Source organism: Youhaiella tibetensis, from assembly GCF_008000755.1.
Classification (GTDB): Bacteria; Pseudomonadota; Alphaproteobacteria; order Rhizobiales; family Devosiaceae; genus Paradevosia; species Paradevosia tibetensis.
On the sequence record NZ_CP041690.1, the window covers coordinates 3,870,001 to 3,980,871 of the forward strand.

The 110,871-nt window shown below is 66.6% G+C and carries 114 protein-coding genes and 2 tRNA genes (2 of these 116 cut by a window edge); 61 read left to right on the forward strand and 55 right to left on the reverse strand.

Going from position 1 to position 110,871, the window contains the following annotated elements:
• Window positions 1-1,850, forward strand: partial view of a M23 family metallopeptidase gene (locus FNA67_RS18920; RefSeq protein WP_170267367.1) — the 3' portion only. Its footprint begins 31 nt before the window's first position; the window shows 1,850 of its 1,881 coding nt (coding positions 32-1,881); its start codon lies off the left edge, out of view; its stop codon occupies window positions 1,848-1,850.
• Window positions 1,851-1,880: 30 nt separating this feature from the next.
• On the opposite strand, the gene FNA67_RS18925 is transcribed toward FNA67_RS18920, so the two are convergent.
• The 8 genes from FNA67_RS18925 to FNA67_RS18960 all read right to left on the reverse strand — a co-directional run bounded on the left by FNA67_RS18925 (window position 1,881) and on the right by FNA67_RS18960 (window position 13,351).
• On the reverse strand, window positions 1,881-3,386 hold the full coding sequence (locus FNA67_RS18925) for an MFS transporter (RefSeq protein WP_147657598.1): 1,506 nt from the start codon (window positions 3,384-3,386) through the stop codon (window positions 1,881-1,883).
• Window positions 3,387-3,417: 31 nt separating this feature from the next.
• Window positions 3,418-3,765, reverse strand: coding sequence for a VOC family protein (locus tag FNA67_RS18930; protein ID WP_147657600.1), 348 nt, complete (start codon window positions 3,763-3,765; stop codon window positions 3,418-3,420).
• 129 nt (window positions 3,766-3,894) lie between these two features.
• Window positions 3,895-6,504, reverse strand: a complete 2,610-nt coding sequence (gene clpB / locus FNA67_RS18935; RefSeq protein WP_147657602.1) for an ATP-dependent chaperone ClpB — start codon at window positions 6,502-6,504, stop codon at window positions 3,895-3,897.
• A gap of 316 nt (window positions 6,505-6,820) precedes the next feature.
• On the reverse strand, window positions 6,821-7,453 hold the full coding sequence (locus FNA67_RS18940; RefSeq protein ID WP_082202262.1) for a DUF4167 domain-containing protein: 633 nt from the start codon (window positions 7,451-7,453) through the stop codon (window positions 6,821-6,823).
• Window positions 7,454-7,791: 338 nt separating this feature from the next.
• Window positions 7,792-8,649 (reverse strand): peptide chain release factor N(5)-glutamine methyltransferase, encoded by an 858-nt coding sequence (gene prmC, locus FNA67_RS18945; RefSeq protein ID WP_147657604.1) that lies wholly within the window; start codon window positions 8,647-8,649, stop codon window positions 7,792-7,794.
• Window positions 8,646-9,722 (reverse strand): peptide chain release factor 1, encoded by a 1,077-nt coding sequence (gene prfA / locus FNA67_RS18950; protein WP_049706655.1) that lies wholly within the window; start codon window positions 9,720-9,722, stop codon window positions 8,646-8,648. The genes prmC and prfA overlap by 4 nt, the downstream gene beginning before the upstream one ends.
• 34 nt (window positions 9,723-9,756) lie before the next feature.
• Entirely contained in the window at window positions 9,757-12,021 is a 2,265-nt protein-coding gene (gene ptsP / locus FNA67_RS18955) for a phosphoenolpyruvate--protein phosphotransferase (RefSeq protein WP_049706656.1), read from the reverse strand.
• A 64-nt stretch (window positions 12,022-12,085) separates the two neighbouring features.
• Window positions 12,086-13,351, reverse strand: a complete 1,266-nt coding sequence (locus FNA67_RS18960; RefSeq protein WP_049706657.1) for an aspartate kinase — start codon at window positions 13,349-13,351, stop codon at window positions 12,086-12,088.
• 199 nt (window positions 13,352-13,550) lie between these two features.
• Here FNA67_RS18960 and ubiG point away from each other — a divergent pair, with 199 nt between their 5' ends.
• A complete protein-coding gene (ubiG, locus tag FNA67_RS18965; protein WP_280176971.1) occupies window positions 13,551-14,294 on the forward strand; it encodes a bifunctional 2-polyprenyl-6-hydroxyphenol methylase/3-demethylubiquinol 3-O-methyltransferase UbiG in 744 nt (247 codons plus the stop codon).
• Between the two features lie 29 nt (window positions 14,295-14,323).
• Window positions 14,324-14,611 (forward strand): hypothetical protein, encoded by a 288-nt coding sequence (locus FNA67_RS18970; protein WP_049706658.1) that lies wholly within the window; start codon window positions 14,324-14,326, stop codon window positions 14,609-14,611.
• Between the two features lie 45 nt (window positions 14,612-14,656).
• On the opposite strand, the gene FNA67_RS18975 is transcribed toward FNA67_RS18970, so the two are convergent.
• Window positions 14,657-15,019 (reverse strand): nuclear transport factor 2 family protein, encoded by a 363-nt coding sequence (locus FNA67_RS18975; protein ID WP_147657606.1) that lies wholly within the window; start codon window positions 15,017-15,019, stop codon window positions 14,657-14,659.
• 110 nt (window positions 15,020-15,129) lie between these two features.
• Between FNA67_RS18975 and FNA67_RS18980 the strand changes: the two genes are divergently transcribed.
• Entirely contained in the window at window positions 15,130-15,918 is a 789-nt protein-coding gene (locus tag FNA67_RS18980; RefSeq protein ID WP_147657608.1) for a helix-turn-helix domain-containing protein, read from the forward strand.
• Here the strand turns inward: FNA67_RS18980 and FNA67_RS18985 are convergent.
• From FNA67_RS18985 to FNA67_RS19000, 4 genes are read right to left on the reverse strand one after another with little or no spacing between them, the layout of a single operon-like run.
• Window positions 15,915-16,340, reverse strand: a complete 426-nt coding sequence (locus tag FNA67_RS18985) for a DUF1178 family protein (protein ID WP_147657610.1) — start codon at window positions 16,338-16,340, stop codon at window positions 15,915-15,917. The genes FNA67_RS18980 and FNA67_RS18985 overlap by 4 nt on opposite strands.
• Window positions 16,341-16,354: 14 nt before the next feature.
• The gene (locus tag FNA67_RS18990) at window positions 16,355-17,212 is read right to left on the reverse strand and encodes a carbon-nitrogen hydrolase family protein (RefSeq protein ID WP_244616394.1); all 858 of its coding nucleotides are present in this window, start codon (window positions 17,210-17,212) and stop codon (window positions 16,355-16,357) included.
• Window positions 17,213-17,467, reverse strand: coding sequence for a glutaredoxin 3 (gene grxC / locus FNA67_RS18995; RefSeq protein WP_049706663.1), 255 nt, complete (start codon window positions 17,465-17,467; stop codon window positions 17,213-17,215).
• A 25-nt stretch (window positions 17,468-17,492) separates the two neighbouring features.
• Entirely contained in the window at window positions 17,493-18,260 is a 768-nt protein-coding gene (locus tag FNA67_RS19000; protein ID WP_244616395.1) for a ComF family protein, read from the reverse strand.
• Window positions 18,261-18,360: 100 nt separating this feature from the next.
• On the opposite strand from FNA67_RS19000, the gene FNA67_RS19005 reads away from it, so the two are divergent.
• Window positions 18,361-19,221 carry a class I SAM-dependent methyltransferase gene (locus tag FNA67_RS19005; protein WP_147657614.1) on the forward strand — a complete coding sequence of 287 codons (861 nt, stop codon included), beginning with the start codon at window positions 18,361-18,363 and terminating at the stop codon, window positions 19,219-19,221.
• On the opposite strand, the gene FNA67_RS19010 is transcribed toward FNA67_RS19005, so the two are convergent.
• The 4 genes from FNA67_RS19010 to FNA67_RS19025 all read right to left on the reverse strand — a co-directional run bounded on the left by FNA67_RS19010 (window position 19,218) and on the right by FNA67_RS19025 (window position 21,464).
• Window positions 19,218-19,403, reverse strand: a complete 186-nt coding sequence (locus FNA67_RS19010) for a Flp family type IVb pilin (protein ID WP_049706665.1) — start codon at window positions 19,401-19,403, stop codon at window positions 19,218-19,220. The two genes, FNA67_RS19005 and FNA67_RS19010, sit on opposite strands and share 4 nt — an antisense overlap.
• A 68-nt stretch (window positions 19,404-19,471) precedes the next feature.
• A complete protein-coding gene (locus FNA67_RS19015; protein ID WP_147657616.1) occupies window positions 19,472-19,879 on the reverse strand; it encodes a (deoxy)nucleoside triphosphate pyrophosphohydrolase in 408 nt (135 codons plus the stop codon).
• Window positions 19,876-21,117 (reverse strand): bifunctional glutamate N-acetyltransferase/amino-acid acetyltransferase ArgJ, encoded by a 1,242-nt coding sequence (argJ, locus tag FNA67_RS19020; protein ID WP_049706667.1) that lies wholly within the window; start codon window positions 21,115-21,117, stop codon window positions 19,876-19,878. Before argJ ends, FNA67_RS19015 begins: the two co-directional genes overlap by 4 nt.
• Before the next feature lie 68 nt (window positions 21,118-21,185).
• Window positions 21,186-21,464: a hypothetical protein gene (locus tag FNA67_RS19025; RefSeq protein WP_244616396.1), complete on the reverse strand. Its 279-nt coding sequence runs from the start codon at window positions 21,462-21,464 to the stop codon at window positions 21,186-21,188.
• A 103-nt stretch (window positions 21,465-21,567) separates the two neighbouring features.
• Here FNA67_RS19025 and FNA67_RS19030 point away from each other — a divergent pair, with 103 nt between their 5' ends.
• The gene (locus FNA67_RS19030; RefSeq protein WP_147657618.1) at window positions 21,568-22,167 is read left to right on the forward strand and encodes a TetR/AcrR family transcriptional regulator; all 600 of its coding nucleotides are present in this window, start codon (window positions 21,568-21,570) and stop codon (window positions 22,165-22,167) included.
• Here FNA67_RS19030 and FNA67_RS19035 read toward each other — a convergent pair.
• Window positions 22,164-23,108, reverse strand: a complete 945-nt coding sequence (locus FNA67_RS19035) for a peptidylprolyl isomerase (RefSeq protein WP_210246402.1) — start codon at window positions 23,106-23,108, stop codon at window positions 22,164-22,166. The genes FNA67_RS19030 and FNA67_RS19035 overlap by 4 nt on opposite strands.
• Window positions 23,109-23,320: 212 nt before the next feature.
• On the opposite strand from FNA67_RS19035, the gene secA reads away from it, so the two are divergent.
• The gene (gene secA / locus FNA67_RS19040) at window positions 23,321-26,068 is read left to right on the forward strand and encodes a preprotein translocase subunit SecA (protein WP_147657620.1); all 2,748 of its coding nucleotides are present in this window, start codon (window positions 23,321-23,323) and stop codon (window positions 26,066-26,068) included.
• An 888-nt stretch (window positions 26,069-26,956) separates the two neighbouring features.
• Here the strand turns inward: secA and FNA67_RS19045 are convergent.
• The 4 genes from FNA67_RS19045 to FNA67_RS22045 all read right to left on the reverse strand — a co-directional run bounded on the left by FNA67_RS19045 (window position 26,957) and on the right by FNA67_RS22045 (window position 30,376).
• A complete protein-coding gene (locus tag FNA67_RS19045) occupies window positions 26,957-28,006 on the reverse strand; it encodes a L,D-transpeptidase family protein (protein ID WP_147657622.1) in 1,050 nt (349 codons plus the stop codon).
• 126 nt (window positions 28,007-28,132) lie between these two features.
• A complete protein-coding gene (locus FNA67_RS19050; RefSeq protein WP_147657624.1) occupies window positions 28,133-29,089 on the reverse strand; it encodes an acetyl-CoA carboxylase carboxyltransferase subunit alpha in 957 nt (318 codons plus the stop codon).
• A 118-nt stretch (window positions 29,090-29,207) separates the two neighbouring features.
• Complete coding sequence (locus FNA67_RS19055; protein ID WP_147657626.1) at window positions 29,208-30,110, reverse strand: site-specific tyrosine recombinase XerD; 903 nt, start codon at window positions 30,108-30,110, stop codon at window positions 29,208-29,210.
• Window positions 30,107-30,376 carry a hypothetical protein gene (locus FNA67_RS22045; protein ID WP_174851689.1) on the reverse strand — a complete coding sequence of 90 codons (270 nt, stop codon included), beginning with the start codon at window positions 30,374-30,376 and terminating at the stop codon, window positions 30,107-30,109. Before FNA67_RS22045 ends, FNA67_RS19055 begins: the two co-directional genes overlap by 4 nt.
• A 138-nt stretch (window positions 30,377-30,514) precedes the next feature.
• On the opposite strand from FNA67_RS22045, the gene FNA67_RS19065 reads away from it, so the two are divergent.
• Window positions 30,515-31,093, forward strand: a complete 579-nt coding sequence (locus FNA67_RS19065) for a shikimate kinase (protein WP_049706673.1) — start codon at window positions 30,515-30,517, stop codon at window positions 31,091-31,093.
• Between the two features lies 1 nt (window position 31,094).
• A complete protein-coding gene (gene aroB / locus FNA67_RS19070; RefSeq protein WP_049706674.1) occupies window positions 31,095-32,213 on the forward strand; it encodes a 3-dehydroquinate synthase in 1,119 nt (372 codons plus the stop codon).
• Between the two features lie 3 nt (window positions 32,214-32,216).
• Here the strand turns inward: aroB and FNA67_RS19075 are convergent, their stop codons facing one another.
• Both FNA67_RS19075 and FNA67_RS19080 read right to left on the reverse strand, forming a co-directional pair.
• The gene (locus FNA67_RS19075; protein ID WP_147657628.1) at window positions 32,217-33,341 is read right to left on the reverse strand and encodes an OmpA family protein; all 1,125 of its coding nucleotides are present in this window, start codon (window positions 33,339-33,341) and stop codon (window positions 32,217-32,219) included.
• Between the two features lie 216 nt (window positions 33,342-33,557).
• The gene (locus FNA67_RS19080; protein WP_049706677.1) at window positions 33,558-33,851 is read right to left on the reverse strand and encodes a BolA family protein; all 294 of its coding nucleotides are present in this window, start codon (window positions 33,849-33,851) and stop codon (window positions 33,558-33,560) included.
• Window positions 33,852-33,898: 47 nt separating this feature from the next.
• On the opposite strand from FNA67_RS19080, the gene FNA67_RS19085 reads away from it, so the two are divergent.
• The 5 genes from FNA67_RS19085 (at window position 33,899) to FNA67_RS19105 (ending at window position 39,469) form a co-directional block, all read left to right on the forward strand.
• Complete coding sequence (locus tag FNA67_RS19085) at window positions 33,899-34,546, forward strand: J domain-containing protein (RefSeq protein ID WP_049706678.1); 648 nt, start codon at window positions 33,899-33,901, stop codon at window positions 34,544-34,546.
• Between the two features lie 259 nt (window positions 34,547-34,805).
• Window positions 34,806-35,786: a cobaltochelatase subunit CobS gene (gene cobS, locus FNA67_RS19090; RefSeq protein WP_049706679.1), complete on the forward strand. Its 981-nt coding sequence runs from the start codon at window positions 34,806-34,808 to the stop codon at window positions 35,784-35,786.
• Between the two features lie 18 nt (window positions 35,787-35,804).
• Window positions 35,805-36,545 (forward strand): class I SAM-dependent methyltransferase, encoded by a 741-nt coding sequence (locus tag FNA67_RS19095; RefSeq protein ID WP_147657630.1) that lies wholly within the window; start codon window positions 35,805-35,807, stop codon window positions 36,543-36,545.
• An 18-nt stretch (window positions 36,546-36,563) separates the two neighbouring features.
• Window positions 36,564-38,453, forward strand: a complete 1,890-nt coding sequence (gene cobT, locus FNA67_RS19100; protein ID WP_049706681.1) for a cobaltochelatase subunit CobT — start codon at window positions 36,564-36,566, stop codon at window positions 38,451-38,453.
• Window positions 38,450-39,469 carry an esterase-like activity of phytase family protein gene (locus FNA67_RS19105; protein ID WP_147657633.1) on the forward strand — a complete coding sequence of 340 codons (1,020 nt, stop codon included), beginning with the start codon at window positions 38,450-38,452 and terminating at the stop codon, window positions 39,467-39,469. Before cobT ends, FNA67_RS19105 begins: the two co-directional genes overlap by 4 nt.
• A gap of 89 nt (window positions 39,470-39,558) precedes the next feature.
• Here the strand turns inward: FNA67_RS19105 and FNA67_RS19110 are convergent, their stop codons facing one another.
• Window positions 39,559-40,209 carry a VUT family protein gene (locus FNA67_RS19110; RefSeq protein ID WP_049706683.1) on the reverse strand — a complete coding sequence of 217 codons (651 nt, stop codon included), beginning with the start codon at window positions 40,207-40,209 and terminating at the stop codon, window positions 39,559-39,561.
• 139 nt (window positions 40,210-40,348) lie between these two features.
• Complete coding sequence (gene rpmB, locus FNA67_RS19115; RefSeq protein ID WP_035033267.1) at window positions 40,349-40,633, reverse strand: 50S ribosomal protein L28; 285 nt, start codon at window positions 40,631-40,633, stop codon at window positions 40,349-40,351.
• A gap of 212 nt (window positions 40,634-40,845) precedes the next feature.
• Between rpmB and FNA67_RS19120 the strand changes: the two genes are divergently transcribed.
• The 3 genes from FNA67_RS19120 to FNA67_RS19130 all read left to right on the forward strand — a co-directional run bounded on the left by FNA67_RS19120 (window position 40,846) and on the right by FNA67_RS19130 (window position 45,887).
• Entirely contained in the window at window positions 40,846-41,634 is a 789-nt protein-coding gene (locus FNA67_RS19120) for a DUF3108 domain-containing protein (RefSeq protein WP_147657635.1), read from the forward strand.
• 852 nt (window positions 41,635-42,486) lie between these two features.
• A complete protein-coding gene (locus FNA67_RS19125) occupies window positions 42,487-45,510 on the forward strand; it encodes a helicase-related protein (protein ID WP_147657637.1) in 3,024 nt (1,007 codons plus the stop codon).
• Between the two features lie 2 nt (window positions 45,511-45,512).
• Window positions 45,513-45,887 carry an RNA-binding S4 domain-containing protein gene (locus FNA67_RS19130; protein WP_147657639.1) on the forward strand — a complete coding sequence of 125 codons (375 nt, stop codon included), beginning with the start codon at window positions 45,513-45,515 and terminating at the stop codon, window positions 45,885-45,887.
• An 819-nt stretch (window positions 45,888-46,706) separates the two neighbouring features.
• Here FNA67_RS19130 and FNA67_RS19135 read toward each other — a convergent pair.
• Window positions 46,707-47,447 (reverse strand): DNA alkylation repair protein, encoded by a 741-nt coding sequence (locus tag FNA67_RS19135; RefSeq protein WP_147657641.1) that lies wholly within the window; start codon window positions 47,445-47,447, stop codon window positions 46,707-46,709.
• Window positions 47,448-47,647: 200 nt separating this feature from the next.
• Between FNA67_RS19135 and fdxA the strand changes: the two genes are divergently transcribed.
• On the forward strand, window positions 47,648-47,986 hold the full coding sequence (fdxA, locus tag FNA67_RS19140) for a ferredoxin FdxA (RefSeq protein WP_147657643.1): 339 nt from the start codon (window positions 47,648-47,650) through the stop codon (window positions 47,984-47,986).
• 336 nt (window positions 47,987-48,322) lie between these two features.
• Window positions 48,323-48,877, forward strand: a complete 555-nt coding sequence (locus tag FNA67_RS19145; RefSeq protein ID WP_049706689.1) for a CarD family transcriptional regulator — start codon at window positions 48,323-48,325, stop codon at window positions 48,875-48,877.
• Window positions 48,878-49,016: 139 nt separating this feature from the next.
• On the opposite strand, the gene FNA67_RS19150 is transcribed toward FNA67_RS19145, so the two are convergent.
• Together FNA67_RS19150 and FNA67_RS19155 are read right to left on the reverse strand one after the other, a co-directional pair.
• Window positions 49,017-50,504: a M48 family metalloprotease gene (locus FNA67_RS19150; protein WP_049706690.1), complete on the reverse strand. Its 1,488-nt coding sequence runs from the start codon at window positions 50,502-50,504 to the stop codon at window positions 49,017-49,019.
• Window positions 50,501-51,307, reverse strand: coding sequence for a thermonuclease family protein (locus FNA67_RS19155; RefSeq protein WP_244616398.1), 807 nt, complete (start codon window positions 51,305-51,307; stop codon window positions 50,501-50,503). The genes FNA67_RS19150 and FNA67_RS19155 overlap by 4 nt, the downstream gene beginning before the upstream one ends.
• Window positions 51,308-51,476: 169 nt before the next feature.
• On the opposite strand from FNA67_RS19155, the gene FNA67_RS19160 reads away from it, so the two are divergent.
• Window positions 51,477-52,205, forward strand: coding sequence for a hypothetical protein (locus FNA67_RS19160; protein WP_147657645.1), 729 nt, complete (start codon window positions 51,477-51,479; stop codon window positions 52,203-52,205).
• 62 nt (window positions 52,206-52,267) lie between these two features.
• Complete coding sequence (locus FNA67_RS19165; protein ID WP_147657647.1) at window positions 52,268-53,053, forward strand: CPBP family intramembrane glutamic endopeptidase; 786 nt, start codon at window positions 52,268-52,270, stop codon at window positions 53,051-53,053.
• Between the two features lie 58 nt (window positions 53,054-53,111).
• Here FNA67_RS19165 and FNA67_RS19170 read toward each other — a convergent pair whose 3' ends face one another.
• Both FNA67_RS19170 and FNA67_RS19175 read right to left on the reverse strand, forming a co-directional pair.
• Window positions 53,112-54,032 carry an ABC transporter substrate-binding protein gene (locus tag FNA67_RS19170; protein WP_049706693.1) on the reverse strand — a complete coding sequence of 307 codons (921 nt, stop codon included), beginning with the start codon at window positions 54,030-54,032 and terminating at the stop codon, window positions 53,112-53,114.
• A 36-nt stretch (window positions 54,033-54,068) separates the two neighbouring features.
• Window positions 54,069-54,983 (reverse strand): ABC transporter substrate-binding protein, encoded by a 915-nt coding sequence (locus FNA67_RS19175; protein ID WP_244616399.1) that lies wholly within the window; start codon window positions 54,981-54,983, stop codon window positions 54,069-54,071.
• Window positions 54,984-55,151: 168 nt separating this feature from the next.
• On the opposite strand from FNA67_RS19175, the gene FNA67_RS19180 reads away from it, so the two are divergent.
• Genes FNA67_RS19180 through FNA67_RS19195 form a run of 4 tightly spaced genes read left to right on the forward strand, consistent with a single transcriptional unit; the run spans window position 55,152 to window position 58,823 of the window.
• Window positions 55,152-56,093 carry a FecCD family ABC transporter permease gene (locus FNA67_RS19180; protein WP_049708164.1) on the forward strand — a complete coding sequence of 314 codons (942 nt, stop codon included), beginning with the start codon at window positions 55,152-55,154 and terminating at the stop codon, window positions 56,091-56,093.
• Complete coding sequence (locus FNA67_RS19185) at window positions 56,090-57,121, forward strand: FecCD family ABC transporter permease (protein WP_049706694.1); 1,032 nt, start codon at window positions 56,090-56,092, stop codon at window positions 57,119-57,121. Before FNA67_RS19180 ends, FNA67_RS19185 begins: the two co-directional genes overlap by 4 nt.
• Window positions 57,114-57,923: an ABC transporter ATP-binding protein gene (locus FNA67_RS19190; RefSeq protein WP_147657649.1), complete on the forward strand. Its 810-nt coding sequence runs from the start codon at window positions 57,114-57,116 to the stop codon at window positions 57,921-57,923. Before FNA67_RS19185 ends, FNA67_RS19190 begins: the two co-directional genes overlap by 8 nt.
• A gap of 12 nt (window positions 57,924-57,935) precedes the next feature.
• Complete coding sequence (locus tag FNA67_RS19195) at window positions 57,936-58,823, forward strand: sucrase ferredoxin (RefSeq protein ID WP_147657651.1); 888 nt, start codon at window positions 57,936-57,938, stop codon at window positions 58,821-58,823.
• A 20-nt stretch (window positions 58,824-58,843) separates the two neighbouring features.
• Here FNA67_RS19195 and FNA67_RS19200 read toward each other — a convergent pair whose 3' ends face one another.
• The 4 genes from FNA67_RS19200 to FNA67_RS19215 all read right to left on the reverse strand — a co-directional run bounded on the left by FNA67_RS19200 (window position 58,844) and on the right by FNA67_RS19215 (window position 62,333).
• Window positions 58,844-59,386, reverse strand: a complete 543-nt coding sequence (locus tag FNA67_RS19200) for a DUF3617 domain-containing protein (protein WP_147657653.1) — start codon at window positions 59,384-59,386, stop codon at window positions 58,844-58,846.
• Window positions 59,383-60,660: an OmpA family protein gene (locus FNA67_RS19205; RefSeq protein WP_170267368.1), complete on the reverse strand. Its 1,278-nt coding sequence runs from the start codon at window positions 60,658-60,660 to the stop codon at window positions 59,383-59,385. Before FNA67_RS19205 ends, FNA67_RS19200 begins: the two co-directional genes overlap by 4 nt.
• 53 nt (window positions 60,661-60,713) lie before the next feature.
• Window positions 60,714-61,157, reverse strand: coding sequence for a hypothetical protein (locus FNA67_RS19210; protein WP_049706698.1), 444 nt, complete (start codon window positions 61,155-61,157; stop codon window positions 60,714-60,716).
• An 87-nt stretch (window positions 61,158-61,244) separates the two neighbouring features.
• Window positions 61,245-62,333, reverse strand: a complete 1,089-nt coding sequence (locus FNA67_RS19215; RefSeq protein WP_147657656.1) for a helix-turn-helix transcriptional regulator — start codon at window positions 62,331-62,333, stop codon at window positions 61,245-61,247.
• Between the two features lie 177 nt (window positions 62,334-62,510).
• On the opposite strand from FNA67_RS19215, the gene FNA67_RS19220 reads away from it, so the two are divergent.
• The 3 genes from FNA67_RS19220 (at window position 62,511) to FNA67_RS19230 (ending at window position 64,653) form a co-directional block, all read left to right on the forward strand.
• Window positions 62,511-62,587 (forward strand) — tRNA-Arg (locus FNA67_RS19220).
• A 181-nt stretch (window positions 62,588-62,768) separates the two neighbouring features.
• Window positions 62,769-63,422 carry a glutathione S-transferase family protein gene (locus tag FNA67_RS19225; protein ID WP_049706700.1) on the forward strand — a complete coding sequence of 218 codons (654 nt, stop codon included), beginning with the start codon at window positions 62,769-62,771 and terminating at the stop codon, window positions 63,420-63,422.
• 64 nt (window positions 63,423-63,486) lie between these two features.
• The gene (locus tag FNA67_RS19230; RefSeq protein ID WP_147657658.1) at window positions 63,487-64,653 is read left to right on the forward strand and encodes an alpha/beta hydrolase; all 1,167 of its coding nucleotides are present in this window, start codon (window positions 63,487-63,489) and stop codon (window positions 64,651-64,653) included.
• On the opposite strand, the gene FNA67_RS19235 is transcribed toward FNA67_RS19230, so the two are convergent.
• Window positions 64,650-65,552, reverse strand: a complete 903-nt coding sequence (locus FNA67_RS19235) for a dihydrodipicolinate synthase family protein (RefSeq protein WP_147657660.1) — start codon at window positions 65,550-65,552, stop codon at window positions 64,650-64,652. The two genes, FNA67_RS19230 and FNA67_RS19235, sit on opposite strands and share 4 nt — an antisense overlap.
• A gap of 26 nt (window positions 65,553-65,578) precedes the next feature.
• Window positions 65,579-66,568, reverse strand: a complete 990-nt coding sequence (gene pdxA / locus FNA67_RS19240) for a 4-hydroxythreonine-4-phosphate dehydrogenase PdxA (RefSeq protein ID WP_147657662.1) — start codon at window positions 66,566-66,568, stop codon at window positions 65,579-65,581.
• A 269-nt stretch (window positions 66,569-66,837) separates the two neighbouring features.
• Between pdxA and FNA67_RS19245 the strand changes: the two genes are divergently transcribed.
• From FNA67_RS19245 to FNA67_RS19260, 4 genes are read left to right on the forward strand one after another with little or no spacing between them, the layout of a single operon-like run.
• A complete protein-coding gene (locus FNA67_RS19245; protein ID WP_049706704.1) occupies window positions 66,838-67,866 on the forward strand; it encodes an ABC transporter ATP-binding protein in 1,029 nt (342 codons plus the stop codon).
• Window positions 67,863-68,918, forward strand: a complete 1,056-nt coding sequence (locus FNA67_RS19250) for an ABC transporter ATP-binding protein (RefSeq protein ID WP_147657664.1) — start codon at window positions 67,863-67,865, stop codon at window positions 68,916-68,918. The genes FNA67_RS19245 and FNA67_RS19250 overlap by 4 nt, the downstream gene beginning before the upstream one ends.
• Window positions 68,915-70,003, forward strand: coding sequence for a four-carbon acid sugar kinase family protein (locus tag FNA67_RS19255; RefSeq protein ID WP_147657666.1), 1,089 nt, complete (start codon window positions 68,915-68,917; stop codon window positions 70,001-70,003). The genes FNA67_RS19250 and FNA67_RS19255 overlap by 4 nt, the downstream gene beginning before the upstream one ends.
• Before the next feature lie 8 nt (window positions 70,004-70,011).
• Window positions 70,012-70,746: a FadR/GntR family transcriptional regulator gene (locus FNA67_RS19260; RefSeq protein ID WP_049706706.1), complete on the forward strand. Its 735-nt coding sequence runs from the start codon at window positions 70,012-70,014 to the stop codon at window positions 70,744-70,746.
• Here the strand turns inward: FNA67_RS19260 and FNA67_RS19265 are convergent.
• Together FNA67_RS19265 and FNA67_RS19270 are read right to left on the reverse strand one after the other, a co-directional pair.
• Window positions 70,738-71,916, reverse strand: coding sequence for an MFS transporter (locus FNA67_RS19265; protein WP_147657668.1), 1,179 nt, complete (start codon window positions 71,914-71,916; stop codon window positions 70,738-70,740). The two genes, FNA67_RS19260 and FNA67_RS19265, sit on opposite strands and share 9 nt — an antisense overlap.
• A gap of 60 nt (window positions 71,917-71,976) precedes the next feature.
• Window positions 71,977-73,161 carry a sialidase family protein gene (locus tag FNA67_RS19270; protein WP_147657670.1) on the reverse strand — a complete coding sequence of 395 codons (1,185 nt, stop codon included), beginning with the start codon at window positions 73,159-73,161 and terminating at the stop codon, window positions 71,977-71,979.
• A 250-nt stretch (window positions 73,162-73,411) separates the two neighbouring features.
• Here FNA67_RS19270 and FNA67_RS19275 point away from each other — a divergent pair, with 250 nt between their 5' ends.
• From FNA67_RS19275 to FNA67_RS19290, 4 genes are all read left to right on the forward strand, one after another.
• Window positions 73,412-75,034, forward strand: coding sequence for an ABC transporter substrate-binding protein (locus FNA67_RS19275; protein WP_147657672.1), 1,623 nt, complete (start codon window positions 73,412-73,414; stop codon window positions 75,032-75,034).
• 70 nt (window positions 75,035-75,104) lie between these two features.
• Complete coding sequence (locus FNA67_RS19280) at window positions 75,105-76,055, forward strand: ABC transporter permease (RefSeq protein ID WP_049706710.1); 951 nt, start codon at window positions 75,105-75,107, stop codon at window positions 76,053-76,055.
• Window positions 76,055-77,017 carry an ABC transporter permease gene (locus FNA67_RS19285; RefSeq protein WP_049706711.1) on the forward strand — a complete coding sequence of 321 codons (963 nt, stop codon included), beginning with the start codon at window positions 76,055-76,057 and terminating at the stop codon, window positions 77,015-77,017. The genes FNA67_RS19280 and FNA67_RS19285 overlap by 1 nt, the downstream gene beginning before the upstream one ends.
• Window positions 77,017-78,189, forward strand: a complete 1,173-nt coding sequence (locus FNA67_RS19290; protein WP_147657675.1) for an iron-containing alcohol dehydrogenase — start codon at window positions 77,017-77,019, stop codon at window positions 78,187-78,189. The genes FNA67_RS19285 and FNA67_RS19290 overlap by 1 nt, the downstream gene beginning before the upstream one ends.
• Here the strand turns inward: FNA67_RS19290 and FNA67_RS19295 are convergent.
• On the reverse strand, window positions 78,183-78,755 hold the full coding sequence (locus tag FNA67_RS19295; RefSeq protein WP_147657677.1) for a dihydrofolate reductase family protein: 573 nt from the start codon (window positions 78,753-78,755) through the stop codon (window positions 78,183-78,185). The genes FNA67_RS19290 and FNA67_RS19295 overlap by 7 nt on opposite strands.
• A 173-nt stretch (window positions 78,756-78,928) precedes the next feature.
• On the opposite strand from FNA67_RS19295, the gene FNA67_RS19300 reads away from it, so the two are divergent.
• From FNA67_RS19300 to FNA67_RS19310, 3 genes are all read left to right on the forward strand, one after another.
• Window positions 78,929-79,417: a CAP domain-containing protein gene (locus FNA67_RS19300; RefSeq protein WP_049706713.1), complete on the forward strand. Its 489-nt coding sequence runs from the start codon at window positions 78,929-78,931 to the stop codon at window positions 79,415-79,417.
• A complete protein-coding gene (locus FNA67_RS19305; RefSeq protein ID WP_049706714.1) occupies window positions 79,407-79,640 on the forward strand; it encodes a sulfurtransferase TusA family protein in 234 nt (77 codons plus the stop codon). Before FNA67_RS19300 ends, FNA67_RS19305 begins: the two co-directional genes overlap by 11 nt.
• Before the next feature lie 121 nt (window positions 79,641-79,761).
• Complete coding sequence (locus FNA67_RS19310) at window positions 79,762-80,199, forward strand: Hsp20/alpha crystallin family protein (protein WP_147657679.1); 438 nt, start codon at window positions 79,762-79,764, stop codon at window positions 80,197-80,199.
• 4 nt (window positions 80,200-80,203) lie between these two features.
• On the opposite strand, the gene FNA67_RS19315 is transcribed toward FNA67_RS19310, so the two are convergent.
• Window positions 80,204-81,331 carry a D-alanyl-D-alanine carboxypeptidase family protein gene (locus FNA67_RS19315; RefSeq protein ID WP_147657681.1) on the reverse strand — a complete coding sequence of 376 codons (1,128 nt, stop codon included), beginning with the start codon at window positions 81,329-81,331 and terminating at the stop codon, window positions 80,204-80,206.
• A gap of 102 nt (window positions 81,332-81,433) precedes the next feature.
• Complete coding sequence (locus tag FNA67_RS19320; protein ID WP_147657684.1) at window positions 81,434-82,126, reverse strand: helix-turn-helix transcriptional regulator; 693 nt, start codon at window positions 82,124-82,126, stop codon at window positions 81,434-81,436.
• Window positions 82,127-82,200: 74 nt separating this feature from the next.
• Between FNA67_RS19320 and FNA67_RS19325 the strand changes: the two genes are divergently transcribed.
• Window positions 82,201-82,785, forward strand: a complete 585-nt coding sequence (locus tag FNA67_RS19325; RefSeq protein ID WP_049706718.1) for a DJ-1/PfpI family protein — start codon at window positions 82,201-82,203, stop codon at window positions 82,783-82,785.
• Here FNA67_RS19325 and FNA67_RS19330 read toward each other — a convergent pair.
• The gene (locus FNA67_RS19330) at window positions 82,769-85,228 is read right to left on the reverse strand and encodes a beta-glucosidase H (protein WP_147657686.1); all 2,460 of its coding nucleotides are present in this window, start codon (window positions 85,226-85,228) and stop codon (window positions 82,769-82,771) included. The two genes, FNA67_RS19325 and FNA67_RS19330, sit on opposite strands and share 17 nt — an antisense overlap.
• A gap of 167 nt (window positions 85,229-85,395) precedes the next feature.
• Here FNA67_RS19330 and FNA67_RS19335 point away from each other — a divergent pair, with 167 nt between their 5' ends.
• Both FNA67_RS19335 and aac(3) read left to right on the forward strand, forming a co-directional pair.
• Window positions 85,396-85,821 carry a winged helix-turn-helix transcriptional regulator gene (locus FNA67_RS19335; RefSeq protein WP_049706720.1) on the forward strand — a complete coding sequence of 142 codons (426 nt, stop codon included), beginning with the start codon at window positions 85,396-85,398 and terminating at the stop codon, window positions 85,819-85,821.
• A 2-nt stretch (window positions 85,822-85,823) separates the two neighbouring features.
• Window positions 85,824-86,618, forward strand: coding sequence for an aminoglycoside 3-N-acetyltransferase (gene aac(3), locus FNA67_RS19340; RefSeq protein WP_147657688.1), 795 nt, complete (start codon window positions 85,824-85,826; stop codon window positions 86,616-86,618).
• Here aac(3) and FNA67_RS19345 read toward each other — a convergent pair.
• Window positions 86,615-87,967 (reverse strand): MATE family efflux transporter, encoded by a 1,353-nt coding sequence (locus tag FNA67_RS19345; protein WP_049708168.1) that lies wholly within the window; start codon window positions 87,965-87,967, stop codon window positions 86,615-86,617. The two genes, aac(3) and FNA67_RS19345, sit on opposite strands and share 4 nt — an antisense overlap.
• 298 nt (window positions 87,968-88,265) lie before the next feature.
• Here FNA67_RS19345 and FNA67_RS19350 point away from each other — a divergent pair, with 298 nt between their 5' ends.
• The 9 genes from FNA67_RS19350 (at window position 88,266) to FNA67_RS19390 (ending at window position 94,896) form a co-directional block, all read left to right on the forward strand.
• Window positions 88,266-88,868 carry a general stress protein gene (locus FNA67_RS19350; protein ID WP_147657690.1) on the forward strand — a complete coding sequence of 201 codons (603 nt, stop codon included), beginning with the start codon at window positions 88,266-88,268 and terminating at the stop codon, window positions 88,866-88,868.
• A 68-nt stretch (window positions 88,869-88,936) separates the two neighbouring features.
• Complete coding sequence (locus FNA67_RS19355; RefSeq protein ID WP_147657692.1) at window positions 88,937-89,437, forward strand: hypothetical protein; 501 nt, start codon at window positions 88,937-88,939, stop codon at window positions 89,435-89,437.
• A 93-nt stretch (window positions 89,438-89,530) separates the two neighbouring features.
• Window positions 89,531-89,614 (forward strand) — tRNA-Leu (locus tag FNA67_RS19360).
• Window positions 89,615-89,830: 216 nt separating this feature from the next.
• A complete protein-coding gene (gene flgE / locus FNA67_RS19365) occupies window positions 89,831-91,087 on the forward strand; it encodes a flagellar hook protein FlgE (protein ID WP_147657694.1) in 1,257 nt (418 codons plus the stop codon).
• Window positions 91,087-91,377, forward strand: a complete 291-nt coding sequence (locus FNA67_RS19370) for a hypothetical protein (protein ID WP_147657697.1) — start codon at window positions 91,087-91,089, stop codon at window positions 91,375-91,377. The genes flgE and FNA67_RS19370 overlap by 1 nt, the downstream gene beginning before the upstream one ends.
• 5 nt (window positions 91,378-91,382) lie before the next feature.
• Window positions 91,383-91,841, forward strand: coding sequence for a flagellar protein FlgN (locus FNA67_RS19375; protein WP_147657699.1), 459 nt, complete (start codon window positions 91,383-91,385; stop codon window positions 91,839-91,841).
• Window positions 91,842-91,849: 8 nt separating this feature from the next.
• Entirely contained in the window at window positions 91,850-93,586 is a 1,737-nt protein-coding gene (gene flgK / locus FNA67_RS19380; protein WP_147657701.1) for a flagellar hook-associated protein FlgK, read from the forward strand.
• 18 nt (window positions 93,587-93,604) lie between these two features.
• Window positions 93,605-94,513, forward strand: a complete 909-nt coding sequence (locus tag FNA67_RS19385; RefSeq protein WP_147657703.1) for a flagellin — start codon at window positions 93,605-93,607, stop codon at window positions 94,511-94,513.
• A gap of 20 nt (window positions 94,514-94,533) precedes the next feature.
• Window positions 94,534-94,896, forward strand: coding sequence for a flagellar biosynthesis repressor FlbT (locus FNA67_RS19390; RefSeq protein WP_147657705.1), 363 nt, complete (start codon window positions 94,534-94,536; stop codon window positions 94,894-94,896).
• A 9-nt stretch (window positions 94,897-94,905) separates the two neighbouring features.
• On the opposite strand, the gene FNA67_RS19395 is transcribed toward FNA67_RS19390, so the two are convergent.
• Window positions 94,906-96,090, reverse strand: coding sequence for a THUMP domain-containing class I SAM-dependent RNA methyltransferase (locus FNA67_RS19395; RefSeq protein WP_244616400.1), 1,185 nt, complete (start codon window positions 96,088-96,090; stop codon window positions 94,906-94,908).
• Between the two features lie 80 nt (window positions 96,091-96,170).
• Here FNA67_RS19395 and FNA67_RS19400 point away from each other — a divergent pair, with 80 nt between their 5' ends.
• Window positions 96,171-96,683, forward strand: a complete 513-nt coding sequence (locus FNA67_RS19400) for a disulfide bond formation protein B (protein ID WP_147657707.1) — start codon at window positions 96,171-96,173, stop codon at window positions 96,681-96,683.
• Here FNA67_RS19400 and FNA67_RS19405 read toward each other — a convergent pair.
• From FNA67_RS19405 to FNA67_RS19415, 3 genes are all read right to left on the reverse strand, one after another.
• A complete protein-coding gene (locus tag FNA67_RS19405) occupies window positions 96,680-97,237 on the reverse strand; it encodes an HNH endonuclease (protein WP_049706737.1) in 558 nt (185 codons plus the stop codon). The two genes, FNA67_RS19400 and FNA67_RS19405, sit on opposite strands and share 4 nt — an antisense overlap.
• A 99-nt stretch (window positions 97,238-97,336) precedes the next feature.
• Complete coding sequence (locus FNA67_RS19410) at window positions 97,337-97,993, reverse strand: alpha/beta hydrolase (protein ID WP_147657710.1); 657 nt, start codon at window positions 97,991-97,993, stop codon at window positions 97,337-97,339.
• Entirely contained in the window at window positions 97,990-98,652 is a 663-nt protein-coding gene (locus FNA67_RS19415; RefSeq protein WP_147657712.1) for a DNA-3-methyladenine glycosylase family protein, read from the reverse strand. Before FNA67_RS19415 ends, FNA67_RS19410 begins: the two co-directional genes overlap by 4 nt.
• A gap of 77 nt (window positions 98,653-98,729) precedes the next feature.
• On the opposite strand from FNA67_RS19415, the gene gluQRS reads away from it, so the two are divergent.
• On the forward strand, window positions 98,730-99,533 hold the full coding sequence (gene gluQRS, locus FNA67_RS19420) for a tRNA glutamyl-Q(34) synthetase GluQRS (protein WP_244616401.1): 804 nt from the start codon (window positions 98,730-98,732) through the stop codon (window positions 99,531-99,533).
• Window positions 99,534-99,572: 39 nt separating this feature from the next.
• On the opposite strand, the gene FNA67_RS19425 is transcribed toward gluQRS, so the two are convergent.
• Complete coding sequence (locus tag FNA67_RS19425) at window positions 99,573-100,526, reverse strand: NAD-dependent epimerase/dehydratase family protein (RefSeq protein ID WP_170267369.1); 954 nt, start codon at window positions 100,524-100,526, stop codon at window positions 99,573-99,575.
• 87 nt (window positions 100,527-100,613) lie between these two features.
• Between FNA67_RS19425 and FNA67_RS19430 the strand changes: the two genes are divergently transcribed.
• Genes FNA67_RS19430 through FNA67_RS19455 form a run of 6 tightly spaced genes read left to right on the forward strand, consistent with a single transcriptional unit; the run spans window position 100,614 to window position 104,036 of the window.
• The gene (locus FNA67_RS19430) at window positions 100,614-101,510 is read left to right on the forward strand and encodes a LysR family transcriptional regulator (RefSeq protein ID WP_147657720.1); all 897 of its coding nucleotides are present in this window, start codon (window positions 100,614-100,616) and stop codon (window positions 101,508-101,510) included.
• Between the two features lies 1 nt (window position 101,511).
• Window positions 101,512-101,709, forward strand: a complete 198-nt coding sequence (locus tag FNA67_RS19435) for a twin transmembrane helix small protein (protein WP_082202276.1) — start codon at window positions 101,512-101,514, stop codon at window positions 101,707-101,709.
• Between the two features lie 22 nt (window positions 101,710-101,731).
• The gene (locus tag FNA67_RS19440) at window positions 101,732-102,325 is read left to right on the forward strand and encodes a cob(I)yrinic acid a,c-diamide adenosyltransferase (RefSeq protein WP_147657722.1); all 594 of its coding nucleotides are present in this window, start codon (window positions 101,732-101,734) and stop codon (window positions 102,323-102,325) included.
• 58 nt (window positions 102,326-102,383) lie between these two features.
• Complete coding sequence (locus FNA67_RS19445) at window positions 102,384-103,076, forward strand: rhomboid family intramembrane serine protease (protein ID WP_049706745.1); 693 nt, start codon at window positions 102,384-102,386, stop codon at window positions 103,074-103,076.
• A complete protein-coding gene (locus FNA67_RS19450; protein WP_147657726.1) occupies window positions 103,073-103,816 on the forward strand; it encodes a GNAT family N-acetyltransferase in 744 nt (247 codons plus the stop codon). The genes FNA67_RS19445 and FNA67_RS19450 overlap by 4 nt, the downstream gene beginning before the upstream one ends.
• 34 nt (window positions 103,817-103,850) lie before the next feature.
• Entirely contained in the window at window positions 103,851-104,036 is a 186-nt protein-coding gene (locus FNA67_RS19455; RefSeq protein WP_147657728.1) for a hypothetical protein, read from the forward strand.
• Between the two features lie 21 nt (window positions 104,037-104,057).
• Here the strand turns inward: FNA67_RS19455 and FNA67_RS19460 are convergent, their stop codons facing one another.
• Window positions 104,058-104,627 (reverse strand): TlpA family protein disulfide reductase, encoded by a 570-nt coding sequence (locus FNA67_RS19460; protein WP_244616402.1) that lies wholly within the window; start codon window positions 104,625-104,627, stop codon window positions 104,058-104,060.
• 118 nt (window positions 104,628-104,745) lie between these two features.
• Here FNA67_RS19460 and argH point away from each other — a divergent pair, with 118 nt between their 5' ends.
• Complete coding sequence (gene argH, locus FNA67_RS19465) at window positions 104,746-106,188, forward strand: argininosuccinate lyase (RefSeq protein ID WP_174851690.1); 1,443 nt, start codon at window positions 104,746-104,748, stop codon at window positions 106,186-106,188.
• Window positions 106,189-106,203: 15 nt separating this feature from the next.
• Window positions 106,204-107,460, forward strand: a complete 1,257-nt coding sequence (lysA, locus tag FNA67_RS19470; protein ID WP_147657732.1) for a diaminopimelate decarboxylase — start codon at window positions 106,204-106,206, stop codon at window positions 107,458-107,460.
• A gap of 16 nt (window positions 107,461-107,476) precedes the next feature.
• Here lysA and FNA67_RS19475 read toward each other — a convergent pair whose 3' ends face one another.
• From FNA67_RS19475 to FNA67_RS19495, 5 genes are all read right to left on the reverse strand, one after another.
• Entirely contained in the window at window positions 107,477-108,196 is a 720-nt protein-coding gene (locus FNA67_RS19475; RefSeq protein ID WP_147657734.1) for an LrgB family protein, read from the reverse strand.
• Window positions 108,193-108,549, reverse strand: a complete 357-nt coding sequence (locus FNA67_RS19480; protein ID WP_049706750.1) for a CidA/LrgA family protein — start codon at window positions 108,547-108,549, stop codon at window positions 108,193-108,195. The genes FNA67_RS19475 and FNA67_RS19480 overlap by 4 nt, the downstream gene beginning before the upstream one ends.
• 102 nt (window positions 108,550-108,651) lie before the next feature.
• The gene (locus tag FNA67_RS19485; RefSeq protein ID WP_147657736.1) at window positions 108,652-109,065 is read right to left on the reverse strand and encodes a response regulator; all 414 of its coding nucleotides are present in this window, start codon (window positions 109,063-109,065) and stop codon (window positions 108,652-108,654) included.
• The gene (locus FNA67_RS19490; RefSeq protein WP_147657738.1) at window positions 109,065-109,979 is read right to left on the reverse strand and encodes an MJ0042-type zinc finger domain-containing protein; all 915 of its coding nucleotides are present in this window, start codon (window positions 109,977-109,979) and stop codon (window positions 109,065-109,067) included. The genes FNA67_RS19485 and FNA67_RS19490 overlap by 1 nt, the downstream gene beginning before the upstream one ends.
• Window positions 109,980-110,087: 108 nt before the next feature.
• A protein-coding gene (locus tag FNA67_RS19495; RefSeq protein ID WP_147657741.1) for a sulfate/molybdate ABC transporter ATP-binding protein crosses the window boundary here: on the reverse strand, window positions 110,088-110,871 show its 3' portion. 269 nt of this gene lie beyond the right edge of the window; the window shows 784 of its 1,053 coding nt (coding positions 270-1,053); its start codon lies off the right edge, out of view; the stop codon is at window positions 110,088-110,090.

Consider the following 110,871-nt stretch of genomic DNA (forward strand, 5'->3'; position numbering starts at 1 on the left):
CGCACGGGCGCGAGCTCTCCATCTCCTGGCTGACCGGCACCGTGATGACCGGGCTGACCAGCGTGCTGCTGATGGGCGCGGCGCTCTTTGTCTCCTTCCAGGGGCAGGACACGTTCTCGACCGCCTATGAAGCGCTCCAGATCGCAAACCCGCCCAAGCCGCTCAGCCCCACGAACCTGCTGATCAAGACCAACCGCGTCCGCCCGGTCGCCAAGCCCAAATCCGAGCTCGAGACCATCGAGGCCACGATCAAGGAAACGGTCGACGGGCGCGACATCATCAAGAAGCAGCCCTTCAGCCGCCTGCGCGCCACCCTGGCGACGGCGGCGACTTCGCTCTCGGACGACGTGCCGGCCTATGATCCGGTATCCCTGATCGCCTCGACCCAGCCGCTCGACGCCGACAGCAACGTCTCAACCGACATCTATGGTGCCGAGGTCGAGGGCGAGGTCTCGATCAAGCTCGCCTCGCTGCCGCTGACCCAGGTGCCCCCGCGCGCCATTTCCGACCAGGTCGCGGCCGACTTCGTGCGCACCACGGTCGAAGGCGCTTATGTGGAAGCCGACAGCACCGCGCTGGCCTATGCCCCCACCGACGCCACCATCCATGAGCTTTCGGCCACCCCGACCGACGCCATGATCACGGGCGTCGCCGAGAACGTCACGGCCGTACCCAAGACCACGCTGCCCGGACAGGGACTGGGTCGCACCGAGCGCCTGCTGACGCTGCGCGAACCGTCTTCGCTCGAGGAGACGCTCAAGAAGAACGGCTTTACGCCCGATATGATCGCAATGATCAACGGGACGCTGCGCAACGTCTATCCCTCGACCAACCTTCCCGCCGGCGCGCGCCTGCGCATTCTCTTCGGCCCCTCGCGCAGTTCGGAAAGCCTCATCCCCTACCGGATGAGCATCTATATCCACGACAACGCCACCAACAAGGACCGGCATGCCGCCACCGTGGCGCTGACCGATCGCGGCCAGTACGTGCTGGCCACCGAGCCGCCCCAGATCACCTTCCCGGACGAAGACACCGAAGAGATCAACGTCGCCAACCTGCCCTCGATCTACCGCTCGATCTGGGAAACCGGCCGCAAGCACGACCTGGACGACGACACCATCAAGCGCATCGTGGCGATGTATGCTTATGACCTGGATCTGAACAAGAAGATCTCGGCCGGCGATTCCATCGAGATCCTGCAGACGCCTCCGGACGCCAATGGCCACCAGGACCTGCTCTATGTCGGCCTGCGCCTGGGCACCACGCTCAAGGAACTGTTCCGCTTCCGGACGGATGACGGCAAGGTCGATTTCTTCGATCCTTCCGGCGAGAGCGGCAAGCGCTTCCTCAACCGTCGGCCGCTCCAGGGCGGCGGCGTGGTGCGCTCGAGCTTCGGCTGGCGCGTGCACCCCATCTTCCACAAGCGCATCCTGCACACGGGCGTCGACCTCGCCTCCAAGACGGGAACCCCCATCTACGCGGCCGGCGACGGCGTGGTGGAGAAGGCCGGCTGGACCAACGGCTATGGCCGTTACGTCATGATCAAGCACGTCAATGGCTTCGAGACGGGCTATGGCCACATGAGCCGCATTGCCGACACCACGACCCCGGGCTCCTATGTGCGCCAGGGCCAGATCATCGGCTATGTGGGCTCGACCGGTAACTCGACCGGCCCGCACCTCCACTTCGAGATCCTGATCAACGGCAACTTCGTCGATCCGCTGAGCGTAAAGCTGCCGCGCGACAAGTCCCTGCCGGCCCAGTACCAGCAGCAGTTCGCCCAGACCGTGGCCCAGATCCGCGACCTGATGACCCGCGACGCCGCGCCGATCACGGTGGCCTCCAACTAGGCCGTCGGCGGGCGCCTGGAGACTCCGGCGCTAGCGCCGCCGCTCCAGCGTCACCCAGGCGATGGCAGCCGACACCAGCGACAACCCTGCAGTCGTCCAGGCGACGGCGGCGAAGGCGCCATTCGTGGCCGCTATGCGCGCCGCCTCGGTTTCAGGCGGCAGGGCCTGGCTGGTGGGCAGGCCGAAGGACAGCCCGTCGACCGCCCCGCCCATCATGGCGTTGAAGACCAGCGCCGCCACGCTCCCCATCAGGGCGACCGCGAGGAGCCCGGCAACGCGCGCCACGGCATTGTTGACGCCCGAGGCGATGCCGCTATCGGCATCGGGCAGCGAAGTCATGACCGCGGTCGAGAGCGGGGAGACGACAAAGCCCATGCCGACGCCCATCACGACATTGAGCGGAATGACCGCGAACCAGACATTGTGGAGCGGCGCGGTGAGCGCCAGGCCGGCAAAGGCCAGGGCGACGAGCGTGGCGCCGCCGGCGATGAGCGGGCCGGGGCCATAGACATCGGCCAGCTTGCCGGTGAACGAGGACAGGAGGGTCAGCGCAATGCCGAGCGGCAGCGACGCAAGCGCCGCGACCGCCGGGGAGACCCCCCAGCCCGCGATCATGGTCATCGGCAGGTAGAAACCGATGGCGGCGAGCGAGAAGTAGAGCGCGAAAGTCAGCGCATTGGCGCCCGAGAAGCTCCGATTGCGGAAGAGGCCGAGCGGCAGCATCGGCTGGCGCGCCCGCGTCTCCCAGAAGAGGAAGGCGACAAACAGCGCCACGCCGACGCCGCAGAAACCGAGAACGTGCGCAAGCGGCGGCACGCTCTGGCTGCCATCGCCGGTCAGCCCGAGCGCGAAAAGGCCCAGGGCAAAGGTGATGAGCACCCCGCCCAGCACGTCGAGCCTGCGATCGCCCGTAGGCCGATCGTCCGGCACGCGCCAGAAGAGAAGCGCCAGCGCCGCAAGGCCAAGCGGCAGGTTGATGGCAAAGACCAGCCGCCAGCTCCACTCGCCGAAAATGGTGAGCACGAACCCGCCGATGACCGGCCCGAGAATGGTGGTGAGCGAGGACGCCGACGCCCAGATGCCGATGGCCCAGCCGCGCTGGTCGCGCGGGTAGGCCTTGGCGATGATGGCAAGGCTGGAGGGCACCATGAATGCCGCCCCCATGCCCTGGACGGCCCGAGCCGCGATCAGCAGTTGTGGAGTTGGCGCCAGGGCGCTGGCGACCGACGCGATGACGAAAACGCCGATCCCCGCCGAGAAGACACGCTTGAGCCCGAACCGATCCCCCGCGGCCCCGCCGATGAGCAGCAGCGAGGCGAGGAAGAGCATGTAGCCGTTCGATATCCACTGCGCGTCCGACAGGGTCGCCCCGAGATTGGCGCGGATGGCGGGCGTCGCGATGGAGAGGACCGAACCGTCGATGAAGGCCATCGACGAGGCCAGAATCGCGGCCGCCAGCACGAAGATGCGCGCCGGGGCCGGACAAAAGGTTGCGGGTGCTTCGCTCTGGAGAGTGGTTGGCGCACTATCTGTCATCGGAACACCCGCCGGCTGTTTGGAGGTCAGCCTATTCTGTCGCGATCCAGACCGCCAGTTCGTTGCCGCCCGGTTCGCGGAAATGGAAACGTCGCCCGCCGGGGAAATCGAACGGCTCGCGCGTGATGACCCCGCCGGCGGCCGTGACCTCCCCATAGGCGGCCTCCAGATCCTGCGTGCGCACTACCGCCAGCAGCGGCGCCGCCGCCTGATTCTCCGCCTCGGCTACGCCCACGTCGATCCCCGCATCGGCCGCCCCGGAATAGCCTGGGCCATAGTCGATCCGGGACCACCCAAACGCCTCGGCGAAGAAGCGGCTGGACGCCTCGAGGTTGGCGCTGGTGAATTCGAGATAATCGATCTGAAAGCTGTTGCCCATGTGACGCGACTCCATTGTTCTCTTTTTGTTCTAATCTGGAATCGGCGTGAGACGCAAGCGGGCCACGGCCGCAAAAGCAAAAAGGCCGGCCCTTTCGGGTCGGCCTTTGCCAACGGGCGGGAAAGGAGACTAAGCCGCCGCGCCGGTAACTTCGGAGCCTTTTTCAGGAACGAGGACCAGATGCTCCCCGTCCGCCTCGACCACCACATTGGTGCCGTCCGCGACCTTGCCGGCCAGGATTTCCTCGGCCAGCTGGTCCTGGATCTCGCGCTGGATCACGCGCTTGAGCGGCCGCGCGCCATAGGCGGGGTCGTACCCTTCGAGCGCCAGCCAGTCGCGGGCTGCGGGCGTGAGCGTTAGGGTCACGTCGCGTTCCTTGAGCAGTTCCTGGAGCCGCTTCATCTGGATGTCGACAATGGCGCCCATATGCTTGCGCTCGAGCCGGTGGAACAGCAGGATTTCGTCGATCCGGTTGAGGAATTCCGGCCGGAACGCCGCCTTGACCGCATCGAGCACCTTGCCGCGCACCGCCTCGACCGTCTCGCCGTCGGCGAGCTGGGCCAGGTATTCGGCGCCCAGGTTCGACGTCATGATGATGAGCGTGTTGCGGAAGTCGACCGTGCGGCCCTGCCCGTCCGTCAGGCGCCCGTCATCGAGCACCTGGAGGAGGACGTTGAACACGTCCGGATGCGCCTTCTCGATCTCGTCGAACAGCACGACCTGATAAGGCCGGCGCCGCACCGCTTCGGTCAGCACGCCACCTTCCTCATAGCCCACATAGCCCGGAGGGGCACCGATGAGCCGGGCCACGGAGTGCTTCTCCATGAACTCGCTCATGTCGATGCGGACCATGGCGGTCTCATCGTCGAACAGGAACTGCGCCAGGGCCTTGGTGAGCTCGGTCTTGCCGACGCCCGTGGGGCCAAGGAACATGAACGAGCCGATCGGCCGGTTGGGATCCTGCAGGCCCGCGCGAGCACGCCGCACTGCCTTGGAGACCGCGACCACGGCTTCCTCCTGGCCGATGACGCGGGCGCCGAGCGACTGCTCCATATGCATGAGCTTCTCGCGTTCGCCCTCGAGCATCTTGTCGACCGGAATACCCGTCCAGCGCGAAACCACCTGCGCGATCTCGGAAGGCGTGACGACTTCCTCGACCATGGTCGGTTCGGCGCTCTTGTTCTCTTCGGCCGCCTTGAGGCGCTTTTCGAGATCGGGGATCACGCCATAGGCAAGCTCGCCCGCACGGGCCAGATCGCCGGTGCGCTGGGCACTTTCGAGCTGGCTGCGCGCCGCGTCGAGCTCTTCCTTGAGCTTCTGGCTACCGGCGAGGCGTTCCTTCTCGGCTAGCCATCTGGACGACAGCGCCTGCGCCTCTTCCTCGTGTTCGGCCAGCTCTGCCTCGAGCTTGACGAGCCGCGACTTGGAGGCGTCGTCGGTTTCCTTCTTCAAGGCCTCGCGCTCGATCTTGAGCTGCATGATGCGCCGGTCGAGCTCGTCGAGGGCCTCGGGCTTGGAATCGACGGCCATGCGCAGGCGCGCCGCCGCCTCGTCCATGAGGTCGATGGCCTTGTCGGGCAGGAACCGGTCGGTGATGTAGCGGTTCGACAGGGTCGCCGCGCTCACCAGGGCCGAGTCCGAAATCCGCACGCCATGGTGCAGCTCGTACTTTTCCTTGAGCCCGCGCAGGATCGAGATGGTGTCTTCCACCGTCGGCTCGTTGACGAAGACCGGCTGGAAGCGACGGGCCAGGGCCGCGTCCTTTTCCACGTACTTGCGGTATTCATCGAGCGTGGTGGCGCCCACGCAGTGGAGCTCACCACGCGCCAGGGCGGGCTTGAGAAGGTTCGACGCATCCATGGCGCCATCGGACTTGCCGGCGCCGACCAGGGTATGCATCTCGTCGATGAAGAGGATCACCTGCCCGTCCGAGGACGACACCTCGTTGAGCACGGCCTTGAGCCGCTCCTCGAACTCGCCACGATACTTGGCGCCCGCGATGAGTGCGCCCATGTCGAGCGCCAGCAGCGACTTGTTCTTGAGGCTTTCGGGCACGTCGCCGTTGACGATGCGGATGGCAAGGCCCTCCGCGATCGCCGTCTTGCCGACGCCGGGTTCGCCGATCAGCACCGGGTTGTTCTTGGTGCGCCGCGACAGCACCTGAATGGTGCGGCGGATTTCCTCGTCACGCCCGATGACGGGATCGAGCTTGCCGTCGCGCACGTCCTGCGTCAGGTCGCGCGCATATTTTTTCAGGGCATCGTACTGGCTCTCGGCCGAAGCCGAGTCGGCAGTGCGCCCCTTGCGGATCTCGTTGATGGCTTCGTTGAGCGCCTGCGGCGTCACCCCGGCGGAGGCCAGGATCTTGCCGGCATCGGTGTCCTTCTCGACGGTCATGGCCAGAAGCAGCCGCTCGACCGTGACATAGGAATCGCCGGCCTTCTGGGCGGCGCTTTCGGCAGTCTCGAAGACGCGGGCAAGCTCGCGCGTCAGGTAAAGCTGGGAGGCATCCCCCGAGACGCTGGGAATCTTGTTGAGCGCAGCATCCACCGCTGCGCGGGCGGCCTTGGAATTGCCGCCAGCCCGATCGATGAGACCGGACGCCATGCCCTGATCGTCATCAAGCAGGACCTTGAGCATGTGGAGGGGCGAGAACTGCTGGTGGCCCTTGCCCAGGGCCATGGTCTGCGCCGCCTGAACGAAGCCTCGGGCCCGTTCGGTGTACTTTTCAATATTCATGCAACTCTCCTTTGGAGGCACGCCGGAAACGCCCGAAAACTCGGCACGGCCCGGTCGCCGGAAGTGTTGTGGCCGTCGCACCCGCTTGGCGGCGTACTCAGGCAACACCCAAGATATAGGAGAGGTTGCGCCAAACAAAAGGGCGTGAAGCGGAAATGGGTGGCAGAACTCACCTCCCGCTCCAACCTGCCCTCCCCGGCCTTCGCCGGCGCGGAGAGATGCAGGGTGAACGGCCCGCGGGACCAGGCGCAGTGCCCCAAAACGAAAAGGCCGAACCCACAGGTCCGGCCCTCTCCAAATCTCAAGCCTTGCAGGCTTATTCGGCTGCGGTCGGTGCGCCGCCAGCGGTGATGAAGGCGGGCAGTTCGCCGATCTCGGGCTGCTCGGCTTCGGCCGGATCGGCGCCGTTGCCTTCGGCACCGGCAGCGCGACGACGGCGCGGACGGCGCTCGCGGCGACGCGGGGCCTCGGCTTCGCCCTCGCCTTCGGCAGCGGCGGCCGGAGCGGCAGCGGCTTCCTCGGTATTGGCTTCGGCCGGCGCTTCGGCGGTTTCGCCTTCGCTGCCCTCGGCATCGTTCTGGGCCGGCTGCGCGATGCGCTCGGGCACCGAGAAGCGGCTGTTTTCCTGCGGCTCGAACTCGTCGTCCTCGCCGTCATTGTCGTTGAACTGGTCGGAGCGCTGCACGCCCTGGGGCTGGGCGGCCGACACGATGCGGAAATAATGCTCGGCGTGCTGGAGGTAGTTCTCGGCCATCACCGAGTCCCCGGAAGCCTGGGCATCGCGGGCGAGCTGGACATATTTCTCGGCGATATGGGCAGCGTTGCCGCGCACCTTCACGTCCGGTCCGTTGCTCTCATAGTTGCGCGACAGCGGATTGACGTGCTTGCGCCCGCCATTGTTGTTGCGTCCGCGCGAACGGTTCTTGTTGTTCTGTTGGTTCGGTCTCATCGTATCGCTTCGATCATCAGTAAGCGTCTAGCACCGGGGGATTGGCTCATCTGCCAACTCAACCCGCAACCCGGGCGGCCCTAGCGTGCCGTGCCGGTTAAAGTTCGTTGTTTGTGAGTCCCCAAAACACTGTCGCGATTTGATCACTTAGTCCGCATCATCCGGGCGTCCGGGATCCTTGCCCGGGTCCGCGCTGGAAAAACTTCAGCTTCGCCGATGAGCGGGTGACCATCACCTAGACGCCAAAGCGTCATTGACAGCATTGGGAAACTAGCCTGTTCGCCTGAGCTTTCCAAGCGAAATGTTCGGTCTCACGCATGCGTGTGCTGTCTATGCACCTATAGTTGGTGCGCAATAACCACACGATCAAGACCGGCCAGATCCTTTTCGATCCTCACTTTGGAAAAGCCCTTGGCCTCGAACAGCTCGACCACGGCCTGCCCCTGGCCCGACCCGATTTCAACCATCAGGGCGCCCGGGGCGCGCAGGTGCCGGCCCGCGCTTTCGGCAATCACCCGATAGGGCCCGAGCCCGTCCGGACCGCCGTCGAGGGCCAGCAGGGGATCGAAATCGCGCACGTCCGGAGCCAGCCCCGCGATGGTTGCGGATTCGATATAGGGGGGATTGGAGACGATGAGATCGAAGCGCTCGTCCGGCCCGATCGGATCGAACCAGGACCCCTGGCGCAATTCGAGCCGGCCCGAGACACTATTGTCCCGGGCATTGGCGGCCGCCGCCTCGAGGGCCAGCGGCGCGAGATCGGTCGCCACCGCCAGCACGGTCGGATTGTTGGCGAGGATGGCGACGGGGATGGCGCCGCTGCCGGTGCCGAGATCGAGCAGGCGCGCAGAAGGATGGCCGGCCAGCCATTGCAGGGCCAGATCGACGAGGAGTTCGGTATCGGGGCGCGGCACGAGCGTGGCCGCATTGAGCCGGAACGGCAGCCCGTAAAATTCCTTCTCCCCCAGTATGCGCGCCACCGGCTCACCCGTGAGCCGGCGCAGCGCCAGGCTTTCGAGCCGTTCGAGCGCTGCAGGCGGAGCCGGCTGCTGCTCGGCGCCGAGCAGCGCCAGGCTATCGAGGCCGAAAGCCTCCAGCGCCAGAAGGCGGGCGTCGAGTTCAGGGGTATCCAGGTTCGCCGCGCGGAAGCGGTCGCGGACCGCGCGCCAGGCGGCGCCGATGGCCGGCCCGCTCAGGAAACGCCTTCCATGGCGGCAAGCTGGGCCGCCTGGTTCTCGGTGATGAGGGCCGAAACCAGCTCGTCGAGCGCTTCGCCCTCGATGACCTTGTCGAGCTTATAGAGCGTCAGGTTGATGCGGTGATCGGTGACCCGGCCCTGCGGGAAATTATAGGTGCGGATGCGCTCGGAACGATCGCCCGATCCGACCTGCTCGCGCCGCGCTTCGGACCGCGCGCTGTCGCGGGCGTCCCGCTGGGCTTCGAACAGGCGCGCGCGCAGCACCTTCATGGCATTGGCGCGGTTCTGGTGCTGGCTCTTTTCGGAGGAGGTCACGACGATACCGGTGGGGAGGTGCGTGATGCGCACCGCGCTATCGGTGGTGTTGACGTGCTGGCCGCCCGCGCCCGAGGAGCGCATCGTGTCGATGCGGATATCTTCGGCCTTGATGTCGATATCGATGTCTTCCACTTCCGGCAGCACCGCCACGGTCGCCGCCGAGGTGTGGATGCGGCCAGACGCTTCGGTCGCCGGCACGCGCTGCACGCGATGGACGCCGCTCTCGAACTTGAGGCGGGCATAGACGCCCTTGCCCGAGATATTGGCCACCGCTTCCTTGTAGCCGCCCGCTTCGCCCGGGCTCTCCTCCATGACGGTGAACTTCCAGCCCTGCAGGTCCGCATAGCGCTGATACATGCGGAAAAGGTCGCCCGCGAACAGCGCCGCCTCGTCCCCGCCGGTGCCGGCGCGCACTTCGAGGATGACGCTCTTCTCGTCGGCGGCATCCTTGGGCAACAGCAGGATGCGGATTTCCTGGGTCATCGTCTCGAGGCGTTCCTCGAGCTCGGCCACCTCCGCCTCGGCCATCTCGGCCAGCTCCGGATCGCCCGACGCCGCCATCTCGCGCGCGTCCTCGAGTTCGCGCTGCAGCTTGCGATAGGCGATGATGGGCCGCACCACCGGCTCCATCTCGGCATATTCCTTGGAGAGCTTGACGAACTGATCGGCTGCTGGCCCGGAGGCCAGCTCCGCCTCGATGCTGAGGAAGCGCTTTTCGAGAACGTCGAGCTTATCGGCGGGAAGTGTTGCCATGATCTCTTGGATGCAAGTCGGGAAGGCCCGCGTCTTAGACCGGAAGGTTCTGCCGGTCTACCCATTCCTGCAAGAGTTCGCGCATGCTCACGCCATCGGCGCCATCGGCAAGCGCCGCGGCGACCGACTTGCGGATCGGATCGAGCTCGAGCGCCATGATCATCTCCTTGACCGGGCCGATCGAGGACGGCCCCATCGAAAGCCGGTTCATGCCGATGGCCATGAGCGCCAGCGCCTCGAGCGGCTTGCCCGCCAGCTCCCCGCACATGGTGAGCGGCACGTTGTAGCGCCGCGCCGCGTCCACGATATGGCGCAGTGCCCGCAGGCGCGGCAGGCCGATGGGATCGTAGTTCTTGGAGACGCGCGGATTGGCGCGGTCGGCCGCAGTCAGGAACTGGATGAGGTCGTTCGACCCGATCGAGACGAAATCGGCCTCGGGCAGCAACTGGTCGAGCTCGAAGAGCAGCGAGGGCACTTCGATCATGGCGCCCAATTCGACCCTCGAGGGCACCGTCTCCCCGGCGCGCTTGAGCCGCTCGATCTCCTTCTGGACCACGAGCCGCGCCTGGCGGAACTCGAAGGCCTCGGTGACCATGGGCACGAGGATCTTCATCGGCTTGCCCTCGGCCGCCATCAAGAGCGCGCGCACCTGGGTGCGCAGCAGGCCCGGACGATCGAGCGCCAGACGCAGGGAACGCCAGCCCATGGCCGGGTTCTCCTCCGCGGCCGAGCGCATATAGGGCACGACCTTGTCCCCGCCGATATCGAGCAGGCGGAAGACGACCGGCCGCTCCCCGGCGATGCGCAGCGCGTCGCGGTAGAGGTCCACCTGCTCGTTGAGCCGGGGGAGCTTGGAGGCGATCATGAACTGCAGCTCGGTCCGGAAGAGGCCGACCCCTTCGGCGCCGGTCTCGTTGAGCATGGGCAGGTCGGCCACGAGCCCGGAATTGTGGAGCAGGGTGATCTTGTGCCCGTCCCGCGTGACCGAGGGCAGGTCGCGCAGCGCCAGGTAGTGCGCCCGGCGCTTGGCCGAGAGCCGCACCTTTTCGACATAGGTCTGCTCGACATCGGGCGTGGGCCGCAGGTGCACGGCACCAGCCCCGCCATCCACGATGATGTCGTCGCCCTCTTCGGACATCGAGACGATGCTCTCGGCCTGCCCGACCGCCACGATACCGAGCGAGCGGGCGACGATGGCCACATGCGAGGTGGACCCGCCCTCCTCGAGCACCACGCCGCGCAGCTTGCTGCGGTCGTATTCGAGCAGTTCGGCCGGCCCCATGTTGCGGGCGACCAGCACCGCGTTGTCCGGCAGCTCCTTGCCCAGGCCGTCATTGTTGTCGGTAAGCACGCGCAACAGCCGGTTGGCCAGATCGTCCAGGTCGTGCAGGCGATCGCGGATATAGGGATCGGTCTGGCGCAGCATGCGGGCGCGAGTGTCGTTCTGCACCCGCTCCACCGCCGCCTCGGCCGAAAGGCCGTTGTCGATGGCTTCCATCAGCCGCCCGACCCAGCCGCGGTCATTGGCGAACATGCGGTAGGTTTCGAGAATCTCGCGGTGGTCGGAAGACGGCTGCATGTCGCCGTGATCGAGCATCACGTCGATCGAGACGCGCATCTTTTCGAGCGCCACGTCGAGCCGCTGCTTCTCGGCATCGATGTCATCGGCAATGAAATTGGTGACGACCACGCGCGGGTCGTGCAGCACCACCTGGCCCAGGGCGATGCCCTCGGCCAAGGCCAGCCCGTCGAAGGTGCGGGGACGCCGCAGATCGATATCGGAGCCGGGCTTGATCAGGCTGTCGAACTCGGACGTGGCGATCATCTCGGCAAGGATGGTGGCGGTGGTCAGCATCGCCTCGACTTCATCCTCGCCGAAAACGCGCCGGTCCTTGTTTTGGACCACAAGTACGCCCAGAGTTTGTCCGGCGCGCAATACCGGCACGCCCATGAACGCGTAGAACGGATCTTCCCCGGTCTCGGGACGGTAGGCGAAGGCGGGATGGGCGGGAGCGTTTTCGAGGCTGAGCGGCTCGGCTTCGGCCGCGATGAGACCGACCAGGCCCTCCCCCAGCCGCAGTGTCGTCATATGGACGGCCTCGGGCTTGAGGCCATGGGTCGCAAACAGTTCGAGCGCGCCGTCGTCGCGCAGGACGTAGAACGAGCACACGTCGGCCCGCATGTTGTCCGCGATCAGATCGACGATCTTGTTGAGCCGGTCCTGCGAGCCCAGGGGCTCCGCCATGGTTTCGCGCAACTGCCGCAACAGCACGCGCGGACCGCCGGTCAATGTGGCCATATCACCCTGGCGGCTTGCGCCGCTCCCTTGCCTGGGCGCGGCGGCGACCCCTCGTCGCTGGCCGTCAGGCGTCCTGCTTGTCCAGACCGTAATACGTATGGAGCGCGCGTACCGCAAGCTCGGCGTACTGGTCATCGATCAGCACCGAGGTCTTGATCTCGGAAGTCGTGATCAACTGGATGTTGATGCCCTTTTCCGCCAGGGCCTTGAACATGGAAGACGCGACACCCGCATGACTACGCATGCCCACGCCCACCACCGAAATCTTGGCGCCGCCCTTCGAGCCCGAGATTCGGGAATACTCGATCGAGTCGCCGGCATCCTGGAGCGCGCGCACGGCCTTGTCGTAGTCGCTGTCGGGAACCGTGAAGGTGATGTCGGTCGTGGCGCCGTCGTCCGAAATGTTCTGGACGATCATGTCGACCACGATCGACTGGTCGGCGAGCGCGCCGAAGATGGCGGCGGCCACGCCCGGGCGGTCCTTGACGTCGCGCAGCGTGATCTTGGCCTCGGCCTTGGCGAGCGTCACGCCCGAAACGATCTGCTTTTCCATGATCTCATCCTCATCGCATACAAGGGTTCCGGGCACGCCGGGCGTTCCATCTGGGGCAATCTGGGGGGCATCCGGATCGTCGAACGAGGAGCGGACGACCAGGCGCACCTTCTGGGCCATGGCCAGCTCGACCGAGCGGATCATGAGCACCTTGGCGCCGAGCGAAGCCATCTCGAGCATTTCCTCGAAGGCGATCTTGTTGAGGCGCTGCGCCTTGGGCACGATACGCGGATCGGTGGTGTAGACGCCATCTACATCCGTATAGATGTCGCAGCGGTCCGCCTTGACCGCCGCCGCCACGGCCACCGCCGACGTATCCGAGCCACCACGGCCCAGCGTCGTCACGCGGCCCGAAGGCGCCACGCCCTGGAAGCCCGTGATCACCGGCACCCAGCCGGCATTCATCAACTCGTCGAGCGTGGTCGGATCGATATCGGTGATGCGCGCGGCGCCATGGGCGTCGTCAGTACGGATCGGCACCTGCCAGCCCGAGAACGAGCGCGACGGGATGCCCATCTCCGAGAGCACGATGGCCATCAGGCCGGCCGTGACCTGCTCGCCCGAGGCGACGACGGCGTCGTATTCGCGCGCATCGTGGATCGGGGCGGCTTCCCTGGTCCAGCCCACCAGTTCGTTGGTCTTGCCCGACATGGCCGAGACCACCACGGTCACCTGGTGACCGGCGTCGATCTCGCGTTTGACATGGCGCGCCGACTGGCGAATGCGCTCCACGTTGGCGACGGACGTGCCACCAAACTTAACAACGATGCGGGCCATGGATTTTTCCCGGATAACCGCCGGTTGGAGACCGGTCGGCAAGACACTGAAATTTGCGCGCGTCTCCTGCCACAAAGGCGGGCCGGTTTCAACAAGCAAAGGGCCGCGCCCGCCCGGGCCCGGACCGTACCGTGCCGGACCTTGACATGGTCCGGCCAATCCCGCACGTCAGGATGGTTCCCTCAAGGAGGACCGGGCAGTGACCACCACCACGATCGACAACGAGGAAGTCGCCAAGTTCGGCGCCATGGCCGAGGAATGGTGGAACCCCAACGGCAAGTTCAAGCCGATCCACAAGTTCAATCCGGTGCGGCTGACCTATATCCGGGACAATGCCGTACTGCATTTCGCCAAGGATCCCGGCGCGCGTCGCCCGCTCGAAGGGCTGCGCGTGCTCGATATCGGCTGCGGCGGGGGCCTGTTGAGCGAACCCATGGCACGGCTGGGCGCCGATGTGGTGGGCGCTGACGCCGCCGAGCGCAACATCAAGATCGCCCAGGTCCACGCCGCCCAGTCCGATCTCGAGATCGACTATCGCGCCACCACCGCCGAGGCCCTGGCAGAAGCGGGCGAGCAGTTCGACATCGTGCTCAACATGGAAGTGGTCGAGCACGTCTCGGACGTGCCGCTCTACATGAAGAGCTGCGCCCAGCTCGTGCGACCGGGCGGCCTGATGGTGGTCGCCACGATCAACCGCACGGCCCGCGCCTTCGCGCTGGCCATCGTCGGGGCCGAGCACATCCTGCGCTGGCTGCCGGTCGGCACCCATTCCTACGACAAGTTCCTCACGCCCGAGGAAGTCACCGCGCTCATCGAGCGCAACGGCATGAAGGTCACCGACCGGACGGGAGTTGTGTACAACCCGCTTCGCGATGCCTGGCGTCAATCGCCCGACATGGCGGTCAACTATATGTTGCTTGCCGAAAAGCCCAAGACGGCCTGATTGTCCACCGCGACTGAGGGGGAGCCACGGTGATCGAAATCGAAGTCCACATGCCTGACGGCATCGAGCCGAAGGCGGTGCCGGTAAGCGTCGAACAGGCGGCCGCGCGCGAAGAGCTGATCGTCGCCATGCGCGGCACGCTCGGAACCTATCCGGGCTGCATCCACTGGCATTTCAAGCGTGCCGGCGAGAAGGGCACGCTCGAGGTCACCTGGTGGCCCAAGATGACCCGGCTCTGGTTCAAGGTCGCCGACGGCCGCGAAGGCCCCTGGATCAGGGGCGCCATGGAGCGGCTGCGGGCCCAGCTCGAAGGCTGACGGGCCCGCAGGCGAAGGCGCGCTCCTTGGCAGGGTTCGCTCCGATCAGGCGGCCGGCACCTTGTCGAGGAAGCCGGTGACGCGCCGCAGCTTGCCATCGGCGAGCTCGACGAAATCGGTGCCTTCCACCACCGGCTCGGCCCCATCCGGCCCCAGCCCCCAGGAGAAGCGGCCATGGACGCCATGCGCCTGCGGCTGCCCCAGGAGCGTGAAGCGGAAGCCGGGGAACTGCCCAAGGACGCCGGCGACGAGCGCCGAAATCTCGGCATGGCCCTGGGCGGCCATGAGCGGATCGACGTATCGGGCGTCACCCGCCCAGCCCCGCTCGAGCAGCGCGGCGCGCCCCGCTGCGTCCTGGGTGTTCCAAAGCGCGATATAGTCGTTGGCGATGCTGGTGATATCGGTCATTTGCGGTCTCCGCGGTTGCTGACGACAGCAAGCAAACCGCAACTGCCGCGCCGGATCGATTACCCGCCAGGTAATGGAAGCCGAACCGGCGGGCGTCTAGGAATGGGACCATGAGCACAACCGCGACCCAACCGATCGGCGAAAAACTGCGCGACTGGCGACAGAGGCGGCGCCTGAGCCAGCTCGATCTGGCGCTGCAGGCCGAGATTTCGACCCGCCACCTCAGCTTCCTCGAAACCGGGCGCTCGCGCCCCAGCCGCGACATGGTCCTGCGCCTGGCCGACGAACTGGACGTGCCGCTGCGCGAACGCAACGCGATGCTGCTGGCCGCCGGCTTCGCGCCGGCCTTTGCCGAACGGGGGCTGGATGACGGCGCACTGACGCCTGCCCTCTCGGCCATCAAGACGCTGCTCGCCGCCCACGAACCGTTCCCGGCCCTGGCCATCGATCGCCACTGGACGCTTGTCGCTGCCAATCGCGCCGTCGACGCACTCCTGGCCCTGGCCGCGCCCGGATTGCGCGAGCCGCCCGTCAACGTGCTGCGGCTGAGCCTCCATCCGGAGGGACTGGCAGGTCATATCGAGAACATGGCCGAATGGAAGGCACACCTGCTCCACCGCCTGCGCCGGCAGTTCGCCGAAACCGCCGACCCTGCCCTGCCCGAGCTCATCGCCGAACTCAACGCCTATCCGGCGGGACCGCGGCGCGCCATCGAGGCAGGCGCCATCGCCGTGCCATTGCGGCTGCGCTTGCCCGGGGCGACGCTATCGTTCCTGAGCACGACAATGGTCTTCGGCACGCCGCTCGACGTCACCGTCTCCGAACTCGCCATCGAGACATTCCTGCCCGCCGACGAGGCGACGGCGGCAGCGCTGCGCCTCATGCAGGCGACAGGCTAGTTGTGGTCTTCCGGGATATTGGGCAGCGGCATGAAATCGACGCCATCCTCGATGAGCGCGGCCACTTCGTCCTGGGTGGCCTCGCCATAGATGCCGCGCGCTTCCACATCCTTGAAATGGATCTTGCGGGCCTCTTCGGCGAACTTGTCGCCAACATAGTCGGCCTCGTTCACCACCTTGTCGCGCATGGCGCGGAGGGCAGCGCGGATCTGGTCATGCTGGGGATGGCCGATCGAGAGCGAAACCTTCTCGGAATTGGCACGGGACACGGCGGGAGCCATCAGCCCCTTGTGCACCTGCTTTGAATCGCAGACCGGGCAGGTGACGATGCCACGCTTGCTCTGGGCATCGAAGGCGGCGGCGCTGGCGAACCAGGCATCGAACTTGTGATCGTTTTGGCAAACGAGGGAATAGTGGATCACGTAACCGGGACCTTTCAGATCGGCATTTTGCGCGCCGATTGGTTAACGCTTAGCGAAAAGGGCCGCGCATTGGCAAGCGCAGGCACCCTGCCCCGGGCGTCGGCAACGCGCCCGAGATCGATATCGGCGACGATGATTCCGGGCTCGTCGCCCTCTATCCGGGCCACGACTGTGCCCCAGGGATCGATGATCATCGAGTGCCCGTAGGTGGCCCGGCCATTCTCATGATGGCCGCCCTGGGCCGCGGCGATGACATAGGATCCCGTCTCGATGGCGCGGGCCCGCAGCAGCACTTCCCAATGCGCCTGCCCCGTCGGCACCGTGAAGGCGGCCGGAACCGAGATCACCTCGGCGCCGGCACCGGCCAGCGCGTTGAAGAGGGCGGGAAACCGCACGTCGTAGCAGATGGCCATACCCAGGTTGAACCCGGCGGCCGGCGTCACCACCGCCACGTCGCCGCCCTTGTAGGTGGCGCTTTCGCGGTATTCGCGCAGGCCCGGCAGGGTGGCATCGAAGAGGTGGATCTTGTCGTAGCTTGCGATGATCGCGCCATCGGGCCCGAAAAGGATCGAGCGATTGGCGAACCGCCCGTCGGGCAGCGCGACGGCAAGCGACCCCAGATGCAGGTAGACCCCGTGGGCGTCGGCGATCTCGGCGGCGCGGGCGATATCGCCATTGTCCTCGGCGGGCCCGGCAACCCGGGCCAGCCCCTCCCGGTTCTCGGCGAAGGCCACGGTCACTTCCGGGCTGAGCACATATTGCGCCCCGCCCGCCACGGCCGAAGCCACCAGCGCATCGAGCGCGTCCAGATTGGCCGCCGGCTCGAGGCCCGAGCGCATCTGCGCTGCGGCGATACGGATGGGAGTGTTCACTTAAGCCTGCAAAAGCGGATCGAGATTGCCCTGGCGATCGAGCGCGGCCATGTCGTCATAGCCGCCCACATGGGTATCGCCGACAAATATCTGCGGCACGGTGCGGCGGCCATGGGCGCGCTCGGTCATCTTCGCCCGCAGGTCGGGGTCGAGGACGGTGATTTCTTCGTATTGCACGCCCTTGTCATCCAGCAGCGCCTTGGCCGCGTAGCAATAGGGGCAGGTGGGCGTGGTGTAGATTTCGACCTTTGCCATAAAAGTCTCCGCTCGTTCGTCCCTTCTATATGGGCAAGTCGAGCCCGATGACAACGCGGGCGAAAGTCATGACATCGATTTGATGCACGCCGCCCCGCCGCAACTGATGGGTGAGGGCCCGCAAGGTCGAGCCGGTGGTGTAGACGTCATCGATGAGAACCACCGGCCGCCCGGCCAGGCGCCCGAGCAGATCCGGATGGGTCGCGAAGGCCCCCGCAACGTTGCGGCGGCGCTGGTCTCCGCTCAGCCCGACCTGCTGGCGCGTGCGCCGGACGCGCCGGGCGAGGGCAGCATCGACCCGCAGCCCCAGCGCCTTTCCAAGCGCCTGCGCCAGCTCCGCCGACTGGTTGTAGCGCCGCTCGATGCGGCGGCCGAAATGGAGCGGCACCGGCACCAGCACCGGATCGCCGCCCCAGAGGTCGCGCCCGGCCGGCGCCATCAGCCGCGCGCAGAACCGCGCCAGTTCGGGCTGGTCGCCATATTTGAGCCGGGAGACGATGCGGCGGGCAGCTTCGTTATAGACCAGCGCCGCCCGCGCTCTGCCGAAGGGCGGCGGATCGGCGATCGCTTCGGCCGAAAGCACACCCGGCCCGAGGGCCGCTCCCAAGGGAATGCCGAGCACGGGGCAAAAGGGCGCCGAGATCGGCCGCAACTGGGCAAAGCACCGGGCGCACAGGGTGTGGGCCTCGACCACCGGCTGGTGGCAGGCAAGGCAGGTCGGCGGATAGAGCTGGTCGAGCAACAGCGCGCCGCCGCGCGACAACGCCGTGCCCACGGGGCCGAGCGCAAACACTTTGACAAGGTCTCCCCTGCTGTCCATAACGCCAGTGTGCGGCATCCAAGACCATTTGGCGCTTGGCATTTATCCCGATAGCCGCCCCGAAACTGCAGCCATGACCGCGCCCATCGTTTTCGACCACGAGCTGATCGCCCGCCACCTGCGCCGCCGCAAGGCCGGAGCCGAGGACTTCGTGACCTCGCTGGCACTCTACGACCTCCAGGACCGGTTGCTCGCCATTACCCGCAAGTTCGAACAGGCCCTGATCATGGGACCGGACGGCGCCGCCCTGCCGGCGCGCGGGGAGAGTCACGACGGGGTCTTCGCGTTCGAGCGCGTCAGCACCGCCCTGCCCGCCCCCGGCATGCCGCTGGTCGACCCCGAGGACCTGGCGCTGCCGCGCACCGACTACGATCTCATCGTCTCGATCTTCGACCTGCAGGTGATCAACGACGTGCCGGGCTTTCTCGCCCGCATTCGCAGGCACCTGCGGCCGGACGGCCTGCTGCTCGCCGCCGCTGTCGGCGGCAATTCGCTGACCGAGTTGCGCCAGGCGTTCCTCGCGGCCGACGCGGCGCTTTCGGGCGGTGCCTTCGCCCGCGTCGCTCCTTTCATCGAGGTCAAGGATGCCGGAGCCCTCCTGCAGCGCGCCGGCTTCGCCCTGCCGGTAGCGGATGTGGAGAGCCACGTGGTGCGCTACGCCCACCCGATGGCGCTGATGGCCGAGCTCAAGGCGCTGGGCGCCTCCAATCCGCTGGCGGACCGCCCCGAGCGCATGGCCACCGCCAGCCTCGTCACCACGGCGGCACACGCCTACCAGGAAATGGCGGCTGATGCCGACGGGCGCGTCCGCGCCACGCTCGAAATCATCTGGATGAGCGGCTGGGCGCCCCACGAAAGCCAGCAGAAGCCCCTCGCCCCCGGCAGCGCCAAGGTGAGCATGGCCTCGATGCTGGGGAACGACCCGAAGGCCTAGGGCATCGTCAGCGCGGCACTGGTCTTTTCGGTGACGTAATTGAACAGGCCGCTCGTACCCCCGCCAAGCGCGATCATGGCGGTGATGGCGATCATCGCGATCAAAGCCGCAATGAGGCTGTATTCAATGGCGGTCGCGCCGGCCTCATCGGCGGCAAAGCGTTTCAGCGTACGTTCCAGCATGGGCCGTTCCGAACCTTCTGTTCCAGACAAGTCCCGGGATGCGTAAGTCGCGGCGTCCCTCGTCGCACCTAAAGCAGATCGCAAAGTGGCGCGATCAGCGGCTCGTCGGCCGGAGGCATGGGGTAGTCGCGAAGGGCCTGCGGGCGAACCCACTTGAGGGCCGAATGCTCCTTAGCCTGCGGAAATCCCTGCCATTTCCGGCACACGTAAAGTGGCATCAAGAGGTGAAAATTCTCATAAGAGTGACTAGCGAATGTTAACGGAGCCAGGCACGCGCTCTTGGTCTCGATGCCCAGTTCCTCGCGCAACTCGCGAATGAGCGCCTCCTCGGGCCCCTCCCCGGGCTCGAGCTTGCCGCCGGGAAATTCCCACAGGCCCGCCAGGTTCTTGCCCTGCGGACGCTGCGCGATGAGCACGCGCCGGTCGGCGTCGACCAGCGCGCAGGCGACCACCAGCAGGATGGATTTCTCACTCAACTGCGGTAATCGCCGTTAATGGCGATGTAGCCATGGGTGAGATCGCAGGTGTAGACCGTGGCGCGCCCTTCCCCGAGCCCGAGCGCCACCCCGATTTCGAGGTCTTCCTGGCGCATATAGGCCGAGGTCGCCGCCTCGTCATAGCCGGGCGAGCGCTCGCCCTGCTCGGCCACCACCAGATCGCCGAAGCGGATGGAGAGCCGGTCGCGATCGGCCGGCTCGCCGGCCTTGCCGACAGCCATCACCACGCGCCCCCAATTGGCGTCCCCGCCGGCAATGGCGGTCTTGACCAGCGGCGAGTCGGCGATCGACTTGGCGATACGGAAGGCACTCTCGTCGCTGGTGGCGCCCTCGACATTGACCGTCACGAACTTTGTGGCGCCTTCCCCGTCGCGCACCACCAGCATGGCCAGTTCATAAAGCACGTCGCCCAGCGCCTCGCCGAACACCGCCGCGCGCGGATCCTCGACACTCTCGATCGGGGCCACGCCGCGCTCGGCCGCCTTGCCGGTGGCAAAGGCCATGAGCGTGTCCGAGGTCGAGGTATCGCTGTCCACGGTGATGGAATTGAAGCTCGGACGCACCTGCTCGGCGAGCAGGGACTGGAGCACCGGCGCAGCGATCGCGGCATCGGTGAAGACGAAGGAGAGCATGGTCGCCATGTCGGGGGCGATCATGCCCGAACCCTTGGCAATGCCGGAGATCACCACCTCGACGCCGTCGATCTCGACGGTGGCGGTGGCCACCTTGGGGAAGGTGTCGGTCGTCATGATGGCCTTTGCCGGATCCATCCACGGGGAGGAGACCAGCCGCCCGGCCAGATTATCGAGCACGCCCTCGAACTTGGAGGCGTCGAGCGGCTCGCCGATGACCCCGGTCGAGGCGAGGAAGATCTCGCCGGTCCCGCACCCGAGCGCCCTGGCGGCGATCTCGGCGGTCTTCTGGACGCTCTCGCGCCCCTTGCTGCCAGTGAAGGCATTGGCATTGCCTGAATTGACCACCAGGCCCCGCGCGGCGCCGCCGCCCAGGTTCTGCCGGCACCAGTCGACGGCCGCCGACGGGCACTTGGAGCGCGTGAAGACCCCGGCCACGCTGGTGCCCGGGTCGAGCGCGACCAGCAGCACGTCGGTGCGGTTCTTGTACTTGATCCCGGCCTCGGCCGTCGCAAAGCGCGCGCCCGGCACTTCCGGCAATTCGGGGTAGGTCTTGGGCGCGAGAGGCGAAACGGGATGGGCCATGGCAAAGTCCTGGAGTGGCGCGTCGTTGCGATCCCGTTTGCCCCAAGCCGGGCCCGAGCGCAAGCGGGTTAGCGCGCCGGTCGCGGCAGGCGGGCGACGAACCAGCCCAGATGCTTCTGGATGGCCGGCGCCACCACGAACACGATCGAGGACACCATGATCGGGGCGATGACGAGAGTGCGCTGCCAGGTGGTCCAGTTCTCGGTGAGCGGCATCACCACATAGAGGAGGGCGGTGATGAGCGGATAGACCGCCAGGACCATGACGAGCGCCAGGCGCAGCTTGGACGGATTTGGACGGACGGCGGCAGGCGCAGCGGCGCCGGCATTGAGGGAGACAGTGGTCATTGCGACCTCCATTGAAACGGTACGTTTCGTTATATATCGAAACGGGCCGTATCGTTCAAGTAGGGTTCATGCTAGAAGTGCGCGAAAAGGAAAGGACGCAGGCATGGCCAGCAACAAGGCACCCGAGCGCCGCGCCTCGATCGGCGCCCAGCGCAACCCGGCGAGCGAAGAAGCCATCCTCACCGCCGCCGCCGAAATCCTCGCCGAAGGCGGGTTCGGCGCCTTCTCGATCGAAGCGGTGGCGCGGCGCGCCAAGGCCGGCAAACCCACCATCTACCGCTGGTGGCCCTCCAAGGCCGCCCTGCTGCTCGACGTCTACCAGCGCCAGAAGACTTTTGACGCCCAGCCCGACACCGGCGATGTCGAACGCGATCTGGCGATCTTCCTCAAGAGCCTCCTCTCCTTTTGGGCCGAAGGCCCGCAGGGCAACATCTTCCGCTCCATCATCGCCGAGGCGCAATCGGACCCGGCCGCCGAAAAGGCGCTGTCCGACTACGCCGCCGACCGGCGCATCCACACCGGAGAGATTATCCGGCGCGCCCAGGAGCGTGGACAAGTTCCCGCCGAAACCGACGCATCCCTGCTTGCCGAGACCATCGCCGGCTTCGCCTGGGGCCGTTTGCTCACCGGAAATGCAAACAGCCCGCCCGAGGAACTCGAGCGGGCCGTCCATCAGATGGTGGCGGGAATTATCCGGCCTTAGTTGGGCGCGGCTTCTTCGGCCTGCTGGGACTGCTGCTTGACGGCATCGGCCAGAGCAGCGTCGGGGATATCGATCTTGACGCCCTGCTTGAGCGCGGCGATGGCGTCATCGAAGCTCTTGAACATGAGCTGCTGCTGGAGCTGCGGCCCGATCTGCTCGATGGTCGGGGGCGCCGACTTGCGCTTCTCCTCGACCTTGATGATGTGCCAACCGAACTGGCTCTGCACCGGATCGGAAATCTGGCCGGGCTCGAGCTTGAAGGCGGCGTCTTCGAACGGCTTGACCATCTGGCCGGCCGAGAAAAAGCCGAGGTCGCCCCCGTTCTGCTTGGCGGACGGGTCGATCGACTTGGACTTGGCCAGTTCCTCGAACGAGGCGCCGCCATCGAGTTCCTTCTTGATCGCCTTGGCGTCTTCTTCCGAGCTCACCAGGATATGGCGGGCATGCACCTGATCCTGCGGCTTGAAGTCGGCGACGTATTTGTCATAGGCGGTCTTGACCGCTTCCGGGGTGACGGCGGTCGTCACCTTCTCGGCGAAATAGGCGCGGCGCAGCGCGCGCTCCTCGAGATAGGCCAGGCGACGCTTGAAAATGTCGGTCTGGTCCATGCCCGCGTCCTTGGCGGCCTTGGCCATCACTTTCATGTCAATCAGCACGGTCAGCAGGAAAGCCTTGCGCTGATCGGGCGGAACATTGGCCAATTCCTGGGCGAGATCTTCGCTCGCAAAGGAAATATCGGCCTCGGTAATGGTGTCGTCACCCACCTTGGCAACCACCGTGTCGGGGGTCGGCGCTGCAGGCTGGGCGGTGGCCGCGGCATTGGCGGCGGCGTCCTGCGCCATCGCGCTCATGGGCGCGAAAATCAAGGCAGTTCCGAGCATCAGCACCCCGCCCAGTCGGGCGATCGGCGAGACGGCACGGGAAGGGGTGCGGTCGGTCATAATCAATACAGTCTCCTTGAGCCGCGCGCGGCCCTCGACGGCGCGAAGGCGCTTGGTTTGGCCCATTTTGGCCAAGTTGACAAGACAAAGCCCCGCTCTTACATGTCTCGACGCTTCTATGGAGCCTGGACGGGGCGGAAACCTGGGGCCTTAATGGCCCGCAACGAACACTGCGACGCAACCGCCGCACATCAGTTAAAGGATCAAGAGCAATGGTGATTGCTGCGCTCAAGCGGATCTTCGGCTCCGCAAATGATCGGCACGTCAAGCGCTTTCAGGGCCGCGTCGATGCGATCAATGCGCTCGAGCCTGAACTTTCCAAGCTCACCGACGAGCAGCTGCGCGCCCGCACCGCCGAGTTCCGCCAGCAACTGGCCAACGGCACCAAGCTCGACGACCTGCTGGTTCCCGCCTTCGCCACCGTCCGCGAAGCCTCCAAGCGCGCGCTTGGCATGCGCCACTTCGACGTACAGCTCATCGGCGGCATGGTTCTCAACGAACGCTCGATCGCCGAAATGCGTACCGGTGAAGGCAAGACGCTGGTGGCCACGCTTCCCGTCTACCTCAATGCGCTCACCGGCAACGGCGTGCACGTGGTGACGGTCAACGACTACCTCGCCAAGCGCGACGCCGAGTGGATGGGCCAGGTCTACAAGTTCCTCGGCCTCACCTTCGGCATCATCATCCACGACCTCTCCGACGAGCAGCGCAAGGCCGCCTACGCCGCCGACGTCACCTACGGCACCAACAACGAATTCGGCTTCGACTACCTTCGCGACAACATGAAGTATTCGCGCGCCCAGATGGTGCAGCGCGGCCATGCCTTCGCGATCGTGGACGAAGTGGACTCGATCCTGATCGACGAGGCGCGCACCCCGCTCATCATTTCGGGCCCCTCCGAAGATCGCTCCGACCTCTACACCAAGGTCGACGCCATCATCCCGATCATCGGGGAAGGCGATTTCGATCTCGACGAGAAGCAGCGCGCCGTCACCTTCACGGACCAGGGCATCGAAAAGCTCGAGGAGCGCCTGGCCGCCGAAGGCCTGCTCAAGAGCGAGTCGCTCTATGACCTGGAAAACGTGGCGCTGGTCCATCACCTCAATTCGGCCCTGCGCGCCCACAAGATGTTCCAGCGCGACAAAGACTACATCGTCCGCAACGACGAAGTGGTGATCATCGACGAGTTCACCGGCCGCATGATGCCGGGCCGCCGCTATTCGGAAGGCCTGCACCAGGCCCTGGAAGCCAAGGAACACGTCAAGATCCAGCCGGAAAACCAGACGCTGGCCTCGATCACCTTCCAGAACTATTTCCGCCTCTACAAGAAGCTGGCCGGCATGACCGGTACGGCAGCGACCGAGGCGGCCGAATTCGCCGACATCTATGGTCTGGACGTGGTCACGATTCCGACCAACGTGCCGGTGCAACGCAAGGATGACGACGACGCCATCTATCGCACGGCGGCCGAGAAGTTCGACGCCATCGCCGACATCATCATCGACTGCCAGAAGCGCGGCCAGCCCGTGCTGGTGGGCACCACCTCGATCGAGAAGTCCGAAATGCTGGCCGAACTGCTGCGCCAGAAGAAGGTCGGCGAGATGAAGGTGCTCAACGCCCGCTACCACGAGCAGGAGGCCCACATCGTGGCCGATGCCGGTGTGCCGGGCGCCATCACCATCGCCACCAACATGGCCGGCCGCGGCACCGACATCAAGCTGGGCGGGAACCTGGAAATGCGCGTGGCCGAGCAGGCCGCGGGCCTGGAAGGTGCCGAACGCGACGCCAAGATCGCCGAAATCTCGGCCAAGATCGAAGCCGACAAGCAGAAGGCCCTGGCCGCGGGCGGCCTGATGGTGATCGGCACCGAGCGCCACGAAAGCCGCCGCATCGACAACCAGCTACGTGGCCGCTCCGGCCGCCAGGGCGACCCGGGCCATTCCAAGTTCTTCCTCTCGCTTCAGGACGACCTGATGCGCATCTTCCCGGTCGAGAGCATGGATTCGATGCTCTCCAAGCTCGGTCTCGAGCAGGGCGAAGCCATCACCCACCCCTGGGTTACCAAGGCCATCGAGCGGGCGCAGGGGCGCGTGGAAGCGCGCAACTTCGACATCCGCAAGAACATCCTCAAGTACGACGACGTGATGAACGATCAGCGCAAGGTGATCTTCGAGCAGCGTCTGGACCTGATGGACAGCGAGGACGTCTCGGACACCATCACCGAGATGCGCCACGACGTGGTCGACGACATCATCGCCAAGGCCATCCCCGAGCGCTCCTATCCCGAGCAGTGGAACACCGAGCAGCTCGAGGCGGCCGTCAAGACCTACCTCAACATCGAAGTGCCGGTTAAGGCCTGGGCCGAGGAAGACGACATCGACGTCGAGATGGTGCGCGAGCGCATCACCAAGGCCGCTGACGACGCCTTCGCCGCCAAGGAAGAGCGCACCCTCAAGTCGCTCGCCGATTCGGGCATGGCCAACCCCACCGTCATGCGCCAGGTCGAAAAGTCGATCCTGCTGCAGTCGATCGACGGCCTGTGGCGCGAGCACCTGGTGACGCTCGACCACCTTTCCAAGGTCGTCGGCTGGCGTGGCCTCGCCCAGCGCGACCCGCTCAACGAATACAAGCAGGAAGCCTTCGAGCTCTTCCAGGCCATGCTCGCCAACCTGCGCGAACTGGTCACCACCCAGCTCAGCCATGTCGAGATCCAGACCCGCGCTCCCGAGCCGGCTCCGGCGCCCGACCTGTCGCAGCTCGAGGAAACCCATATCGATCCCTTCACCGGCGAGAACGACGCCGAAGGCGAACTGCTGACGCGCCCGCGCACCGCCGCTGCGGCGGCCGGCGCGGCGGGCCTCGCCCCGATCGATCCCAAGCTGCTGGTCGGCGTTTCGCGCAACGCCCCCTGCCCCTGCGGATCGGGCAAGAAATTCAAGCACTGCCACGGTGCCTACTAGGATCAGGGGCCGCCTTCGGGCGGCCCTTTTCGTTTAGGCGCGCCGAAACGCCGGCTCGGATCGCTCCGGTCGGTTTCGGGGTGGTTCATTGGCGGCTCGGGGCGAGGTTTGCCTCAAGTCTATGGGTGCTAGCGGTAATGCGAGGCATCGCCTCGCCCCTTGAGCGTTTGGGGTTTCTACAAGCCCGTCCACGCAAGTTGCCCGCGAGCGCACTCCGGGCCGGTCACGTCACACTTAGGCCGTAAGCCCAGGCGCCCCCAGGCTTCCCCCAACTCCCAGATCCTGGCGGCAGGGCAAGGGACGCGTGAGCTCCTCACGTCCCCAGTCCTGACGCCAGCCGCCGCAGCACCGCGTACCGTGCCTCGCCGTTGGCGGAGGGATCGGGAAAGTATGCGGGAGGGGTGGTGCGCGGGGATAAGTGTTTTGAGCTTTGTCGAGATTGGGGTGGTTTCCTGATCTCGCCGCCCACCTTCCTTGTCTTCCCCGGCGCAGGCCGGGGTCCAGTTTCACTGCCTCGGGGTGGGGATAGATTTCCTGGACCCCGACCTCTGCCAGGGAAGATGGATTGGGGTGGCCGGGAGATCTCGGGGATACGTGAGCGCGCGTGGGGGGACGTATTAGCCGGCAGCTCTCCCTCCCCCTTGTGAGGGTGAAGAGCGGTTTGCGTCAGCAAACGCCAAACTCCGGTGGAGCTTGGCGAGCGATGAACGCGCTGAGCCATGCGAAGCGCCGGTAGGAACAAGGGTGGGGGTAACCCAACCTCGGTGTCTCTGGCCCACCCCCACCCTCGATCCCTCCCCACAAGGGGGAGGGAGGCGATGGGGTTGGGGCGGCACTGGCACGCGGGGGCTGGGGTGGCGCGCAGGCGCCGGGCAGCGCCCCCACCCCTCAGCTCTTGGCGGCGGGGATGGGGGCAGTGGCGTCGAGGCTGGCCTGGGCGGGTTGCTGGCCGAAGAGGTTGCCGATGTTGGAGCCGATGCCGTTGAAGAAGCCACCGATGGCTTCGCCGCGAGCCTTGGCGGCGGCCTGGGAGGCGGCGTCGCGTTCGGCGGCAGCGGCGGCGGCGCTTTCCTTCTTGTCGACATAGGCGACTTCGGTCTGGAACACCGCCTCGTCGGCCGCCTGCTTGGCCTTGATGGCGGCGAGCATGGTGGCGTCCTGGTTGAGCGGCGGGCAGGCCGCGACCGGATCGAGCGGCACTCCGCCGGGGCCGGTGGCGTTAAAGACGTAGCGGCGCCCGCACACGTCCCACTTGGGCGGCACCTTGGCGATCTCGAACTGGTCGTACCCTTCCTTAATGTTCTTCCAGAAATCGAGGTTGGGGCTCTTGCTCTGCTTGGCCAGGTTCTGCGGCGTCATGTGGAACGGGAAGATCTGGAGCTGGAAGCTCGGATTGCCGCCCTTGAAGGTCTCGCGCGCCAGGGCATAGATCTCGGCGATACCCTCGTCGGTCATGGCGTAGCACCCGCGCGAGGAGCAATCGCCATGCACCATCAGGTCCGAGCCGGTGCGCCCGTAGGCGCGGTCGAACTTGTTGGGAAAGCCGGTGTTGAAGGCCAGGTAGTAGTTGGAATTCGGGTTCATCAGGCCCGGCGTGATCGTATAGAAGCCTTCCGGGCTCTGCCGGTCGCCTTCCTTGATCTTGGGACCGAGATCGCCCGAATAGGCGCAGATCTCATAGGACTTGAAGAGACGGAAATCGCCCGCCGAGGTCTGCTTCCAGACTTCGAGCTCGGAAGTGTCCTTAAAGATTCGCACCATCATGGGCGCCCCCGGGGAGGAGCCCATCGAGGCCAGCTTGGCGACCGCCGCGCTGGTGAGCGGACGGTTGGCCTTGGCATTGCCCTTGCCGATGAATCCACCGCAGCCGGAAAGGGTTACGGCAACCCCAACCAGTACGATCGCGGCGGCGAGCTTACGGAAAAGACCAGTCGACAATTTCTAGAACTACCCGAGTAGAATTTGGTTTTTCTAAACTAAACGGGCTTGGTTACGCCCCCGTAACCCCGCACGGTAAACAGACACTTACCAAAGAAATCGGGGCCCCTAAAGGCCCCGTTTCGATCAACTCAGATGCGTGCCGATGGCGAGGAATTTCTCGCGCCGCTGCTCACGCAACTCGAGCCGCCCCTTGCCCTCGAAATCCTTGAGGAACTTGGCGATGGCATCGCGCGTGGAGCCCATCACTTCCTCGGCGTGACGGTGGGCGCCGCCCGCCGGCTCGGGGATGATCGCATCGATCACGCCGAACCCGAGCAGGTCCTGGGCGGTGATGCGCATGTTGTTGGCCGCGTCCTGCGCCTTGGCGGCATCGCGCCACAGGATCGAGGCGCCGCCCTCCGGCGAGATCACGGTATAGACGGCATTCTCGAGCATGAGCACGCGATTGGCCGTCGCCAGCGCGATGGCGCCGCCCGAGCCGCCTTCCCCGATGATGATCGAAAGATTGGGCACGCCCAGCTCGAGGCTCTTTTCGGTCGAACGCGCGATGGCCTCGGCCTGGCCGCGCTCCTCGGCTCCGATGCCCGGATAGGCGCCGGCCGTATCCACGAACGAGATCACCGGCAGGTTGAACCGGTCGGCCATGTCCATGATGCGCACGGCCTTGCGATAGCCTTCCGGACGCGCCATGCCGAAATTGTGCTTGAGGCGGGTCTCGGTGGTCGAACCCTTCTCGTTGCCCATCACAGCCACCGGCACGCCGTTGATGCGCCCGACCCCGGCAATGATGGCGGCGTCCTCGGCGAACTTGCGGTCACCCGCCAGCGGCTGCCACTCGGTGACCAGGCGCTTGATATAATCGGAGAAATGCGGGCGCTGCGGATGGCGCGCCACCTGCGTGCGCTGCCAGGGGGTCAGCTTCTTGTAGATATCGACCAGCGCCTCGTCGGCACGGGCGGAAAGCCGATTGACCTCTTCGTCGATGGAGACCGCCTGGTCGGTCTGCGCCAGCGATTTCAGTTCGGCGATCTTGCCTTCGAGATCGGCGACCGGCTTTTCAAAGTCGAGATAGGATTGCATCCACCAGCCCGGTTGGGTTGTCGTATCGTTGGGCGGAGCCTGTCGCGCCCTAAAGTGGCCGCAAAGTGGCGATGCGACCCTCCCGAGTCAAGTCGCTCACCAGAAATGCCTGCCATGCTTAATCGTCGGCGAGCGGATGTTGGGTCTCAACCAGGCTCCGCAGCTTGTCGTCGAGCACATGCGTATAGATCTGGGTGGTCGAGATATCGGCATGTCCGAGCAGCGTCTGCACCACCCGCAGGTCGGCGCCTCCTGCGAGCAGGTGGCTGGCAAAGGCGTGCCGCAGCACGTGCGGGGTGACGCGCGCCGCCCCCACGCCCGCCCTGCCCGCCAGCCCCTTCAGGTCGCGCGCGAACACCTGCCGGCTCAGATGCCCTTCCTCGCCATTGGCGGGAAACAGGAAGAGGCCGGGCTCGAGCGTGGCGAGATAGGACTTGATGGCGTCGCGCGCCCGGTCGTTGACCGGCACGATGCGCTCCTTGCCGCCCTTGCCGCGGATGGTGAGGTAGGTGGCGTCGCGCATGACGGCGGCGCGCCTGAGGCCGACCAGTTCGGAAACGCGCATGCCGGTGGCATAGAGCAGCTCGAGCAACACATAGAGCCGCAGCGCCGCGGGCGTCCCCTCCCGGTTCGCCTCCGCCTCGGCCAGCGAGAGCAGCCGGTCGATCTCGGCGACCGAGAGCACCTTTGGCAGGCCGCGACGCGCCTTGGGGCTCGAAACGATGCGGGTCGGATCGTCCGGGCGGATGGCGTCGGCGGTCAGGAACTTGTGGAACTGGCGAATGGCGCTCAGTTTTCGCGCGCTCGATGACGCCGAAAGGCCGGCGGCCTCCAGGCTTGCCACGAAGCCGACTACGTCCTCGCGCGAGGCGTTCGAGAGGCTGACTCCCTTGCTGGCAAGCGCGGCCGCATAATCGGTGAGATCGCGCCGATAGGCGGCGATGGTGTTGGCCGCCGCCCCGCGCTCGGCACTCATCATTTCGAGAAAGGCATCGATCAGATGCCCTTCGATCCGGCTCATTCGGGGGCGCCCGGCTCGACCAGCGGCGCCTCCTCAGCGCTCGGCGCGCTGGTGGTGACCGGCACGGGCGCGGCGGCCGGCAGGGACGAGGTCACCTGCGCATCGGGTAGGCGCACCGGCTGTTGCGCCATCAGGTCGCGCGCCGGGATGCGCACGGTGATATCCTTTTCGCCCGGATCGACCATGACGGTGAGCGCGAACATCGCCGCATAACCGAGGCCGACGAGGAACAGGAGGGCGATGACGAGGCGGATCAGTGAGGGCATGGATGCACTATGCAGACCAAGTTCTAATGAATCTTCCTCTTTTTGGAGGGGTGGATCAAGGGCCGACCCCGCCTCGCGCCTTGACAAGTGATCCGCGCAAGGCTTGAACCGCCAGGCGTTTTTCTCCACCGGAGCGGTATGGTGCCCGACCCCCAGACCACCAAGGCCGAAAGGCATGAACTGGCGGCCCTTCTGGGCACCACGCCGATCGTGCTCGTGGGCATGATGGGTGCCGGCAAGACCACCGTCGGCCGCCGCATCGCCGCCAAGCTCGGGCGCAGGTTCCTGGACAGCGACGATGAGATCGAGGCGGCCGCCGGCATGAGCATCGAGGAATTCTTCGCCGCCCATGGCGAACCCGAATTCCGCGCCGGGGAGGCCCGCGTCATCGCCCGGCTGCTCAAGGAAGACAACATCGTCCTCGCCACCGGCGGCGGCGCCTTCGTCAATCCCGAGACGCGCACCCTCATCAACACCAATGCGGTTTCGGTGTGGATCAAGGCCGAGTTCGAGCTCCTGTTCGCCCGCGTCTCGCGGCGTTCGAACCGCCCCCTGCTCAAGACCGCCAATCCGCGCGATACGCTCAAGAAGCTGATCGAGACGCGCTACCCGATCTATGCGGAAGCCCACGTGACGGTGGTTTCCACCGACGTGCCCCAGGATACGGTCGCCAACGAAGTGATCGAAGCGGTCCACGCCCATCTCAAGGACAAATGACATGCCCAGCGCCGCCCTGCACACGGTCCACGTTCCGCTCGAGGGGCGCGCCTATGACATCCTGATCGGACCCGGCCTGCTCGAGGGCGCCGGCGAACGGCTCAAGGCGCAGTTTCCCGGCCGCCGCTTCGGCATCGTCACCGACACCGAAGTCGCCCGCGCGCAATTGCCCCGCCTAACCGCCAGCCTCGATGCGGCAGGGCTGAACCACGCCACCGTCACCGTGCCCAACGGGGAGGCCAGCAAGTCGTTTTCGCGCCTCAACGAGGTGGTCGAGGCCATTCTCGCCGCCCGGCTGGAGCGCGGCGACATCATCATCGCCCTGGGTGGCGGCGTGGTGGGCGACCTCGCCGGCTTTGCCGCCGCCGTGGCGCGGCGCGGCATGGATTTCGTCCAGGTGCCGACCTCGCTCCTGGCCCAGGTCGACAGCTCCGTGGGCGGCAAGACCGGCATCAACTCCCCGCACGGCAAGAACCTCATCGGCGCCTTCCACCAGCCCCGGCTGGTGCTGGCGGACCTGGATGCCCTCGCCACCCTCCCCCCGCGCGAATTCGCCGCCGGCTATGCGGAAGTGGCCAAATACGGCCTCATCGATGACGAGGCCTATTTCTTCTGGCTCGAGGAAAACCAGCGCGAAATCTTCGAAGGGGGCCCGGCACGGGCGGAAGCCATCGCGCGCGCCTGCGCCGCCAAGACGCGCTTCGTGCTGGCCGACGAAAAGGAAACCGGCGTGCGCGCGCTTCTCAACCTGGGGCACACGTTCGGCCACGCGCTCGAAACCGCCACCGGCTATTCGAGCCGCCTGCTGCATGGGGAAGGCGTGGCCATCGGCATGGTCCTGGCCCACCAGTTCTCGGCGAGCAAGGGCCTGGCCCCGTCCCAGGACACCGGCCGGGTGATCCAGCACCTCAAGGCCGCCGGGCTGCCCACTCGGATCGCCGACATTGCGGGCGACAAGCTCGACGCCGACGAATTGCTGCGCAATATCGCCCAGGACAAGAAGGTCGTGCGCGGCGCCCTCACCTTCATCCTCACCCGCGGCATCGGCAAGGCCTTCATCGAAAAGAACGTCGCCCCCGATGAGGTGCGCGCCTTCCTCGGCGAGGCGCTGAAGGCCTGACGCCTAGGGCGTGACGGCGATGACGACGCGCCGGTTGGCGCGGGCGCTCGGCCCGAACTTGGTGGTCTCGCCCACGCCCGTTGCCTCGGCCTTTTCGAACTTGATGCCCTTGTCGCGCAGATACTTGAGCGCGTTCTGCGCCCGCTCGACCGAGAACAGGGCATTGGTGGCGTAAGAGCCATAGGTATCCGAATAGCCCGTCAGCGTGATCGAGCAGGTCTGCGCGCCGATCTCCTCGGCAATGGCATCGAGCTGCTTGTTGGTAGCGGGGGTAAGATCGTTCGAGTTCTGGCCGAAGCCGGTGACGTCGAAGGATTTTTCGAGGGTGCAGGTGGCGGTCTGTGCGGCTGCCGCCTTGGCCGGCGCCGCCTCGGCTGCGGCGACCTTGTCCTCTGGGGCGGCGGCTTCGGCCGGCTCGGGCGCGCCAGCAGGTTCCGGCTTGGCTTCGGGCTCAGGCTGCGGGGCAGGCTTGGCTTCTTCCGCCTTGGGTTCGGCTGGCGCAGCTGGTTTGGCCGCTGGAGCCGGCGCCTCGGGCTCGGCGGGCGTCTCGGCAGCCGGGGTGGCCGGTTCGGCGGGCTTGGCGGCCGGAGGCGCCGACTCGTCCGCAGCGGCCTCGGGCCAGCCGCCCTCGGGCGCCAGCGACACCGCCTGGGTGGTGTTGTCGTTGATGGCCAGGTAATCCCCGACCATCTGGTTGGGCTCAAGCCCGGCCTTGGTCACCGTCGCCAGGTTCGCCGCCTTGATCTCGACCCCGTTGAGGGTGACCGAGGAGACGAAGAGGTTGCGGTCGCGGTTGGAGCCATCCCCGCCATAGGCCTCGTTGGTGAGGCTGATGCGGATCTCCCCGGTGGGGCGGAAATCGGCCTCGGGAATATCGAAGCTGAAGCTTTCGACATATTGGGACTTGTCCACAGCATCGGCGAAACGCTGGTCGGTTCCGGTGTCGATGGCCTTGTCCACAGCCCCTTCCCCGACCGGCTTGCCATCGAAAGTCACGACGAATTTGGGCGGGCCGTCATAGGCCTCCCCGCCGATGACAAGGACCAGCCTGGCCGGCGCCGCCATCGCGATACCGGGGATGAAGGCCAGCGCAAAAGCGGTGGCCAGCATTGTATTTTTTCCGTTCATGGTCGCCCTCCTGCTCAATGTCGCAGAAGTGGCTAGAGGCCAAGAAGGGCGATTCTTCGCCGCGTTGATGGCAGCGCAGCACCGCTTCGCCACACAATCGCCGGCTTGATGAACGGCAAATGCCAATATGTGAACGGCCACAAGGGGCTGGATCGCGGTAAATTGTGGCGCATGCGGCTTGCACTGCGCCGATCGATACCCGATCTAGGCGTGACGTCAGGCGATATCCCTGGGCAATTGCGTGGGGGCGCCGGGCGGCAGCACCTCGATCGCCAGGGCATGCACACCCCCCTTGATTTCGGCGTCGAGCGCCTCCATCACGGCGCGGTGTTGCGCCAGGCGGGTCATCCCGGCAAAATGCCGGGTCGCGATTCTGACGCGGAAATGCGTTTCTCCGCCCTCGCGCCAGCCGGCATGGCCACGATGTTTGTGGCTGTCGTCGATCACCTCGAGGTGCTCGGGCTCAAATTTGACGGAAAGTTTCTCGATCATGGTGTCGCGGACGGACATCGGAAGTCGCAATCTTTAGTTATCGGTTCGGGTTGTAGTTAGGCGCAATGAAACTGGATTCCAAGCTGTTCGATGCCATCCGCATCCGGCCCCGGCACCAGGAAGAGCCCAAGGTGGAAGCCCCGCCTTGTGCCTGGGAGGGCTGTGACCAAGCGGGCCTCTATCGCGCCCCCAAAGGCCATCGCGCCGAGGGGGAGTACCACCATTTCTGCCTGGAGCACGTCCGGCACTACAACATCGCCTTCAATTTCTTCTCGGGCATGAGCCAGGACGACGTGGAGGCCTATGTCTCCCGCACCACCCAGACCGACGGACGGCCGACCTGGGGCATGGGCGCCAAGCCCGGCCCGGGCGCGCAGCCCAACCGGCCCGGCAAGGGCTCGAAAACCTACGCGCGCGGCGAGCGCTTCCACGATCCCTTCCACGTCTTCGCACGCTACCAGCGCTACCAGAACAAGTCGGCCGGGCCCAAGACCGAGCGCAAGCGCCCGCTGGGCGAACTCGACCGGCGCGCCTTCGAGGCGCTGGGCCTGGAAGGCGTGGCCAAGTCCGACGAGATCAAGAAGGCCTACAAGGCCCTGGTCAAGATCCACCACCCCGACGCCAATGGCGGCGACCGCTCCTCCGAAGACCGGCTGCGCGCCATCATCGTGGCCTATACGCATCTGAAGAATACCGGGTACGTGACGCGCTAGGCCGAGACGGGCCCCGGCACTGAGGCCTCTCAGGGATTGCTGCCCCCACCCTCAGTCCCTCCCCTCGAGGGGGAGGGATGCATTGGGGCACGGTCGAGCCGGAAGGTCTCACTCCTCCTCGTGGGGGGAGAACAAGGGTGGGGGCGCGCCAACCGCGATGCCCATCATCAACGCTAGGCCCTAGCCGCCAATACTGCTATAGAGCCCGCTGTCCGATTTGTGACGGCCCACCTAACACCCTGCTCGAGGGACTTCGATTATGACTGACTTCACCAATTTGCCGGACACCGAATACAAGGTCCGTGACCTTTTCGGTATCGACAGCGACATGGTGGTCAAGGGCTATGCCGAACCGACCGCGCACGTGCCGCCGGCCGATCCGGATTACCTGTTCGACCGCAATACCACGCTCGCCATTCTCGCCGGTTTCGCCTTCAACCGCCGCGTCATGGTGCAGGGTTACCACGGTACCGGCAAATCGACCCATATCGAGCAGGTCGCATCGCGCCTCAACTGGCCGCTGGTGCGCGTGAACCTGGACAGCCACGTCTCGCGTATCGACCTGGTCGGCAAGGACGCCATCGTCCTCAAGGACGGCAAGCAGGTCACCGAATTCCGCGACGGCATTCTCCCCTGGGCGGTGCAGAACAACATCGCGCTGGTCTTTGACGAATACGACGCCGGCCGCCCGGACGTGATGTTCGTGATCCAGCGCGTGCTCGAAGTCGCCGGCCGCCTGACGCTGCTCGACCAGAACCGCGTGATCACGCCCCACCCGGCCTTCCGCCTCTTCGCCACCACCAACACCATCGGTCTGGGCGATACCTCCGGCCTCTATCACGGCACCCAGCAGATCAACCAGGGCCAGATGGACCGCTGGAGCCTGGTGGTGACGCTCAACTACCTGCCCCACGACAAGGAAGTCGGCATCGTTCTGGCCAAGAACAAAAGCTATGCCGCCACCGAGAAGGGCAAGAAGACCGTCTCCAACATGGTGCGCCTGGCCGATCTCACCCGCTCGGCCTTCATGAACGGGGACCTTTCCACCGTCATGAGCCCGCGTACCGTGATCACCTGGGCCGAGAACGCCCAGATCTTCGGCGATATCGGCTTTGCCTTCCGGCTGACCTTCCTCAACAAGTGCGACGAACTCGAACGCCCCGTGGTGGCCGAGTTCTACCAGCGCGTGTTCGGCGAAGACCTGCCCGAATCCTCGGCCAACCTGGCGGTGACCGCCTGATCTCCCTGGAGATGCCCGTTGGCCCAGAACATCTACGACGACACGGCCTTCTTTGAGGGTTACAGCCAGATTCCGCGCTCCCGCCTCGGCTTGGCGGGCGCACCGGAATGGCCTGCCCTCAAGGCCATGTTGCCCGATGTGAGGGGCAAGCGGGTTCTCGACCTGGGCTGCGGGTTCGGCGCCTTCGGACGCTGGGCCATCGAGAACGGCGCCGAGAGCGTTCTGGGTGTCGATCTTTCCGAAAACATGCTCAGGACGGCGCGCGAGCGGACCGGCGACATGCCGATCACCTACGTGCAGGCCAACCTGGAAGATTATGTGCCGGCGGCCGATGCCTACGACCTCGTCTATTCGACGCTGGCGGTGCACTACCTCGAGGATTTCGACGCGTTCTGCCGCAAGGTGCGCGCCGCGCTCGGCGAGGCCGGGGCGTTCGTCTTTACGACCGAGCACCCGATCTTCGCCGCCCGGGCCAATCCAGACTGGATCACGGATGGCGCGGGCAAGCGCGCCTACGCGATCAGCGACTACAATGTGGAAGGCCCCCGGCTCACCAACTGGATTGCCGAGGGCGTCGTCAAATACCACCGCACCATCGCAACGATGGTGAACACTCTCCGGCGCCATGGCCTCCTCATCGAGGCCCTGGACGAATGGGGGCCGACCGCCGAGGAACTGGCTGCCAAGCCGGGCCTTGCCGAGGAGGTCGTGCGCCCGCAACTCCTGCTCGTTTCGACCCGCGTCGAAATGGGACGCTAACCGACCACCGGACCGAAGATGGCACAAGCTCCGCGCAACAAAGGCAACAGACCCGACCAGACGGCGACCTTCAAGTCGGCCGTGGGAGCGACGGTGCGCGCCATCGGCGGCAAGCCCGAGCTCGAGGTGAGCTTCACCGCCGACCGCCCGATCCTGACTTCGGACAAGGCCCGGCTCGCCAACCTGCCCCGCCTGCCGACCCGGCGCGATATCGCCATTGCCCGCGGCCAGGGCGACGCCATGGCGATGCGCCTGGCCAGCCACGACCCCGAAAAGCACCGCAAGCGCGCGCCCTCCGACCCGATCGCGCGTGCCGCGTTCGACGCACTCGAGCAGGCCCGCTGCGAGTCGCTTGGCGTCGTGCGCATGCCCGGCATGGGCCAGAACATTTCCGAGATGCTCGAGGACCGGCTGTTCCGGGCCAATTTCGCCGAGGTCTCCGACAAGAACGACGCCCCGCTCGCCGAGGTGCTTGGCCTGATGCTGCGCGAAAAGATCGCCGGCGTCGCCATCCCGCCCTCCGGCCACGCCATCGTCGACCTGTGGCGTGACGAGATCGAGAACAAGGCCGGCGGCTCGCTCGACGACCTGCTGAGCCGGTTCGAGGACCAGGACGATTTCGCCAAGGTCGCCAAGGCGCTGCTGCGCGACCTCAACCTCGTGCCCGACAGCGAGCTGGACGACTACGACGGCGAGGACGGGGAAGAGGACGCCGACCAGAACCCCGACCAGGGCCAGTCCGACGAGGACAACCAGGAACAGGGCGAAGGCGAGAACCAGGACGCCCAGTCCGACCAGGACGAAAAGCCCGGTTCTTCCGAAGAGGAAGGCGAGGTCGAGGGCTCGGAAACCGACATGGCCGAGACCGACGAGGAGGCGACCACCGAAGCCGGCGAGGAATCGCCGAACCCGCCGCCGCCCGGCAAGGTCGAGGAGCGCCTCACCAACCAGTTCAACTACAAGATCTTCACCCAGAAGTTCGACGAGATCGTCAAGGCGAGCGAATTGTGCCCGCCCGAGGAACTCGACCAGTTGCGCGCCCTGCTCGACAAGCAGCTCGAAAACCTGGCCGGCGCCGTGGCGCGACTGGCCAACAAGCTCCAGCGGCGCCTCATGGCGCAGCAGAACCGCTCCTGGACGTTCGACCTGGAGGAAGGCCTGCTCGATTCGGCCCGCCTCACCCGCGTCGTCATCGACCCCATGGCCCCCCTCTCGTTCAAGGTCGAGAACGACACCGATTTCCGCGACACCGTGGTGACGTTGCTGATCGACAATTCCGGCTCGATGCGCGGGCGCCCGATCACCATCGCGGCGATCTGCGGGGACATTCTCGCCCGCACGCTCGAGCGCTGCGGCGTCAAGGTCGAGATCCTGGGCTTCACCACCCGCGCCTGGAAGGGCGGCAAGAGCCGCGAGGCGTGGCTGGAAGCCGGGCGCCCGGCCAATCCGGGCCGCGTCAACGACATCCGCCACATCATCTACAAGGCCGCCGACGAGCCCTGGCGCCATGCGCGCCGCAACCTCGGGCTGATGATGCGCGAAGGCCTGCTCAAGGAAAACATCGACGGGGAGGCCCTGCAATGGGCCGAGAAGCGCCTCCTGGCGCGCCCGGAGAACCGCCGCATCCTGATGGTGATCTCGGACGGCGCCCCGGTCGACGATTCGACCCAGTCGGTCAATGCCGGCAACTACCTCGAGGCGCACCTGCGCCAGGTGATCGAGGACATCGAGACGCGTTCGCCCATCCAGCTGGTGGCGGTGGGCATCGGCCATGACGTGACGCGCTATTACCGGCGCGCGGTGACGTTGCTCGACGCCGAGGAACTGGCGGGCGCTCTTACCGACGAGCTGGCCTCGCTCTTTGACGAGGAGCCCCCGGCGGCGGCCGGGCGGCGCGGTCGGCGATGACCGGGCGGGCCGCGCTAGCGTTCGGCCTGCTGCTCGGTCTCGCCTCCCTTCCCGTTCTGGCCCAGAGCCCCGGCGAGCCCGGCGCCGAGGGCGTGGCGGCGACCGCCACCCCGATCGAGCATTTCCGCGGTGCGGCCGTGGGCGAACGCGTCGATGGCCTCATCTGGCGCGGCGGGCTCAACCTCGTCAGTTCCACGGACGGCTTCGGCGGCCTCTCCTCGCTCGGCTTCATCGGCGATGACGGCCGGCTGGCCATGGTTTCGGACCGGGGCAATTTCGTCACCGGCCAATTGCTCTACGACGACATGGTGCGCCCGCTCAGCCTCGTCGGCGTCCGCATCGACCCGATCCAGAACACCAAGGGTGCCGACCTGCCGCGGGCCTTCGCCCGCGACGCCGAGGCGCTCGATGTCGTGCAGCGCAACGGCGTGCCGGTGGCGGTGCGCGTGGGTTTTGAGAACCTGACCCGCGTGGCCGACTTCGCGCTCACCGACGCCATACCCGGCGGTCCGGCGAAAAATGTCGAGATCCCGGTGTGGATGGGCGAGATCCGCTCCAACAAGTCGATCGAATCGCTGTGCATCGCCCCGCCGGCCTCCCCGGTCGCCGGCTCGACCCTGGTCATCATCGAGGGCATCGAGCGCTATGGGCGCAACCACGCCGCCACGCTCCTCGGCCGCGCCGACCGCGGGGACCTCGAACTGACCGCCGCCCCCGCCGTCAACCCGACCGATTGCGCCTTCCTCCCCAACGGCGACCTGCTGGTGCTCGAGCGCGGCACGGCCCTGCTCTCCTTCGTCATGCAGCTGCGCCTGATCCCGGCCGCCGAGGTCAAACCGGGCGCGCTCATGGAGGGGCGCATCCTGCTGCGCGCCTCGGGAGGGGATATCGACAACATGGAAGGGGTGGCCGTGCACAAGGCCCCGGACGGGGAAGTGCGCATTACCCTGCTCTCGGACAACAATTTCAACGACTGGGAGCGCAACCTGCTCCTGGAGTTCGCGCTGCCCGAGTGAGGGGCATCACCCCCGCCTTCTTGCAAGTTCATGCCCATGGCTTCCCTCCCCTTGTGGGGAGGGATCGAGGGTAGGGTGGAAGCGCCGGATTAGGCCGCAACCGCCCGCTGGGGCATGATGGGGCCCATGAGCAGCCGGTAGGGCGCCAGCAGCAGCGCCGCCGCCAGGAACTTGACCGAGAAATCGCCGGCCGCCAGCGCGATCCAGAGCGGCACCTCCGGCCCCACGCCCAGCAGCGCCGCCGGGAAGGGCAGCGAGCCATCGGCCATGCCGAAGGCGAGATCGATGCCGGCGAAGAGCGGCGCGAAGGCCAGCGAGAAGAAGATCACCGTATCGATCAGCGAGCCGAAGAACGAGGCGATGAAGGGCGGCAGGAACCAGGCCAGGCGCCGCAGGCGCGAAAACACCGAAATGTCGAGGAACTGGCCGACGAGGAACGCCGTACCCGAGGCGATGGCGATGCGCGGGGTGGCCAGGCGCACCGAGATGGCGACCGCCACCGCGAAGCCGATCACCACCACCAGCCGCGCCACGTTGGGGCCGAAATGCCGGTTGGTAAGGTCCGAGACCAGGAAGGCGAAGGGATAGGTGAAGGCGCCCCAGGTGAGGATATCCCCGACATGGACGGAGCCGAGGTCGAAATTGACCGGATACTGGACCAGGATATTGGAGGCCGTGACCACCACGACCATGGCCAGAACCGCCCAGTAGAACCGGGGTGTATTCAGGTGAGCGAGCATCTTGATGCACCTCTATGTCAGCCGCGCTTCCGGCATCAGACCGGCGCAGGCGGAAGGGGACGATTCCCTTCCCTCATAAAAGCAAACCGCGCGGCTCCTGGGGAGCCGCGCGGCGAATTCTAGCGCGTTTGCGTTTCGCTTACGAGGCGAGAGCGGCGCGCACTTCCTTCTTGAGGGCCTGGGCGTTGTCCGAGAGCTCGGCGTCGTTGGCCTTGAGGAGGAAAGCATCCAGACCGCCGCGGTGCTCGACCGAGCGCAGGGCCGCCGCGGAAATGCGCAGCTTGACGGTGCGGTCGAGAGCTTCGGAGATCAGCGAGACGTTGACGAGGTTCGGCAGGAACCGGCGACGCGAATGGTTCATCGCGTGGCTCACAGTGTTACCCGTCATAACGCCCTTGCCGGTGAGTTCGCAGCGACGTGCCATTTGGTCTTATCCTGTTGTCAAAACGGCGCTCGGCGGGGTAGAGCCCCGCAACGGGCCATCGTGTGTTCTGAAAAGCTGGCGTCTCCATAAAGAAACACCGGCTGCCCGTCAAGACATCGGCGCTTGCAAGGGCACGAATCCGGGGGCACCGTGAGCGGGATGCTGATTCGGCCCCGGTCCAGGGGGCAAATGCAAAGAACCTAGAGGTTCCCTTGGCCAGCCTGCGCCTTCTCCGTCCCGTCGCCGCCTTCGCCTTCGCCGCCTTCTCGATGCCCGCGTTCGCCGCGCCCGTGGCAGCGACCGCCAACTACATCGTCTCGCTGGGCGGCATCAACATCGCCGAGATGGAGGTCAACCTCAAGGACGACGGCAAACGCTATTCCATCGACGCCTCCGCCAAGGTGGCGGGCCTGGGCTCGATCGTCGCCAGCGGCACGGCCAGCGTGCAGTCGGCAGGCTCCTCGAGCGGCGCCAACCTTATCTCCCAGAAGTTCGACATCCTGACCCGCGCCAATGGCGAGGATTTTTCGGTCAAGGTCGCCTATGCCGGCAAGAACGTCGAAAGTTTCGTCGTCACCCCGCCGATCCTGGACAATGTCGACCGCGTGCCGATCGAGCGCTCCCAGCTCTCGGGGGTCAACGACTTCCTGGCCGCCTTCGTCTTCAAGGGCGGCGCGCTCGACAAGTCGCTGTGCTCCAAGAAGTCGCGCGTCTTCACCGGCGTCGAACGATTCGACATCGCCCTGAGCTACGCGCGCGACGACGTCGCCACGTCCCAGCGCACCGGCTACCAGGGCCCGGTCGTGCTGTGCAACGTGCACTACACCCCGGTCTCGGGCCATTTCACCACCAGCGAAGTGACCAAGTACCTGGCCAATTCCGACCGCATCCTGGTCTGGTATGCCCCGGTGTTCCAGACCGGCTATTTCGTCCCCTACCGCGTGCTGCTGACCACTACGATGGGCGATTTGTCCATGGTGCTGACCGGCATGAAGGGCTGAGCGGGGTAGCTTCGCTTCCCTGGAATCGCTGACGGTTGGTGTTAAGCCAGTGGGCCCGGTGCTTTGCGCCGGGGACGTGGCTGTTGCTGCGCGCGCCCAGTCGGGTCAGCGGCCGCATGTTTTTACTGGGAAGGTGCAGCACCGCCTCCCTCCCCCTTGTGGGGAGGGATTGAGGGGGGTCAGCCCTAGGCTCCAAGCGCGCTTCTCCCCCACCCTTGTTCCCTCTCTACAAGGGGGAGGGAGACCTGCTGGCGAGATCGTGGCTCACCTGCTTGAGCTCGCCGCCCTGGCCAGGCGGTTCCTTCTCACCCTCAACGTCATGAACGCCGCAGGCCATCCGCGGCGAGAATTTCCCTGCGCCGAAACGGGATTGGCGATGCCGCGCGCTGAGGGTCGCGGCGAGGCGCCTCTGTTTCATTCCGGAACGTCAAAAACTATTTTGACAATTTTGGCGTTCCGCCGCCCCGGAAACCGGGCGCAGATGGGTGAAGCCCTTAAAATAGTTCGAGAATTTCGTGGTAACGTTCCGTTAAGGAAGGTAACCAATCGATAAAATTTGACGCAAATTTAAGGATTCTGAACGGGTTTCGGGGCCCTCGCGGCGCCAATGGGTCAGCAAGACTCGCCTTAGCGCCTTGTCACACGGACGACCCCCTAGATGCAGTAGTGAACAAAATCGGATTCAGTGATTCTCATCGATTCGGGCTGTGTTTGTTCTCTCTTTGTGCTAAGCGTTAACGCGACGCTGCTTTTCGGCCACAATCGTGCCAGTTGAGGACAGTCACAAACAGCTAAGGAAAGGCCGAAGCCCGGTCTGGCTTTTGCCGCTATCGCAGACCATATTCCCCACCAATGGACGCCTCCTCCCCCTCCCAGTCGCTCAAGGCCGTGCTGGGTCCGACCAACACCGGCAAGACCTACTTTGCCATAGAGCGCATGCTGGCCCATTCCTCCGGAATGATCGGCCTGCCGCTGCGCCTTCTGGCGCGCGAGGTCTATAACCGCGTGGTGGAACGCGTCGGCCAGCAGGCCGTGGCGCTGGTGACCGGGGAAGAGCGCATCGTGCCGCCGCGCGCCCGCTACTGGGTGTGCACGGTTGAAGCCATGCCCACCGACATGCCGGTGGAATGCGTGGCCATCGACGAGGTGCAGACCGCCATCGATTTCGACCGCGGGCACGTCTTCACCAACCGCATCCTCAATGCACGCGGGATCTCCGAAACCCTCTTGATGGGCTCGGCCACCATGGCTCCGGTGATCCGGCAATTGCTGCCGCATGCCGAGATCATCCACCGCCCCCGGCTCTCGACGCTGACCTATGCCGGCTCCAAGAAGATTTCGCGCCAGCCCGACCGTTCGGCCATCGTCGCCTTCTCGGCGGCCCAGGTCTACGCCATCGCCGAACTCATCCGCCGCGAGCGCGGCGGGGCGGCCGTCGTCATGGGCGCGCTCTCCCCGCGCACGCGAAATGCCCAGGTCGAGCTCTACCAGAACGGGGACGTCGATTTCCTCGTGGCGACCGACGCCATCGGCATGGGGCTCAACCTGGACGTGCACCACGTCGCCTTTGCCGACGACACCAAGTTCGACGGCCGCCAGACCCGTCCGCTCACCGCCGCCGAATTCGGCCAGATCGCTGGGCGTGCCGGACGCCACGTTCGCAACGGCACGTTCGGGGTGACCGGCGGCACCGATTCGTTCGACGAGGAACTGGTGGCCCAGCTCGAGAGCCACGACTTCGAGCCGGTGAAGATCCTGCAGTGGCGCAATACCGAGCTGGACTTCGCCTCGATCGATTCGCTGCGCCGCTCGCTCGACGCCACGCCCCGTCACAAGGCGCTCACGCGCGTGCCCACCGCGACCGACCAGATCGCGCTCGAATTCATTTCCCGCAACGAAGCGGGAGCCCTCGCCACGGACCTCAAGGCCGTGCATCTGCTCTGGGAAGTGTGCCAGACGCCCGACTACCGGGACATCTCCCCCGCCCATCATGGCGAAATTGTCACACGTCTCTATTCCGATCTCAGAAAGCGCGGGTTTGTCGACCCCGATTGGATTGCCGAGCAGGTACGGTTCTGCGACAATATCAGCGGCGACATTGACACCCTGTCGAACAGGATCAGGCAGATACGAACCTGGACCTTCGTCGCCAACCGCAAAAATTGGCTTGAAGATCCAACGCATTGGCGCGAAACAACCCGTGACATAGAGGACAGACTTTCCGACGCGCTTCACGAAAAGCTGATCCAGCGCTTCGTGGACCGCAGAACGAGCGTTCTCATCCGTCACTTGAAAGACAGACGCATGGCATCTCCGCAGATCAACGACCGGGGTGAAGTATCCCTGGAAGGTCACCTCATCGGCACGATCGAAGGCTTCCGCTTTACGCTCGCCCGGTCGGACGGCGACGGAGACGCCAAAGGTCTTCGCGCTGCCGCCGATAGCGCGGTCGCGCCCGAAATCCGCAATCGTGCCGAGCGCCTGTCGGGCGCTCCCAACGAAGAAATCGTATTGGCCACCGACGGGCGCCTGCGCTGGCGCGGCGAGATCGTGGGCGAACTGGTCGAGGGCGATCACCTGCTGCGTCCGCGCGTGCTGGTGCTGGCCGACGAATCGCTGACCGGGCCCGAGCTGGAGCGCGTGCAGGACCGGCTCAGCCTGTGGCTGCGCCACCACGTCAACACCCAGCTCGAATCGGTAGCCGCGCTCGCCGAGCCTTCGGACCTCGATGGCGCCGCCCGCGGCATCGCCTTCCAGCTTTCCGAGCACCTGGGCATCCTGCCGCGCCAGGCCGTGGCCGATGAGGTCAAGGGCCTGGACCAGGACGTGCGCGCCAAGATGCGCAAGCACGGCATCAAGTTCGGCGCCTACCACATCTACCTGCCCTTGAGCCTCAAGCCCGCCCCGCGCGAGCTGGCGCTCATCCTCTATGCGCTCAAGAACGGCGGCATCCGCCAGCCGGGCGTGACCGACCTGCCCCATATCGTGCTCTCGGGCCGCACGTCCTTCGAGATCGACCCCGAGGTGAACCCGCATCTCTATGAGATCGCCGGCTTCAAGGTGGCGGGCAAGCGCGCCGTGCGCGTGGACATTCTCGAGCGCCTGGCCGACATCATCCGCCCGCTGATCGCGCTCGACGCCCGCACCCATTCGGGCGAGTTGCCCGCAGGCGCCGCCGAAGCCAACGGCTTCCGCGTTACCGTAGAAATGACCTCGCTGCTCGGCTGCGCCGGGGAAGAGTTCGCCTCCATCCTCTCCGCGCTCGGCTATCGCGTGCGCCGCACTCCCAAGGTGGCGGCCCCTGTCGAGGCGCCGGTTGCAGCGGAAGGCACCGTCGAGGGCGTTGCCGAGGGCGGCGCCGAGACGCCGCTGCTCGAAACCGCCGAGACGCCCGAAGAGATCGAATCCGACCTGGTCAAGATCGACGAGGTAGCCGAGGCCGAAGCACCGGTCGAGGAGACCACGCTCGGTGTCGACCAGCCGGCCGCCGAGGCCGCGCCAGCCGAACCGGCTGAACCCGAGTTCGATGAAGTCTGGTTCCCTGCCGGTCGCCGGCCCGATAACCGCCGCCACCAGAACCACCGCCACGCCAATGGCGCCGGCGAGGGTGAAGGGGAGGCCCGCGGCCGCCGCGACAATGGCGGCGGGCGCAAGCCGCGCTTCGAAAAGGGCCAGCGCTTCGACGCTCCGCGCGGCGAAGGCCGCGGCAACGGTCCGCGCGAAGAGCGCCGGTTCGACAAGCCGCGCAAGTTCGACAATGCCGGAAAGGGCGGCAAGAACTTCGACCGTCCCCAGCGCGAGAAGCGCGAGCCGGCTTTCGATCCGGATTCGCCCTTCGCGGCCCTGCTGGCGCTCAAGAACCCCAAGTCCGAGTAGCGATGCCGGAGAGCCGCCAGCGCCTGGACAAGTGGCTCTTCTTCTCGCGCGCGGTCAAATCGCGCACGCTGGCCCAAAAGCTCATTGAAAGCGGCGCCGTTCGGGTCAATTCCGAACGGACGCTGGCCAGCGACCATCGCGTGGGCGCCGGCGACGTGCTGACCATGACGGTGCATACGCGCCTGCTGGTCTGGAAGATCCTCGACGCCGGGGAACGACGCGGCCCCGCGACCGAAGCAGCCCTGCTCTACGAAGACCTTTCACCTCCGCCCCTGCCCAGGGCGGACCGCGTGGCTCCCGTCGCCGAACGCGATGCCGGGGCGGGACGTCCAACCAAGAAGGAACGGCGGGAAACCGATCGGCTCAAGGGCGAGTAACGCGTCGGCTCCGAGGCACGCTGAACGATCGAAAGCCCCCTCATCCGGCGCTTGCGCGCCACCTTCTCCCCAACGGGGCGAAGGAAGGGGCGGCGCGTGCGGTGAACTCTTGGCCCTGGCGTGATGTGGGTGGCAAGATGCGGCTTCTCGCCAAGGCCAGAGTGTGTCCTCGCCCCCAGACCGTGCCCCATCGAAAACCCTCGCCCCGTCGGGGAGAGGGTGCCCGAAAGGGCGGTGAGGGGGGCGGGCGTGCAACGCGCGCGGAGCGTTCGGAAGACCCCTCATCCGGCGCTGCGCGCCACCTTCTCCCCGACGGGGCGAAGGAAGGGGTGGCGCGTGCGGTGATCTCTTGGCCCTGGCGTGATGTGGGTGGCAAGATGCGGCCTCCCGACGAGGAAGGAGTGTGTCCTCGCCCACAGACCGTGCCCCATCGAAAACCCTCGCCCCGTCGGGGAGAGGGTGCCCGGCAGGGCGGTGAGGGGGGCGCACGGGCGACGCGCGCGGAGCGTTCGGAAGACCCCTCATCCGGCGCTGCGCGCCACCTTCTCCCCGACGGGGCGAAGGAAGGGCCGGCGCGTGCGGTGATTTTTGGTGCTGGCGTGATGTGGGTGGCAAGATGCGCTTCCCGAACGAGTCCGGAGTGTGTCCTCGCCCACAGACCGGGCCCCATCGAAAACCCTCGCCCCGTCGGGGAGAGGGTGCCCGGCAGGGCGGTGAGGGGGGGCGGGCGTGCAACGCGCGCGGAGCGTTCGGAAGACCCCTCATCCGGCGCTGCGCGCCGCCTTCTCCCCGAGGGGGCGAAGGAAGGGGTGGAGCCGCTTATTTTCCCAGCTTGAGATAATGCGCCCGCACGGGCTTTTCCAAATGTTCCATGGCGTAGCGCAGGGCGGTGCGGGGCATGGTGGGGGCGTGGGTGTCGAGGAAGGCGAGGAGGCGGGGGCGGTCCCGGTCGCCGGCGACGCGCAGGATCCAGCCGGTGGCCTTGTGGATGAGGTCCTCCCGGTCGCCCAGCAGCAGGCCCACGATCTCGTAGACTTCGTCCAGACGCTCGCCGCGCCGGGCGCAGGTCATGGTACCCATGATGGCCGAGCGCCGCTCCCAGAGGTTGTCCGATTGCGCCAGCCGGCGCAGCAGGTCGAAGGAGCGCCCGGCCATGTGCGGGGCGACCAGCCAGACCGTGCCCTTGTCCACCAGGTCCCAGTTGTTGATGCGGTCGTGGCGGCGGAAATAGAGGTCGAACAGCGCCTGCCGCTCGGCATCGCTCGCCTTCCGGCGCCCGTATTGCTCGGTCATGATCGAGACCGCCCCGGCCCGCGCCTCGTGGAAGGGGCTCTCGAGCAGCGTCTCGATTTCGGAAAGCGGCATTTCGAGCGATTGCCTGGCGAGGCGGAAGACATCGCCCATGCGCACGCCCATGAAGACGTCGCCCTCCCCGTATTCGCCCTTGCCGGTCTTGAAATAGCGCTGCATGGCCGCCGCGTCCGCCTCGGACCGGCAGGCCTCGAGTTCTTCAAGATATTGTGCGGCTGTCCGGATGCGCGCGCGATCGAGCCTGGCCATGCTTCCCTCCCCGGGCAGGAGAGAGGACAGGCTTGCCCGGGCGCTGTCAAACCCTCCATTGGCAGGGCTTTGCGCGCGAGGCCCCCTGCGCGGCAAAATGATGCCCGTTCATGGCCTTGCAGTCGCTTTCGAAAAGGTCTAGCAGGATCGGGTACTCCCAACGCCAAGCCTGAGCGCCCGCCGCGCTCGCCAGGACTTAAATGACCTACGTCGTCACGGATAACTGCATTCGCTGCAAGTACATGGATTGTGTCGAGGTTTGCCCTGTCGACTGTTTCTATGAAGGCGAGAACATGCTGGTGATCCACCCGGACGAATGCATCGACTGCGGTGTGTGCGAACCGGAATGCCCGGCCGAGGCCATCAAGCCCGACACCGAGAGCGGCCTGGACAAATGGCTTGAAATCAATACCAAGTACGCCAATGTATGGCCCAACATCACCGAGAAGCGTGACGCCCCGGCGGACGCCAAGGAGATGGACGGGGTGGCGGACAAGTTTGAGAAATATTTCTCAGAGGCACCCGGCGAAGGCGACTGAGTCGCCAAGACGCAAAGGAACGAAAAGGCTTTGAATCCGGGCTTTAGCGCCTGGGTTGAGGCTTTGATTCGTCACTTTTGATTCTGCTGAAAATTTGTGCTATGGTGTTCCCATATGCAGTCAAGCCCGTCACATGACCCGGTGCCGCCAGGCACTGTTTTTTTGCAAGGATCATAGAAGCGTCGCATATCCGGCCGGTCTCGCGGACCCGGAGGGATGTGCTTTCAGACTGCACTGCTCCCGTAACAACGGGAGTTCGGTTGGTTCATAAGTAGGGAACGGACGACCCTGATCGCGCAGGGATTGTCCGTCGCGGCGTCAACTAGGAGTACACCCATGGTTGCCAAGAAGCCCGTCCAGCGGCTCGGTTTCAAGACGGGCGAGTATATCGTCTACCCGGCCCACGGCGTCGGCCTGATCACCTCGATCGATGAGCAGGAGGTTGCGGGGCTGACCCTTGAACTCTTCGTCATTTCGTTCGAGCAGGACAAGCTTACGCTGCGCGTCCCCACCGCCAAGATCAAATCAGTCGGCATGCGCAAGCTCGCCGAAGAAGATGTCGTGAAAAAGGCACTCGACACCGTCACCGGCCGTGCCCGCGTCAAGCGCACCATGTGGTCGCGCCGCGCCCAGGAATACGAGGCCAAGATCAATTCGGGCGACCTGATCGCCATCTCCGAAGTCGTGCGCGACCTCTACCGGTCCGACGACCAGCCGGAACAGTCCTACTCGGAGCGTCAGCTCTTCGAGCAGGCCATGGACCGCATGAGCCGCGAGATCGCCGCCGTCAACAAGCTCACCCTCACCGAGGCCGTGCAGCTGATCGAAAAGAACCTCGCCAAGAGCCCGCGCCGCTCCAAGGCCGACCCGGCCGAGGAAGAGGCCGCATAAGCGGTTCTGGCAGAAACGGATTGAAGGGGCCGGCAGCAATGCCGGCCTCTTTTTTTTGCGCGGGTGGTGAGTTGCCGCGCCGGTTTGGGCGGAACTTCGGGGGTTGGGGGACGGGGGCCTGGCGCCGGACCTGGCCGGGCTACTGCAGCGTGACGATCTTGTACTTCTGGCCGGCCACCAGCGGGTCGCCGGGGAGGAGGTTGTTGAGGACGTAGAAGAGGTCGGAGCCGCGGGTGAGGCCGCTCATCTGCTGGGCGAGGCTGGCGGCGGTGTCGCCCGGCCGCGCCGTTACCGCCTTGAGGGCGACGCGGCGGATCCCCGACAGGTCGTTGCCGGCGGCGCGGCGGAAGCTCTTGAGGGTTTCCTCGGCGCCCTGGGCGAAGCGCTGGCTGTCCGACTTGGCCGCGAAGATGAAGCGGTAGACCATGCCGTCGAACCGCATCACCGAAACACGGAAACTCCACTGATCGGTGCGGGCCACGCCCGAGGCCATCTCAATGCCGTTGTAGCTCTCGGCCTTGACGCTGGCGGCGTCGAGACCCGCGATCCAGCCGGACTTGAGGTAGTCGACCAGCGAGACGCTGGGGGAGACCTCGGCGCTGTCGAAGCGCACGGCCTCCCCGTCCCCGGCCACCCCGACCACGGCATTCTGCGAATTCTGCAGCGTGTAGCCGGCCGGAACGGTGAAGGTGAACTTGTTGCCCGGGTGCACGAACTTGCGCCCCACGATCGAGCCCTGGGTGGGGCTCGGCCCGAAGGTCAGCCCGTCGATGCCGGCCATATAGGCGTCCCGGTCCGTCTCGCCCGCCCCCGGCGCGCCGAAGGAACCGCGCGCCGTATCGATCGCCTTCTGGATGCGGTCGGGCGTGGAGGGGTGGGAGGAGAGAAAATCGTCGCCCTGGCTGGTATTGCCCGCCGAGAACTTGGCGAAGCGGCTCATCACGCCCAGGAACCGGGACGCCGCATAGGGATCGTAGCCCGCCTTGCCGGCGATCATGATGCCCTCGCGGTCGGCCTCGAGCTCCTGCTGCTGGCTGAACGCGGCCATCGACACCTTGGCGCGCTGCACGGCCTGGTCGGTCTGGGCATTGCCGCCGAAGACCCCGGTGATGACCTTGTCGACGACCTCGGTGGTGCGGGCGCGATTGGTGCGGGCGCGGGCATGGCGCAGGATGACGTGGGCCATCTCGTGGGCGAGCACAGCCGCCAGCTCGCTCGAGTCGCTGGCCAGCGCCAGGATGCCGCGCGTGACGTAGACATAGCCGCCCGGCAGCGCGAAGGCGTTGACCTCCGAGGAATCGAGGATGGTGATGGTGAACTTGGAATTGGGCTGGTTGGCCGCCGTCATCAGCCGCCCGACGATGCGCGCCAGCATGATCTCGGCCGGACGATCCGAATAGATGCCGCCATAAGAGGCGATGATGCGCGGATGCTCGCGCAGCCCGATGACCGCGTCGGACGGGTCGGTGCCGGCGGGAACGGCCACGGCGGGCGCGTTGTTCTTGCCCGTCTCGGTGACGCTGATGCGCGATTCAGGGAAGATGGAGGAACAGGCCGCCAGAACCGCGACCGCCGGTAGCAGGACGCCGCCCCGCAGACCAAACAGAACTCGCCGCAAACCAGTCATTGTGTGGCCAAAACCTCAATCTGCTCGGGATGCGTCACGTCGATCCGCGGCCCGTCCCTGTCGTCGATCCATCCCCTGACCCGGATCAGTGCGCCCCCCAGCGCCAGGGGGTCAGGACCGCTTTCGGCGAAAAGCGGCAAAGCCCGCTCGCCGATAACGGCAGTGAAATCCTCTGTCCAGTTGCGGCCGAAGTTGAGATAGACCCGCCCCCGCGCCTTGTCGGCCAAGAGGACACGGCCCTCAACGAGCGCATATTGGCCCTGACGCCGGACCAGTGCGTCAGGCCGCGCCGCCTCAAGCACGCTGTAATAGGGATCGCGCCAGATGCCAAGCCTTCCGGCGCGGGCGCGCCCCTCGGCGGCCAGCAGTGATGCAAGGCAGGCACGATTGTCGGCATAGGAATAGACGCGGGCAAAGCCGGAGGCCACCATCGCCTCCTGCACCCAGAGTTCGCGCGCGCCATCGAGGACGAACATCTGCGCCAGGATGCGCCCGTACCGGTCGGTCTGCGCCCCGCCATAGCGCAGCAGCACCGGCTTATCGAGCGCCATGTCGATGAGCCTGCCGCGCGCCTCCTCGCCCATGGGCCAATCTTCAAAGCCCGGCCGGCCCAGGGCCAGCTTGGGGGCCTGCGTGCCCACCAGGCGCACGATCAGGCCATTATCGAGGTGTACGGTATCGCCATCGGTGACTTCGGTGACGCGGCCGCGCGGCCCGTCGCGCAAGCCCGGACAGCCTTCGGCAGTCGCAGGCAGCGTCATGGCTGCCAGCGCGGCGATGCTGAGAAGACTGGCTTTGAGCAAATCGGGCCCCAATCGAGAGAAGGGCAGGACTTTGCACGCAATTAAGGCAAAAATCATCCGGGATCGCGCCAAAAGTGATCAAGGCTCCGGCATCGCCCGGCGGCGGTTGGGGGATTTGCGCAGGCCCGCCAATCCACTAGACTCCCGCCCCGACCCCGACGGACCTCCCATGCTCGCCGAGACCATCGCCTACGCGACCAGCTATTTCGCCACGCCCGAACCCTTCCGCCCCCATATCAACGAGGCGGTGGGCCTGTGGTCGCGCGGCCGCCGCCAGGCGCAGGCCTGGGGTCCCCATGCCGGGGAAACCAGCCGCTCGATCACCGGCCTGATGGAGACGCTCCCCACCCATCGGACCGTCGCGGTGCTGGGTTCTGGCCCGCTCTTCGACGTGCCTGTCGAGGCGCTTGCCGCCCGCTTCGCGCGCGTCATCCTGGTCGACCGCGCCCATCTCTCCCCGGCGCGCCGACGCACCCGCCGCCTCTCCAATGTGCGCCACGACTGGCGCGACCTGTCGACCGCCACCACGGCCGACCCGCTGGGGTTCCTCGCGGCCATCCCCGATCTCGACTGGGTGATCTCGGTCAATCTCGCCTCCCAGCTCGGCGTCGATGCCCCCTTCGGACAGGAGCGCCGGGTGATCGAAGCCCACCTGGCCGACCTCACGCGCCTCCCCTGCCCGGTGACGGTGGTGACCGACATCTCCTTCCGGACGGTCGATCGCGCCGGGCGCGAGCACGAGCGGTTCGACCTGATGCACGGGCACCCCATGCCCAGGCCGGCCCGGACCTGGCACTGGGAGGTGGCCCCCCATGGCGAGGAGAACCGGGTAACCCGGCGCGAGCACGTGGTGGCCTTCTATCCCGACTGGCACGAGGCGAGCCGCCGCAAGCCATGAGCGGGACGCCTTGCTAGGACGCCGATATTTGGACACTCTCGGCGCAAACGGGGGACCCACCAATGCTGCTCGACCGCTATCGCCTGCCGATCGCGATTCTCGCCTTCCTCATCTGGGTGCTGATCACCATCGGCTGGGGCTTCTGGGAGCCGCGCGAGGCGACCGAACTCGCCCAGACCGTCAATGACGCGATCGCCTGGAACATCCTGCTGGCAGGCCTTTTCCTGCTGGCGCTGACCCTGGTCTGCCGCTGGCGCGATATCGGGTTCGGTCCGCCGCGCCCGCTGCGCTCGCTGCTCCTGCTCTGGCTGCCCGCCATCTACCTGGTGCTGTTCCTCTTCGGGGTGACGCTCCTGGGCTGGCCGCCCGGCCATATGCTGGCCTTCCTGGCGGTCAACACGCTCTTCGTGGGATTTTCCGAGGAACTGATGTTCCGTGGCGTGCTGTTCCGGGCGCTGCTGACGCGGGTCTCGATCTGGCCGGCGATCTGGATCAGCGTCGCGCTTTTCGGGGCCGTCCACACGCTCAACGTCTTCGTGACCGGAGACCTGATGATGGCGGCGGCGCAGGCCGTGGCGGCGGCGATGAGCGGGATGCTGTTCATGGCCCTGGTCATCCGCATGGGCTCGATCATCCCGGCCATGATCTTTCATGCCATCTGGGACTTCACCACGCTGAGCCTGGCCAGCAACGTGCCGATGAGCGGCGGCGCGGTGAACCTGACGCCGCTGCAGATGACGCTGCCCGTGCTCTTCGTGCTGCCCAATTTCCTCTATGGGCTCTACCTGCTGCGCGGGGTCGGGCGCGACGCCCGCTGGCAACGCCAGCCGGCGGGCAGCGCCGCATAGGCGGGCGCGCCACCGGGCGCCCCGCCCTCCTCATGCGATCTCGGCAGGTGCGGCCCGCTCAGTCGGCGAGCTTGACGTCGTAGGCGCGCGCGATGTCATCGAGCAGCAGATTGGCCGCCAGGTATCCGCCGGCCGTGTTCCAGACCGCATCGTCCACCGGATAGGCCTTGCCGGCCTTGACCACCTCAAGGTTCTGCCAGAGCGGCTCTGAGAGCCATTCGGAAGCCTGCTTGTCGGCGGCGCCGTCACCGGTCTCGTAGACGAAGTAGAAGAGGCGATCCCCTTCCATCTCGGGAATGCGCTCCTTGGTCACGTCGTCGGCGAAGGCAGCCTTGTCCTGGGCGGCAGGACGCTTGAAGCCGATCTCCCCGAGGATGAGGCCGGCAAAGGTGTCGTTGTAATAGATGCGGGTAAGGCCCGACATGAAGCGGACGAGCGAGACCTCTTCGTTCTTCTTGTCGCCCAGCGCCTCGCCAAGCGCCTTTTCGCGGGCCGCGAAGGCCTCGAGCGCCGCCTTGCCCTCGGCGCCCTTGCCGGCGGCCTGGGTGTAGAGCTCCATGTTGATCTTCCAGTCCCCGCGCAGGCGCTCGGCCATCACGGTCGGCGCGATGGCCGAGAGCTGGGAATAGATCTTTTCCTGGCGCGTCTTGTTGCCGATGATGAGATCGGGCTCGAGCGCGGCGACGGCCTCCAGATTGACCGCCGATTCCTCCCCGACCACGGTCACGTCGGCCATCTTGTCGGCGATGTGCTTGTACCAGGGATCGCCCAGCCACGAGCGGACCGCACCGACCGGCGTGATGCCCACCGCCAGCAGCGCCTCGGTGCCCTCATTGGTGAGCACGACGATGCGCTGGGGATGGTCGGGAACGTCGGTGACACCCATGGCGTGGGTGATCTCGACGGCGAAGGCGCCGCCAAGGGTCGCAAGCTGGACGCTCAACGCGGCGGTCGCGGCAAGGAAGGTTCTGCGAAGCATGGGTCTATTTCCACTTTCGAAGGGTGGGAAGGAAGGTCAGTAGGTGACCCCGTAATTGGCGGCGAGCTGATCGAGCATGATCTCGGCGCAATAGATGCCGCCGCCTGAATTCCAGAACAGCTCGGAGACGCGATAGGCATTGCCGGCCTTGACGGCATCCAGGCTCTGCCAGACCGGGTCCTGCGTCCATTCGGCCAGATTGACCCTGGCCTCGTCATTGTCGTCATCGGCCGAGAAATAGAAGATGCGGTCGCCCGCCATCTCGGGAATGCGTTCCTTGGTGACCTGCTCGGCGAAATCCATCCTGTCCTGGGCGGGCGGGCGCTTGAACCCGATCTGGTCGAGGATCACCCCGGCGAAGGTATCGCGGTAATAGATGCGGGTGCGGCCCGGCGAGAAGCGCACGAGCGAGATCTGGTCTTCGACCCTGTCCCCCAGCGCCGCGCGCAGCCTGTCGGTCTTTTCGGCGAAGGCGGCAAGATCCGTCCTGCCCTTTTCGGAGAGCCCGAGCGCATCGGCATAGAACTGGTAGTTCTCCTGCCATTCCCCGCCGATGGTTTCGGTGAAGACGGTCGGCGCGATGGCCGAGAGCTGGTCGTAGATCTTTTCCTGGCGCACCTTTGTGCCCAGGATGAGATCGGGCTGGAGCGCGGCGATGCGCTCCAGATCGACCGCCGACTCGGTGCCGAGCGAGACGGTATCGGCAAGCTGCGCCTCGAGATGCTTGTACCAGGGGTTGCCGTCCCAGGACTGGGCGGCGCCGACCGGCACCACGCCCATGTGCAGCAGCGCCTCGGTGCCCTCATTGGTGAGGATCACCACGCGCTGGGGCGCATCGGGCACCTCGGTGACGCCCATGGCATGGGCGATCTCGCGCGCCACGCCCACCTGCCCGCCCGCGGCCAGGACCATCAACGCCAGGGCGACACGCGCAAAGCCTTTGCCGAACATCCGCACTCCAAACTTGACAACATGGATCAGAAAATGATTGTGGCAAAAAGTCAGATGTTTACCTGACTGTCAATATCAACAAAGAGCTCTCCACTGACCGCCATCGCCTCATCGCCAAGAGCGGCCCCGGCACGCCTTCCCTATCCCTTGCTTTATGCGGGACTGGGCGTGGTGCTGCTCGTGGCGGCCTATGCGAGCCTCACGCTCGGCTACAAGCTCTATTCGCCCGCCGACATCTGGGGCCTGCTGCGCGGCGAGACCGGCCAGGCCCAGATCGTGCTCATGCAGTACCGCGTGCCGCGCGTGGTCATCGCCCCGCTGGTGGGGGCGGCGCTGGGCGTGGCGGGCCTGATGGTCCAGACGCTCTCGCGCAACCGCATCGCCTCGCCCGATACGCTCGGCCTCAATGCCGGAGCCTCGTTCGCCGTGGTGGTGGCGAGCGCCGGGTTCGGCGTCTCCTCGATGCTCGGCCTTTCGGCCGCCGCGGCCACGGGCGCGCTGCTCACGAGCCTCCTCGTCTTCGCCATCGCCGCCGGCTCGGGCGGCCTGTCGCCCATCCGCATCGTCCTCATCGGCGTCACCATCGCCGGACTGTTCTCCGCCCTGGTCGAAGTAGTGCTGACGGTGCGCGAAACCATGCTCGACCAACTGCTGTTCTGGCTGGCCGGCGCAGTGGTCGACCGGCCGCTGACGCTGGTCGAGACGGGCGGGCCGATCGTGCTGATCGGCATCGCCATCGCCTTCCTCCTCGCGCCCTCGCTCGATATCCTGCAGACCGACGACCAGACGGCGCGCGGGCTGGGCGTGCCGGTGGCACTGGTGCGCGCCGGCGCCTTCGCCGCCATCGCGCTGCTCACCGGGGCCTCGGTGGCCATGGCCGGCCCGGTCGGCTTCGTCGGCCTCGTCGTTCCCCATGCTGCGCGCGCCATGGTCGGGCTCAAGCACACCCATCAATTCCTCGCCGCCGGACTCTTCGGCGCCATCTACCTCACCATCGCCGACGTGGTGGCGCGCTTCGTCATCTACCCGCTCGAAGCGCCCGTGGGCGCGGTGACCGCCGTGGTGGGCGGTATCGTGCTGGTGGTGCTGCTGCGGAGGCGCGCCGCATGAGCCAGTCGCTGCTGGCCGCCAACCGGCGCGCCTATTTCTTCGTCGGCCTCTTCCTGGCCCTGGCCGTTCTCATGGCCCTGGCCGGCGTTGCCTTCGGCAGTTCCTGGCTCGGCTTCGACCGTATTGTCCAGGTCATCGCGGGCGGCGGCGAAAAGACCGAGCGCCTGATCGTGCTGCAATTGCGCATGCCGCGCGTGGTCATCGCCATCCTCGCCGGCGGCGCCATGGCCGTGGCCGGCTACCTGCTCCAGAAGGTGACGCGCAACAGCCTCGCCTCGCCGGGCGTTCTGGGCGTCATCGACGGCGCGGCGCTGGGCGTGGTGATTTTCCTCGCGGTCCTCTCGGACGAAAGCAATTCGCTCGTCACCTCCATCGCCTGGCAGCCGGTGGCCGCCATGCTCGGAGCGCTCGCGGCCATCTCGGCGGTCTTCCTGCTGTCGGGGCGCCAGTCGAGCTCGGCCATCCGCCTCCTGCTCTTCGGCATCGCCGTCGCCGCCGTCGCCAAGGCCGGCGTCATGATCCTGATGCTGGTCGGGCCCATCTATCGCACCACCCAGGCAGCGCGCTGGATCGCCGGCGCCGTCAACGAGGTCAACTGGGGCGAAATCCAGATCACTGCCATGGGCCTCGTCCCGGTATTGCTGGTGACCCTCGTCATGGCGCGAAAACTGCCCCCGACCGACCTCGACGAAGTCTCGGCGCGCAGCATCGGGCTCAACCTGCCGGTCTTCCGCATCGTCATCTTCGGCCTCGCCGCGCTCCTGACGGCGCTGGCCGTCTCCTTCGTGGGCGGCGTCGGCTTCATCGGCCTCATGGCCCCGCACATGGCGCGCCTCATCGTGGGACGCCCGGTCATTCCCGGGCTTATCGTCAGTTTCCTCCTCGGGGCCATCATGCTGGTGGGCGCCGACTTCATCGTGCGCGTGCTCTTCGCGCCCACCGAAGTGCCGGCCGGGACGGTGACCGCCGTCATCGGCACGCCCTATTTCCTCTACCTCCTCATGCGCAAGGAGCGGACCAATGGCTGATCGCGTCGCGGTCGAGAACCTGACCGTCGCCTATGGGCCGCACCGGGCCGTCGATGGCGTGTCGCTGGGCGTGCCCCAGGGCAGGATCACCGTGCTGGCGGGCCCCAATGGCTGCGGCAAGTCCACGCTGCTGCGCGCCGTCCGGCGCCTGCACGCCGCCCAAACGGGCCGGGTGCTGCTGGGCGAGACCGACATCGCGCGCCTCAAGGAAAAGGAACTGGCCAGGGAAATCGGCCTCCTGGCGCAAAGCCCCTCGGCCCCCGAGGACATGCGCGTGGAAGAACTGGTGCGCCTGGGCCGCTACCCCCACCAGACCATGATGCAGCCCTGGAGCACCGAGGACGCGGACGCCGTGGAGGCGGCCATGTTCGGCACCGGCGTGGCGCAACTGCGCGACCGGCGCCTGGGTTCGCTCTCGGGCGGCCAGCTCCAGCGCGTCTGGATCGCCATGGTGCTGGCCCAGGAGACCGACGTCATTTGCCTGGACGAGCCGGTCAATCACCTCGACATGGCCCACCAGATCGACTGCCTCGACCTCGTCAGCCGCCTCAACCGCGAACGCGGCCGCACCGTGGTGCTGGTGCTGCACGACCTCAACCTGGCCGCCCGCTATGCCGACCGGCTGGTGTTCCTCAAGAACGGCAAGATCGTGCGCGCCGGCGCGCCCGAGGAGATGATGGAAGAGGAACTGATCGGAGACGTCTTCGGCATCCGCTGCCGGGTGATCGAGGATCCGGTCCACAACCGCCCCATGTGCATTCCCATGCGCAACACCTCCCCGCGCTTCGCGGTGGAAGCCTAGAGGGGCCGCGCCATGGCGGCCCACGTCTTCTGCACCGACCTGACGCTGGCCCGCGGCGAGCCCATCGAAGGCACCGCGCTCGACCTGCGCCGCGTGCTGCTGCTGGCGGTGCCGCGCGGCCATTGGCGCCCCAAGCGCAGCGCCACCGGGCTCTCCCCGCTGCTCGAGGCGGCCCAGGCCTACGCCTATTCCAAAAGCGCCTATGCGCTCTTCATGGACAAGGTCGAGGGCCGCGCGGCGCTGCCCCAGCTCATGGCCTTTCCGGAAAACCAGGTACTCGACGGCGTGGACGAGCAAACCCTGGCCGCCGCCATGCGGCGCTGGGCCGATGGCGGGGAGATCGGCGGGCGAACCGACGAGCGCATCACGATCCTGGTGTGCACCGACAGCCGCACCGACGCCTGCTGCGCCCGCTATGGCTACGCCACCTACAAGGCCCTGGTGGCCCAGGCCGACCCCCAAAAGTTCAACATCGTCCAGTGCAACCACCTGGGCGGATGCCGCTTCGCCACCTCGATCTGCGTGCAGCCGCGCGCCGAACGCTATGGACGCCTGCGCCCCGAGGAAGTGCCGCAATTCCTGGCCGCGCTCGAGCGCGGACAGACCTACCTGCCGCTCTCGATGGGGCGGATCGGGCTTAACGAGGCCGAGCAGGCCGCCGACCTCGCCGCCCGCCGCTTCGCGGTGGCGGCAGGGCACGAGGACGGCCCGGTAGAACTGACGCTGGCGGGAGCGGGCGACGCCGACATGCGCTACCGCGCCACCATCGGCACGCTGGCACTCGAGATCGCCCTCGAACGCCGCACCTTCGAGCGCCACGGCCATTGCGACGCGGTGGGCGACCCGCCCCAGATCGTGTCACGCTGGCTGGCAGGCCCCGTGACGCCCATCGGCTCCTGAGGCAAACCTGGCGCCAGGCACTACCGCCCGAGCAGAACGGAAGACTTGAGCAGTCCGCCCATCCGCGCTTCGTCGCCATCGGCAAAGCCGTCCGGGCACTGCGGGGCGACCAGCCTTGCCGTGCGCCTGATGCGGTCGCCACCGGCGCTGATGTCCTTGGTTTCGTCCATGGTATAGGCGGTGGCGATGTCGCCGGTGAGCACGCCGGTGGTGGTGACTTCGGGCATGCCGGGCACACCGCAGACGGTGGTATAGGCGTAGCCTTCGGGCGTCTCCTCGAAGCGCTTGCTGGTGCAGGTCTCCCCGGAAATCTGGTCGAAGGCGGAATAGACGGCTTCCGACCGCGCCCCGACGCAAAGCTGGGTCTTGGCGAGTTCGTCCCCGTTCTCTGCCAGATCCGTGAATTCCCACCAGCCGGCCTGACGCTGCGGTCCGGCGATATGGATCGTCATCATGTCGCCCGTCTCGGAGGTGGCCGAAAGCACTTGCTGGGCGGCGAGTTCGGTTGCGGGCAGCGCGCCGGCCACGATGAGGGCGGCCAGCAGGATTGTGTTGCGGATCATGACTTGACGATCTCCACGCGGCGGTTGAGGGCGCGTCCACCCTGGGTGTCGTTGGAGGCAACGGGCCTGTCGAAACCGAAGCCCTGCGAAGACAGCCGCCCGGCGGTGACGCCCTGGGAGACGAGGTAAGCCTCGACCGCGGCCGCCCGGCGGGCCGAGAGATCCTTGTTGAACTCATCCGAGCCGATGTTGTCGGTGTGCCCTTCGAGCGCGATCTTCCAGTCCTCGTGGTCCCGCAGCAATTCGGCAACCTGATCGAGCAACGGATAGGAAGCCGGCTCGATGACGTCCGAGTTGAAGTCGAAATTGACCCCGTCGAGACGGGAGCGCCCGGTGGACTCCAGCTCGTTCCCCAACTGCGAACTCGCCGCCTTCCCGCGCCAGCCCGGAATTGCCGGGCAGTCCCCGATATCGTCTGAGACCTTCTCGGCGCTCCAGAAGCTGTCATAGCCGTATTCGGGGTTGGAATCGTCGGCCCGGCTCAGCACGAACAGGGATTGGTTGCCCGGCGCGAACGCGAAGAGGGCCAGCGAATGCAGGGCCACCGCGCCGTCGTCCTCGTGCTCGATCATCTCGCCCTTGAGCATGCGGCCCTCGACGCCCGCGCCGATCAGCCCCGACCGGTAGTCGAAGCACCCGACCACCCGGGTTCCCTCCTGCTTGAGGTGGACCGTGCCCCAGCCGCTCGCCCCGTCATAGGTGCCGCTGACATTGTCGATATTGGCGGTATCGGTCAGGTGCCGGCCATAACCGTGGAACCCGGACATGCCGTAGTTCTCGGCGCCGTAATTGCTGTCGAACGTGAGCCTGATCCACCGTCCGACCGCCTTCTCGGGCAAGGCGAAGCGCTGATCGTCGCGATCCATCTGCAACTCGGTATCGAGGATCGTCTCGAACCCCTCGTTCATAGATGTGTCCGAGATCTCGACGCTCACCGCTTTCACCGACTTTTCCGGGTTGGACATGCCGCCGGTGTCGAAGGCGAGGCTGTCGATTTCGGTCTGCTCGGGCAGTTCGAGCACATAGACGGCGGCCTTGCCGCCCTCGGCGCGGGTGTCGGTGAAGGCCGTCTCGTCGATGAGCGCATAGGGCGAGTAGGCCATGTCGGCATAGTCGGCATCGTCCGGCTTTGCGACGAACCGGGCGCCCGCCGAGAAGGCGAACAGATCCTCGGGCGCGGGCGTTTGCGCCACGGCGGGCGTGGCCATCGGCCCCTGCGCCCAAATCAGCAGCGAAAGGATCGCCGCTGCGGCAAACGGATTTGCATTTCCCATCTTCGGTCTACTCCTCCCGGAGCCCTTATCGCTTTGTGAGAACATCGCCATCGTCACCAGGTCCTGATGGCGGCCCGGCTCATCGAGAAGCCGTGCCCGCGGGCGGAGGTGCAGGTGAGACCGCTCTTTTCCGACTTGCAGGCAAAGGGCCCCTCGCTCCAGCGGCGCCCATAGGCGAACTTCTGGTCGAGCGAACAGCAGCCCTGCTCGTCGGGATTGTCGGTGCGCTGCGGTCGCCCGTCCCGACCGATACGGACGGCGACATAGACCGGCTCGACCCGCTCGCAGATCAGCTCAGGCCCGCCATCGGCCGGCTCGTAGACGGAGGTCCCGCCCTCCGGAACGTAGGTGCAGCCGATATTGCCGGACGGCATGGTGAAGACGACCAACCCGTCGGCATCGGCCTTCATCGTCTGCATCGGCCCGGCAAGGGCGGTTGGCGCCGCCGCGCACGTGAGCAGCGTGGCCAGCGCCGCCGCAAGTAAGACCTTCCCCATCGCCTGCCCGTCACTATCCGGTTGATCGAAGCGGCAGGCTGGCCGGAAGGGGCCGGACCAACAATCCCCATATGGGGATGGGGTGTGTCAGAGGCTTTCGAAGCGCCGCGCAAAGGCCACCAGCGCCGCGCGGCTGGAGTGGCCCGATTTGAGGAGAATGCTCTTGATCCAGGTCCTGACGCTCTCGCGCGTGTAGCCGCTGACCCTGGCGATCTCATCGGTTTCGGCGCCGCAGATGAGCGGCAGCAGCACGCGCTGCTCGGCCGGGGTGAGGCCGTAAAGCCGGGCGAGCCGGGTTGCCAGCTCGCTGTCGCGCGCACCCTGCTCGATGGCGGCGACGCGCACGACGATGTCGCCGCGTCCGAGGACGTCATGGGCGCTGCCGGCGACCGGCGAAAGGCTCACCATGGCGAGCGGCCGCCCGGCGGCCCCGGTGGTGACCATCTCGCTCGCCATGCCGCGCCCGGCAGAACCAAGCGCCTTCGCCAATGCCAGCTCGGTGCCGGCGTCGCTGCCCTTGAGCCTGCCGTGAACGACGCGCAGCCCGAGCCCCGGCAGGACCGGAGCCGCCTCCTCCCCGCGCATCACCCGCCCGTCGGCTTCCAGCAGGAACATCACGGCACCGGCTTCGCCACGAAAGTCGAAAAGGGCCTCGATGGTTCGTTCGCGAACGGTGCGCGCAAGCCAGACCGAGCGCTGCAATGCCGGGAGCAGGGCCTCGAGCCGGCTCTTGTCGGCATCCGACACGAAACCGCGCCTCTGGTCGCGCTGGAGGGAAAGCGCGACGAAATCGGCGGATTCGCCCGCCAGCAGGGCGCAGGCGAAATACCCGACCCCCGCCGGCCGGGCAAAGCCGCGATAGTAGTCGCTTCCCTCGATATCCTCGCCCGAGAGGATGTCCTGATCGCGCATCACTCCCCTGCCCGCGGCCGGCGAGGCGATGGCGCGTTCGGTCCTCAGGTCCCTCTCGTTCCAGCCCTGCTCGTGGAACCGCCCCAGAACCTCGGCCATGTGATGGGACGCCGTGATGCGTTTGGGGGAAAGGTTGTTGGTCGTCAGCAGCGCCCCGCGACAATCGAAACTGTCGGCCGCGACCTGGAGCGCATCGGGCCACATCTCGGGCAGGACCGCGGCCTCAAAGAACGCGGCGACGATGGAGGCGGCATTGATCTGCATAGGGAGAACCTTGAGAACACTTACCAATCCGGACGTTGATTTATACATCTCCGCCCCGGCTCGACCACATCTTTGCGCGCGCCAGCCGGGCCGGAACCATGACGGGCTTTGCCGATCCACGATTATGTGGCCGCCCGGCTTCCCAGCGCAGCGCCCATTTGCTATTCCCCGCAGAGTGGTCCCGTAGCTCAGCAGGATAGAGCACAGGATTCCTAATCCTGGGGTCACGCGTTCGAATCGCGTCGGGATCACCACTTCTTCGCCCCCCCTCATCGGTCCTCGACCTGGCCTCCGCTCCGCAAGGCGTGACGCGGCAGACGAAATCGCGCAGTTTTCTCGCAAGGCGGTGTCGAATCGTACCGGGGCCGCTCGTCGTGTCAGCGAGCGGCTGCCGGAATGGACGGTCGCAGCCAAGCATGGATGGAGCAGGCAAGGATGAAACCGACCATTACCGCCTTCGAAAGATCACCGGACCGCGGCCGCGGGTTGTCGCGCGATACGCGCGTGCGCTGGGCCCTCGAGGAAGTGGGGCAACCCTATGAGGTGCGGCTGGTTTCGTTCGGCGCGCTCAAGGAGCCCGCCCACCGCGCCATCCATCCCTTCGGGCAGATCCCCACCTATGAGGACGGCAAGGGCCTCGCCCTCTTCGAGACCGGCGCCATCGTCTTCCATATCGCCCAGACCCACGAGGGGCTGCTGCCCGAGGACCCGCAGGCGCGCGCCCGCGCCGTCACCTGGATGTTCGCCGCGCTCAGCACCATCGAGCCGCCGATCCTCGAGCTGCAGACGGCCAAGTTCGCCGAAGGCCAGAAACCCTGGGCTGCCGAGCGCATGCCGCTGGTCCTCGACCGCATCCGCGACCGGCTGCGCGAGCTCTCGGCGCACCTGGGCGAGGCAGACTGGCTTGACGGAGCCTTCAGCGCCGGCGACCTGATGATGGTCTCGGTCCTGCTCAGGCTGCGTCCCTCGGGCGTGCTCGAGGAGTTTCCCAACCTGGCGGCCTATGTGGCGCGTGGCGAGGCCCGGCCTGCCTACCAGCGCGCCTTCGCCGCCCAACTCGCCGTCTTCACCGCCGCGGAGGCCGTGTGAACCGGCCCCTGGTCAGCGCCGGTGCCCGACCCTAGACTGAGGCGAAACGGGGCGGGGGTGAGCAATGCTCGGCATCGCCGTAGGCCTGATCTCGATCGTTCTCGCCCTGCCGGTGGTGGCGCTGGCGCTTGGGGCCTTCCTCGACCCCACCGGCAGCGCCTTCGCCATGATCGGGGCCATGCTGTGGACCACTTACGGCCCGCACCTGCTCATCGTGGCGCTGTTCGCGCTTCTCCTCGCCACCATCGCCCGTCGCCGCGGCGCCCGGCGAACCGGCGGGCTGGCGCTCGGAGCGGCGGGCATCGCCGTGCTGCTGGCCGGGTTCATCCTCGTGCGCATCGTCGTGGCGGTGCTGGCCGCGGGCGGCACGATCAACCCGATCGCCGCGCTCGCCCTCGGCCCCATGACCGAGCCGCCGCCCGATCTCCTCGAGACGGTGACAAGCGTCGAGGGCAAGGACCTCAAGGCCGCTATCTACAGGCCGAAGGAAGGCTCGGCGCCTGCCCCGGTGCTCGTCTACGTCCATGGCGGCGGCTTCATGGCCGGGACCAATACCGAGACCGCAGCCGACCTGCGCTGGTTCGCCGACCGGGGCTGGCTCGTCGTCAGCGTCGACTACCGGGTCTTCGGCCCGAACGAGCCGACCTGGGACAAGGCCCCGCCCGATGCGACCTGCGGGCTGGTCTGGGCCGGCGCCAACGCCGCCCGCCTGGGGGGTGACCCCAGCCGCATCGCGCTGCTCGGAGATTCCGCCGGCGGCAACCTGGCGATCAATATCGGGTTTGCCGCCGCCGATGGCCGGGCGGTATCGGGTTGCGGCGGCGAGGTGCCGGTGCCCAGGGCCATCGCCGTGCAATACCCCGCCGTCGATCCGGTCGCCACCTACGAGCGGGGCTTTCCGATACCCGGGTTCGAGCCCTCCATGCTGATGGAGGGCTATGTCGGGGGAACGCCGCAGGACTATCCGGACCGCATCGCGGCCATCGCCTCGGCGAACTTCATCGCCCAGCGCGCCCCGCCCACGCTCATCATCGAGCCGGAAAACGACAGCCTGGTGGTGTCGGACGGGGTCTATGGCTTTGCCGACAAGGCGCTGGCCGCCGGGGTGAACCTCGAACTGGTCCGCATCCCCTTCGCCAACCACATCTACAACCAGATCGCCTTCAATTCGCTCGGCAACCAGGCCGGCCGCACCATCCGGCTGCGCTTCCTCGACCAGCACATGCGCTAGCCCAGCGCCTCCAGCTGCGCGAAGACCGCCTGGCGCTGCGCGGCGTCGAGCGCGACGAATGGCGGGCGCACGCGGCACCAGCCTTCATCGCCCGTGCGATGAGCGACCATGGCCTTGATGGTGGGGATCTGCACGTAGCTGTTCGAGAGCGTGCGCAGGGCGACGATGCGCGCCTGGGCCGCCTCGACGAGCTCGGCGGCTTCGGGCTTGTCGAAATTGTCAAAGACGGTGCGCAACTGCGCCCCGACGAGGTTCGAGGTCGCCGTGATGCACCCCGCCCCACCTTCGCGCAGGAGCGGCAGCATGAAGGGATCAGCCCCCGACAGGATCGAAAGATCGGGGAAGGCGCGCACCAGCGCCTTCATGTGCTCGATATCCCCGCTCGAATCCTTGACCCCAACGAACGTGCCGGGGAATTTCTCGATGAGGGTGGCAATGACCTCGTGCGGGATGGGAATCTGGGCGATCGGAGGGATGTGATAGAGGATGACCTGCAGCCGGTCGTCGGCCACGCCTTCCACGATCCGCGAATAGGCGTCGACGAGGCCCTTGGGAGCTACGCCCTTGTAGTAGAAGGGCGGCAGCATCACCACGGTGCGCACGCCCAGCGAAAGCGCGTGCCGGGTGAGTTCGATGGTTTCGGGAAGCGCGCAGACCCCGGTGCCGGGCAGCAGCTGGCCGGCGGGCACGCCCGAGGCGACGACCGCCTCGAGCATGGCCTTGCGCTCGGCCAGCGAGAAGGAATTGGCCTCCCCGGTCGAGCCGAGCATGGCCACGCCATGACAACCGTCTTCGATGAGGCGCTTCGCATGGGCGGCAAGCTTGCCCAGGTCCGGCGCCAGGTTCTCGTCCACCGGCGTCGCCGCGGCGCAATAGACGCCGGTAATGGTCCGCGCCATCTCAGTTCTCCTCCAAAAGATCGGTTTCAGCCGCGCGAGGCGGCGAGCCTGCGGCCATAGGCAATGGCCTCGAGCATGTTTCCGTGGTCGGCCTTGCCGGTACCGGCAATGTCGAAGGCGGTGCCGTGATCGACCGACGTGCGGTCGATCGGCAGGCCGAGCGAGACGTTGACGGTGGTATCGAACGCCACCAGCTTCATGGGGATGTGCCCCTGGTCGTGGTACTGCGCCACCACCAGGTCGAACGCCCCGTTATAGGCGCGGAAATAGACGGTGTCGGCCGAGATGGGCCCGTGGGCATCGATACCGAGGGCGCGGGCCTGCTCGACGGCCGGGGCGATGAACTCGACATCCTCGGTGCCGAAGAGGCCGTTTTCGCCGCAATGGGGATTGAGGCCCGCCACCGCGATCCGCGGCCGTTCGTAGCCGACGCGCATCAGATGCTCGTGCCCGGCCTGGATGGTGGCCAGCACCCGCTCGGTGGTGGCGCGTCCGATGGCGTCGCGCAGCGACACGTGGGTGGAAACATGGATGGCCTTGAGGCGCGGCGAGGCCAGCAGCATGAAGGAGGCCTTCGACCCGGTGAGCGCCGCCAGCATGCCGGTATGCCCGTCATACTTGTGCCCGGCCTTGTTGAGCGCTTCCTTGTTGATGGGCGCGGTGACGATGCCGGCCGTCTCGCCCGCTTCGGTCAGGCGCACGGCCCGCTCGATATAGCGGAACGCCGCCTCCCCGCAGCTCGGGTCGAGCCGGCCGAACTCGGCCTTGAGCCCGGGGACCTCGACTTCCTCGACGATGACCCCGTGATTGCCCGGCTGGCCGCGCAGGCCCACCGTAAGGGCGCTGCCGACGACCTTCCCCGCCCGTTCGAGCACGGCGCGCGAGCCGACCACGACGATGTCGCGCCGTTCCTCGGCTGGAAGGGCCGACAGGGCCGCCATGATGACCTCCGGTCCCACGCCCGCCGGATCCCCCATGGTGATGGCGACAGGTCTGCTTGCGCCGTTGGCTGCCATGAACGTGCCCTCCTCGAATGGCGGGATGCTTGGGGGAGCCTGACGAAGTTGTCAACAAAAATTACAAGTTCCACGACCTGCAATCATGTCGCAGGAGACAACCAATTTGGATTTAAATATATGATTTCGTTTATTTTTCCGAATTGCTTCGCGCCAGATTATGCGTAACGGCACCGCAAGTTGATTGACATGTGGACAATTTAGCCTATGGTCCCCGGAAACTGCCGCACGCCCTGTGCGGACGAATGCGGCCAGGGGAGGACACCTGCATGAACTCGGAGGCGATTGCCGCCCAGGCTGGCGGCCCCCTGCTCGACGTCCGCGACCTGACGGTCACCGTTCCCGCCCGCGGCGGCGTCGCCACGATCGTGGACGGCATCTCGTTCCGCGTTGAGCGCGGCGAGGCGCTGGGCGTGGTCGGGGAATCGGGCTGCGGCAAGTCCATCACCGCCATGAGCCTGCTCGGCCTGCTGCCGCCGGGCGGCAAGGTCTCCAAGGGTTCGGCCGCATTCGAGGGCAAGGACCTCTTCAAGCTCAGGGATTCGGCGATGCGCAAGGTGCGCGGCGGCCGCATCAGCGTGGTCTTCCAGGATCCGATGACCTCGCTCAACCCGGTGATGCGGGTGGGCGACCAGATCGCCGAGCCGCTCATGGAGCACCTCGGGCTTTCCAAGGCCGATGCCTGGAAGCGCGCCGGCGAACTGCTGCGCCTGGTCGGCATCCCGGGTGGGGAAACCCGCCTCACCAACTATCCGCACGAACTCTCGGGCGGCATGCGCCAGCGCGTGATGATCGCCATCGGCCTTGCCTGCGAGCCCCCGCTCGTCATCGCGGACGAACCCACCACCGCCCTCGACGTCACCATCCAAGCCCAGATCGTGGACCTGGTGAAGGACCTTCGCGCCCGGCTGGGCATGTCCATCATCTGGATCACGCATGACCTCGCCCTGGTCTCCGGGCTCGTCGACCGCGTGATGGTGCTCTATTCGGGCAAGGTGGTCGAGGAAGCGCCGGTCGATGCGCTCTACGCCAACCCGACCCATCCCTACACCCGCGGGCTTCTCGCCTCGCTGCCGCGCCTCGAGGGCGAGGAAAGCCGGCGCCTGCCCTCGATCGCCGGCACCCCGCCCGACCCGCGCAACCGCCCCGCCGGCTGCCCCTTCGCGCCGCGCTGCGCCATGAAGATCGCGCGCTGCGAGCGCGACATGCCCGAACTGGAAGCCGTCCCCGGCGACGCCGCCGGCCACCGCGCCGCCTGCTGGGTGACCGTCGAGGGCCGCACGGAGGCCGCCGCATGACCACGCTCGATATCGAAACCCCGCGCAAGACGGCCGCCCGGCCGGGCGAGGCCGACGTGCTGCTGCACGTGGAGGGCCTGGCCAAGCACTATCACATCAAGCTGGGGGCCTTCGGCCAGACCGCCCAGACCATCCACGCGCTCGACGACTTCTCGGTCGACATCATTCGCGGGGAAACGCTGAGCGTGGTGGGTGAATCGGGGTGCGGCAAGTCCACGGCAGGCTTCGCCATCCTGCACCTGCATACCCCCACGGCCGGCAAGGTGATCTATGACGGCACCGACATCGCCCGGCTGGGCGAGAAGGACCTGCGCCCCTTCCGCCAGAAGCTCCAGGTGGTGTTCCAGGACCCCTATTCGACCCTCAACCCGCGCATGACCGTGGGCGAGGCGCTGGCCGAACCACTGCTCTTCCACAAGGTGGCCGACAAGTCCGACATCAAGGAACACGTGGCGCGCCTGCTTGCCGATGTCGGTCTGCCGCAGCGCTTCGCGGGCAGCTATCCCCACCAGCTTTCCGGCGGTCAGCGTCAGCGCGTCGTCATCGCGCGCGCCCTCGCCTGCCGCCCCGAGTTCCTGGTCTGCGACGAGGCCATCTCGGCGCTCGACGTCTCGGTACAGGCCCAGATCATCAACCTTTTCCAGGACCTGCAGGAACGCTACGGGCTGACCTATCTCTTCATCGCCCACGACCTGGCCGTGGTCCGCCACATCTCGGATCGCGTGGTGGTGATGTATCTGGGCCGCCAGGCCGAACTGGCGCCCAAGGACGAACTCTTCGCCAACCCGCTCCATCCCTATACCCGCGCCCTGCTCTCGGCCGTGCCCGAACCCGACCCGGTGCGCGAGCGCGAGCGGCAGCGCCAGGTGCTCAAGGGCGACGTGCCCAGCCCCGCCAACCCGCCCACCGGCTGCCGCTTCCATACGCGCTGCCCGGCAGCGGTCGAGCGTTGCAGCCGCGAAGTGCCCGACTGGCGCGAGGCGCTGCCGGCCCATTGGGTTGCCTGTCACCGCGCTCCGGGCGGCCCGGAGCCACTGGCGCCTACCCCATGAGCCTGCTGGTCGGCATGGTGGCCGACGACCTGACCGGGGCCCTCGACGCCACGGCGCCCTTTGCCCAGAGGGGGCTACGCACGACGGTCATCGTTTCGCCCGAGGGACTGGCCGGGCCGCTCCCCGCCGATGCCGAGGTGCTCTGCATCAATACCGCCAGCCGCGAGGTGCCCGAGCCCGAGGCGCGCCGCCGGATGGAGGCAGCCATGGCCGCGCTCCTCCCGCTCGCGCCGGCCATCCTCTTCAAGAAGATCGATTCGCGCCTCAAGGGCCATGTGGGCATCGAAACGCAGGCCATGGCGCAGGCGAGCGGCCGCGGCAGGGTGATCGCAGCCCCCGCCATCCCCGATCTTGGCCGGCTGGTCTATGCGGGCAAGCTCGTCGGGGCGGGCGTACTCGAGCCCATCCCGGTGGCGCCACGCCTCCTGCCGCTGGTTGCCGAAGTGCCCGAAATACCCGACCAGCGCGCGCTCGACGCCATCGGTCGCGCCATCGTGGGGGAGGGATCCTCCTGTCTCGCCGTGGGCGCGCGCGGCCTCGCCCAGGCCATCGCGGCGCGCCTGCCAGCGCGCGCGGCACCACCGGCGCCCCGGCCCCTGCCCCGGCCCTGCCTCATCGCCATCGGCTCGCGCGACCCGATCACGCGCGCGCAGGTGGAAAGAACGCTTGCCGCGCTCGGCCCGAAGCATGTCCGCGCGCCCAACGGGGCAGTGCCGCCCCTGACGTTCGGCCCCGGCCTCACCCTGGTGACCACCGAACCCGGCACGACGACAGAAGCGGGCACGGTGGTCGCTGCGCGCTTTGCCGGAGGGCTGGCCGCCGCCATCGCCGCCCAACCGCCCGCGGCCATGCTCATCAGTGGCGGAGAGACCGCCTATGCGGTATTTGCACGCCTGGGGGTATCGGCGGTCGCGGTGGGGGGCGAAGCGGCGCCCGGCACCCCGTTCGCGACGACCTTGATCGGGGATAGACAAGTTATCATCTTAACGAAATCTGGGGGTTTCGGCCCCCCTGATACGATTTCGCTGCTGGTTCGCCAGCCCCAGGACTTAGACTTAAGTTTAGATTCGCAAGCGGCATCATAGAACGCGCAATGGCAATGGTGGACGACAAATCGACGGAAGGTGTTCGACAGAAGGCGCTCTTCGCCGATCGTGTCTACCAGCTCCTGTTTTCCAAGATCGCCAATGGCGACTACTCGCCCGACGAAAAGCTTCCCAGTGAAAAGGAACTGGCCGAACAGTTCGACGTAAGCCGTCCTATTGTACGCGAAGCATTGGAGCGCCTGCGGCGCGAAGATCTGATCTATTCGCGCCAGGGCGCCGGCAGTTTCGTGCGCATCAAGACCGAACAGCGCGTGCTCGGCTTCCCGCCGGTGGAGACCATTGCCGATATCCAGCGGTGCTACGAGTTCCGCCTGACAATCGAACCGGACGCCGCTTTCTTTGCCGCCCGGCGCCGCAACGAGGCCGCCATCACCAAGATCGGCCAGGTTGTCGAGATGTTAGGAGACGCGACCCGCCAGCAGCGTCACCGCGAGGATGCCGACTTCGCCTTCCACCTGGCGATCACCGAGGCCTCCAACAACCATTACTACAGCTCGGCCATGCAGGCGCTGCGCACCCATATCGGGGTGGGCATGAAGTTGCACGGGCTGGCGCTGATGGGGCCGTCCTCCGGACTGCAACGCGTGTTCGACGAGCACTACCAGATCTACCAGGCCATCCGCGACGGCGACAGCGAACTGGCGCGCGAGCGCATGCGCCGGCACCTGGAAGGCTCGCGCAACCGGCTCTTCGAAGACCGGATGCTCGATCTCTCACTTTAGGGAACTGGCCCTGTTGGCGCGGCGCGCCAGCATGCTCGCGCTCGCCACCACCGCGGCCAGCATGGCGAAGGTACCCGCTCCCCCCGTCGCCAGCGCCACCGCGCCAACGGCGAAAGGGACGGAGAAGAGGCCGAGCCGGTTGCCCATCTGCCGCATCGACATGGCCGTGCCCCGCGCCCCGCGCGGCGCGATGAAGAGCAGGCCGGCAAGCGTCGCCGTGCCGGCGCTGCCCAGACCGAACCCCACCAGCGGCAGGAACGGAAACATGGCCGCGCTGGGCAGGGGTACGGCGAGAAGCGCCAGTCCCCCGGCAGCCGCGAGCGCGGCAATGCTGGCCAGCCGCCCGCGCCCCAGCCACCGCGACAAGACCCCGTAGGACGCCCGCGAGGCGACCGAAGAGAGCGAGATGACGGCCAGCATCACCCCGATGGTGGCGGCCGGAATGCCGCGCTCGAGCCCGAGCACGGGGAGATAGGTGATCATGAGGTCCTGCGCGGTGGCGCAGATGCTGCCCGCGAGGAGGATGGCCACCAGCCCCGGCGTGCGCACGATGGCCCCTATCGAGGGCAGGGCCTCGAGGCGCGCGGCCTGCGGCCGCAGGCGCAGCGCCAGGAGCGTGGCGACGATGACGAGCGCAATGCCGGTGAAGCAGGCCACGAGATAGAGCTGATGGCCGATGCGCTCGGGATGATCGCTCCCTACCAGGCCAATGACCAGCGGCGCGCAGGCATCGCCCAGCGAAGTGGCGAGCAGGTAGTTGCCCAGGATCGCATCGCGGTGCGGGCGGGTGGAGACCTGCGGCACCACCATCTGGAGACCCGAATAATGCAGGGTCTGGCCGACGCCGAGCAGGGCGATGCCGCCGAAAAGCACCGGAAGCGAGGCCGCGCCGATCGTGAGCGTCAGGACGGCCAGGGCAATGAGAGCGGCGCCGACGAGCATGGTCGGCTTGACCCCGTGCCGGTCGGTCAGGCGCCCGAACCACACAACGAGGAAGAGCGGCACCACCGCGAAGGCCGCCGCCAGCAGCCCCGCCAGATTGGGATCGAGCCCCAGCGCGATGGCCTGGTAGGTGCTGGCCACGCGCGTGAGCGGCACGGTGAATTGCACGAGGAACGCGGCCAGCAGCAAAAGCGCGAGCGGCGCCCGGATGAGCATGCGGCGGGCCATTTGCGGCGCTCTCGGGGGAGGGAGCGGACGGCGCCCGATGGGCGCCGCCCAGGGAGTTCCTTAGGCCGCCGACACCCAGGAGCGCGGGAAGCGCACGAACTTGATGGCGCGGCGGAAATAGGTGTAGGCGACCCCGATGCGGCCGTCCTCGAGCTCGGCGACGGTGGGGTAGGAGAGCTCGAAATTGCGACGCTCGGCCTTGGAGGTGTCGTTGCTCAGCGCCGCGCCCGAACTCGCATCGATATTGCGGCGCACCGGCCAGCTGGCCCCGCCATCGGTCGAAATGGCGATGGTCATGGGCGAACGCGGCGTGCCCCAGACCGCCCGGCGCAGCGTGTCGTTGGCCGGATCCTTCTCGCCCACCGGCGGCTTGCCATCATCGATCCCGTCATAGAGCCCGGCGCGGCGATCGCTCGAATCCGCGGCGCTGATGGCGTTGTAGACCAGGGCGATGGCGCCATCCGAAAGCCGGCGCGCCTGGATGGAGGAATTGTTGTTGGGCAACTCGGTCGGCACCGGCTCCGTCCAGGTGCGGCCGTTGTCGGTCGAGCGGCTGATGTAGATGGCGTCGGCATAACGCGAGCGATAGAGCGCGATGAGCTCGCCATTTTGGAGGTCCACGATGTTCATGTGGACCGCGCCCACGCTGCCCGGCACGGCGTATTCGGTCCAGGTCTGGCCCTGGTCGGTCGAAATCTTGACCCCGCTCGTGTCGTTGTGTCCGTGCCATTTCTCGCCCGGCACCGGGTTGCAGTGGAAGACGGGCAGCAGCCAGTCACCATTGGCGAGCACCACCACGGGATTGCGGATGAAGAGCCCTTCCTCGGGGAACGGACTTTCGATCGGCCCCCAGCTCTTTCCGCCATCATGGGAGATGCGGCGGCGCACGATGGAGGTGTCCTGGTTGCCGAAATCCTGGGAGGTGTAAAGCAGCAAGAGATCCCCGTTGGGCGCTTCGAACAGCACCGGATTCTGCTCGCTGCGGGTCGGATCGTCCGAGAGCTTGACCTCCGGCGTCCAGGCATCGGCGCCCTTGGGCAGGCGCGAGAAATAGATCGAGACGTCGGGCTTGCCCTCCTCGGTGCCCGCGAACCAGACGCAGGCGAGATCGCCATTGGAGAGCGGCAGCAGGAACGAGGCATGCGTCTGCTGGGCGTGGGAAGGCAGGAAGCCCTCCTGCCGGTCGCGGTCGTCGGCCGCCGCCTTCAGGATGCCGTCGGTGTTGAGCTCGGCTGTCTCGCCCATTGTGCAGGTTCCTCCTCGGTGTCGTTGCGGCGCAAAATGGACCGAAATGCACAACTTGTAAAGTCGTTACGCAAACGACAAATGGCGGCCTAAAGCGCTATTAATGCAATTAATTCAGCCTCTTACATCGAAGTGAGCAAAAACGCGCAGCGTGAGCCTGCGACATTTTTGCCAATGAGTTGACATGTTATCAATTTCTGACAATGATCCCGGCCAGCATCGCAAGACGAGGATGCCTGGGAGGAGACCTATGTCCAAAGACCACGAAATCACTGCATTGAACCGGCGCGCCGTCCTCAAGGGCGGGCTCGGCCTATTCGTCGGCGCCAGCGTGCTCGGCATGCTCAATTCGCCCGCTTTCGCGCAGGAGCAGGTGCTCAAGATCGCCAATGGCGGCTTCGACATGGACTGGTCGCCCCTGCGTGGCGGCGGGCGCGTGCTGCGCTGGCAGTCGTTCTGGTGGGCGACCCCGATGTATTTTGACTCCGAAGGCGCGCTCCAGCCTTACGTCGTCACCAGCTGGGAGCCGAGCGCAGACATGTCCGTCTGGACGTTCAAGCTCGATCCCAACGCCAAGTTCTCGGACGGCTCCAAGATCACCGCGGCGGACCTCAAGGGTTCCTGGGAACTGGCCGCCATGCCCTCGAGCCGCCATGTGCGCATCAACCAGGTGCTGTTCGGCGTGCAGGGCTATGACGAGGTCGTGGGCGGCACCGCCAAGGAAATGCCCGGCATCGTGGCCCAGGACGAGGAAACCCTGGTCGTCGCGCTCAAGGCGCCCGATCCGATCTTCTTCATGCGCATCGCCAACGAACTGGTGCCGGTGGTCAAGCCCTCCGAGGCGCGCGACGAGAACGGGGAGGAAGTGCAGGAATGGTACGCGCCCGACATGGGCGGCGTCTCCTCGGGCCCGTTCAAGCTGGTCGAGATGAACCTCGACGACGGCTTCCTCGCCTTCGAGCCCAACGAGAACTTCTTCGGCCCCGCACCCAAGCTGACCCGCGTCGAAATCCGCTCGGTCGAAGATCCGGTGACGGCGACCACCCTGCTCCAGAAGGGCGAGTTCCAGGCCCATACCGAGCTCGTGACCTCGACCGTCATCGATGACCTCGGCCCCGAATTCTCGTCGGGCCCGTCCATCCCGACCGGCCAGCACTTCTGGTTCAACGTCAACTCCGAGCCCTTCAACGACGTCAACGTGCGCAAGGCCTTCATCATGGCCGTCGACCGCGCCGCCATGATGCAGGCCTCCTTCCCCAAGGGCCCGCACAAGCAGGCCGACCAACTCCTGGTCGCCGTGCCCGGCGTCGACCCCGCGTTCGAGCCCTATCCCTACGATCCGGCCCAGGCCAAGGAATTGCTTGCCGCGTCCAGCTATGGCGGCGCAGAGCGCCTGCCACGCATCGTCATGGTCGGCATCGGCTCGCCCGCCCAGAAGGCGGCGGCCCAGTTCATGGTCGAGCAATGGCGCCAGAACCTGGGCGTCTCGGCGGTCGAACTGCTCGAGCGCCAGGACAACTTCGCCCCGGCCGACGTCCACATCTTCCGCGACGACATCGGCACGCGCGTTCCTGACGCCACCGCGTTCCTGGCCGGTGGCATCCGCACCGGCGGCGGCATCGCGGCCGGCAAGATGAACGGCTATTCCAACCCCGAAGTGGACAGGCTGCTCGACGAAGCCACGGCCCTGCCCGTCGCCGACCCGGAACGCGACGGCAAGGCCCGCCAGGCCCAGAAGCTCTTCCGCGACGATTACGGCTATATCCCCTGGTACTACGAGACCATGTCGCGCTGGGCCCTGCCCAACGTCACCAACATGGACAAGAACCTGGATTGGCAGGTCGTCCATCCCTGGGACGTGACCATCGGTTAACGCCATGCCGGCCGCGGGAGCCTCCCGCCCGCGGCCGGTCCCCTCACTGACGTGAAGGAGGAGGCCGACAATGTTCGTCTACATCATGCGGCGCCTGCTGCTCTGGATTCCCGCCGTGATCCTCGTGCTGCTCGGCGTTTACGCCCTGGCCTTCTACGGCGCCGGCGATCCGATCAAGCTCATCTTCCTGCGACAGCCCGGCGACGTGGCGTTCGACCCCAACCGCATCGAGGCCATCCGGGAATCGGCCGGGCTCAACCGCCCGTTCATCGAGCAGTTCCTGAGCTATGTCTGGAATGTGCTCCACGGCAATTTCGGCAATTCGCTGGTCTCGGGCCGTTCGGTCTGGCGCTCGATCTCGGCCGCCGCCCCGGTCTCCATGCAGATCGGCCTCCTCGCCATCGTCATCACCGCAATCGTCGCCATCCCGCTCGGCGTGCTGGCTGCCCTGCGGCAGAACACGGCCGTCGACTACGCCATCCTCGGCGGCGCCCTCTTCCTCTGGGCCATCCCGGCCTATGTCGCCGGCCCCCTGCTCATGGTCCTGCTGCTCGTGGTCTTTCCGCAGGCCGACATTTCCTACGGCTGGGGCGGCCTCCTCGACGCGCGCATCATCCTGCCGCTCGTCGTCATCTCCTTCCAGCCCATCGCCCTCATCGTGCGCCAGACCCGCGCGGCGGTGATCGAGGTGCTCAGCGAGGATTTCGTGCGCACCGCCCGCGCCAAGGGCCTGCCGGCCCACAAGATCGTCTTCCGCCATATCCTGCGGCCCGTGCTGACCCCGGTCGTCACGCAACTGGGCCTGATCATGATCACGCTCATCAACGGCGCCGTCTTCGTCGAGCTGGTCTTCGGCCTGCCCGGGCTTGGCCGGCTCACCATCCAGTCCCTGCTCAATTCGGACTATCCCATCATCCTGGCCGTCACCCTCATCGCCTCGGTGCTGGTGATGGTCTCCAACCTGCTCGTCGATCTCGCCTATCCGCTGCTCGATCCGCGCGCCGCCGCGAGGAGGTCGTGATGACCGCTGAACCCGCCAGCCAGGCCATCGCCGCCGCCGACGAACAGCAGACGAGCCTGTGGGGCGACGCCTGGGCGCGCCTGCGCGCCAACCGGATCGCCATGGCGGGACTGGTGGTGATCGCCGTCTTCCTCTTCATGGCCATCCTGGGTCCATATCTGACGCCCTACGACTTCCTCAGCCAGAGCCTGGAAGCGCGCAACCAGGGACCCTCATTCGCCCACTGGCTGGGCACGGACGAGCTGGGCCGCGACGTCTTCAGCCGCATCATCTACGGGGCCCGCACCGCCCTCATCGTGGCGCTGGTGGTGACCGCTATCTCGGTGGCCATCGGGGCGCTGCTCGGCGCCGTCTCGGGCTATTTCGGCGGCTGGATCGACGGCTCGATCATGTGGGTGACGGACCTTTTCATGTCGGTTCCCAACCTGCTGCTGGTGATCGTGGTCAACACCTCGCTCAAGCCGCCCCTGGCCCGCTGGCTCGACGCGCTCTACGCCAGCACGCAGAACCCCTTCTTCCGCTCGACCTCGATCATCGACTTCACCCTGGTCTTTGGCTCGATCGCGCTGGTCACCTGGCCGCCCTATGCGCGCCTCGTGCGCGCCCAGGTCATGTCGATCCGCCAGCGCCCTTACGTGCTTGCCGGCCGCGCCCTCGGCCTGCCGACGGGCCGCATCCTGACCCGCTACATCATCCCCAATTCCATCGGCCCGCTGATCGTGGCCGTGAGCGCGGGGCTGGGCACCGCCATGACCATGGAGAGCGCCTTCTCGTTCCTGGGCATCGGCGTGCAGCCGCCCACCCCGAGCTGGGGCCTGATGATCTCGGACGGGCTGCGCACCTGGCAGCAATACCCCCATCTTCTCGCCGCGCCCGCCGCAACGCTCGCCCTCATCACGGTAGCCTTCAGCTTCGTGGGCGACGGCCTCAACGACGCGCTCAATCCCAAGGGAGCCAAATAATGTCCGCCGGCCTCATTTCCGCGACCAGCGATGGCGCCCCCGCTCCCCTGCCCGTCGAAGGCTGGTCGCGGCCGCTGACCGTGCTGCGTCCGCACCGCATCGAATTCGGCCCCGGCAAGGCGGCCTTTGCCGGCGAATGGGCGGCGGGCCACGGCGTCACGCGCACGCTGGTCATCTGCGACGCCTTCAACGCGGCGCGGGTGGGCCTGCTCGGCATCGAGGGCGAGGTCGTCGTCTTCAGCGAGGTCAAGCCCGAGCCCGACCTGCCCAATCTCGAAAAGCTCCTCGCAGTCGCCCGCGCCGCCGACGCCCAGATGATCGTCGGGTTCGGTGGCGGCAGCGCCATGGACATCGCCAAGCTCGCCGCCGTCATGGTCGACGACACCCGCTCCTTCCATGAGCTGGTCGGGGCCCACAAAGCCGGTCCGCGCCGTACGCGCCTGATCCAGATACCGACCACGGCCGGCACCGGCAGCGAGGCGGGAACGCGCGCGCTCGTCACCGACCCCGCCTCGGTCAGCAAGCTCGCCGTCGAATCCAACCACATGCTGGCCGACCTCGCCATCATCGACCCGGCCCTTACCATGACGGTGCCGCCCGCCGTCACCGCCGCCACCGGCATCGACGCCCTGGCCCATTGCGTGGAATCCTTCACCTCCAAGCGCGCCCACCCGATCATCGACATGTACGCGCGCGAAGGCATCGCGCTCGTGGGCAAGTACCTGGGACGCGCCGTTGCCGATGGCGGGGACGTCGAGGCCCGTTCGGGCCTGGCCCTGGCCTCGCTCTATGGCGGGTTCTGCCTGGGGCCGGTCAACACCACCGCCGGGCACGCGGTGTCCTACCCGCTCGGCACCCGCCAGAAGATCGCCCACGGGCTGGCCAATGCCGTGATCTTCCCCCACACGCTGGCCTTCAACGCCCCGCAGGCCCGGCAGAAGACCGCCGAGGTCGCCGAGCTCCTCGGGCTCGATCCGACGCGGCTCCTCGAGAGCGCCCGCGACTTCTGCGCCGGCCTGGGCGTCGAGATGCGCCTCTCCAAGCTGGGCGTGCCGGAGGGCGACCTCGCCATCATGGCCGAGGAAGCCGCCCAGATCCGGCGCCTCCTCGACTTCAACCCGCGCCCGGTGGATAAGGACGACATCCTCGCCATGTACCGCGCCGCCTATTGAGCGGCCCGGGACCGAACGGCAAAGCGCATGAAGGTCACCCCGTTCTCGAACGGCCGAACCTCCAGGCGCTCGAGGCGCGCGAGGGCTGACATTTCGGGGAACATCGGCGTGCCGCCCCCGACGAGGACGGGGATGAAGTAGATCGAGATCTCATCGATCAGCCCCTGCCGCAGGAGGCTCGCGGCCAGCGTCGGACCCGCCACCCCGATGTCGCCTGGCGCCCCCTTGAGCGCGGCGATGTCCTCGGCGGAGAGGGCATGCACGAGGCGCGTGCGGCTGGTGCCGACCTGGCGCAGCGAGCGCGACACCACGATCTTGTCGGTGCCGCGCCAGACGAGGGAGAAATCGCGTTCGGCCTGGCTCAGGCTGGCATCCTCCCAGAGCGTATCCCACACCGCCATGGTCTCGAACATGCGCCGCCCATAGATGGCGATGGCCTCGCCGGCCTGCTCGCGCTCGGCGAACCGGTGCACTTCCTCGCTGATCTGCCCCCATTCGAACCTGCCATTGACGTCGCTGATATAGCCGTCGAGCGAGGCCATCATGCCGAATTTCAGCTTGCCCATGCCTGCCGCCTCCCCTGCTGCGGGTGCCATGGCTCATATATTTGCCCAAGTTTTCCACCAAGTGCACGGGGCCCGCGCCCGGCTACACTCTTGGTTTACCTCGATCTGGCTAGCTCGGGCGTTCGATGCGCCTTCATGACGAACCGCCCCAACAGCCGAGGATGACCCCGACTATGACCCTTTCAACCCGCGTACGGCCGCTTGGCCCCGTGCTCGCAGCGACCCTGGTGGCCGCCCTACTGGGCGCGTGTTCGTTCGGTGGCGGCGGTGGCGGCGGCAGCATTGCGCCAGGCCTGGTGGCCCGCATGGATACGCCCGGCGCCACGCTCGACAAGACCGCCTCCCTGGGCATCGTCAACCAGTACCGCGCCACCGCCGGCGCCGGTCCGCTCCGGCTCGACCCGGGCCTGGATGCCACCGCCCAGGCGCTCGCCAACGAATATGCCCGCACCGGCACCGCTCCCAAGACCCCGAGCGGGGCCCGCACCATTCGCGTCAGCGCCGGCTACGCCAATTTCGCCGAAACCTTCTCGGGCTGGCGCAACAGCCCCGACGATGCCCGCGTACTTGCCGACCCCACGCTCGGCCGCGCCGGCCTGGGCGTCGCCTACGACCCCAATTCGGGTTACGGCGTCTACTGGGTGCTCGTCCTTGCCGACTGAGGCCATCGAGACGCTCGACGCCAGGGGGCTCAGATGCCCCCTGCCCGTCCTCAAGGCCGAAAAGCGCCTGGCAGAAATGGCGCCGGGCGCCGTTCTCGCGGTACTGGCGACCGACCCCGTGGCCAAGGTCGACATCCCCCTCTATTGCCTCCAGCAGGGCCACCAATGCGTCCAGTCCATGGAAGGGGACGCATTGCGCTTTCTCATCACCAAGAGCGCGTGATTTTTCGCTGCGGCGGCGGAAACCGGCGCGGCGACTTTTCCGTTTAGGAGCCGGGGGCGTTGCGACGGTCCCGCTCTCGTCGGCCCCGCAAGCGCCCTTCCTTCGAGAAAGGAGCACTTGGATGCAACAGAGAAGCAACCTTCACCGCGAAATCGACCGGCTCTTCAACGATTTTTCGCGCGGTTTCGGCGCGCCCGCCCCGCTCGCCGGGCCGGGCGAACAGTTCGGCCTCATGCCCGACATGGACGTGCACGAAGCGGACGGCCGGATCATGCTGACCATGGAACTGCCGGGCGTGGCCGAAAAGGACGTCGACATCACCTTCAACGACAACCTGCTCACCATTTCGGGCGAGAAGCGCTCCGAGACCGAAAACCGGAACGGGAACGCCTATCGCAGCGAGCGCTCGTTCGGCTCTTTCTCACGCTCCATGAGCCTGCCCTTCCGAATCGAGCCGGACAAGGTCGAAGCGCGTTTCGAGAACGGACTGCTCAAGGTCACGGTGCCGCGTCCGGCCGATGCCGGTCCCCAGACCAAGCGCATCGAGATCAGGCACTGACCCGCTAGGGCCGCGGCCGCGGACGGGGCACGATGGCCCCCAGGTTTGCCGCGGGCTGGGCGGCGATATCGGCAACCGGGGAGAGTCCCTGGACACCCGCATAGCCCGGACGCGGGCGCGGCAGCGGCACATCGCGGAGCTGGCCGAGATCGGTGGCCGAATAGATCCGCCCCTCGATCTCGTCGGTGAGGTAGCTCGGCTTGCCCTTGAGCCCGAGCGGATAGGCCGCCTCGCGTTCGGCGACATAGGCCTTGGCCTGCTTGCCGCAGAGCAGCGAGCGCATGTCGGCCGGCGCGCCGGCGACATTGGCCACCTGCAGGATCGACTTGCCGGTGCCCGGCAGCGCGCCGGAAAAACCGCGCAGGAAAAGTTCGGCCGTCATCTCGCCGCGCTCGCGCGCCGACGATCCGCCCAGGACCACGGCCATGAGCGAGCGCCCGTTGCGCTCGGCAGTGGCCACGATGTTGAGCCCGGAAGCGCAGACGAACCCGGTCTTCATGCCGGTGGTGCCGGCGAAATGGGTGAGCAGGTCGTTGTTGGTTTCAAGGTTCGCCTTGCCGAGCTTGACCGCTTCGGTGGCGAAGATGGGCAGGTATTGCGGGTAGAGCTGGCGAATATAGAGCGCGAGCACGGCCAGATCGCGCGCCGAGGTCACCTGCGCCTCCTGGTGGAGGCCGTTGGCATTGACATAGTGGGTATTGGTCAGCCCCAGTTTGATGGCGGTGGCGTTCATTTCGTCCACGAACGTCTTCTCGCTGCCCCCCACCGTCTCGGCGATGGCGACGGCCACGTCATTGGCGGACTTGACCAGCATCACGTAGAGCGCGTCCTGCATGGAGAGCGCCGAGCCGACCTTGAGGCCGGACTTGCTCGGCGCCTGGTTCCAGGCGTGCTGGGAAATGGTCACCGGCGTATCGAGCGCGACGCGTCCCTCGGCAATTGCCTGGAAGGCGACGAAGGCGGTCATCAGCTTGGTGAGCGATGCAGGGTGCCAGGGAGCGCCGGCATCCTCCTCATAGAGCACCGCCCCGGTATCGGTATCGAGGAGGAGCATCGGATTGGCCCAGGCCGGCGACGCCAGGGCCAGGACAGCGAGAGCAAAAGCCAGAACAAGGCGGCGAAGGAGGAGCACGCGATTCCCGAGCGGTAATGGAAAACCCGGGCGCACTCTTATCAGCCGGGCCGCCCCCGCTCAACCTTGGGCGCCCCGATCTGGCGCGGTTGTGAACGCCTCTCAGGTGAGATCGGGCAGGGACGAATTGCGCTTCCAGCGGTGGAAAAGCGTGCGGCGCGGCTCGGGCAGGCGCGCCTCGAGCACCTCGATCCCGGTCATCCGATCAATGCGGAAGTTGCGGTAATCATTGCGCAAAGTGCACCAGGCGAGGAGGATCTGGCGCCCTTCGTAATAGCCCAGCGCCAGCGGATAGATGACCCGCTGCGTGCGCTCACCTTCCGGGGCCGCATAGGCGATCTCCACCTGGCACTCCTCGCGGATGGCGCGGCGCAGGTCGGCGAGTCGCGTATCGCCTGGCGCCTTCTGGTGCGGCATGGCGAAAAGCCCGATCGATTCCATCTCACCGCGCCGCTCCCCCGGCAGCACCGCGGCGATCTTGGACGTGGCGTCGCGAGCCGCCACCGACATCTCTGCATCCGGGCCGTAGACGATCAGGCGCAGCCCGAGCACCAGCGCCTCGATCTCGGCCTCGTTGAACATCAGGGGCGGCAGCCAGTAATCGGCCTTGAGCTGGAAGCCCAGCCCCGCCTCGCCATCGATGGCCGCGCCCATGCCCTTGAGCGTCTCGATATCGCGATAGAGCGAGCGCAGGGACACGCCCATCTCGTCGGCCAGCACCTGACCGCTCACCGGCCGGCGGCGACGGCGCAGGGACTGCATCAGGGCAAGAAGGCGTTCACTGCGCTTGGCCATGCAAGTTCCGCTGCTGACAAAATCTGGTCGCGCCCCGCCCTAGCCTCTCCCCGACACAACAAAGGAGCGAACACATGACCATCATCGCCACTCTCCTCACCGAAGGTTTCGCCGATTGGGAGACGGCCATGCTCAACGCGGCGGCCAGAGGCTTTTACGGGGTGGAAACACGCTTTGCCAGCCCGGGCGGGCACGCCGTCACCTCCATGGGCGGGCTCAAGGTGCAACCCGAGATGACCTTCGAAACGCTGGACCTGGAAGCGATCGACGCGCTGGTGATCTCGGGCGGCTTGATCTGGAAGACCCCCGACGCCCCCGATATCGGCCAGGCGGTCCGCCAGGCCCACGCCCGGGGCAAGGTGGTCGCCGCCATCTGCGACGGCACGCTGGCACTGGCACGGACGGGACTGCTCGACACGGTGGCCCATACCAGCAACGGCGCGGGCTATCTCGATGAAAGCGGCTATGGCGGCGCCGCGCTCTATCGCGACGTGCCCGGCGCCGTGCGCGACCAGCGGGTCGTGACGGCCCCCGCCACCGCGCCGGCCACCTTCATGGCGGCGGTGCTCGCCGAGCTGGGCCGGGCCGACGACCAGCTTGCCTATTATGTCGGCCTCTATGGCGCCGAACACGGGGCCGGCGTCAAACCGGCAGCATGAGCGTCGTCGCGCGGCCGACCGACGCGGAGAACGCGATGTCGGCCGCCGACCGGCCAAGGTGAAGGGTAAAGGTGCCCGCCTCGACCAGCCAGTGGCGGGCCTCCGGGCGATAGAAGGCGAAATCGCGATCCTTGAGGTCGAACACGATGCGCCGGGTCTCGCCGGGCTCGAGCGCCACCTTGGCGAAGGCCTTGAGCTCCTTGGCGGGACGCTCGAGCGAGGCCTCGTCGTCTCCCACATAGAGCTGGACGACGTCACTGCCGGCGCGCTCGCCGGTATTGGTGAGCCAGACGCTCACCCGCACGCTGGCATCGGCCTCGAAGCCGGAGGCATCCACCTCCGGTTCGGAGAGCGCGAAACGCGAATAGGAAAGGCCGAAGCCGAACGGAAAGAGCGGTGCGATGCCGGTCTTCTCATAGTGCCGGTAGCCGACGAACAACCCTTCTTCGTAGCGCACCTTGCCATTGAGGCCCGGATAGACCTCGGGGTCCTGGCTGCGGGTCGGGTTGTCGCCCCATTGCACCGGAAAGCTCTGCGGCAGCCGCCCGCCCGGTTCCGCCGTGCCCAGCAAAACGTCGGCAATGGCGTTGCCGGCCTCCTGGCCGGGATACCAGGCCTCGATGACGCCGGCGACCTTGTCGAGCCATGGCATCTCGACCGGCCCGCCGGTCTGGAGCACCACCACGGTCCGCGGATTGGCCGCGGCGACGGCGGCGACGAGTTCGTTCTGGCGGCCGGGCAAATCGATCGAGGCGAGGTCGCTGCCCTCGGTATCCCATTCCCCGTTGCGGCCCACAAAGACGAGAGCGGTCTCAGCATCGAGCGCGGCGGCGACCGCCTCGGAAATCGCCTCGTCCCCGAGCGGCAGGCCAATGCCGGCGCGCAGGCCCGCGACGGCCAGGGTACGCGCCGGACGCGTGGCGAACTCGATAACCACCTTGTGGCTGCGCCCCGCCTCGAGCATCGCCTCCCCGATCACCTCGTCATTGCCCTCCTCAAAGAAGGTGCGGCCGGGCGTCCAGCCGGCCCAGGAATCGGCCACGAGCCTGCCGTCGATATAGAGGCGAGCGAGGCCGGCACTGAAGAGGCCCACACGATGGAGTCCGGTTTCCTCGGGCCGATAGGTGCCGGTGAGGCGGGCCGAGAAATTGAGCGGATCGACCTTGCCGTCGGCAATCCGTCCGATCCAGAAGGCCTCGGCATTGGTCTGGGTGCCGTGATGCACCGGTTCGCCCGCCAGCTCGGTATTGGCAAAGAAGGCCACCGAGAACGTGCCTTCGATCAGCGGCTCGAACCGGTGGTTTGTGGCGCCCGGAGCATAGACCAGGCGTTCGCGCCCCAGCGCATCGACCAGCCCCTGCCAGGGCGAGACGCGATAATGGGCGTTGAGCTGGGCGCTGCCGCCACCCATGATCTGGGCGGTCCGCGCATTGGGGCCGATGACGGCGATACGGCCGGGCATGGGCTCGAGCGGCAGCACGCCGCCCTCGTTCCGCAGCAGCACCATGCCTTCGGCGGCGGCGCGGCGGATGAGGGCGCGGTGCTCGGCCCGGTCGTCCGCGTGTTCCTCGAACGGACGCCGGTCATCGATGGCGCCGGTGCGCTCGAGCAGGTGGAGCACGTTGCGCGCCCGCTCGCGCACCGTCTGGGCGCTGACCGCCCCGTCGCGCACCGCCGCCACGAGCTTGTCGCCGCGATCGCGCGTCGGCCCGGGCATTTCGATATCGAGCCCGGCATTGACGGTCGGGGCGGTCGAATGGGAGCCGAACCAATCCGACATCACCACCCCGTCATAGCCCCATTCGTTGCGCAGCACCGTGGTGAGCAGCCAGGGATTTTCCGAGGCATAGACGCCATTGAGCTTGTTATAGGCGCTCATCACGCCCCAGGTTCGGGCGACCTTGACCGCCGCCTCGAAGGGCACGAGGTAGAGTTCGCGCAGGGTGCGCTCATCGATCTGGGAACTGATCGTGGTGCGCTCGATCTCCGATTCATTGCCGGCGTAGTGCTTGATGGTGGCGCCGATCCCCTGCCCCTGCAGGCCCTCGATATAGGCCACCGCCAGCCGGGCCGTGAGGATCGGATCCTCCGAATAGCACTCGAAATTGCGCCCGTTGGTCACCGAGCGGTGGATGTTGACGGTCGGGGCCAACAGCACGTGGGCGGACTTGGACTTGACCTCCTCGGCCAGCGCCGCCCCGACTTCCTCGAGCAGGTCGACGTTCCAGGTGGCGCCCAGCGCGATGCCGACCGGGAAGCTCGCCGACTTGACCCCGCCGATGAGCGAGCCGCCCCCGCGCGCGCCGTTGGGACCGTCGGTCACCCGCAGCTTACCGATGCCGAGGCGATCGATGGCAGGCAGCGACCAGAAATCCTCGCCCGAGAGCAGGCTCACCTGCTCTTCGAGCGTCATCCGGTCCAACAGGTCATCGATGCGCGCCATGGAGTGCCTCCCTCTGTGGCGCGATGCTAGCCGCCCGCCCGCCGCCCCGGCAAGCGGGACCAGGCCCGATTTCAGCCTGGATACCTGACGCAAATTTGAACGCTAGGCACAACAAGTAACCAAGGCTATGCTGAAGGCTTCTTTCTACGTGCAAGAAGGCACAGCCCATGTCACCGACCGCCACCGTTCTCAAGGACACGACCCAGCACTCCAACTGCCTGGCCATGTCCGATGTCCTCAACCGGATCGGGGACAAGTGGAGCGTGATGGTGGTGGGCATGCTCTCGCGCAACGGCACGCTGCGGTTCAACGAGCTCAAGCGCAACATCAACGGCGTCTCCCAGCGCATGCTGACGCTGACGCTGCGGAACCTCGAACGTGACGGGCTGGTGACGCGCACCGTCTATCCGGAAATCCCGCCCCGCGTCGAATACGGGCTGACCGAACTCGGCCAGACCCTGACCAAGCCGATCAACGCGCTCTGGGACTGGTCGGCCGAGCATCACGACGAGATCGTGGAGGCCCGCAAGGCCTACGACGTCGATCACAGCCCCGCCCCGAGCGAGCCGGCGCGCATCGCCTACGCCCGGTAGGAATGCAGACGCGGCGCTCCCTCGCCGGCGACCTGGCGGCGCTTGGGCTCGCGCCCGGCGACATGGTGATGGCCCACGCCGCCCTGCGCCGGGTCGGGCCCGTGCTCGGCGGCCCCGATGCGGTGATCGGCGCGATCCGTGACGCCATCGGCCCCGAGGGCACGCTTCTGGTCTATACCGACTGGGACGGCGATTTCGACCAACTGCGCGACGAGGACGGCAACGTGCCCGAGGGCGTGCGTCCCGACATCGCCCCCTTCGATCCCCTGGCCTCGCGCGCCATCCGCGACAACGGCACGCTTGCCGAGTTCGTGCGGACGACGCCGGGCGCCCGCCGCAGCGCCAATCCGGGCGCATCCTGCGCCGCGATCGGCGCCAGGGCCGACTGGCTGACCGCCGATCATGCGCTGCAATACGGCTATGGCGAAAACTCGCCCTTCGCCCGGCTGGTCGAGGCCGACGGGCTCGTGCTCATGCTGGGCGCCCCGCTCGACACCATGACCCTGCTCCACCATGCCGAGCACCTGGCCGACATCCCCGGCAAGCGCGTGCTGCGCAAGCTCGATCCCCTGCTCGAGGACGGCGCAGTCATCTGGCGCTGGATCGAGGAATTCGACACGGGCGACCCGATCGTCGAGGGGCTGGCAGAGGATTATTTCGCCGACATCGTCGAGCAATTCCTCGCCACGGGCCGTGGCCGGCGCGGCCGGGTGGGTGCCGCGCCCTGCGTGCTGGTCCGAGCGCGCCAGATCGTCCGCTTCGCGGTCGACTGGCTCGAAACCCGTGTCAGGCGCTAGACCAGCGCCACCACCTTCTTCTTGCGCCAGAAGAACCAGTAGTAGCTCGCCTGGAACACCAGCATGGTCGAGAAGGAGAGCGCGTAGCCCATCCAGATGCCGTTGAGGCCGAAATGCTGGGAGAGGAGGATGGCGCCCGGCAGTTCTACGCACAGGATCGTCGCCAGCGAGATGAGCATGGGCACCAGCACCGTGCCGCTGGCGCGCATGATCCCGGTCAGCACCACCGAGGCGCCGAACAGCACCACGCTCCAGAGCACGATATGGAGCAGCGTCTGCGTCATCTCGACCACGCGGTCCTCGGTGAGGAAAAGCCGCACGATATGCTCGGAGAAGAGATAGGCCAGAAGTATCAGCGCCCCGGTGATGATCACGTTCATCATCAGGCCGGTGCGGGTGATGGCCCGCAACTGGCTGGCCTGCCCGCCGCCGATGGCCTGCGCCCCGAAGATCGAGGTGGCGATGCCGATCGACATGGCCGGGAACTGCACATAGCTGAGCACCTGGTTGACCGCGCCATAGGCCGCCGTTGCCTCCGAGCCGAAGCGGTTGACGAGGCCGACGACGACGATCGCAGCCACCGAGGACACCACCATCTGAACGCCCGCCGGCACGCCGAGCTTGAGGATCAGCAGGAGCAGCTGCGGATTGATCCGCAGATGGCTGAGCAGCACGCGATCGGGCGCCAGCGCATGCTTGCGGATGCGCAGGTAGAAGAAGAGGAAGACGAGGACCGCGACGAACCCGGCGATGGAAGCCACTGCCGCCGCGTCCACCCCGATCCGGGGCAGGCCGAACCAGCCCAGGATCAGCGCCGGCGTCGTGACCAGGCCCACCGCGATCGAGATGGTGAGGGCGACGAACGGGGTGATGGTGTCGCCCACGCCGCGCAGGATCGAGGTCACCACGAGAAAGAGGAAGAAGGCCGGCATGCCGATGAGGAAAATGCGGCCATAGCCGATCGCGACCTCCACGATATCGGGCGGAGCCCCGAGCACCGCCATGATCTGGGGCGTGAAGAGCCCGCCGAGCACGGCGACGACGACGCCAGCCAGCGTGGAGACGGTGAGCGTGGTGCCCGCGACCTGCTTGACCTTGTCGATATTGCGCGCGCCCCACGCCTGGCCGATGAGCACGGTCGAGCCCGAGGACAGGCCGATGATGAAGCTCATCAGGAAGAAGACGATGGGGAAGAACGTCGAGGCCGCCGCCAGCGCTTCCACGCCGATGAGCTGGCCGACATAGATGTTGTTGATGGTCCCCGAAAGCGACTGCAGGATGTTCGATGCCATCAACGGCACCAGGAACACCAGGAAGCGCTGCCAGAGGGGGCGGACCGTCGGTGTCATCGCGCGCATACTCCCAATCGCGGACAGGCGTCGCAACACTCTCCCTCCGCGCCGGACCGGCGAACATAGCCGGCCAGCAAGGGTTGCCCGACATCCGAACATGAGGACGCTGGGGCGAGGCGGAGCACAAGATATTGAAGCGGCGCGGGTTTGGTCTCTAGACGCCCGCCGCGAGCGCGTCAATCGATGCTCGCCATTGGCCCTGACCGGCCCGCGAAACTGTGCCCGCACGGCAACGCCCGGGGAACGGCTGACGGCCACCGGCCGTTTTGCTGGCAGCGCATGCGAGGAGGATATCATGGCCGTCATCACCGGACTTTTCGACACCCAGGAGGAAGCCGCCGTCGCCGTGCGCGCCCTCAAGGACGCGGGGATCGAGGACAGCGACATTTCGCTCATCGCCAATCGCGTGGACAGCGACCTCGCCCGCGAGATCGAGGTGGCCGACGATGCCGGGGCCGGCGCCGGCCTTGGCGCCATGGTCGGTGGCGCCGGCGGACTACTGGCGGGCCTCGGCCTGCTGACGATACCCGGCATCGGCCCGGTCGTGGCCGGCGGATGGCTGCTGGCGACGGCCGTAGGCACGGTGGCCGGGGCCGTGATCGGTGGGGCGGCGGGCGGCCTCATCGGCGCGCTGACCGAAGCAGGCGTGAGCGAGGAAGACGCTCACTTCTATGCCGAGGGTGTGAGACGGGGCGGCACGCTGGTGACGGTGCGCGTCGCTGGCGCGGCAGCCGAACGGGCCGAGGAAATCCTGGGCGACACGGAACGCGTCGACGTCCAGACCCGGCGCGCCGAATACGAGCGCGAAGGCTGGGAACGCTTCGAGGAGGATGCCGAGCCGTTCTCGCCCGAAGAGATCCGGGACCATCGCAGCCTCTACAACCGCAACCCGATCTAGGCGCAACCCACCCGCACCTTGTTCGTTACTGCACCCGAGGGGCGACAAGAAAAACGGAGAAAATCCCCATGAAGAAACTCTCAGCCTTTGCGCTCGCCGGTGCCCTGACCCTGTCCCTGCCCGGCCTGGCGCTGGCCCAGGACGCGGGCGCCCAGGTCAAGGCAGGCGCCGAGAACGCGGCCGATGCCGTCAAGGACGCGGCGGGCAACGCCATGCAGGCTGCCGGAGAAGCGATGAAGTCCGCCGCCGACGCGGTGGTCGCCACCACCGACGACCTGGCTGCCAAGATTACCGCTGGCTCGAGCGCCGACGTCAAGGCGGTGACCGAGACCACCAACGTCAAGATCGTGCCCCTGTCCTCGCTGACGGCCGGCGGCGCGGCCGATGCGGTCAACAACGCGGTGACGGCCCACACCGACTGGATGACGACGCTGCGCACCGACGTGGCGGCCAATGCCGCGCTCAACGCCAAGCTCGAAGCGGCCGGCTACAAGGCCGACCAGGTGGTCTATGCCGATGCCGGCGAGGACGGCAGCGTCACCATCTACGTAGACGACAAGACCTCCTGAGGCCACACGATCGCGGGCAGCCTGGCTGCCCGCGGCTTTTCCTTCCAACCCGCAGTTGCAAGCCCCCCAAACCTTCGCTAGAAGCGCAGGCGTGCCCCTCTGGCGGAATGGTAGACGCAGAGGACTCAAAATCCTCCGCCGCGAGGCGTGCCGGTTCGAGTCCGGCGGGGGGCACCATCAGTCGCAGCACTGACCCATCAATTCCCCACATAGCCGTTTTCAGCCCCGACCCCGGGCGCCGCCACTGTTGCGCTGACGCGACATTTGCTCTCGCTCGCACCGGCAACTGGGCAAAACTTGCCTAGTGCTAGGCAGATATTGCCGAGCTAACCATCTGAAAACGTTAAATTTTTCCCGGCGCCGGCTGGGAAGATTGCCAGGAGGGCAGGACCTTTGCGGGTCGAACAGTTCGAAGACGCTCTGGACGAATACGGCGCCGACCTGGCCGCCTGGCCGCCCGACCTCGCCGATGCGGCCAACCGGCTGCTGGCCAGCGACGCCGAGGCCCGCGACATCCTCGAGGCCGAGCGCACCATAAGCGCCGCCTTCGCCGCCCCCATCCGCGCCTGCCGGGCTGTCGAACCGCATCCTGGAGGAGGCCCTGGCCGAGCCGCCGGCCCGAAACCGGGCAGCGCCGCGACTTTCCTGGTGGCAAACCCTTGGCGCGCGGGCCCATGCCGTTGCCGGAGGCATGGCCTTCCGCTACGCAACGGCGAGTTCTCGGTCGATGAGAACGGCCTGCTGCAGTCGGGCGGCTATTACCTCCAGGGCTGGCCGACCGATGCCGATGGCAACGTGGTCGGCGGCACCACCTCGACCAACCTGCAGACCATCGATGCCGACGCCATCGCCACCATCGCCCAGCCCACCTCCATGGCCGGACTGATCGCCAACCTGCCAGCGGACGCCGATGTCGGGGCGAGTTTCACCAGCGCGCTCGAAATCTACGATTCGCTCGGAACGGCGGCTTCGACCACCATCACCTGGACCAAGACGGGCGAAAACACCTGGGAAGCCAGTTTCTCGGACCCCACCCTCTCCTCCAATGCGAGCCAGACCGTCGGGACCGTGACCAGCGCCGCCGTCGCCATCACCTTCAACTCGGACGGCACGCTCTCGACCACCAACCCCAGCCCGCCCACGCTCGACGTCACCTGGACCACCGGCGGCGCCGCTTCGAGCATCACCCTCGACATGGGCAAGGCGGGCACGTCCTCGGGTCTGAGCCAATATGCCACCGGCTCGGAAAGCCCGACCGTGACCGTCCAGACCTCCCAGGACGGCGTCGGCTTCGGCAGCCTCATCTCGATCGCCATCGGCGACGACGGCACGGTGTACGCCAACTACGACAACGGCATGCAACGCTCGATCTACAAGGTTCCCGTCGCCACCTTCGCCAATGCCAACGGGCTGGAAGCGCAGAGCGGCGGCGTCTACGCCGAAACCAGCAAGTCCGGCACCTGCACGCTCAATATCTCGGGCACCAACGGCGCGGGCAGCGTCTATGGCAGCCAGCTTGAGCTGAGCACCACGGACACCAACCAGGAATTCGCCCGCATGATGGCCGCCCAGCAGGCCTATTCGGGCGCGGCCCAGGTGATGACCGCCGCCAAGGACATGTACGACACCCTGATGTCCGCGGTGCGCTGATGCGCGCCGCGCCTCAACCCCCGTCCGACGGCGATGACGACCTCATCGCCCGGGTGAGGCGCCTCGAGGTGACACTGGCCCGGGAGATCGGACCCGAGGGGCAAACGCCTTCCGATCCCGCCGACCGGCCGCGCCTGCTGGCGCTGCTCGATGACCTGCAGACCACCCGCGCTTCCCTCGAAATCGGGGCCGGACGGCTGCGCGCCGAACTCGACCGGCTCGACCGGGGCATGAGCGCCGCCGGCGCCTATGGGCGCGCCGGGCGCCAGGCGCCCAGGAGACAAGGATGAACACGATGAACAAGATAGGCACCTCGCAGCCGTCGCCCGGCCCCGATGCCGATGTGGAAGAGATCCTGGGGCTCCTCGACGCCCTGCTCGCGGTGATCGGCGAAGAGAACCGGCAACTGGCGGGCGGCCTGCCGGCTTCGCTTTCCCAGGCGGTTTCCGAAAAGAGCCAGCTGGCCGTCAGCCTCGAAGGCATCATGGCCGCGATCCGCACCCAGACCATCACCATTGCCGACGCCGCGCCGCTCCTTCAGCTGCGCCTCACCGACCGATCCAACCTGCTCTCCCTGGCCATGGCGGAAAATACCACACGCCTGCGCTCGGCCATCGAGGCGACGCGCCGGCGCGTCGATGCCGTGATGAGCGCGATCCGCGAGGACGCGTCCTGCGCCGGCGTCTACCAGGCCGATGGACTGCGCGTCCGGCGCCAGCGCGAGGTCCCCGGCAAGACCGGCCATTGGGCATAGAGGGAAACATGACGTTCTCAGCCATTCGCAGCATTGCCGGCAGCGCCCTTTCGGCCTCGCAACTGTCGATGCAGGTCTCCTCGGCCAATATCGCGAACGCCGATACCGAAGGCTATTCGCGCAAGAGCGTCGTGCAGTCGGCCAGCGTCACGGGCGGGTCCGGCTCGGGCGTGGCGGTGACCGCGATCAGCGCCAATGTCGACAAGTACCTGCTTGCCGACCTTCTCGCCGCGGCCAGCGCGCTCGGCTCGGCCACCACCATGGCGAGCTTTGCCAATAGCCTCCAGGCGCAGCTCGGCAATACCAGCGGCTCGGACGACACCGGCACCTCGCTGGCCGCCACCATCACCGCCCTGCAGACGGCGCTATCGAGCCTTTCGGGCACGCCTGAAAGCGATACGCTCAAGGGCCTGGCGCTGAGTGCCCTGGACGCCGTGGCCTCCCAGTTGCGCGAGACTTCGTCCAGCGTGCAGGGGCTGCGTTCGGATGCCGACCACCAGATCGAGGACGCGGTGGGGACGGTCAACAGCGCCCTCGAGCAGATCGCCGACCTCAACAAGCAGATCGTCGCCGCAAAGGCGCGTGGCGATTCGACAGCGGACCTCGAGGATCAGCGCAACGCCGCGCTGAAATCCATCACCGGCCTGATGGACGTGTCCTATTACGTCACCAGCCGGGGCGAAATGCGCATCTCGACCAGCAGCGGCACGACCCTGCTCGACAGCAGCGTGCATACGATCAGCTACAGCGCCGCGGCGACCGCGGCGACAGGCACGGTGTTCTCGGCCATCGCCGTGGACGGAAAGGACATCACCGGCGAGATCAAGTCGGGAACGATCGGCGCGCTCATCAACCAGCGCGACAACGTCCTGCCGGCCACCCAGTCGGAACTGGATACCCTGGCCGCCCAGTTGATCCTGGCGGTCAACACCCTGAGCAACACGGGCACCGCCAGTCCGCCGCCTTCGGGCCTTACCGGCTCGGCCAGCGTTGCGGCTGCCGACGCGCTCGACGCCACCGGCACCACCCGCGTCGCCGTCACCGACAGCGACGGCAACCTTGTCTTCTACCAGGATATCGACCTTTCGACCCTCTCCACGGTCGGCGATCTGGTCGACGCGCTCAATGCCGTACCAGGGGTATCCGCCTCGATCTCGAGTGCCGGCAAGCTCGTGATCTCGGCCACCGATTCCACCCAGGGGATCGCCCTCGGGGACATCGACGCGTCCGTCGGCACGGCGAACGCCGGACTGTCCGCCTATTTCGGCCTCAACGACCTCCTTGCCGGAACCAGCGCCACCGACATCTCGGTGCGCAAGGACCTGCTCCCGTCGTCGAGCCTCCTCCCGGTCTCGGCGCTCGACACCTCCGCCACCCTCACCGCGGGTGAGCCGGCTCTCGCCACCTCCGCCGGCCTCGCCCAGGATCTCTCCGCGCTCTTCAGCGCCGGACAGTCCTTCGCCTGGGCCGGCAGCATCGGCTCGATCACCACCACCTTCGCCGACTATGCGGCCAAGCTCGTCGGCAACGCCGCAACCCGCGCGGCTGGGGCGCAAACCGCCGAAGCGAGCAAGCAATCGGCCTATGACGCGCTTTCGGCGAGCCTGAGTTCGGCGAGCGGGGTCAATCTCGACGAGGAGACGGCGCGTATCAGCGAGCTCCAGCAGCTCTATTCGACCGCCGCCCAGCTCTTCGAAGTCCTCAACGCCATGTTTGAAGCGCTGCTCAGCGCAGCCAAGTCCTGATAGTGCCGGAGTACCCCCATGGCCATGCGCGTCGCCACTTTCGCCAACAATGATCGCATGCTCGCTTCGGCCATGCGCACCCAGTCGCGCATGGCCGAGCTGCAGTTGCAGCAGGCATCGGGCCTCAAATCCACCGACTATGGCGGGTTGGGCGGAGATGCCCGCAAGCTCATCAGCCTCGAAACGTCGCTCGAGCAGTCCAAGGCCTATCAAAGCGCTGCCGGTGAAGCGGCCGCGCGGGTCGAGGTGCTCTATAGCGCCATGACCACGGTCACCGATCTCCTCACCGATTTCCGCTCCCAGCTCACCGCTATGACCGGGGTGGATGGCGCCACCACGGGAGGGGAGAGCCTCGTATCGGCCGCACAGGCCTATCTCCAGGAACTGACCGCGGTCCTCAACACCCAGTACGAGGGGCGCTATGTCTTCGCGGGCAGCCGCACCACCAGCCCCGCGGTCGACCTGGGCGGCTTCGTTTCCGATCCCGACACGCCTTCGACCGATTACTATCAGGGCGACGCCCTGATAGCCTCCGTCCAGGTTTCGTCCGAGCAGACCGTCGCCTATGGCGTCACCGCCGACGCGCCCGCGTTCGAGCAGGCCATCCGCGCCTTCTCGCTCATCGCCAATGGCGGTACGCCCGTCGCCAGTGCCGACCTCGAACACGCCTCCGGTCTCATCGTCTCGGCGCTCGATGCTTCGGCGGCGACCCAGAGCCAGCTCTCCATCGTCGCCTCCGTGCTCGATCGCGCCCAATCCAACCAGGCCGACTACCAGGCCTTCATCACCACCGAAATCTCGAGCAAGCGCGACGCCGACGCCACGGCCGTCGCCGTCAAGCTCACCGGCTACGAAACCCAGCTGCAGGCATCCTATTCGGCGCTGGCCAAGATCCAGTCGCTCAATCTTCTCGACTACCTGCGCTGAACCAGAGGCGGGCGCGTGCGATGACCCTCAGGATCACCCTCAAGCCGGGCGAACCGGTTTTCATCGGCGATGCGGTGCTGCGCGTCGCTTCCCGGAGCACCTGCGTGGTGCTCATCGACGGCGATGCCCCGGTGTTGCGCGCCGAGGACTTCCTGCCCGAGCCGCCCAAGGCCACCCCGATCGAAGCGATGCGCCTGCTGATCCAGGAGCTCTATCTTACCGGGGATGCCGAAACCGCGGCGGACCGATTTGGCGAACTGGCGCGCACGGTGCTGGCCGAACAGCCGGGCCTGGCCCCGCTCATCGAGAAGCTCGAGGGCCTGCTCCGCCACGGCCAGCTTTACCGCGCCGTCAAGGAAGCCAAGCACACCGCGCTCGGCTGACCGCTCCCTTCAGAGCGGATCGGTTGCAAAGAGCGTCACCCGCAGGCCGCCATGCAGGACCGGCGGCGGCGACGGCCTGAATGGCAGCCCGGTAGCCTTGGCGAGGCCCGCATCGGTGGTGATGATCCCGACGCGCCAGCCGGCAAAGCGGGTCAGCAGGGTCCGGCCCAACGCCTGGTAGAGCGGAGCGAGCTTCTTCTTGTTGCCAATCCGCCCCCCATAGGGCGGATTGACGATGACGAGGCCGGGCGGCCCTTCGGGCGCCTGGACATCGCTGACGGTGCTCTGGCTGAACCGGGTCAATTCGCCCACCCCGGCACGCTCCGCATTGGCCCGGCTCATCTCGATGGCGCCGGCATCGCGGTCGCTGCCGAAGAACGCGAAGGCCGGCTTGCGTGGCGCCGGCTGGTTCGCGCGCAGCCCGTCCCAGGCTGCCCGATCGAAGCTGGCGAGTTGCTCGAAGGCGAAGCTGCGCGAACGGCCCGGCAGCAGCCCAGCCGCCATCTCGGCGGCTTCGATCACGAACGTGCCTGAGCCGCACATCGGGTCGAGCACCGGCTCGCTTCCATCATAGCCGCACTGGCGCAGGAAGAGCGCGGCCATGGTCTCACGCATGGGAGCGCGATTGACCGCTTCCTTGTGGCCGCGCTTGTGCAGCATCTCGCCGGACGTATCGACGCTGACGGTGCAGAAATCATCCTCGATGCGCACGCGAACGGAGACCGCCGCATCTTCGGCAATCGGCGCCCCGAAAGCTTCCCGGATCGCGGTTTCGACCCGCTGGGCGGCGGCACCGGCATGATAGATGCGCGAACGCCGGCAGGACGCCTCGACGCGCACCGGCACGTCCGGGCGCAGCACGTCTCCCCAGGGGACGGTGCGCGAACGCTTGTCGAGCTGGGCCAGGTGCATGGCCCGGAACCCGGCGACACGCGCCAGCACCCGCCCTGCTCCGCGCAGCTCCAGATTGGCCCGCCAGACCTCCGCCCAGCCGCCGTTGAGCGTCACGCCGCCCTCGACGGCCTGCGCATCGCCAAAGCCCTTCTCGCGTGCCTCGGCAGCCAGAACGGCTTCGAGGCCCGGCGGGGCGACAAGAAAGATCTCAAAGGGCGAAGCGGTGACCATGCCGGCTAGATAGCCGGAGAACGCCCCGGCATCGACATGTTTCTTTTCGGGCCGAACGGGGCCCTTCACAAATCGCTGAGCATGCTGGCATTTAGGAGGGCGCCCGCATATCGAATGGCGCCAGCGTCATCAGTCAGCCGAGTCCCCCCATGGCCGCCACCCGCTCCCTCCCCTCCGACAAGATCGCCGCAGGCATCGCCTTTGTCCTCGGCTTCGCCGCCATTGCCGGCGCCTGGGGCTCGCAGCTGTTCGGCGGGCTCGTACCGTGCGAGCTCTGCCTCGAACAGCGCCTGGCCTATTACTGGGGCCTGCCCATCCTGGCGCTGGTGCTGATCCTGTGGAACCGGCTGCCGCTGGCCGTCTGGTACGTCGCCATGGCTATCGTGGCGCTGATCTTCGTGTGGAGCACCTATATGGGCGGCTACCATGCGGGCGTCGAATGGGGCTTCTGGCCCGGGCCGACCGCGTGCACCGGCACGGGCGATGGCGTCAGCTTCAACGACCTCACCAATATCGATGCGGCCCGCGTCATTCCTTGCGATGCGGTGCAGTTCCGGTTCCTGGGCATTTCCCTGGCCGGCTACAACGCCCTCGTCTCGCTGGCCATCGTGGCGCTGCTGGTGTTCTCGATCGTCAAGCAGGCGCAGGGACGCCGCGCCTAGGGCTCGAGTTCGATATCCCAGTAGAGGAAGTCGAGCCAGGACCGGTGCAGGTAGTTCGGCGGGAAGGCGCGACCGGCATTGTGCAGGTCGTGAACCGAAGGCTGGTAGGGCGCCTGGTGCGGGAACATCTTGATCTCGCTGGGCATGCGGTTGGCCTTGCGCAGATTGCACGGCGCACAGGCAGCCACGACGTTTTCCCAGGTGGTGCGACCGCCCTTCGAGCGCGGAATGACGTGGTCGAACGTCAGGTCATCCCGGCTGCCGCAATACTGGCACTGGAAATGATCGCGCAGGAAGACGTTGAAACGCGTGAAGGCAGGATGGCGTGCCGGCCGGATATAATCCTTGAGCGAGACCACGCTCGGCAGGCGCATTTCGAAGCTCGGGCTTTTGATCACCCGGTCGTATTCTGAAACGATGTTGACCCTGTCCAGGCACACCGCCTTGATCGCATCCTGCCAAGACCAGAGCGAGAGAGGGTAGTAGCTGAGCGGCCGAAAATCGGCGTTCAGTACGAGCGCGGGACAGGACTCAGGCGACACATGTATGGTCACTCGAGGCTCCCGGAACCGGAATCACTGACGTCCATAACGCCAATAGTGTATGCCCTTTGTGACGCGGCTGTGAAGCCGGAAAGCGTTGACTTTATGGTGCTAGAGCCGGGCGACGGCACCCTCGATGAAGGCACTGGCGAAGGCGAGCCCGTCCGGCGAAATGCCGTGCCCCACCCCATGATCGACATGATAGCTGACCTCGTAGCCGGCAGCGCGAAGCGCCTCGGCAGCCTCATCGCTAAAGGCAGGATCGACGACCGGATCGAGATCGCCATGGACGAGGCAGACCGGCGGCCTCGCCCCCTTGTGCCGGCCGAACTCGGGCGGCGGCACGAAGGCACCCGAAAAGGCGATGATGCCCATGAGCGCCTCGTCCAGCGCCGTGCCGACATGGAGCGCCATCATGGCGCCCTGGCTGAACCCAACCAGCAGCGTCTCGCGGGGTGAAAGACCCGTCTGCGTCCACAGCGCGCCCAGGAACTGCTCCACCACCGGCCGTGCCAGAGGCAGGCCCACCGTCCGGCTTTCCGCCCGGTCGAGGTCGAGGGCGAACCACTGATAGCCGGCCGGGTTGTCGCGCGACACTTCCGGCGCGTTGGGCGAAACGAAAAGCGCATCGGGCAGCAACGCCTGCCAATGGCTCGCCAGCGAGATGAGGTCGGCCCCGTCCGATCCATAGCCGTGCAGGAGCACCACCAGCTGGCGCGGCGGGCCACCGGAATATGCAGCGAGCATGGGTCCGGAGAGAGTGGTCATAGGGCAATGCCTTCCCGATCGCGCAAAACAGCAAAGTATCGCCAGAACAGTAGTGCGGCCGTGGCCCGATGTGGAGCCCAGTCCTGCGCGATTTCGACGAGTTGGCGCGCGCTCGGCCTTTCGGCAAGAACTAGCCCGTGCATGACGGCCTTCTGGAGGGCCAGGTCGCCGGCCGGAAACACGTCCGGGTGGGCGGCGCAGAACATCAGGTAGACTTCCGCCGTCCAGGGTCCGATGCCCTTGTGGCGCGTCAGCTCGGCAACGGCCTCTTCGGCCGGAAGCGTGGCGAGCGCTTCGAAATCCAGGGCGCCGGACGCCGCGGCCTCGGCCACGACGCGCAAGGTCCGCTTCTTGAAGCCGGAAAGCCCGACTCCTTCGAGCGCGGCGTCCTCGAGCGCCGCGTAGCTGGCGGCTTCGAGTGTCCCGGGCACCAGCTCGAACCGCGACCAGATGGCGCGCGCGCTCGCCACCGACACCTGCTGCCCGATAATGATCTTGGCCATGCCCGCAAAGCCGGGCGGGTTGATGCGCAGCGAAAAGCTGCCTGCGGCCTCGGCGACCGGCGCCAGGCGCGGATCGAGCAGGAGCAGCCGCTCGAGATGGCGCCCCAGCGTCTCGACAGAATCGAGCCGGTCTTCCAAGGGTAGGCGAGTGGTCATTTCGGGAACGGAGTGGAGGGACAGGGCACGTGACATCTCAACCGATCTTGCGCTTTGCGCCAAGTCCAAATGGCTACTTGCATCTGGGACATGCCTACTCGGCGCTCTTTACCTGGCGCGCGGCAGCCGAGATTGGCGGGGTCGCGCTGCTGCGGATCGAGGACACCGATATCACGCGCTGTAAACCCGAATTTGCCGACGCCATCATGGAAGATCTCGCCTGGCTGGGCCTGGCCTGGCCCGAGCCGGTGCTCTACCAGTCCGAACGCTTTCCCATCTACGCAGCGGCGGCCGAAAGACTGGCCGCGCTCGACCTCGTCTACCCGTGCTTCTGCTCGCGCAGCGAGATCGCAGCAGCCGCCACAGCCCGTGACCCCGACGGCGCGCCGCTCTACCCCGGGACCTGCAGGCACCTTTCGAGGGAACAGGTCGCCGAACGACTGGCACGCGGGGATCCCGTGCAGTACCGGCTCAAATCGGACCGCGCCATCGCGCTCGCCGGGTCGCGCCATTTCCGTGTTGCCGAACCCGACGTGACCGGACCGGTCCTCGAGCGGCTGGCCCGCCCCGAACGCTGGGGCGACGTGGTGATCCAGCGCAAGGGCACCCCGACGAGCTATCACCTGAGCGTGGTGGTCGACGATGCGGCGCAGGGCATAACCCACGTGACGCGCGGACGCGACATGGAGGCGGCGACCGATTTCCATGTGCTGCTTCAGGCCCTGCTCGAATTGCCGGCGCCCATCTATACGTTTCACCCGCTGATCCTGGATCGGGAGGGCAAGAAACTCTCCAAATCGCGGTCATCGGAAAGCCTGCGGGCCTTGCGGGCCGCAGGCTGGTCGGCTGACGACATCCGGCGCCATCTCGGATTTGCGTGAGGGAGCACGGTCAACCACGTGCCCCCTCACCTTCCCGCCTCAGGCGGCTTGGCGCCGGTCGGCGAAGAACGGGGCGACGACAGCGCCGATGGCCTCCTCGAACGGGGTGGCGAAGTCGGGTCCCAGGATCGCGTCGAGCCGCGGGTCCTCGAGTTCCATGGTGTTGTCCCAGAGATAGCGCATCTTGACCACTTCGCGCATGAGCGGCATGGCGATCCCGACCAGCTTGAGCATCGTCCAGGGGAACGGCACCACCTTGAGCGGCACCGGCGCAGCGGCCTGGACTGCCGCGACAAGCTGGCCATGCGTCACGAAATGCCCGGCGAAGTGGAAGTTCTCGAAGTTGGAGAGGCCGGCGCGTTCGCTCGCCACCTTTTCGAAGGCGCGGCCGAGATCGGGCAGGTAGGCCCAGCTATGGCCGGTCTGCGGTGCCCCGGGGATGGCGACGCGGTTCTTGCCGGCCTCCCGCAGGATGGCCTGGTCGAAATAGTCAAAGCCGTTATGGGGCGCGAAAAAGTCCCCGGCCCGCACGATGAGCACCTGCATGTCTCCCCGCTCGGCGGCCTGCCGGAGCATCGCCTCGACCCGCACGCGGATAGCGCCGCGCGGCGTCTGCGGGTTCTGCGGTGTTTGCGGGGTCACGTGGCGCTGGCTGGCGGCGTAGTTGTAGATATTGCCGGGGAAGACCATGGTCTTGCCCGACCGGCCCATGGCCTCGATGACCCGCGCCATCTGCGCTTCCTTGCGCCCGTTGTCCCACTTGTCATAGGGCAGGTTGAGAGCGTTGACGACGACCTCGGCGTCGGCAACCGCCGCTGCCATCTCGGCCACGTTCTCGGCGTCGCCCTTGATGAAGCGCACGCCTTCGATCGGCTGCTTGTTGGACCGTCCGAAGCCGCTGACCTCCCAGCCGGCGGCGACGAATGCCCGCGCCGCATGCTGGCCGATATGGCCGTTGATCCCCAGAACCGTAACCTTGCCCTTGCTCGTCATGATGAAATCTCCTTGGTTGACACCAACAACATCGATCATTCATGCTTGTTGATGAATTCCCCAAATCAGCAGACTGGCTATTCAATAATGAATGATCCGGATTGGTCGCTCTGGCGCAGCTTTGCCGCCGTCGTCGAAACGGGGTCGCTCTCGGCCGCCGCGCGCAGCCTTGGCCTGAGCCAGCCCACGCTCGGGCGGCACGTCGACGCCCTCGAGCAGTCGCTGGGCGTCGTGCTCTTCGAACGCACGCTGGGCGGGTTCCGGCCGACCGAAACGGCGCTGCGCCTCTACGAACCCGTGCGCGGCGCCCAAAGAGCCCTTGCCGAGGCGACGCTTGTTGCCGAGGGGGCCCAGCCCGGGCTGGCAGGCACCGTGCGGATCACCGCCAGCGAAGTGGTCTCCCACTTCGTCCTGCCCCGGCTCCTGGTGCCCATCCGCACCGAATATCCCGATATCGCCCTCGAGCTGGTGCCATCCGACTCGGCCGAAAACCTGCTGCTGCGCGAGGCGGACATCGCCATCCGCATGTTCCGGCCGACCCAGCTCGAACTGGTGACGCGCAAGCTGGGCGAACTGGCGATCGTCTGCTGCGCCCACGAAAGCTACCTGGCGCGGCGTGGCGTGCCCGAAGCCATCGAGGATCTCGACGGGCACGACCTGATCGGGTTCGATCGCTCAGACCTCCTCATCCGCGCCGCCTCCTCGATGGGGATCGCGCTCCGGCGCGAAGACTTCCCGTTGCGCACGGACGACCAGACCCTGGCCTGGGAACTCGCACGCGCCGGGCTGGGGATCGCTTTCGCCCAGGCAGGGCTCGTCGATTCCGAGCCCGGAATGCGCCGGCTTCTGCCGCAACTGCGCATTCCCAACCTCGAAGTGTGGCTCACAACCCACAGGGAATTGTTCACCAGCCGGCGAATTCGTGCCATCTATGACCGGCTTGGCAGCGCTCTTTCCGCCTATATCGCCAAGCCGAAAGGTTAGTATGCAAGGCGCCTACAACATCCTCATCTTCATCGGCCTTGCCGTAGTCGCGTTCATTCTCGGCTGGGGCATGGTGAACATGTTCCGCGGGGGCGACCCCAATATGAGCCAGAAGCTCATGCGGGCCCGCGTCATCGCGCAGGCCGTGGTGGTGGTGCTGATCCTGATCGCGTTGCTGGTCTTCGGGACGCGCAGCTAGTCACTTTCGGCGGGAGGGCAGTTTGGTCAAGCTCAACAAGATCTATACCAAGACCGGGGACGACGGCACGACGGGCCTCGTGCGCGGACCGCGCCGCTCCAAGGCGGACCTGCGCATCGAAGTATTCGGCACCATCGACGAGACCAACTCGCTGATCGGGCTGGCCCGCACCGGCACCCAGTCCATGCCCAAGGTCGATACCATCCTCGCCCGGGTGCAGAACGATCTCTTCGACGTCGGCTCGGACCTCGCCACCCCCGGCGAAGATGGCCCCGACGAAAAATCGCTGCGCATCACCGCGGCGCAGACCGAGTGGCTGGAAAAGCAGATCGACCATTTCAACGACGGGCTGGCGCCGCTGACGAGCTTCGTGCTGCCGGGCGGCACCCCGCTCGCTGCCCAGCTCCACATGGCTCGCACTGTCACCCGCCGCGCCGAACGGCTGGTCGTGGCGCTGATCGCGGAGGAAAGCGACGTGAACGCCGAGGTGCTGCGCTACGTCAACCGCCTCTCGGACCTCCTCTTCGTGCTCGCCCGCGTCGCCAATGCCAACGGGCTCAAGGACGTGCTGTGGGCGCCCGGCCGCTATACCCAGACGACCAGGAACGCCGAGTGAACCTGCTCGCCGCTCGCCACGCGGCCATCATGCGTTCTCGCCCGGCGGGGCGCGCCTGATGTTCCTTCCGATCTTCGACGAGAACCCCAAGCGCCATATCAAGTACGCGGTGGTGACCTATACGCTGATCGCGATCAACGTCCTGGTCTTCCTCATTACGGTGGCGCTGCCGCGCGATGCCTTCGAAACGGCGACCATCGAATTCGGGATGATCCCTATCGTGGTGCGCGGGCTCGTGGCGCCGCCGCTCGCCTGGCTGCCGGCCTGGGCGAACCTGGAAACCTATGCGTTCCTCCACATCGACTGGCTGCACCTGCTTTCCAACATGCTGTTCCTCTGGATTTTCGGGGACAATATCGAGGATGCAATGGGCCATGTGCGCTACATCTTCTTCTACCTGGCCTGCGCGGCGCTCGCCGCCCTCATCTACCTGGCCTTCAACCCGATGGGGAACGGCCCGCTGATCGGCGCCTCTGGCGCCGTGGCCGGGGTGATGGGCGCCTATATCGTGCTCTTCCCCCATGCCCGGGTGATCGTCATCGCCCGCATCTGGATACCCGTGCCCCTGCCGCTCCCCGCCTTCTGGATGCTGGGCGTCTGGGTGTTGATGCAGATCTTCTATCTTCTCATCGGCTCGACCGAGCCGGTGGCCTGGTGGGCCCATCTGGGCGGGGTGGTCGCCGGCGCGCTCCTTGCCACCATCCTCAAGCGCCGAGACGTGCCCCTCTGGGGCGGGAGCCTGCCCCGATGAGCGATATCGACCTCAAATGGCGAGTGGAAGAAGCCTGCCACAATGCCTGGCCGGCGACCCGCCAGGTGCTCCTGCACGGCTGGGTGCTGCGCATGTCGGGCGGCCACACCAAGCGCACCAACTCGGTCAACCCCCTGCGCTGGGAACGGCGCGAGGCCGACAGGATCATCCCCGAGGCCGGCGCGCTCTATGCCTCGCTCGGCCGGAAACTCTTCTTCCGGCTGCCCGACATGGCGGCCGAAATCGATAGCCGACTCGAAGCGCTCGGCTATGCCTTCGTGGACGACGTGACGACGCTCGTGGCGGATTTTTCGGCCCTGCGGGGCGGCCCCGAAGGCGTCGAACTGGCGAGCGCTCCCGATGCCGCCTGGCTCGCCACCTTCCAGGCCGGCGGCAATCACAGCGAAGCCAATCTCGCCATCTACCGGCGCATGCTCGAGACCATCGTGCCGCCCCGCCGCTTCGCTTCGATCCGCCAGGATGGCCAGGTCTGCGCCCATGCCTATGGCGTCATCCACGACGGCCTGCTGGTGCTCGAATCGGTAGGCACGGCACCCCAATTTCGTCAGAAGGGTTTCGGCCGGGCCGTGGTCTCGAGCCTCATGCACTGGGCACGGCACGAGGGCGCCGAAGCGGCGTGCCTCCAGGTCGTGACAGACAACCTGCCCGCCCGCGCGCTCTACGAGCGCCTCGGCTTCACCCGCGACCTTTACCACTACCATTACCGGATCGCGCCTTAGGCTTTGTTTTACCGTGGTCCGCTAAGGTGCGGCCATGGATATGAACATCGCAGTTTCAGCAGCAATGATGTCGGCGGCCCAGACGCAGAACCTGATCCAGGTCGCCGTCATGCGCCAGCAGCACCAGATGGAAACGAACCTGGCCGACATGGTGGCCCAGGCCGTCCAGAACGCGCCCGCCCCTGCCGGACAGGGCGTGGTGGTCGACAAGCTCGCCTGAACGAGCCTTTCTGACTTTCCGCTAGATCTTGAGGAGGCTCTTGAGGGCCTCCACGACCTTGCCGCCATCGGGCGTATCCCAATGGGCCGGCCCCTGCAGCACCGCCATCTCGCAGCCCTTGTCGTCGAGCAGCACCGTGGCCGGAAGCCCGAAGGCCACGCCCTCGGTCTTGAGCCGTTCGAAGACCTTGAAGCTCGGATCAGCATAGAGCGGCAGATGCGCCCACTGCCCCTCGTCGAGGAACTTCTGGGCCTTGCCCGATCCTTCCGGGCCGATATCGAGATTGATCGGCAGCACCTCGAAGCCCGCATCGTTGTACTTCTCGGCCAGGGCATTGAGCGCCGGCATCTCCTCCCGGCACGGCACGCACCAGGACGCCCAGAAGTTGACCAGCAGCGTCTTGCCGGCGAAGTCCTTGATGGTCTTGGGCTTGCCGTCCTTGTCCTGGAAGGTCATGTCGGCATAGCTGCGCGGCTGCATGGACGGATTGAGCGCCGCCAGTTCCCCGACCGCCGCCGCATCGATTTTCGCCAGCGTATCCTTGTTGACCGGGCACTCCTTGGCCTGGGTCGAACCATTGCTAACCCACACCCCGACCGCTATAGCTAGCGCCGCTGCGACCAGTCCCACGCTCAACAACAGACGGGGAAACCGCTTTTTTTCGGTTCCGGGCGCGCTTTCACTCATGAACGACTCCAGAGGACTAGTGATGAGCAATCGTATGTGGGGCGGCCGGTTCTCCTCGGGCCCCGATGCCATCATGGAAGAGATCAACGCCTCGATCGGCTTTGACCAGCGGCTCTACCGGCAGGACATTGCCGGGTCAATTGCCCACGCCCGGATGCTGGCGCAAACCGGCATTCTGACGCAGGCCGATCGCGATGCGATCGTGGCTGGCTTAGAGCAGGTGCTCGCCGAGATCGAGGGCGGCAAGTTCAACTTTTCGCGCGCGCTCGAAGACATCCATATGAATGTCGAGAGCCGCCTCAAGGAAATGATCGGCGACGCCGCAGGGCGCCTGCACACGGCGCGCTCGCGCAACGACCAGGTCGCCACCGACTTCCGCCTCTATGTGCGCGATTCCATCGATACGCTCGCGACCCAGATCGCAACGCTCCAGCTCGAGCTGGTCAAGCGCGCCGAGGAAGAAGCCGAGACCATCATGCCCGGCTTCACCCACCTGCAGAGCGCCCAGCCGGTAACCTTCGGCCATCACCTGATGGCCTATGTCGAGATGCTCGGACGCGACGCCGGACGGCTCGCGGACGCCCGCAAGCGCCTCAACGAAAGCCCGCTTGGCTCGGCGGCTTTGGCCGGCACCTCGTTCCCGATCGACAGGCACATGACGGCCGAGGCCCTGGGCTTCGACCGGCCGACCGCCAATTCGCTCGACGCCGTCTCGGACCGCGATTTCGCCCTTGAAACCCTCTCTGCGGCCGCCATCTGCGCGGTGCACCTGTCGCGCTTCGCCGAGGAACTGGTGATCTGGAGCTCGGCCCAGTTCAACTTCGTGCGCCTCTCGGACAAGTTCTCGACGGGCTCGTCCATCATGCCCCAGAAGCGCAACCCTGACGCCGCCGAGCTGACGCGCGCCAAGATCGGCCGCATCCTGGGCGCATTCACGAGCCTCCTCGTCGTGATGAAGGGCCTGCCCCTCGCCTATTCCAAGGACATGCAGGAAGACAAGGAAGTCACGTTCGACGCGCTCGACGCCCTCTCGCTGTCGCTGGCGGCGATGACGGGCATGATCGGCGACCTGACCGTCAACCGGCAGCGCATGCACGACGCCGCCTCTTCCGGTTTCTCGACCGCGACCGATATCGCCGACTGGCTGGTGCGCGAGGCCAACATTCCCTTCCGCGACGCCCATCACATCACCGGGCAGATCGTAGCCCTCGCCGAGCGCAAGGGCATCGCGCTCGATGGCCTGACAATCGAGGACTTCAAGACCATCGATGAGCGCATCGACAGCCGCATCCACAAGGTGCTCTCGGTCGAAAGCTCGGTACGCTCGCGCAAGAGCTATGGCGGCACCGCGCCCGACAATGTGCTGGCGCAGGCCGCGCGCTGGAAAGAGGCGCTGACCGGCGAGAAGAGCGAACCCCGCAAGACCAAGTCAGCCCCGGGCCACGGCGACGGCGGCGTCGAGTAAGAAAAGCAGCATAAAATGCATCACTTCCAGACCCGCGACGGCGTGCTGTTCGCCGAAGACGTCGACCTGACCGAACTCGCCGGCAAGGTCGGCACGCCCTTCTACGTCTATTCGGCGGCCACCCTGCGACGCCACGTCAAGGTCATGCAGGACGCCTTCGCCGGCATTCCGACCCTCCTCGCCTACGCGATGAAGGCCAATTCCAACCAGGCGGTCCTCAAGCTCATGGCCAAGCTCGGCGTCGGCGCCGACGTTGTGTCGGGCGGCGAGCTCGAGCGGGCCATCGCCGCCGGCATCCCGGCCAGCAAGATCGTGTTCTCGGGCGTCGGCAAGACCATCGCCGAAATGCGCCGGGGCCTCGAGCTGGGTATCTATTGCTTCAACGTCGAGAGCGAACCCGAGCTCGAACGCCTCGACATGATCGCCGGCTCGATGGGCAAGGTGGCCCGCGTCTCGGTGCGCATCAATCCCGATGTCGACGCCAAGACCCACGCCAAGATCTCGACGGGCAAGTCCGAGAACAAGTTCGGCATCCCCTTCGCCAGGGCGCGGGAGGTCTACAATCGCATCGCCAGCCTCGAACATATCGAGGCGGCGGGCGTGGACATGCATATCGGCAGCCAGATCACCGACCTGGCGCCTTTCGTCGATGCCTTTACGCTGCTTGCCGAATTGGTGCGCAACCTGCGCGCCGACGGCCACAAGATCAGCCATGTCGATGTCGGTGGCGGCCTGGGCATCCCCTATCACCACGACCAGGACGCCCCGCCCGATCCGACCGCCTATGCCAAGATCGTGCGCGAAAAGCTGGGCGACCTCGGCGCCACGCTCGTCATCGAGCCGGGACGCCTCATCGTCGGCAATGCCGGCGTTCTGGTGACCAAGGTCGAATACGTCAAGGAAGGCGCCAAGACCTTCGTGATCGTGGACGCGGCCATGAACGATCTCATCCGGCCCACGCTCTATGAAGCGCATCACGGCGTGGTTCCCGTGACGCCCTCCAACCTGCCCCAGATCACCGCCGATATCGTCGGCCCGGTCTGCGAGACCGGCGACTACCTCGCCCTCGGCCGCCAAATGCCCGGCGTCAGGGAAGGCGACTTGCTGGCGGTGATGAGCGCCGGCGCCTATGGCGCGGTCATGGCCTCGACCTACAACACCCGCGCCCTCGTTCCCGAGGTGCTGGTGGATGGCGACAAGTGGCACGTCATCCGCTCCCGGCGCAGCATCGAGGAGCTGATTGCGCTCGATAGCGTCCCGGACTGGATCTGACCTCCGGCCCGGCTGCCTAAAGCAGCCAGTGGACGAGAATCGGGGTCAGGATCGAGGTGAGGATGGCGTTGAGGCCCATGGCGATGCCGGCAAAGGTGCCGGCCAGCGGGTCGACGACGAAGGCGCGCGCCGTGCCGATGCCGTGCGAGGACAACCCCACCGCAAAGCCGCGTGCCGCGTAGTCGCGGATACGGAACGCGTTCATGAGCGGGGTCACGATCACGGCGCCGAGGACGCCGGTGAGGATCACCAGCACCGCCGTCAGCGACGGCTCCCCGCCCAGCGCCTGGGTAATGCCCATGGCGACGGGCGCCGTGACCGACTTCGGCGCCATGGCGATGAGAATATCGTGGGGCAGGCCGAAGAGACGCCCCAGGACGATGACCGAGACGATCGCCACCACCGAGCCGACGACCAGGGCCGCCACCAGCGGCACCAGGTTGGCACGCACTACCGAACGGTTGCGCACCAGGGGCACGGCGATCGACACCGTGGCGGCGCCGAGCAGGAAGTGCACGAACTGCGCCCCTTCGAAATAGACCCCGTAGGGCGTGCGCGAAACCGTGAGCACGATGCTGACCAGCAGGATGGCGATCAGCACCGGATTGACGATCGGGTTGCGCCCCGCCAGCACAGCGATGCGATCGGCCGCCAGCCAGGAAAACAGCGTCACCACCAGCCAGAGCAGCGGCTGGGAAGAAAGATAGACCCAAAGGGCAAAAGGCTCGGTGGTCATGCCATCACCTTCTTGACCGCAAGGAAGGTTCCCACGGTCGCCAGGAGCGTAACGAGGGTGGAACAGACCAGCGTCAACGCGATGCCGACCGCATTGCTCGACAGCAGCCCGAGCTGCTGGACGACCCCCACCCCCGCCGGCACGAAGAGCAGGCCGAGATTGGCAAGGATGGCCGTGGCCGTACGTTCGACGGGGAGTTCGAGTCTGTCGTCCCGATAGCGGACCCGCACGAGCAGGATGGCCGCCAGGATGACGAGGCCCAGGACCGGGCCCGGAATGGGTAGGTTCAGCCAGCGTGTGACGACTTCGCCCGCCAGTTGGCAGGCGAGCAGTTGGGCAAATGCGGCGACCATGCGGTCACTCCGGAAAAGTTGGACGGTTTGCCGGGAGGCAGCACCCCTTGCCTAGACCCTGCCGCTGGCGGCGTGAACCCCACCCTTTGTCGCGGGCCGGTATCAGCCGCCGTTCATCGCCTGCCTGGCCAGCGAGACGATCTCGGCCGGGCGGCCCGCAAGGGCGTCGTCGACCTTGTCCATCAGCATCTGCAGGCTGAAGGGCTTGGGGATGACATCGTAGATCAGTGCTTCGAGTCCATGGGCGCGCTCGCGCTGGTCGGCGAACCCGGTCATGAGGAGGATGGTGATCTCGGGATAGGCCGCCGCCACAGACAGGGACAGCGCAATGCCGTCCATCACCGGCATCTTGATGTCCGAGAGCATGAGGTCGAACGCCCCATCGTGCTCGGCCATGGCTTCGGCGGCCAGGCCCCCATCTTCGGCAAACACTACGTCATGGCCCTTGAGCTCAAGGGCTCTCACCACGAACTGGCGTACGTTGTCGTCGTCTTCTGCAACAAGGATCCGGGCCATCAACGCGTCTCACTGTCTAGATTGTTTGCGGCCGTTGTGGCCGGGCTTTGTCCCCGGCTCGAGGCGAACGTCAGCTTGACCTGCGACGCCCCGGCTGGAGGTTTTGGGAGTTCGGTAGAGAAGTCGATCACTTCCCCCGGCTTGAGGTCGCGCGCCTGGGGCGTAACGCTCCATTCGTAGAGCGCGGCGCCCGAACCATCGAGCAGCGTCACCACCACGGAAGGCACCGGCACGATCCGGTTGGCGACCGAATAGATGCGCGATTCGATCGAGAGGATGTCGTTGCCGGCGCGCTGGCTGCGCATGGTCTTGAGGTCGCGGATTTCGAGGCCCACGACGTTGACGCCCAAGCCCACGCTTTCATAGAGGCCGGCAAGCGCCGGGAACTGGCGCACGATATTGGTACGGAAGAAGAGCCCGCCGCCGATCAGCATGACCAGGGCGACTGCCACCAGGATACGGGCCGTCCGGCGCACGCGCGCCATCGGCAATTGCCGCCCGCGCGCATTCTGGCGGCGGAAGAAGGCACGCTGCTGCTTGCGCGCCAGCGCGGGGTCGACGGCCGGCCGCGGCGGCATCTGCGGGTTGATCGCTTCTTCCTCGACTTCCTCGAAATCGGCGAACTCGTCGGTTGACGATTCGTCGTCCTCGCCTGTGGCCTGCGCCGAGGCCTCGCGCTCCTGGGCGGCGAATTCCGCATCGAGCCGCGCCTCGTCGGCCTCATCGAAGAGCTTGTCGTCCGGATATTCCTCGCCCGGCTGCACCAGGGTCGGCTTGGGCCTCGGCTTGGGGAATTCGGGCATCGCCTGCCAGGCCTCGCCGCAATTGGCGCACTGCACCTTGCGGCCGGCCGACCCAATGGTCTCCAGAGCGATCTGGTAGCGAGTCTGGCAATGGGGGCAAGTAATTATCATCGGCCGCAACGCTTGGGCTTGGAAAGCACCCAAGCTAGCGGCTGGGAGTTAAGACTCCTCAAATTACCGCGAGACGAGGCAACCGAGTTTGCCGCGCCGTGGAGAAACCTACCCGGCGGCCCCAGCCACGGGGAACAATTGCCAGCGCTTGGGTCGGAAGGCGATGCGGCTCTTTTCGCCGGCCGGATGATCGAACGGCAGGTCGATCTCGACCAGCCCCTGATCGCCGCCGATTTCAAGCTCCACCCGCCGCGTGCCGCCAACGCGGCGACTGGCGACGACAACCCCTGCAAGGCAGGCCTGCCCTTCCACCAGTTCGACATCGTGCGGCCGGAAATAGAGCCGCGCCACCCCTTCTGGCGCCTCGGGCGCGGCCAGACCGATGGCCCTGCCCCCAACCCAGAGCTGCTTGTTTTCGACCGTTACCGGCAAGGCGCTTGATTCGCCGATGAAGGAAAAGACGAAGGGCGAATTGGGCCGGTCATAGACCTCGTCGGGCGTCCCGACCTGTTCGATTCGCCCCTGGCTCATGACCACGAGCCTGTCGGCCAGTTCGAGCGCCTCTTCCTGGTCATGGGTGACGAAGACGGTGGTGTGGCCGGTCCGGTCGTGGATTTCACGCAGCCATTTGCGCAGTTCCTTGCGCACCTGGGCGTCGAGCGCGCCGAACGGCTCGTCCAGCAGCAGCACTCGCGGCTCGATGGCCAGCGCCCTCGCCAGGGCCACGCGCTGACGCTGCCCCCCGGAAAGCTGCTGGGGATAGCGCTTTTCGAGCCCGCCGAGCTGGACGAGTTCGAGCAGTTCCATGGCCCGTTTGCGGATTTCTTCCTTGGGCGGGCGGGTCTGGCGCGGCCGCACGCGCAGGCCGAACGAGATATTGTCGAGCACCGTC

Bases quoted from the DNA above. Each gene is read 5' to 3' on its own strand.
- FNA67_RS19195 (WP_147657651.1), top strand. From the start codon at position 57,936: ATGGCGGCCCACGTCTTCTGCACCGACCTGACGCTGGCCCGCGGCGAG.
- FNA67_RS19490 (WP_147657738.1), bottom strand. From the start codon at position 109,979: ATGATAATTACTTGCCCCCATTGCCAGACTCGCTACCAGATCGCTCTG.
- FNA67_RS18930 (WP_147657600.1), bottom strand. From the start codon at position 3,765: ATGGGCAACAGCTTTCAGATCGATTATCTCGAATTCACCAGCGCCAAC.
- FNA67_RS19275 (WP_147657672.1), top strand. From the start codon at position 73,412: ATGTCCAAAGACCACGAAATCACTGCATTGAACCGGCGCGCCGTCCTC.
- FNA67_RS19260 (WP_049706706.1), top strand. From the start codon at position 70,012: ATGGCAATGGTGGACGACAAATCGACGGAAGGTGTTCGACAGAAGGCG.
- FNA67_RS19290 (WP_147657675.1), top strand. From the start codon at position 77,017: ATGTCCGCCGGCCTCATTTCCGCGACCAGCGATGGCGCCCCCGCTCCC.
- argH (WP_174851690.1), top strand. From the start codon at position 104,746: ATGAGCAATCGTATGTGGGGCGGCCGGTTCTCCTCGGGCCCCGATGCC.
- FNA67_RS18940 (WP_082202262.1), bottom strand. From the start codon at position 7,453: ATGAGACCGAACCAACAGAACAACAAGAACCGTTCGCGCGGACGCAAC.
- FNA67_RS19375 (WP_147657699.1), top strand. From the start codon at position 91,383: ATGAACAAGATAGGCACCTCGCAGCCGTCGCCCGGCCCCGATGCCGAT.
- FNA67_RS19370 (WP_147657697.1), top strand. From the start codon at position 91,087: ATGCGCGCCGCGCCTCAACCCCCGTCCGACGGCGATGACGACCTCATC.
- FNA67_RS19175 (WP_244616399.1), bottom strand. From the start codon at position 54,983: ATGTTCGGCAAAGGCTTTGCGCGTGTCGCCCTGGCGTTGATGGTCCTG.
- fdxA (WP_147657643.1), top strand. From the start codon at position 47,648: ATGACCTACGTCGTCACGGATAACTGCATTCGCTGCAAGTACATGGAT.
- FNA67_RS19480 (WP_049706750.1), bottom strand. From the start codon at position 108,549: ATGGTCGCCGCATTTGCCCAACTGCTCGCCTGCCAACTGGCGGGCGAA.
- lysA (WP_147657732.1), top strand. From the start codon at position 106,204: ATGCATCACTTCCAGACCCGCGACGGCGTGCTGTTCGCCGAAGACGTC.
- FNA67_RS19300 (WP_049706713.1), top strand. From the start codon at position 78,929: ATGACCCTTTCAACCCGCGTACGGCCGCTTGGCCCCGTGCTCGCAGCG.
- FNA67_RS19350 (WP_147657690.1), top strand. From the start codon at position 88,266: ATGGCCGTCATCACCGGACTTTTCGACACCCAGGAGGAAGCCGCCGTC.
- FNA67_RS19005 (WP_147657614.1), top strand. From the start codon at position 18,361: ATGACCGCGCCCATCGTTTTCGACCACGAGCTGATCGCCCGCCACCTG.
- clpB (WP_147657602.1), bottom strand. From the start codon at position 6,504: ATGAATATTGAAAAGTACACCGAACGGGCCCGAGGCTTCGTTCAGGCG.
- FNA67_RS19050 (WP_147657624.1), bottom strand. From the start codon at position 29,089: ATGCAATCCTATCTCGACTTTGAAAAGCCGGTCGCCGATCTCGAAGGC.
- FNA67_RS19080 (WP_049706677.1), bottom strand. From the start codon at position 33,851: ATGTCCGTCCGCGACACCATGATCGAGAAACTTTCCGTCAAATTTGAG.
- FNA67_RS19030 (WP_147657618.1), top strand. From the start codon at position 21,568: ATGGCCAGCAACAAGGCACCCGAGCGCCGCGCCTCGATCGGCGCCCAG.
- flgK (WP_147657701.1), top strand. From the start codon at position 91,850: ATGACGTTCTCAGCCATTCGCAGCATTGCCGGCAGCGCCCTTTCGGCC.
- ptsP (WP_049706656.1), bottom strand. From the start codon at position 12,021: ATGGCCACATTGACCGGCGGTCCGCGCGTGCTGTTGCGGCAGTTGCGC.
- FNA67_RS19125 (WP_147657637.1), top strand. From the start codon at position 42,487: ATGGACGCCTCCTCCCCCTCCCAGTCGCTCAAGGCCGTGCTGGGTCCG.
- argJ (WP_049706667.1), bottom strand. From the start codon at position 21,117: ATGGCCCATCCCGTTTCGCCTCTCGCGCCCAAGACCTACCCCGAATTG.
- FNA67_RS19185 (WP_049706694.1), top strand. From the start codon at position 56,090: ATGAGCCAGTCGCTGCTGGCCGCCAACCGGCGCGCCTATTTCTTCGTC.
- FNA67_RS19065 (WP_049706673.1), top strand. From the start codon at position 30,515: ATGGTGCCCGACCCCCAGACCACCAAGGCCGAAAGGCATGAACTGGCG.
- prfA (WP_049706655.1), bottom strand. From the start codon at position 9,722: ATGGCAACACTTCCCGCCGATAAGCTCGACGTTCTCGAAAAGCGCTTC.
- cobS (WP_049706679.1), top strand. From the start codon at position 34,806: ATGACTGACTTCACCAATTTGCCGGACACCGAATACAAGGTCCGTGAC.
- FNA67_RS19265 (WP_147657668.1), bottom strand. From the start codon at position 71,916: ATGGCCCGCCGCATGCTCATCCGGGCGCCGCTCGCGCTTTTGCTGCTG.
- FNA67_RS19430 (WP_147657720.1), top strand. From the start codon at position 100,614: ATGAATGATCCGGATTGGTCGCTCTGGCGCAGCTTTGCCGCCGTCGTC.
- FNA67_RS19325 (WP_049706718.1), top strand. From the start codon at position 82,201: ATGACCATCATCGCCACTCTCCTCACCGAAGGTTTCGCCGATTGGGAG.
- FNA67_RS19215 (WP_147657656.1), bottom strand. From the start codon at position 62,333: ATGCAGATCAATGCCGCCTCCATCGTCGCCGCGTTCTTTGAGGCCGCG.
- FNA67_RS18925 (WP_147657598.1), bottom strand. From the start codon at position 3,386: ATGACAGATAGTGCGCCAACCACTCTCCAGAGCGAAGCACCCGCAACC.
- FNA67_RS19130 (WP_147657639.1), top strand. From the start codon at position 45,513: ATGCCGGAGAGCCGCCAGCGCCTGGACAAGTGGCTCTTCTTCTCGCGC.
- FNA67_RS19025 (WP_244616396.1), bottom strand. From the start codon at position 21,464: ATGACCACTGTCTCCCTCAATGCCGGCGCCGCTGCGCCTGCCGCCGTC.
- FNA67_RS19415 (WP_147657712.1), bottom strand. From the start codon at position 98,652: ATGACCACTCGCCTACCCTTGGAAGACCGGCTCGATTCTGTCGAGACG.
- FNA67_RS19425 (WP_170267369.1), bottom strand. From the start codon at position 100,526: ATGACGAGCAAGGGCAAGGTTACGGTTCTGGGGATCAACGGCCATATC.
- FNA67_RS19450 (WP_147657726.1), top strand. From the start codon at position 103,073: ATGAGCGATATCGACCTCAAATGGCGAGTGGAAGAAGCCTGCCACAAT.
- FNA67_RS18960 (WP_049706657.1), bottom strand. From the start codon at position 13,351: ATGGCCCGCATCGTTGTTAAGTTTGGTGGCACGTCCGTCGCCAACGTG.
- FNA67_RS19435 (WP_082202276.1), top strand. From the start codon at position 101,512: ATGCAAGGCGCCTACAACATCCTCATCTTCATCGGCCTTGCCGTAGTC.
- FNA67_RS19035 (WP_210246402.1), bottom strand. From the start codon at position 23,108: ATGACCGACCGCACCCCTTCCCGTGCCGTCTCGCCGATCGCCCGACTG.
- grxC (WP_049706663.1), bottom strand. From the start codon at position 17,467: ATGGCAAAGGTCGAAATCTACACCACGCCCACCTGCCCCTATTGCTAC.
- FNA67_RS19145 (WP_049706689.1), top strand. From the start codon at position 48,323: ATGGTTGCCAAGAAGCCCGTCCAGCGGCTCGGTTTCAAGACGGGCGAG.
- FNA67_RS19170 (WP_049706693.1), bottom strand. From the start codon at position 54,032: ATGCTTCGCAGAACCTTCCTTGCCGCGACCGCCGCGTTGAGCGTCCAG.
- FNA67_RS19200 (WP_147657653.1), bottom strand. From the start codon at position 59,386: ATGATCCGCAACACAATCCTGCTGGCCGCCCTCATCGTGGCCGGCGCG.
- FNA67_RS19210 (WP_049706698.1), bottom strand. From the start codon at position 61,157: ATGGGGAAGGTCTTACTTGCGGCGGCGCTGGCCACGCTGCTCACGTGC.
- FNA67_RS19485 (WP_147657736.1), bottom strand. From the start codon at position 109,065: ATGGCCCGGATCCTTGTTGCAGAAGACGACGACAACGTACGCCAGTTC.
- FNA67_RS18980 (WP_147657608.1), top strand. From the start codon at position 15,130: ATGAGCACAACCGCGACCCAACCGATCGGCGAAAAACTGCGCGACTGG.
- FNA67_RS19225 (WP_049706700.1), top strand. From the start codon at position 62,769: ATGAAACCGACCATTACCGCCTTCGAAAGATCACCGGACCGCGGCCGC.
- FNA67_RS19055 (WP_147657626.1), bottom strand. From the start codon at position 30,110: ATGAGCCGGATCGAAGGGCATCTGATCGATGCCTTTCTCGAAATGATG.
- FNA67_RS19390 (WP_147657705.1), top strand. From the start codon at position 94,534: ATGACCCTCAGGATCACCCTCAAGCCGGGCGAACCGGTTTTCATCGGC.
- FNA67_RS19475 (WP_147657734.1), bottom strand. From the start codon at position 108,196: ATGACCACCGAGCCTTTTGCCCTTTGGGTCTATCTTTCTTCCCAGCCG.
- FNA67_RS19160 (WP_147657645.1), top strand. From the start codon at position 51,477: ATGCTCGCCGAGACCATCGCCTACGCGACCAGCTATTTCGCCACGCCC.
- rpmB (WP_035033267.1), bottom strand. From the start codon at position 40,633: ATGGCACGTCGCTGCGAACTCACCGGCAAGGGCGTTATGACGGGTAAC.
- FNA67_RS19255 (WP_147657666.1), top strand. From the start codon at position 68,915: ATGAGCCTGCTGGTCGGCATGGTGGCCGACGACCTGACCGGGGCCCTC.
- FNA67_RS19445 (WP_049706745.1), top strand. From the start codon at position 102,384: ATGTTCCTTCCGATCTTCGACGAGAACCCCAAGCGCCATATCAAGTAC.
- FNA67_RS19330 (WP_147657686.1), bottom strand. From the start codon at position 85,228: ATGGCGCGCATCGATGACCTGTTGGACCGGATGACGCTCGAAGAGCAG.
- FNA67_RS19335 (WP_049706720.1), top strand. From the start codon at position 85,396: ATGTCACCGACCGCCACCGTTCTCAAGGACACGACCCAGCACTCCAAC.
- FNA67_RS19455 (WP_147657728.1), top strand. From the start codon at position 103,851: ATGGATATGAACATCGCAGTTTCAGCAGCAATGATGTCGGCGGCCCAG.
- FNA67_RS19190 (WP_147657649.1), top strand. From the start codon at position 57,114: ATGGCTGATCGCGTCGCGGTCGAGAACCTGACCGTCGCCTATGGGCCG.
- FNA67_RS19235 (WP_147657660.1), bottom strand. From the start codon at position 65,552: ATGGCGCGGACCATTACCGGCGTCTATTGCGCCGCGGCGACGCCGGTG.
- FNA67_RS19075 (WP_147657628.1), bottom strand. From the start codon at position 33,341: ATGAACGGAAAAAATACAATGCTGGCCACCGCTTTTGCGCTGGCCTTC.
- cobT (WP_049706681.1), top strand. From the start codon at position 36,564: ATGGCACAAGCTCCGCGCAACAAAGGCAACAGACCCGACCAGACGGCG.
- FNA67_RS19245 (WP_049706704.1), top strand. From the start codon at position 66,838: ATGAACTCGGAGGCGATTGCCGCCCAGGCTGGCGGCCCCCTGCTCGAC.
- FNA67_RS19410 (WP_147657710.1), bottom strand. From the start codon at position 97,993: ATGACCACTCTCTCCGGACCCATGCTCGCTGCATATTCCGGTGGCCCG.
- FNA67_RS18975 (WP_147657606.1), bottom strand. From the start codon at position 15,019: ATGACCGATATCACCAGCATCGCCAACGACTATATCGCGCTTTGGAAC.
- FNA67_RS19110 (WP_049706683.1), bottom strand. From the start codon at position 40,209: ATGCTCGCTCACCTGAATACACCCCGGTTCTACTGGGCGGTTCTGGCC.
- FNA67_RS19310 (WP_147657679.1), top strand. From the start codon at position 79,762: ATGCAACAGAGAAGCAACCTTCACCGCGAAATCGACCGGCTCTTCAAC.
- FNA67_RS19105 (WP_147657633.1), top strand. From the start codon at position 38,450: ATGACCGGGCGGGCCGCGCTAGCGTTCGGCCTGCTGCTCGGTCTCGCC.
- FNA67_RS19280 (WP_049706710.1), top strand. From the start codon at position 75,105: ATGTTCGTCTACATCATGCGGCGCCTGCTGCTCTGGATTCCCGCCGTG.
- FNA67_RS19135 (WP_147657641.1), bottom strand. From the start codon at position 47,447: ATGGCCAGGCTCGATCGCGCGCGCATCCGGACAGCCGCACAATATCTT.
- FNA67_RS19285 (WP_049706711.1), top strand. From the start codon at position 76,055: ATGACCGCTGAACCCGCCAGCCAGGCCATCGCCGCCGCCGACGAACAG.
- FNA67_RS19250 (WP_147657664.1), top strand. From the start codon at position 67,863: ATGACCACGCTCGATATCGAAACCCCGCGCAAGACGGCCGCCCGGCCG.
- FNA67_RS19320 (WP_147657684.1), bottom strand. From the start codon at position 82,126: ATGGCCAAGCGCAGTGAACGCCTTCTTGCCCTGATGCAGTCCCTGCGC.
- FNA67_RS19345 (WP_049708168.1), bottom strand. From the start codon at position 87,967: ATGACACCGACGGTCCGCCCCCTCTGGCAGCGCTTCCTGGTGTTCCTG.
- FNA67_RS19165 (WP_147657647.1), top strand. From the start codon at position 52,268: ATGCTGCTCGACCGCTATCGCCTGCCGATCGCGATTCTCGCCTTCCTC.
- FNA67_RS19150 (WP_049706690.1), bottom strand. From the start codon at position 50,504: ATGACTGGTTTGCGGCGAGTTCTGTTTGGTCTGCGGGGCGGCGTCCTG.
- FNA67_RS19085 (WP_049706678.1), top strand. From the start codon at position 33,899: ATGAAACTGGATTCCAAGCTGTTCGATGCCATCCGCATCCGGCCCCGG.
- FNA67_RS19010 (WP_049706665.1), bottom strand. From the start codon at position 19,403: ATGCTGGAACGTACGCTGAAACGCTTTGCCGCCGATGAGGCCGGCGCG.
- FNA67_RS19230 (WP_147657658.1), top strand. From the start codon at position 63,487: ATGCTCGGCATCGCCGTAGGCCTGATCTCGATCGTTCTCGCCCTGCCG.
- FNA67_RS22045 (WP_174851689.1), bottom strand. From the start codon at position 30,376: ATGCCCTCACTGATCCGCCTCGTCATCGCCCTCCTGTTCCTCGTCGGC.
- FNA67_RS19355 (WP_147657692.1), top strand. From the start codon at position 88,937: ATGAAGAAACTCTCAGCCTTTGCGCTCGCCGGTGCCCTGACCCTGTCC.
- pdxA (WP_147657662.1), bottom strand. From the start codon at position 66,568: ATGGCAGCCAACGGCGCAAGCAGACCTGTCGCCATCACCATGGGGGAT.
- FNA67_RS19295 (WP_147657677.1), bottom strand. From the start codon at position 78,755: ATGGGCAAGCTGAAATTCGGCATGATGGCCTCGCTCGACGGCTATATC.
- FNA67_RS19205 (WP_170267368.1), bottom strand. From the start codon at position 60,660: ATGGGAAATGCAAATCCGTTTGCCGCAGCGGCGATCCTTTCGCTGCTG.
- FNA67_RS19385 (WP_147657703.1), top strand. From the start codon at position 93,605: ATGGCCATGCGCGTCGCCACTTTCGCCAACAATGATCGCATGCTCGCT.
- secA (WP_147657620.1), top strand. From the start codon at position 23,321: ATGGTGATTGCTGCGCTCAAGCGGATCTTCGGCTCCGCAAATGATCGG.
- FNA67_RS19270 (WP_147657670.1), bottom strand. From the start codon at position 73,161: ATGGGCGAGACAGCCGAGCTCAACACCGACGGCATCCTGAAGGCGGCG.
- aroB (WP_049706674.1), top strand. From the start codon at position 31,095: ATGCCCAGCGCCGCCCTGCACACGGTCCACGTTCCGCTCGAGGGGCGC.
- FNA67_RS19400 (WP_147657707.1), top strand. From the start codon at position 96,171: ATGGCCGCCACCCGCTCCCTCCCCTCCGACAAGATCGCCGCAGGCATC.